Source organism: Micromonospora costi, from assembly GCF_003626655.1.
GTDB lineage: Bacteria > Actinomycetota > Actinomycetes > Mycobacteriales > Micromonosporaceae > Micromonospora > Micromonospora costi.
The window spans coordinates 56,336-168,161 of the sequence record NZ_RBAN01000006.1 but is presented as its reverse complement, the minus strand read 5'-3'; the positions used below and the strand labels follow the sequence as shown (position 1 = coordinate 168,161).

111 protein-coding genes (1 of these 111 only partly in view) are annotated in these 111,826 nt (G+C 73.9%); 61 read left to right on the top strand and 50 right to left on the bottom strand.

The genetic code is table 11. The annotated features are described in order from the left end of the window. Positions 1-212: 212 nt before the first annotated feature. The 3 genes from D7193_RS28125 to D7193_RS28115 form a co-directional block, all read right to left on the bottom strand. Entirely contained in the window at positions 213-893 is a 681-nt protein-coding gene (locus D7193_RS28125) for a response regulator (protein ID WP_120782653.1), read from the bottom strand. Between the two features lie 23 nt (positions 894-916). Next, complete coding sequence (locus tag D7193_RS34665; RefSeq protein WP_120782652.1) at positions 917-2,110, bottom strand: sensor histidine kinase; 1,194 nt, start codon at positions 2,108-2,110, stop codon at positions 917-919. Positions 2,111-2,186: 76 nt separating this feature from the next. After that, the gene (locus tag D7193_RS28115; protein ID WP_120782651.1) at positions 2,187-3,104 is read right to left on the bottom strand and encodes a RecB family exonuclease; all 918 of its coding nucleotides are present in this window, start codon (positions 3,102-3,104) and stop codon (positions 2,187-2,189) included. An 86-nt stretch (positions 3,105-3,190) separates the two neighbouring features. Here D7193_RS28115 and D7193_RS28110 point away from each other — a divergent pair, with 86 nt between their 5' ends. The 3 genes from D7193_RS28110 (at position 3,191) to D7193_RS28100 (ending at position 6,015) form a co-directional block, all read left to right on the top strand. Then, positions 3,191-4,342, top strand: a complete 1,152-nt coding sequence (locus D7193_RS28110; protein ID WP_120782650.1) for a site-2 protease family protein — start codon at positions 3,191-3,193, stop codon at positions 4,340-4,342. Then, positions 4,339-5,358, top strand: coding sequence for a tRNA (adenine-N1)-methyltransferase (locus tag D7193_RS28105; protein ID WP_377456350.1), 1,020 nt, complete (start codon positions 4,339-4,341; stop codon positions 5,356-5,358). The genes D7193_RS28110 and D7193_RS28105 overlap by 4 nt, the downstream gene beginning before the upstream one ends. Before the next feature lie 84 nt (positions 5,359-5,442). Next, positions 5,443-6,015 (top strand): hypothetical protein, encoded by a 573-nt coding sequence (locus tag D7193_RS28100; protein WP_120782649.1) that lies wholly within the window; start codon positions 5,443-5,445, stop codon positions 6,013-6,015. A 58-nt stretch (positions 6,016-6,073) separates the two neighbouring features. On the opposite strand, the gene D7193_RS28095 is transcribed toward D7193_RS28100, so the two are convergent. Further along, on the bottom strand, positions 6,074-6,367 hold the full coding sequence (locus D7193_RS28095) for a ferredoxin (protein ID WP_120782781.1): 294 nt from the start codon (positions 6,365-6,367) through the stop codon (positions 6,074-6,076). A gap of 179 nt (positions 6,368-6,546) precedes the next feature. On the opposite strand from D7193_RS28095, the gene arc reads away from it, so the two are divergent. The 7 genes from arc to prcA all read left to right on the top strand — a co-directional run bounded on the left by arc (position 6,547) and on the right by prcA (position 14,571). Beyond that, a complete protein-coding gene (gene arc / locus D7193_RS28090; RefSeq protein ID WP_120782648.1) occupies positions 6,547-8,325 on the top strand; it encodes a proteasome ATPase in 1,779 nt (592 codons plus the stop codon). A gap of 138 nt (positions 8,326-8,463) precedes the next feature. Next, positions 8,464-10,584 carry a hypothetical protein gene (locus D7193_RS28085; protein ID WP_147434469.1) on the top strand — a complete coding sequence of 707 codons (2,121 nt, stop codon included), beginning with the start codon at positions 8,464-8,466 and terminating at the stop codon, positions 10,582-10,584. Between the two features lie 103 nt (positions 10,585-10,687). Then, positions 10,688-12,205 (top strand): depupylase/deamidase Dop, encoded by a 1,518-nt coding sequence (gene dop / locus D7193_RS28080; RefSeq protein ID WP_120782646.1) that lies wholly within the window; start codon positions 10,688-10,690, stop codon positions 12,203-12,205. A 107-nt stretch (positions 12,206-12,312) separates the two neighbouring features. Then, positions 12,313-12,528, top strand: coding sequence for a ubiquitin-like protein Pup (locus D7193_RS28075; RefSeq protein WP_067366797.1), 216 nt, complete (start codon positions 12,313-12,315; stop codon positions 12,526-12,528). Positions 12,529-12,533: 5 nt separating this feature from the next. After that, positions 12,534-12,923: an endonuclease VII domain-containing protein gene (locus D7193_RS34775; protein ID WP_338324138.1), complete on the top strand. Its 390-nt coding sequence runs from the start codon at positions 12,534-12,536 to the stop codon at positions 12,921-12,923. After that, on the top strand, positions 12,842-13,681 hold the full coding sequence (prcB, locus tag D7193_RS28065) for a proteasome subunit beta (protein ID WP_120782645.1): 840 nt from the start codon (positions 12,842-12,844) through the stop codon (positions 13,679-13,681). The genes D7193_RS34775 and prcB overlap by 82 nt, the downstream gene beginning before the upstream one ends. A 59-nt stretch (positions 13,682-13,740) precedes the next feature. Further along, a complete protein-coding gene (gene prcA / locus D7193_RS28060; protein ID WP_120782644.1) occupies positions 13,741-14,571 on the top strand; it encodes a proteasome subunit alpha in 831 nt (276 codons plus the stop codon). A 76-nt stretch (positions 14,572-14,647) separates the two neighbouring features. On the opposite strand, the gene D7193_RS28055 is transcribed toward prcA, so the two are convergent. The 6 genes from D7193_RS28055 to rfbB are packed head-to-tail and all read right to left on the bottom strand — an operon-like array spanning position 14,648 to position 19,921. Further along, entirely contained in the window at positions 14,648-15,676 is a 1,029-nt protein-coding gene (locus D7193_RS28055; RefSeq protein ID WP_120782643.1) for a glycosyltransferase family 2 protein, read from the bottom strand. Next, on the bottom strand, positions 15,673-16,983 hold the full coding sequence (locus D7193_RS28050; protein WP_120782642.1) for a lipopolysaccharide biosynthesis protein: 1,311 nt from the start codon (positions 16,981-16,983) through the stop codon (positions 15,673-15,675). The genes D7193_RS28055 and D7193_RS28050 overlap by 4 nt, the downstream gene beginning before the upstream one ends. Beyond that, positions 16,980-17,681 carry a glycosyltransferase family 2 protein gene (locus D7193_RS28045; protein ID WP_120782641.1) on the bottom strand — a complete coding sequence of 234 codons (702 nt, stop codon included), beginning with the start codon at positions 17,679-17,681 and terminating at the stop codon, positions 16,980-16,982. Before D7193_RS28045 ends, D7193_RS28050 begins: the two co-directional genes overlap by 4 nt. Next, positions 17,674-18,045 (bottom strand): DUF2304 domain-containing protein, encoded by a 372-nt coding sequence (locus tag D7193_RS28040; protein ID WP_120782640.1) that lies wholly within the window; start codon positions 18,043-18,045, stop codon positions 17,674-17,676. The genes D7193_RS28045 and D7193_RS28040 overlap by 8 nt, the downstream gene beginning before the upstream one ends. Further along, a complete protein-coding gene (rfbD, locus tag D7193_RS28035) occupies positions 18,042-18,923 on the bottom strand; it encodes a dTDP-4-dehydrorhamnose reductase (RefSeq protein WP_120782639.1) in 882 nt (293 codons plus the stop codon). Before rfbD ends, D7193_RS28040 begins: the two co-directional genes overlap by 4 nt. Continuing rightward, positions 18,920-19,921, bottom strand: a complete 1,002-nt coding sequence (gene rfbB, locus D7193_RS28030) for a dTDP-glucose 4,6-dehydratase (RefSeq protein WP_120782638.1) — start codon at positions 19,919-19,921, stop codon at positions 18,920-18,922. Before rfbB ends, rfbD begins: the two co-directional genes overlap by 4 nt. A gap of 88 nt (positions 19,922-20,009) precedes the next feature. On the opposite strand from rfbB, the gene rfbA reads away from it, so the two are divergent. The 5 genes from rfbA (at position 20,010) to D7193_RS28005 (ending at position 24,820) form a co-directional block, all read left to right on the top strand. Next, on the top strand, positions 20,010-20,897 hold the full coding sequence (gene rfbA, locus D7193_RS28025; protein ID WP_120782637.1) for a glucose-1-phosphate thymidylyltransferase RfbA: 888 nt from the start codon (positions 20,010-20,012) through the stop codon (positions 20,895-20,897). A gap of 233 nt (positions 20,898-21,130) precedes the next feature. Continuing rightward, positions 21,131-21,754, top strand: coding sequence for a dTDP-4-dehydrorhamnose 3,5-epimerase (gene rfbC, locus D7193_RS28020; protein WP_120782636.1), 624 nt, complete (start codon positions 21,131-21,133; stop codon positions 21,752-21,754). Positions 21,755-21,823: 69 nt separating this feature from the next. Next, complete coding sequence (pafA, locus tag D7193_RS28015; RefSeq protein WP_120782635.1) at positions 21,824-23,182, top strand: Pup--protein ligase; 1,359 nt, start codon at positions 21,824-21,826, stop codon at positions 23,180-23,182. A gap of 67 nt (positions 23,183-23,249) precedes the next feature. Next, positions 23,250-23,444: a hypothetical protein gene (locus D7193_RS28010; protein WP_120782634.1), complete on the top strand. Its 195-nt coding sequence runs from the start codon at positions 23,250-23,252 to the stop codon at positions 23,442-23,444. A gap of 236 nt (positions 23,445-23,680) precedes the next feature. Then, a complete protein-coding gene (locus tag D7193_RS28005; RefSeq protein ID WP_120782633.1) occupies positions 23,681-24,820 on the top strand; it encodes an oxalate decarboxylase family bicupin in 1,140 nt (379 codons plus the stop codon). Between the two features lie 63 nt (positions 24,821-24,883). On the opposite strand, the gene D7193_RS28000 is transcribed toward D7193_RS28005, so the two are convergent. After that, a complete protein-coding gene (locus D7193_RS28000; protein ID WP_120782632.1) occupies positions 24,884-25,969 on the bottom strand; it encodes a DUF3866 family protein in 1,086 nt (361 codons plus the stop codon). A gap of 56 nt (positions 25,970-26,025) precedes the next feature. After that, the gene (locus D7193_RS27995; protein ID WP_120782631.1) at positions 26,026-27,024 is read right to left on the bottom strand and encodes a cation diffusion facilitator family transporter; all 999 of its coding nucleotides are present in this window, start codon (positions 27,022-27,024) and stop codon (positions 26,026-26,028) included. A gap of 134 nt (positions 27,025-27,158) precedes the next feature. Here D7193_RS27995 and D7193_RS27990 point away from each other — a divergent pair, with 134 nt between their 5' ends. The 6 genes from D7193_RS27990 (at position 27,159) to D7193_RS27965 (ending at position 31,986) form a co-directional block, all read left to right on the top strand. After that, positions 27,159-28,157: a helix-turn-helix transcriptional regulator gene (locus D7193_RS27990; protein ID WP_120782630.1), complete on the top strand. Its 999-nt coding sequence runs from the start codon at positions 27,159-27,161 to the stop codon at positions 28,155-28,157. Continuing rightward, on the top strand, positions 28,154-29,194 hold the full coding sequence (locus tag D7193_RS27985) for a helix-turn-helix transcriptional regulator (protein WP_120782629.1): 1,041 nt from the start codon (positions 28,154-28,156) through the stop codon (positions 29,192-29,194). Before D7193_RS27990 ends, D7193_RS27985 begins: the two co-directional genes overlap by 4 nt. A gap of 10 nt (positions 29,195-29,204) precedes the next feature. Continuing rightward, positions 29,205-29,453: a hypothetical protein gene (locus tag D7193_RS27980; RefSeq protein ID WP_120782628.1), complete on the top strand. Its 249-nt coding sequence runs from the start codon at positions 29,205-29,207 to the stop codon at positions 29,451-29,453. A 236-nt stretch (positions 29,454-29,689) separates the two neighbouring features. Continuing rightward, positions 29,690-29,980: a Sec-independent protein translocase subunit TatA gene (gene tatA / locus D7193_RS27975; protein WP_120782627.1), complete on the top strand. Its 291-nt coding sequence runs from the start codon at positions 29,690-29,692 to the stop codon at positions 29,978-29,980. Positions 29,981-30,061: 81 nt separating this feature from the next. Beyond that, positions 30,062-30,955 (top strand): twin-arginine translocase subunit TatC, encoded by an 894-nt coding sequence (gene tatC, locus D7193_RS27970; protein ID WP_120782780.1) that lies wholly within the window; start codon positions 30,062-30,064, stop codon positions 30,953-30,955. Positions 30,956-31,059: 104 nt separating this feature from the next. Continuing rightward, positions 31,060-31,986, top strand: coding sequence for a diacylglycerol kinase family protein (locus tag D7193_RS27965; RefSeq protein WP_120782626.1), 927 nt, complete (start codon positions 31,060-31,062; stop codon positions 31,984-31,986). Between the two features lie 25 nt (positions 31,987-32,011). On the opposite strand, the gene D7193_RS27960 is transcribed toward D7193_RS27965, so the two are convergent. Continuing rightward, positions 32,012-32,776 (bottom strand): HAD family hydrolase, encoded by a 765-nt coding sequence (locus D7193_RS27960; protein ID WP_120782779.1) that lies wholly within the window; start codon positions 32,774-32,776, stop codon positions 32,012-32,014. An 86-nt stretch (positions 32,777-32,862) separates the two neighbouring features. On the opposite strand from D7193_RS27960, the gene D7193_RS27955 reads away from it, so the two are divergent. Then, the gene (locus tag D7193_RS27955) at positions 32,863-35,667 is read left to right on the top strand and encodes a DEAD/DEAH box helicase (protein WP_120782625.1); all 2,805 of its coding nucleotides are present in this window, start codon (positions 32,863-32,865) and stop codon (positions 35,665-35,667) included. A 102-nt stretch (positions 35,668-35,769) separates the two neighbouring features. On the opposite strand, the gene D7193_RS27950 is transcribed toward D7193_RS27955, so the two are convergent. The 3 genes from D7193_RS27950 to D7193_RS27940 form a co-directional block, all read right to left on the bottom strand. Next, complete coding sequence (locus tag D7193_RS27950; RefSeq protein WP_120782624.1) at positions 35,770-36,690, bottom strand: 5'-3' exonuclease; 921 nt, start codon at positions 36,688-36,690, stop codon at positions 35,770-35,772. Between the two features lie 70 nt (positions 36,691-36,760). Next, positions 36,761-36,991: a DUF3040 domain-containing protein gene (locus tag D7193_RS27945; protein ID WP_120782623.1), complete on the bottom strand. Its 231-nt coding sequence runs from the start codon at positions 36,989-36,991 to the stop codon at positions 36,761-36,763. A gap of 65 nt (positions 36,992-37,056) precedes the next feature. Further along, the gene (locus D7193_RS27940) at positions 37,057-38,334 is read right to left on the bottom strand and encodes an MFS transporter (RefSeq protein WP_120782622.1); all 1,278 of its coding nucleotides are present in this window, start codon (positions 38,332-38,334) and stop codon (positions 37,057-37,059) included. Between the two features lie 83 nt (positions 38,335-38,417). Between D7193_RS27940 and D7193_RS27935 the strand changes: the two genes are divergently transcribed. Further along, positions 38,418-39,299: a winged helix-turn-helix transcriptional regulator gene (locus D7193_RS27935; RefSeq protein WP_120782621.1), complete on the top strand. Its 882-nt coding sequence runs from the start codon at positions 38,418-38,420 to the stop codon at positions 39,297-39,299. Between the two features lie 19 nt (positions 39,300-39,318). Here the strand turns inward: D7193_RS27935 and D7193_RS27930 are convergent, their stop codons facing one another. Beyond that, complete coding sequence (locus D7193_RS27930) at positions 39,319-40,692, bottom strand: glycosyl hydrolase family 18 protein (RefSeq protein WP_120782620.1); 1,374 nt, start codon at positions 40,690-40,692, stop codon at positions 39,319-39,321. A gap of 235 nt (positions 40,693-40,927) precedes the next feature. Here D7193_RS27930 and D7193_RS27925 point away from each other — a divergent pair, with 235 nt between their 5' ends. From D7193_RS27925 to D7193_RS27915, 3 genes are all read left to right on the top strand, one after another. Next, entirely contained in the window at positions 40,928-42,043 is a 1,116-nt protein-coding gene (locus D7193_RS27925) for a M24 family metallopeptidase (protein ID WP_120782619.1), read from the top strand. Continuing rightward, complete coding sequence (locus tag D7193_RS27920; RefSeq protein ID WP_120782618.1) at positions 42,040-43,182, top strand: acyl-CoA dehydrogenase family protein; 1,143 nt, start codon at positions 42,040-42,042, stop codon at positions 43,180-43,182. Before D7193_RS27925 ends, D7193_RS27920 begins: the two co-directional genes overlap by 4 nt. Positions 43,183-43,297: 115 nt before the next feature. After that, positions 43,298-43,804, top strand: coding sequence for an Lrp/AsnC family transcriptional regulator (locus D7193_RS27915; RefSeq protein WP_120782617.1), 507 nt, complete (start codon positions 43,298-43,300; stop codon positions 43,802-43,804). Here the strand turns inward: D7193_RS27915 and D7193_RS27910 are convergent. Continuing rightward, entirely contained in the window at positions 43,734-44,345 is a 612-nt protein-coding gene (locus D7193_RS27910) for a histidine phosphatase family protein (protein ID WP_120782616.1), read from the bottom strand. The two genes, D7193_RS27915 and D7193_RS27910, sit on opposite strands and share 71 nt — an antisense overlap. Before the next feature lie 181 nt (positions 44,346-44,526). Here D7193_RS27910 and D7193_RS27905 point away from each other — a divergent pair, with 181 nt between their 5' ends. Beyond that, on the top strand, positions 44,527-44,721 hold the full coding sequence (locus tag D7193_RS27905; RefSeq protein WP_120782615.1) for a CsbD family protein: 195 nt from the start codon (positions 44,527-44,529) through the stop codon (positions 44,719-44,721). 133 nt (positions 44,722-44,854) lie between these two features. Here the strand turns inward: D7193_RS27905 and D7193_RS27900 are convergent, their stop codons facing one another. After that, on the bottom strand, positions 44,855-46,261 hold the full coding sequence (locus D7193_RS27900; RefSeq protein WP_120782614.1) for a KamA family radical SAM protein: 1,407 nt from the start codon (positions 46,259-46,261) through the stop codon (positions 44,855-44,857). A 133-nt stretch (positions 46,262-46,394) separates the two neighbouring features. Here D7193_RS27900 and kdd point away from each other — a divergent pair, with 133 nt between their 5' ends. From kdd to D7193_RS27870, 6 genes are read left to right on the top strand one after another with little or no spacing between them, the layout of a single operon-like run. Next, complete coding sequence (gene kdd / locus D7193_RS27895) at positions 46,395-47,456, top strand: L-erythro-3,5-diaminohexanoate dehydrogenase (protein ID WP_120782613.1); 1,062 nt, start codon at positions 46,395-46,397, stop codon at positions 47,454-47,456. A gap of 4 nt (positions 47,457-47,460) precedes the next feature. After that, entirely contained in the window at positions 47,461-49,026 is a 1,566-nt protein-coding gene (locus D7193_RS27890) for an amidohydrolase (protein WP_120782612.1), read from the top strand. Next, complete coding sequence (gene kamD, locus D7193_RS27885; protein ID WP_120782611.1) at positions 49,023-50,582, top strand: lysine 5,6-aminomutase subunit alpha; 1,560 nt, start codon at positions 49,023-49,025, stop codon at positions 50,580-50,582. The genes D7193_RS27890 and kamD overlap by 4 nt, the downstream gene beginning before the upstream one ends. Further along, on the top strand, positions 50,579-51,334 hold the full coding sequence (gene kamE / locus D7193_RS27880; protein ID WP_120782610.1) for a lysine 5,6-aminomutase subunit beta: 756 nt from the start codon (positions 50,579-50,581) through the stop codon (positions 51,332-51,334). The genes kamD and kamE overlap by 4 nt, the downstream gene beginning before the upstream one ends. Further along, positions 51,331-51,729, top strand: a complete 399-nt coding sequence (kal, locus tag D7193_RS27875; RefSeq protein WP_120782609.1) for a 3-aminobutyryl-CoA ammonia lyase — start codon at positions 51,331-51,333, stop codon at positions 51,727-51,729. Before kamE ends, kal begins: the two co-directional genes overlap by 4 nt. Beyond that, positions 51,726-53,063, top strand: coding sequence for a glutamate mutase L (locus D7193_RS27870; RefSeq protein WP_120782608.1), 1,338 nt, complete (start codon positions 51,726-51,728; stop codon positions 53,061-53,063). The genes kal and D7193_RS27870 overlap by 4 nt, the downstream gene beginning before the upstream one ends. Before the next feature lie 397 nt (positions 53,064-53,460). Here the strand turns inward: D7193_RS27870 and D7193_RS27865 are convergent, their stop codons facing one another. Next, on the bottom strand, positions 53,461-54,045 hold the full coding sequence (locus tag D7193_RS27865) for a helix-turn-helix domain-containing protein (RefSeq protein ID WP_120782607.1): 585 nt from the start codon (positions 54,043-54,045) through the stop codon (positions 53,461-53,463). Positions 54,046-54,123: 78 nt separating this feature from the next. On the opposite strand from D7193_RS27865, the gene D7193_RS27860 reads away from it, so the two are divergent. The 4 genes from D7193_RS27860 (at position 54,124) to D7193_RS27845 (ending at position 58,851) form a co-directional block, all read left to right on the top strand. Beyond that, on the top strand, positions 54,124-55,701 hold the full coding sequence (locus tag D7193_RS27860; RefSeq protein WP_120782606.1) for a bifunctional NAD(P)/FAD-dependent oxidoreductase/class I SAM-dependent methyltransferase: 1,578 nt from the start codon (positions 54,124-54,126) through the stop codon (positions 55,699-55,701). A gap of 182 nt (positions 55,702-55,883) precedes the next feature. Then, positions 55,884-57,419: an apolipoprotein N-acyltransferase gene (gene lnt, locus D7193_RS27855; RefSeq protein WP_241563578.1), complete on the top strand. Its 1,536-nt coding sequence runs from the start codon at positions 55,884-55,886 to the stop codon at positions 57,417-57,419. 35 nt (positions 57,420-57,454) lie between these two features. Then, positions 57,455-58,264, top strand: a complete 810-nt coding sequence (locus D7193_RS27850) for a polyprenol monophosphomannose synthase (protein WP_120782604.1) — start codon at positions 57,455-57,457, stop codon at positions 58,262-58,264. A gap of 68 nt (positions 58,265-58,332) precedes the next feature. Beyond that, on the top strand, positions 58,333-58,851 hold the full coding sequence (locus tag D7193_RS27845; protein WP_120782603.1) for an FxsA family protein: 519 nt from the start codon (positions 58,333-58,335) through the stop codon (positions 58,849-58,851). 64 nt (positions 58,852-58,915) lie between these two features. Here D7193_RS27845 and D7193_RS27840 read toward each other — a convergent pair whose 3' ends face one another. The 4 genes from D7193_RS27840 to D7193_RS27825 all read right to left on the bottom strand — a co-directional run bounded on the left by D7193_RS27840 (position 58,916) and on the right by D7193_RS27825 (position 62,283). Continuing rightward, positions 58,916-59,257, bottom strand: coding sequence for an RNA polymerase-binding protein RbpA (locus tag D7193_RS27840; RefSeq protein ID WP_046564157.1), 342 nt, complete (start codon positions 59,255-59,257; stop codon positions 58,916-58,918). A 515-nt stretch (positions 59,258-59,772) separates the two neighbouring features. Continuing rightward, the gene (locus D7193_RS27835) at positions 59,773-60,369 is read right to left on the bottom strand and encodes a pyridoxamine 5'-phosphate oxidase family protein (protein WP_120782602.1); all 597 of its coding nucleotides are present in this window, start codon (positions 60,367-60,369) and stop codon (positions 59,773-59,775) included. A gap of 55 nt (positions 60,370-60,424) precedes the next feature. Beyond that, a complete protein-coding gene (locus D7193_RS27830; RefSeq protein WP_120782601.1) occupies positions 60,425-61,585 on the bottom strand; it encodes a coiled-coil domain-containing protein in 1,161 nt (386 codons plus the stop codon). A gap of 47 nt (positions 61,586-61,632) precedes the next feature. Further along, entirely contained in the window at positions 61,633-62,283 is a 651-nt protein-coding gene (locus tag D7193_RS27825; protein WP_120782600.1) for a LysE family translocator, read from the bottom strand. A gap of 197 nt (positions 62,284-62,480) precedes the next feature. On the opposite strand from D7193_RS27825, the gene D7193_RS27820 reads away from it, so the two are divergent. The 4 genes from D7193_RS27820 (at position 62,481) to D7193_RS27805 (ending at position 66,703) form a co-directional block, all read left to right on the top strand. Next, positions 62,481-62,954 carry a DnaJ family domain-containing protein gene (locus D7193_RS27820; protein ID WP_241563576.1) on the top strand — a complete coding sequence of 158 codons (474 nt, stop codon included), beginning with the start codon at positions 62,481-62,483 and terminating at the stop codon, positions 62,952-62,954. Between the two features lie 83 nt (positions 62,955-63,037). After that, positions 63,038-63,598, top strand: coding sequence for a GNAT family N-acetyltransferase (locus D7193_RS27815; protein WP_120782778.1), 561 nt, complete (start codon positions 63,038-63,040; stop codon positions 63,596-63,598). Between the two features lie 240 nt (positions 63,599-63,838). Continuing rightward, entirely contained in the window at positions 63,839-65,473 is a 1,635-nt protein-coding gene (gene abc-f, locus D7193_RS27810) for a ribosomal protection-like ABC-F family protein (RefSeq protein WP_120782598.1), read from the top strand. A 396-nt stretch (positions 65,474-65,869) separates the two neighbouring features. Then, on the top strand, positions 65,870-66,703 hold the full coding sequence (locus D7193_RS27805) for a nitroreductase/quinone reductase family protein (protein ID WP_120782597.1): 834 nt from the start codon (positions 65,870-65,872) through the stop codon (positions 66,701-66,703). Positions 66,704-66,801: 98 nt separating this feature from the next. On the opposite strand, the gene D7193_RS27800 is transcribed toward D7193_RS27805, so the two are convergent. Beyond that, the gene (locus tag D7193_RS27800; protein WP_120782596.1) at positions 66,802-67,602 is read right to left on the bottom strand and encodes a class I SAM-dependent methyltransferase; all 801 of its coding nucleotides are present in this window, start codon (positions 67,600-67,602) and stop codon (positions 66,802-66,804) included. 80 nt (positions 67,603-67,682) lie between these two features. On the opposite strand from D7193_RS27800, the gene D7193_RS27795 reads away from it, so the two are divergent. Further along, a complete protein-coding gene (locus D7193_RS27795; RefSeq protein ID WP_120782595.1) occupies positions 67,683-68,732 on the top strand; it encodes a P1 family peptidase in 1,050 nt (349 codons plus the stop codon). 55 nt (positions 68,733-68,787) lie between these two features. On the opposite strand, the gene D7193_RS27790 is transcribed toward D7193_RS27795, so the two are convergent. Continuing rightward, entirely contained in the window at positions 68,788-69,960 is a 1,173-nt protein-coding gene (locus D7193_RS27790; RefSeq protein WP_120782594.1) for an NAD(P)/FAD-dependent oxidoreductase, read from the bottom strand. A 212-nt stretch (positions 69,961-70,172) separates the two neighbouring features. Here D7193_RS27790 and sigJ point away from each other — a divergent pair, with 212 nt between their 5' ends. Beyond that, a complete protein-coding gene (sigJ, locus tag D7193_RS27785) occupies positions 70,173-71,132 on the top strand; it encodes an RNA polymerase sigma factor SigJ (RefSeq protein ID WP_120782593.1) in 960 nt (319 codons plus the stop codon). 3 nt (positions 71,133-71,135) lie between these two features. Here the strand turns inward: sigJ and D7193_RS27780 are convergent, their stop codons facing one another. Further along, a complete protein-coding gene (locus tag D7193_RS27780; protein WP_120782592.1) occupies positions 71,136-71,828 on the bottom strand; it encodes a TetR/AcrR family transcriptional regulator in 693 nt (230 codons plus the stop codon). A gap of 53 nt (positions 71,829-71,881) precedes the next feature. Between D7193_RS27780 and D7193_RS27775 the strand changes: the two genes are divergently transcribed. Then, a complete protein-coding gene (locus tag D7193_RS27775) occupies positions 71,882-73,000 on the top strand; it encodes an FAD-dependent oxidoreductase (protein WP_120782591.1) in 1,119 nt (372 codons plus the stop codon). A 32-nt stretch (positions 73,001-73,032) separates the two neighbouring features. Here D7193_RS27775 and rox read toward each other — a convergent pair whose 3' ends face one another. Then, positions 73,033-74,454: a rifampin monooxygenase gene (rox, locus tag D7193_RS27770; protein ID WP_206612015.1), complete on the bottom strand. Its 1,422-nt coding sequence runs from the start codon at positions 74,452-74,454 to the stop codon at positions 73,033-73,035. A gap of 500 nt (positions 74,455-74,954) precedes the next feature. On the opposite strand from rox, the gene D7193_RS27765 reads away from it, so the two are divergent. Continuing rightward, complete coding sequence (locus D7193_RS27765) at positions 74,955-75,437, top strand: hypothetical protein (protein ID WP_241563553.1); 483 nt, start codon at positions 74,955-74,957, stop codon at positions 75,435-75,437. Between the two features lie 172 nt (positions 75,438-75,609). On the opposite strand, the gene D7193_RS27760 is transcribed toward D7193_RS27765, so the two are convergent. From D7193_RS27760 to D7193_RS27745, 4 genes are all read right to left on the bottom strand, one after another. Continuing rightward, a complete protein-coding gene (locus tag D7193_RS27760) occupies positions 75,610-76,149 on the bottom strand; it encodes a DUF1062 domain-containing protein (protein WP_241563551.1) in 540 nt (179 codons plus the stop codon). Between the two features lie 311 nt (positions 76,150-76,460). Continuing rightward, the gene (locus tag D7193_RS27755; protein WP_120782588.1) at positions 76,461-77,642 is read right to left on the bottom strand and encodes a low temperature requirement protein A; all 1,182 of its coding nucleotides are present in this window, start codon (positions 77,640-77,642) and stop codon (positions 76,461-76,463) included. A gap of 223 nt (positions 77,643-77,865) precedes the next feature. Beyond that, a complete protein-coding gene (locus tag D7193_RS27750; RefSeq protein ID WP_421930410.1) occupies positions 77,866-79,422 on the bottom strand; it encodes an ArnT family glycosyltransferase in 1,557 nt (518 codons plus the stop codon). Positions 79,423-79,497: 75 nt separating this feature from the next. Next, on the bottom strand, positions 79,498-80,736 hold the full coding sequence (locus tag D7193_RS27745; protein WP_120782587.1) for an MFS transporter: 1,239 nt from the start codon (positions 80,734-80,736) through the stop codon (positions 79,498-79,500). Between the two features lie 69 nt (positions 80,737-80,805). Between D7193_RS27745 and D7193_RS27740 the strand changes: the two genes are divergently transcribed. The 4 genes from D7193_RS27740 (at position 80,806) to D7193_RS27725 (ending at position 83,016) form a co-directional block, all read left to right on the top strand. Beyond that, a complete protein-coding gene (locus tag D7193_RS27740) occupies positions 80,806-81,315 on the top strand; it encodes a MarR family winged helix-turn-helix transcriptional regulator (protein ID WP_120782775.1) in 510 nt (169 codons plus the stop codon). Positions 81,316-81,430: 115 nt separating this feature from the next. Continuing rightward, positions 81,431-81,946 carry a DUF2087 domain-containing protein gene (locus D7193_RS27735; protein WP_120782774.1) on the top strand — a complete coding sequence of 172 codons (516 nt, stop codon included), beginning with the start codon at positions 81,431-81,433 and terminating at the stop codon, positions 81,944-81,946. Between the two features lie 47 nt (positions 81,947-81,993). Then, the gene (locus D7193_RS27730) at positions 81,994-82,488 is read left to right on the top strand and encodes a GNAT family N-acetyltransferase (protein WP_241563549.1); all 495 of its coding nucleotides are present in this window, start codon (positions 81,994-81,996) and stop codon (positions 82,486-82,488) included. Between the two features lie 102 nt (positions 82,489-82,590). Further along, the gene (locus D7193_RS27725) at positions 82,591-83,016 is read left to right on the top strand and encodes an Hsp20/alpha crystallin family protein (protein WP_120782586.1); all 426 of its coding nucleotides are present in this window, start codon (positions 82,591-82,593) and stop codon (positions 83,014-83,016) included. 47 nt (positions 83,017-83,063) lie between these two features. Here D7193_RS27725 and D7193_RS27720 read toward each other — a convergent pair whose 3' ends face one another. After that, positions 83,064-83,666: a TetR/AcrR family transcriptional regulator gene (locus D7193_RS27720; protein WP_120782585.1), complete on the bottom strand. Its 603-nt coding sequence runs from the start codon at positions 83,664-83,666 to the stop codon at positions 83,064-83,066. 143 nt (positions 83,667-83,809) lie between these two features. On the opposite strand from D7193_RS27720, the gene D7193_RS27715 reads away from it, so the two are divergent. Further along, entirely contained in the window at positions 83,810-84,583 is a 774-nt protein-coding gene (locus D7193_RS27715) for a class I SAM-dependent methyltransferase (protein ID WP_241563547.1), read from the top strand. A gap of 12 nt (positions 84,584-84,595) precedes the next feature. Here the strand turns inward: D7193_RS27715 and D7193_RS27710 are convergent, their stop codons facing one another. After that, complete coding sequence (locus D7193_RS27710) at positions 84,596-85,522, bottom strand: LysR family transcriptional regulator (protein ID WP_120782772.1); 927 nt, start codon at positions 85,520-85,522, stop codon at positions 84,596-84,598. A 71-nt stretch (positions 85,523-85,593) separates the two neighbouring features. Between D7193_RS27710 and D7193_RS27705 the strand changes: the two genes are divergently transcribed. After that, positions 85,594-86,475: a dihydrodipicolinate synthase family protein gene (locus tag D7193_RS27705; protein ID WP_120782771.1), complete on the top strand. Its 882-nt coding sequence runs from the start codon at positions 85,594-85,596 to the stop codon at positions 86,473-86,475. 23 nt (positions 86,476-86,498) lie between these two features. Here D7193_RS27705 and D7193_RS27700 read toward each other — a convergent pair whose 3' ends face one another. Further along, complete coding sequence (locus D7193_RS27700) at positions 86,499-87,485, bottom strand: helix-turn-helix transcriptional regulator (RefSeq protein WP_120782583.1); 987 nt, start codon at positions 87,483-87,485, stop codon at positions 86,499-86,501. An 87-nt stretch (positions 87,486-87,572) separates the two neighbouring features. Between D7193_RS27700 and D7193_RS27695 the strand changes: the two genes are divergently transcribed. After that, positions 87,573-88,571, top strand: a complete 999-nt coding sequence (locus D7193_RS27695; protein ID WP_120782582.1) for a tyrosine-type recombinase/integrase — start codon at positions 87,573-87,575, stop codon at positions 88,569-88,571. A gap of 84 nt (positions 88,572-88,655) precedes the next feature. Here the strand turns inward: D7193_RS27695 and D7193_RS27690 are convergent, their stop codons facing one another. The 5 genes from D7193_RS27690 to D7193_RS27670 form a co-directional block, all read right to left on the bottom strand. Next, complete coding sequence (locus D7193_RS27690; protein ID WP_120782581.1) at positions 88,656-89,027, bottom strand: VOC family protein; 372 nt, start codon at positions 89,025-89,027, stop codon at positions 88,656-88,658. A gap of 54 nt (positions 89,028-89,081) precedes the next feature. Continuing rightward, positions 89,082-90,752: a hypothetical protein gene (locus D7193_RS27685; protein ID WP_120782580.1), complete on the bottom strand. Its 1,671-nt coding sequence runs from the start codon at positions 90,750-90,752 to the stop codon at positions 89,082-89,084. Beyond that, the gene (locus tag D7193_RS27680; RefSeq protein ID WP_120782579.1) at positions 90,745-91,575 is read right to left on the bottom strand and encodes a hypothetical protein; all 831 of its coding nucleotides are present in this window, start codon (positions 91,573-91,575) and stop codon (positions 90,745-90,747) included. Before D7193_RS27680 ends, D7193_RS27685 begins: the two co-directional genes overlap by 8 nt. A 1-nt stretch (position 91,576) precedes the next feature. Then, positions 91,577-93,892 (bottom strand): glycosyltransferase family 2 protein, encoded by a 2,316-nt coding sequence (locus D7193_RS27675; protein WP_120782578.1) that lies wholly within the window; start codon positions 93,890-93,892, stop codon positions 91,577-91,579. Between the two features lie 397 nt (positions 93,893-94,289). After that, positions 94,290-95,993 carry an acyl-CoA dehydrogenase family protein gene (locus tag D7193_RS27670; protein ID WP_120782577.1) on the bottom strand — a complete coding sequence of 568 codons (1,704 nt, stop codon included), beginning with the start codon at positions 95,991-95,993 and terminating at the stop codon, positions 94,290-94,292. A 162-nt stretch (positions 95,994-96,155) separates the two neighbouring features. Between D7193_RS27670 and D7193_RS27665 the strand changes: the two genes are divergently transcribed. Both D7193_RS27665 and D7193_RS27660 read left to right on the top strand, forming a co-directional pair. Next, the gene (locus tag D7193_RS27665) at positions 96,156-96,566 is read left to right on the top strand and encodes an Rv0361 family membrane protein (protein WP_120782576.1); all 411 of its coding nucleotides are present in this window, start codon (positions 96,156-96,158) and stop codon (positions 96,564-96,566) included. Beyond that, the gene (locus D7193_RS27660; protein ID WP_158674880.1) at positions 96,553-97,764 is read left to right on the top strand and encodes a low temperature requirement protein A; all 1,212 of its coding nucleotides are present in this window, start codon (positions 96,553-96,555) and stop codon (positions 97,762-97,764) included. Before D7193_RS27665 ends, D7193_RS27660 begins: the two co-directional genes overlap by 14 nt. Here the strand turns inward: D7193_RS27660 and D7193_RS27655 are convergent. From D7193_RS27655 to D7193_RS27640, 4 genes are all read right to left on the bottom strand, one after another. Beyond that, positions 97,731-98,447 (bottom strand): thymidine kinase, encoded by a 717-nt coding sequence (locus D7193_RS27655; protein ID WP_120782574.1) that lies wholly within the window; start codon positions 98,445-98,447, stop codon positions 97,731-97,733. The two genes, D7193_RS27660 and D7193_RS27655, sit on opposite strands and share 34 nt — an antisense overlap. 107 nt (positions 98,448-98,554) lie before the next feature. Next, entirely contained in the window at positions 98,555-99,946 is a 1,392-nt protein-coding gene (locus tag D7193_RS27650; RefSeq protein WP_120782573.1) for an MFS transporter, read from the bottom strand. A gap of 16 nt (positions 99,947-99,962) precedes the next feature. After that, a complete protein-coding gene (locus tag D7193_RS27645; protein WP_120782572.1) occupies positions 99,963-100,730 on the bottom strand; it encodes a glycerophosphodiester phosphodiesterase family protein in 768 nt (255 codons plus the stop codon). A gap of 95 nt (positions 100,731-100,825) precedes the next feature. Then, the gene (locus tag D7193_RS27640) at positions 100,826-101,602 is read right to left on the bottom strand and encodes a lysophospholipid acyltransferase family protein (RefSeq protein ID WP_120782571.1); all 777 of its coding nucleotides are present in this window, start codon (positions 101,600-101,602) and stop codon (positions 100,826-100,828) included. A gap of 196 nt (positions 101,603-101,798) precedes the next feature. Between D7193_RS27640 and D7193_RS27635 the strand changes: the two genes are divergently transcribed. From D7193_RS27635 to D7193_RS27615, 5 genes are all read left to right on the top strand, one after another. After that, the gene (locus D7193_RS27635; RefSeq protein WP_187356273.1) at positions 101,799-103,214 is read left to right on the top strand and encodes a cytochrome ubiquinol oxidase subunit I; all 1,416 of its coding nucleotides are present in this window, start codon (positions 101,799-101,801) and stop codon (positions 103,212-103,214) included. Positions 103,215-103,228: 14 nt separating this feature from the next. Next, entirely contained in the window at positions 103,229-104,227 is a 999-nt protein-coding gene (gene cydB / locus D7193_RS27630; protein ID WP_120782569.1) for a cytochrome d ubiquinol oxidase subunit II, read from the top strand. A gap of 134 nt (positions 104,228-104,361) precedes the next feature. Beyond that, a complete protein-coding gene (locus D7193_RS27625; protein ID WP_120782568.1) occupies positions 104,362-104,769 on the top strand; it encodes a YciI family protein in 408 nt (135 codons plus the stop codon). Between the two features lie 6 nt (positions 104,770-104,775). Next, the gene (locus tag D7193_RS27620) at positions 104,776-105,945 is read left to right on the top strand and encodes an RNA polymerase sigma factor (RefSeq protein ID WP_120782567.1); all 1,170 of its coding nucleotides are present in this window, start codon (positions 104,776-104,778) and stop codon (positions 105,943-105,945) included. 45 nt (positions 105,946-105,990) lie between these two features. Continuing rightward, positions 105,991-107,028 (top strand): NAD(P)H-dependent flavin oxidoreductase, encoded by a 1,038-nt coding sequence (locus tag D7193_RS27615; protein WP_241563545.1) that lies wholly within the window; start codon positions 105,991-105,993, stop codon positions 107,026-107,028. A gap of 18 nt (positions 107,029-107,046) precedes the next feature. Here D7193_RS27615 and D7193_RS27610 read toward each other — a convergent pair whose 3' ends face one another. After that, positions 107,047-108,150 carry an epoxide hydrolase family protein gene (locus tag D7193_RS27610; protein ID WP_120782566.1) on the bottom strand — a complete coding sequence of 368 codons (1,104 nt, stop codon included), beginning with the start codon at positions 108,148-108,150 and terminating at the stop codon, positions 107,047-107,049. Positions 108,151-108,252: 102 nt separating this feature from the next. Here D7193_RS27610 and D7193_RS27605 point away from each other — a divergent pair, with 102 nt between their 5' ends. After that, complete coding sequence (locus tag D7193_RS27605; protein WP_120782565.1) at positions 108,253-108,699, top strand: MarR family winged helix-turn-helix transcriptional regulator; 447 nt, start codon at positions 108,253-108,255, stop codon at positions 108,697-108,699. Between the two features lie 12 nt (positions 108,700-108,711). On the opposite strand, the gene D7193_RS27600 is transcribed toward D7193_RS27605, so the two are convergent. The 3 genes from D7193_RS27600 to D7193_RS27590 form a co-directional block, all read right to left on the bottom strand. After that, positions 108,712-109,398, bottom strand: coding sequence for a hypothetical protein (locus D7193_RS27600; RefSeq protein WP_120782564.1), 687 nt, complete (start codon positions 109,396-109,398; stop codon positions 108,712-108,714). Positions 109,399-109,465: 67 nt separating this feature from the next. Next, a complete protein-coding gene (locus tag D7193_RS27595; protein WP_277749930.1) occupies positions 109,466-109,921 on the bottom strand; it encodes a peroxiredoxin in 456 nt (151 codons plus the stop codon). A gap of 43 nt (positions 109,922-109,964) precedes the next feature. Further along, the gene (locus tag D7193_RS27590) at positions 109,965-110,798 is read right to left on the bottom strand and encodes a patatin-like phospholipase family protein (RefSeq protein WP_120782562.1); all 834 of its coding nucleotides are present in this window, start codon (positions 110,796-110,798) and stop codon (positions 109,965-109,967) included. A gap of 74 nt (positions 110,799-110,872) precedes the next feature. On the opposite strand from D7193_RS27590, the gene D7193_RS27585 reads away from it, so the two are divergent. Beyond that, complete coding sequence (locus D7193_RS27585; protein WP_120782561.1) at positions 110,873-111,601, top strand: SDR family oxidoreductase; 729 nt, start codon at positions 110,873-110,875, stop codon at positions 111,599-111,601. 46 nt (positions 111,602-111,647) lie between these two features. On the opposite strand, the gene D7193_RS34660 is transcribed toward D7193_RS27585, so the two are convergent. Continuing rightward, a complete protein-coding gene (locus D7193_RS34660; RefSeq protein WP_277749929.1) occupies positions 111,648-111,773 on the bottom strand; it encodes an MFS transporter small subunit in 126 nt (41 codons plus the stop codon). Beyond that, on the bottom strand, positions 111,770-111,826 hold the end of the coding sequence (locus D7193_RS27580) for an OFA family MFS transporter (protein WP_120782560.1). Its footprint extends 1,359 nt past the window's final position; only the last 57 of its 1,416 coding nucleotides appear in the window; its start codon lies off the right edge, out of view — the gene reads right to left on this strand; the stop codon is at positions 111,770-111,772. The genes D7193_RS34660 and D7193_RS27580 overlap by 4 nt, the downstream gene beginning before the upstream one ends.

Sequence of the window (111,826 nt, the reverse complement as noted above, 5' to 3'; positions counted from 1 at the left end):
CCCGATCCCGGCTCAGGGTTGCCCCTGATCGACCGTGCCGTCGACCGCGTTTCGCCGCCCGGGAGGCGCCCCGGCCGACGCTAGGAGCTCACGCCACGTGAGGGTCAACCGCGCCAGGCCGTCTGCGGTCACGGTAGGTGACGACGGCCACCGCGCCGTCGTGCCGGAGAGTGATCCGCGCGTACGCCCAACGGGGTAGCCGGAGGCCGCCGCTACGCCCGGGGGCGGACCAGACCCGTCTCGTACGCCAGGACGACGGCCTGCACCCGGTCCCGCAGCCCCAACTTCGTGAGCACGTGCCCCACGTGCGTCTTGATCGTGGTCTCGCTCACCGACAGCGCCGCGGCGATCTCGGCGTTGGACAACCCCCGGGCCATCTGCACGAGCACCTCCCGCTCGCGGTCGGTGAGCGCCGCCAGCGACCGCGGCGGGGCGGCCGCCGGGTCCGGCAGCGCGTCGGCGAAGCGGTCCAGCAGCCGCTTGAGGATGCGCGGCGCCACCACCGCCTCCCCGGCGGCCACCGTCCGGATCGCGGTCACCAGGTCCTCCGCCGGCACGTCCTTGGCGAGGAAGCCGCTGGCGCCCGCCCGCAGCGCCCCCACCACGTACTCGTCGAGGTCGAACGTCGTGAGGATCAGCACCCGCACCGGCAGCCGGGCGTCGACGATGGCCCGGGTGGCGGCCACCCCGTCCATCCGCGGCATCCGGATGTCCATGAGCACCACGTCGGGCAGCAGCCGGCGGGACAGGTCGACCGCCTCCACCCCGTCGCCGGCCTCGGCCACCACGTGCAGGTCGTCCTCGGCGCCCAGCACCATCCGGAAACCGGTCCGCAGCAGCGGCTGGTCGTCGGCGAGCAGGATGCGTACCGGCCGTGCCGCCTGATCCGTCATTCCCGTCTCCCTGTCCCGCCCGGTCACGCCGCGACCGGCCCCGGCCGCTCCACGGGAATCCTCGCGTACACCCGGTAGCCTCCGCCGGCGCGCGCGCCGGTGCGCAGGACACCACCGTAGAGCCCGACCCGCTCCCGCATGCCCACCAGGCCGTGCCCCAGCCCGCCCGACCCGGGCGCCGGCCCCCGGCCCGTGTCGGTCACCTCCACCTCCAGCGCCGACGGGCCGTGGACGATCCGCACCTCGGCCGTCGCCGCCCCGGCGTGCTTGAGCGCGTTGGTCAGCGCCTCCTGCACGATCCGGTAGACCGCCAGCGCCACCCCCTCCTCCAACGCGCCGGGCGTGCCCTCGACGCGCAGCGTCACCGGCAGGCCGGCCTCGCGCACCTGCTCGGCGAGGGCGTCGATGCCGGCCAGGCCCGGCTGCGGGGACAGGTCGGCGACCGGCTCCGCCTCGGTACGCAGGACGTCCAGCAGCCGGCGCAGCTCCCGCAGCGTGGCCCGGCTGGTCTCCTCGATCGTGCCCAGCACCTCGTCCGCAGCGTCGGGATCGCGGCGCAGCACCCGGCGGCCGCCGGTGGCGAGCACCCCCATGACGCTCACGTGGTGCGCCACCACGTCGTGCAGCTCCCGGGCGATCCGGCGGCGCTCGTCGGCGACCGCCTGCGCGGCGAGCGCCCGCTGCCGCTCCTCGGCGACCCGCGCCCGCTCCCGCAGCGCCCGCGTGGTCGCCCGGCGGGCGTGCACCACCCGGCCCACCGCGTAGGAGAGCAGCCCCACCAGCAGGTTGTTCAGCACCACCAGCGTCGGACCGACGGCCAGCGGCACGGCCGGCGGGGCGATCGCGGTCGCCACCGCCACCGGCACCCACAGCACCAGCGCGGCCAGCGCTGCCGTGCGGGCCGGGCGGCGCGCGGCGAGGGTGTACGTCAGCACGGCGAACGCCAGGCCCTGCACGGCCGGACCCGTCCCGGTCAGCGCCGGCAGCGGCAGGGTGGCCAGCGCCGCCGCGACCGCCGGCCAGGGCGCCACCCGGCGCAGCACCACGGGCACCGCGCACAGCACGCTCCAGCCCAGCGCCGCGGGCAGCCGCCACGGCCAGTACTCCCGCGGCGTGAGCAGGGTGAACAGCAGGTCCAGCGCCACCAGGCCGGCGGCGAACAGCGCGTCGGCGGCGAGGGGGTGCCGGCGCAGCAGGGCCGTAGGGGCCTCGGTCATACCGCGACGCTAGCCGCCACCCCGCCGGGATGATCGTCGCCGAGGGCGAGCCTCGTCTCCTCCCCGAGGAGGAGGCTCACTCGTCCGCGCCGGGGGCCGCCGGCCGCGAGCGGGCGTCGCGCAGCGGGTCGGCGCCCGCCCCACCGACCGGGAACGGCGGCGGGGTGCCGCCGAAGCTCGGGCAGAGCGCCTGGTGGCTGCACCAGTCGCAGAGCCGGCTCGGCCGGGGCCGGAAATCCTGCCGCGCGGTGGCCTGCTCGATGGCCCGCCACAGCGCCACCACGGTGCGTTCGAAGCGGAGCAGCTCCTCCTCGTCGGGCGCGTAGTCGCAGATCTCGGCGTCGCGCAGGTAGAGCAGCCGCAGCACCCGGGGCACCACCCCCCGGGTGCGCCAAAGCACCAGCGCGTAGAACTTCAGCTGGAACAGCGCCCGCGCCTCGAACGCCTCCCGCGGCGCGCCGCCGGTCTTGTAGTCGACGACCCGCAGCGCGCCGTCCGGTGCGACGTCGAGCCGGTCGAGGTAGCCCCGGATGAGCAGCTCCTCGTCGACCACCGCGGAGATCAGACTCTCCCGCTCGGCCGGCTCCAGCCGCCGCGGATCCTCCACCGCGAAGTAGCCCTCCAGCAGCGCCGCGGCGGACCGGAGGAACTCGGCCGCGGACGCCGGGTCGCCGCCCGCGGGGAACAGCTCGGCCAGCTCGGGCTGCTCGGTGACCAGCCGGTCCCACTGGGGGGCGACCAGGTCACCGGCCGCGGCCGGGGTGCGGCCGGCGGCCGGCAGGTCGAACAGCCGCTCCAGCACCGCGTGCACCAGGGTGCCCCGGGCCTGCTCGACGGTGGGCCGCTCGGGCAGGCGGTCGATGCTGCGGAACCGGTAGAGCAGGGGGCAGGTCTTGAAATCCGCCGCCCGCGAGGGGGACAGGGACGCCCGCACCGTCGCCGGGACCTCCGCCGGGGCCGAGGGTTGCTGGGTGGTCACCGCGTCCGCCGTCATGCCCGGAAGGTTAGGGCACCGGTGTGACACCCACCGCGCCCGCCGCCCCGCGCGCCGTCCCAGACTGGGTACGTAGCATCGTCCCGATGGAGCAGACGTCCCGGCCGCGACGCCGGCCCGGTGGCCCCGGCCTGACCGTGGGGCGGATCTTCGGGGTGCCGCTGCACCTCAACGGCTCGATGCTCCTGCTCTCGGCGCTGGTGGCCGTGCTGTACGCCGAGTTCGCCCGCCACCAGCTCGCCCTGCCGCAGCTGGGCGGTTACGTGATCGGTGTCGGCTTCGTGGTGTCGCTGCTCGGCTCGGTGCTGCTGCACGAGCTCGGCCACGCCCTCACCGCCCGCCGCTACGGCATCGGCGTCCGCGGGATCACCCTCGAACTGCTCGGCGGCTACACGGAGATGGACCGCGACGCGCCCACGCCCCGCGTGGACCTGCTCGTGTCGCTGGCCGGCCCGGCCGTCTCGGCGGTGCTCGGCGTGCTCGCGGTCGCCGCCACCCTCGCCCTGCCCGACCGTACGGTCGCCAACCAGCTCGCGTTCCAACTGGCCGCGAGCAACGTGATCGTCGCGGTCTTCAACATCCTTCCCGGCCTCCCGCTCGACGGCGGCCGGGCGCTGCGCGCCGCGGTCTGGGCGCTGACCAGCGACCGGCACCGGGGCACCGAGGTGGCCGGCTGGATCGGTCGGGCCGTCGCCGCGGGCACCGCGCTGCTGGTCGCGGCCCTCACGCTCACCCGGCACCTGTCCCCGCTCGCGCTGCCGCTCATGCTGCTGGTCGCGTTCACGCTGTGGCGCGGCGCCGGCCAGTCCATCCGGTACGCCCGGATCAGCCGGCGGTTTCCGCTCATCGACCTGTCCCGGCTCGCCCGGCCGGTCTGGCCGGTGCCCACCGGCACCCCCCTCGCCGAGGCGCAGCGCCGCGGCGACGAGGCCGGCCCGGCGGGGGCCGTCCTGCTGGTCACCGACGGCACCGGCCGGCCGCTCGCCCTCGTCGACCCGGTCGCCGCCGCGGCGGTGCCCGCCGAGCGCCGGCCGTGGCTGGCCGTGGACGCGGTGTCCCGCTCGCTGGCCACGCTGCCCGCCCTGCCGCTGGGTACGGACGGGGAAGCGGTGATGGAAGCCGTGCAGACCCACCCGGGCGCGCAGTACGTCGTGACGGCAGGCGAAGATGTCGTCGGCGTTCTGCACATCGCGGATCTCGCCAGGCTCCTCGAACCCGACCGGAAGATGAACACGTGAGCGCGACTCCCTCCGCCGTCCCGGCCGACTCGGGCACACCGGTGCCCGCCGACCGACCGGGACTGCCGCCGGTGCACCGGGGCCCCTTCCGGGTCGGTGACCGGGTGCAGCTGACCGACCCGAAGGGCCGGATGCACACGATCACCCTCGAACCCGGCAAGGCGTTCCACACCCACCGCGGCATCCTGGAGCACGACGCGCTCATCGGCCTGCCCGACGGCAGCGTGGTCACCACGAGCGGCGGCGGCACCGCGTTCCTCGCCCTGCGCCCGCTGCTGTCCGACTACGTGCTCTCCATGCCGCGCGGCGCCCAGGTGATCTACCCGAAGGACTCGGCGCAGATCGTCGCGATGGGCGACATCTTCCCCGGCGCGAAGGTGCTCGAGGCCGGCGCCGGCTCCGGCGCGCTCAGCTGCTCGCTGCTGCGCGCCGTCGGCACCGAGGGGGAGCTGCACTCGTACGAGGTGCGGGACGACTTCGCCCAGATCGCCCGCCGCAACGTCGAGGCGTTCTTCAACGGGCCGCACCCGGCCTGGCACCTGCACGTCGGCGACGTGGCCGAGTGCCGCGAGACCGGGTTCGACCGGATCATCCTCGACATGCTCACCCCCTGGGAGACCCTCGACATGGTCGAGCGGGCGCTGCTGCCCGGCGGGGTGTTCATCGGCTACGTGGCCACCACCCCGCAGCTCTCCGAGCTGGTGGAGGCGCTGCGCGAGCGCGGCGGCTGGACCGAGCCGCGGGCGTGGGAGTCGCTGGTGCGCGACTGGCACGCCGAGGGCCTGGCCGTCCGCCCCGACCACCGGATGGTCGCCCACACCGCGTTCCTGGTCTCCGCGCGCAAACTCGCCCCCGGCGTGACCGCCCCGCCGCGCCGGCGCAAGCCCAGCAAGGGCGCCGAGGCGTACGTCCAGCGCCGCCAGGTGCTGCGCGAGGCCGAGGCGGCGCGGCAGGCGGCGGCCGCGCAGCCCGCCGGCGCGGGGATCGACCCGGCGGGGGAGATGGACACGCCGTGACGGGCACGGGCGGCCAGGCATGAGCGGACGCGTCGTCCGCGCCGATCAGGACCAGCGGAGCGTCGACCGGAGGGAGGCGGCGGCATGAGCAGCCCGGGCTACGGCGGTGGGGACCTGCCCGCGGTCTTCCCGGACTGGTCGCCCTACCAGGACCTGGAGTCGGCCGCCCGCGCCTACCTGCGGGACCCGGACATCGCCCTGGAGGCCCTGGGCGGGGTGCTGCGCGGCGCGTCGGTGCTCGGCTTCACGCTCGAACGTTTCGTCAACGAGGTCAACGGCGTCTGGCAGGAGGTCGTCGTCTGCGACGGCAGCCGGCTCGTCCTCTGGCACGGCGAGGACGTGCCGCCCGGCGAGGGGCCGCCCGGCTCCATGACCTCGTCGCTGCGGGTGGTGCCGGTCTCCACGGTCACCGAGGTCGGCTGCCGGCGGCGGCTCACCCGCTCCGACAGCGGGGAGATCCGGGTCGACAGCATCGACGTCTACCTGCTGCTCACCTCGCTCGACGAGGCGCCGCCGGCGGAGGAGGCGGGCGGCGCGCCCCGGCACGACGCGCTGCGCTTCGGCAAGACGCTCGACGACGGCGGCGCCGGGCAGATCGCCCGCCTGGAGGAGTTCGCCCGGCTGGTCGCCTCGGTCGTCGGCCGCCCGCTGCTCTGAACCCGCGCAGGCTGGCACGGCCGCGCGTTCCGGACGCCGGGCGCGGACCGGCGGTGTCTCAGTCCTGCGCGTCCGGCCCGGCCACCGCGACGCCGTCGCTGCCGCGCACGACGTGGATGCACTCGCCGGGGCACTCCTTCGCCGAGTCGATCACCTCGAGCCGCAGGTGCTCGGGCACGTCGACCCGGCTGCCGGGGGCCTGCAGGAGCTCGCCGTCGGGGCCCTTCACGTAGGCCAGGCCGTCGATGTCGAACTCGAAGACCTCGGGCGCGTACTGCACGCAGAGCCCGTCACCCGTGCAGAGGTCCTGGTCCACCCAGACCTGAAGCTGGTCTGTCGCGACCTCCGCCACCGGCGCACCCCCCATGTTCTCCCGTCCCACGCCCCGACGGTACCCGAACGGCCGCACCGGTCCTCCCGGCCCACCCTTGGCGATCAAGGTTCGGTGACAGGGGCGTTGCGCGGGACCGAATCGCGCTCATAGCGGCTAGTGTTAGGGCAGAACGTTCAAGCCCCCCGGGGAGGTGGGACGTGGCACGCAGCGACGACGCGGACTCGCGCGCCGCACGGTGGGAGAAGGAGGCCCACGATCTCTCCACGCAGGTCGCGTTCCTGCAAGAGGAACTCGCTCTGGTGCGGCGCAAGTTGACCGAAAGCCCCCGACACGTCCGGCAGCTCGAGGAGCGGCTGGCGGCCACCCAGGCCCAGTTGGCGCGGCTGACCGAGAACAACGAGCGGCTCGTGAGCACTCTCAAGGAGGCTCGCGCGCAGATCGTGACGCTCAAGGAGGAGATCGACCGCCTCGCCCAGCCACCGAGTGGCTACGGTGTCTTCCTGGCCCGGCACGAGGACGGCACGGTCGACGTCTTCACCGGCGGCCGCAAACTGCGGGTGGCGGTGTCGCCGTCACTCGACGTGGCCGAGTTGCGGCGCGGGCAGGAGGTCCTGCTCAACGACGCGCTGAACATCGTCGACGCGTTCGGCTACGAGCGGGTCGGCGAGGTGGTCATGCTCAAGGAGGTGCTGGAGAGCCCCGGCACACCGGGCGACCGGGCGTTGGTGGTCTCCCACTCCGACGAGGAGCGGGTGGTACACCTCGCCGACACCCTGATCGGCGCCCCGCTACGGGCCGGCGACTCGCTCATGATCGAGCCCCGCTCGGCGTACGCGTACGAGCGGATCCCGAAGAGCGAGGTCGAGGAGCTGGTCCTGGAGGAGGTGCCCGACGTCGACTACTCCGACATCGGTGGCCTCCAGGCGCAGATCGAGCAGATCCGCGACGCGGTGGAGCTGCCCTTCCTGCACGCCGACCTGTTCCGCGAGCACCAGCTCCGCCCGCCCAAGGGCATACTGCTCTACGGTCCGCCCGGCTGCGGGAAGACGCTCATCGCCAAGGCGGTGGCCAACTCGCTGGCCAAGAAGATCGCCGAACGCCGGGGCGAGGAGAAGCACACCAGCTTCTTCCTCAACATCAAGGGCCCCGAGCTGCTCAACAAGTACGTCGGCGAGACCGAGCGGCACATCCGGCTGATCTTCCAGCGGGCGCGGGAGAAGGCCGGCGAGGGCACCCCCGTCATCGTGTTCTTCGACGAGATGGACTCGGTGTTCCGCACCCGCGGCTCCGGCGTCTCCTCCGACGTGGAGAACACGATCGTCCCGCAGCTGCTCAGCGAGATCGACGGCGTCGAGGGCCTGGAGAACGTCATCGTCATCGGCGCCTCCAACCGGGAGGACATGATCGACCCGGCCATCCTGCGCCCGGGCCGGCTCGACGTGAAGATAAAGATCGAGCGGCCGGACGCCGAGGCGGCCAAGGACATCTTCTCCAAGTACATCCTCTCCGGCCTGCCGCTGCACCCTGACGACCTGGCCGAGCACGGCGGCGACGCCCAGGCCACCGTGGCCGCGATGATCGACGCCGTGGTGCTGCGCATGTACTCGGAGACCGAGGAGAACCGGTTCCTCGAGGTCACCTACGCCAACGGCGACAAGGAAGTCCTCTACTTCAAGGACTTCAACTCCGGCGCGATGATCCAGAACATCGTCGACCGGGGCAAGAAGATGGCCATCAAGGAGTTCCTCACCTCCGGCCGTAAGGGGCTGCGCCTGCAGCACCTGCTCGACGCCTGCGTCGACGAGTTCCGGGAGAACGAGGACCTTCCCAACACCACCAACCCCGACGACTGGGCGCGCATCTCCGGCAAGAAGGGCGAGCGGATCGTCTACATCCGCACGCTCGTCTCGGGCGGCAAGGGCGCCGAGGCCGGCCGGTCCATCGAGACCGCCAGCAACACCGGCCAGTACCTCTGACCGGTCCCGTGCGGTAGGGGCCCGGGGTGGCGACACCACCCCGGGCCCCACCGCGTGTCCTGAGCCGGTTCCCCCTCGGCACCGGTGCCACCGCCGCCGCGACCCTGCGCGGCCTGACCTTCCCGCGTCCGAGGAACGATGCCGCCCGAGCCCGCTGTTCTGGACCAGCCCACCGACCCGGGACGACCCCGCGACACGGTGCCCACCGCCGGTGCGGCGCCGCCGGGAGAGCCACTGCCCGCCGACGTACGCCCGCCCGCCGTCACGGAGCCGGCCGACGGAAGCACATCGCCCGACCCGGCGGCCGATCCGGGCACGGCCCAGCTTGCCGGGCGGTCCCGCCGGGCGCTCTGGTGGCTGATCCCCGCGCTCGCGGCGGCCTGGCTCCTGCCGTTGGCGGCGCAGGCCCTGCACGCCACCGCCGCGTTGCCCCCGCTGGTGCTGCTCGCCACCGCCGGGCTCCTGCGTGCCGGCCGTAGCCTCTTCGACCGCATCCTGCTGGCCGTCGTCCTGCTGCTCGGCGTGACCGCCGCGGCGGGCCTGCTGTTCACCGTGTGGCCGTGGAAGCTGCAACCCGTACCGGTCACCGGGCTGGCTCTCACGGTGCTCGCGCTGATGGCCGCCGCCACCGGCCGCCGGCCCGCGCTGCCCCGACCGTCCTGGACCGACGCGGTCCCGCTCGCGCTCACCGCCGTCGTCGTCCGCTACCTCGCCACGCCGTACGTCGAGGCCACCGACGCCGCGCAGCGCGTCGCCGTCCTCATGCGCGGCGAGGACAACCTGCGCCACCTCGCCCTCGTCGACGTGATTGGCCGGATCGGCGGTTACCCGTTCGTCGACGCCGCGGCCGTACGCGAACACCTGCTGTCCCAACTCGTCTACTACCCGCAGGGCTGGCACCTCAGCGTGGCCCTGCTCGACGGGTTCCTCGTCCCGCCCGCCGCCGGACCGCGCGGGCTCGCCGGCGTCGACCACTACGCGGGCTGGACGCTGGCCGGCTTCGGTCTGCTCACCCTGGCGCTCTACTGGGCGGCCCAGTGGCTGCCCCTCCGCCTGCACCCGCTGCACCGCGTCCTGACCGCCGTGCTGGTCGGCTCCCTGCTGCTCGGCACCCAACTGCCGCGCCTGCTCACCTCCGGCTACCCCACCGAGGCGCTCGGCATGACGCTCACGGTCGTCCTGGGCGCTCTCGTGGCCCGGCCGGTCAACCGCCGCCGCGACCAGCTCGTGCTGCTCGGCACGCTGCTGGTCGGCATCGCCTTCACCTACTACCTGTTCCTCGTACCGGCCGCGCTGCTGGTGGCCGGCTGGCTCCTTGTCGCCCGTGGCCGGGCGCTGCGCGGCGTGGCCGGCACCGCGACCGTCGTGGCCCTGTGCACCGCCGCGCTCGTGCCGGTCGTACCGCTGGCCGGCCTGCTGCTCGCCGACCAGTCCGAAGCCCTCGCGGCCACCAACGGGCCGGACACCACCGAGGCCCGCCTCGCGCTCCTCGGCCTGGGCGGCGTCGTGGCCCTCGCCCTGATCCTCGCCGGGACGCTGCGCACCGGGCGGGTCTGGCGGCGCTACCTCTGGGTCGTCCTCACCGGCGCGGCCTACGCCGTGGCCATCGCCCACCTGACCATCGCCGAGAGCGGCGAGGCCGGGTACTACTTCAACAAGTCCATGCACCTGGCCACCGCCCTGTTCGTCGTCGGCACCGCGGCGGTCGTCGGCCTCGTGCCGGGCGCCGGCCGCCGGTCCGGCCGCGGCGCGCTCGCGACCGTGGTGTACGCCGCCCGAGCGGTGGCCAGCACCGTGCTCGTGGTGGTCACCGGCGTCACCGCGCTCACCGCGACCGGGCTCGTCGACCGCAACCGCAGCCTGCTCCTCGCCGAGGACGTGTCCTGGGCCGAGCGCTGGGTCGCCCCCGACCTCAGCGACCGCCCCCGGACGGCCCGCACCTGTGTCGACGCCTACCGCCGCTACCCACCCGTCCCCGACGCCGTCACGGTCGTCGTGGACCAGTCCGCCGGCCGCAGCTACCGCGCGTCGATCTGCCTCTCCAGCCTCCAGGGCACGACCGCCCAGACCGAGCCGGCCATCTACGAGCTGTCGCTGCGGGAGCCCGACCGGACCGTCGAGATCCTGCGTCGGATCACCGGGCCGGTCCGGCTCGTGGTCGCCGACCCGGTGGCGGGCCGGCGCATCGACCGGCTGCTCCGCAGGGAACCGCAACTGCGCTCCCGGGTCACCACCGTGCCCGCGGTCGTCGCGTACTGAGTCCTCGCGCGCCGCGTCGGGACGCCACACGCCCCCACCCGCCGTCGGGCCGACTACGCTCGACGGGACGGGGACCGGACGGGCGAGCGGAGCGGGTAGGTCGATGAGCGTTAGACGGATCATGGGCACGGAGGTCGAGTACGGCATCTCCGTGCCGGGCCAGGCCGGGGCGAACCCGATGGTCACCTCGTCGCAGGTGGTGAACGCCTACGGCGCTCGCCCCGAACTGAACCGCGGCGGGCGGGCCCGCTGGGACTACGAGGAGGAGTCGCCGCTGCGGGACGCGCGCGGCTTCACGTACTCCGGCGCCGCGTACGACCCGGCCGAGGCGCTCGCCGACGAGGACCTCGGCCTGGCCAACGTGATACTCACCAACGGTGCCCGGCTGTACGTCGACCACGCCCACCCGGAGTACTCCACGCCCGAGGTCACCAACCCACTGGACGTCGTGCGCTGGGACAAGGCGGGGGAGCGGGTGATGGCCGAGGCGGCCCGCCGCGCCGCCACCATCCCCGGCAGCCAGCAGATCCACCTCTACAAGAACAACACCGACAACAAGGGCGCCAGCTACGGCGCCCACGAGAACTACCTCATGCGTCGGCAGACGCCGTTCGCCGACATCGTGGCGTACCTGACGCCGTTCTTCGTGACCCGGCAGGTGGTCTGCGGCGCCGGCCGGGTCGGCATCGGCCAGGACGGCGGCCAGAGCGGCTTCCAGATCTCCCAGCGGGCCGACTTCTTCGAGGTCGAGGTGGGCCTCGAGACCACCCTGAAGCGCCCCATCATCAACACCCGGGACGAGCCGCACGCCGACGCCGACAAGTACCGGCGGCTGCACGTGATCATCGGCGATGCGAACCTGTCGGAGATCTCCACCTACCTCAAGGTCGGCACCACCGCGCTGATCCTCACCATGATCGAGGAGAAGGCGCTCAGCCCCGACCTCGGCATCGCCGACCCGGTCAGCGAACTGCGCGCCGTGAGCCACGACCCGTCACTCACCCACCGCATGCGCCTGCGCGACGGGCGGCGGCTCACCGCGCTGGACGTCCAGTGGGCCTACTTCGAGCGGGTGAAGTCCTTCGTGGACGACCGTTACGGCGCCGACGCGGACGCGCAGACCGTGGACGTGCTGGCCCGCTGGGAGAGCGTGCTGGACCGGCTGGGCCGCGACGCGATGCTCTGCGCCGACGAGCTGGACTGGGTGGCCAAGCTGCGGCTGCTGGAGGGCTACCGGGAGCGGGAGAAGCTCGGCTGGGGCTCGCACAAGCTGCAGCTGGTCGACCTGCAGTACTCCGACGTCCGCCCGGAGAAGGGCCTCTACCACCGGCTGGTCTCCCGGGGGGCCATGAAGACGCTGCTGAGCGACGACGAGACGCGCGCGGCGATGACCGAGCCGCCGGAGGACACGCGGGCCTACTTCCGTGGCCGCTGCCTCGCCCAGTACGCGTCCGAGGTCGTCGCGGCGAGCTGGGACTCGGTCATCTTCGACGTCGGCCGCGAGTCGCTGGTCCGGGTGCCGATGATGGAGCCGGAGCGGGGCACCCGCAAGCACGTCGGCGCCCTGTTCGACCGGTGCGCCAGCGCCAAGGACCTGCTGGAGACGCTCACCGGCGGCTGATCCGCCGGATCGGAAGGCCCGCCGGGCTGCCGACAACGGCGCGCGGCGGGCCTTTCGTCGCCCCCGCGAGGTAAGTTTCTCGCAAGAGATCGTGGAGGAGGCATCTGATGGCCACTCGTGACAGCGGCGGTCAGTCGCAGTCGGGCAAGTCCCGCCAGGGCGAGGAGATCGAGGACGTCACCACCGAGGCGAACCCGGAGGTCGCCGAGCGGCACGCCGAGATCACCGAGGACGTCGACGACCTGCTCGACGAGATCGACTCCGTCCTGGAGGAGAACGCCGAAGAGTTCGTGAGGGGTTACGTCCAAAAAGGCGGACAATAAGCTGAATGCCCGATTCGCTCAGGGAGTCGGGCAAGAAGTGCCCCCTACTACTGCAAGACCTGCGCGGCGGCCCGCTCGGAGGCGAGCCGCCGCAAGCGCGGGATCGGACCGCAGAGAAGAGCTTCTGTGCCGGTCCCCGCGGCATGAAGTGGTGTCCGGAACGCGGGGAACCCGATCCGGAACATGTGGACCACGATCATCGCACCGGATGGGTGCGCGGGATACTCTGCTTCAACTGCAACGGTGGTCTTGGCCAGTTCCGTGACAGTCCTACGAGGCTGGCCAGGGCGATCACGTACCTGAGAGGAACCACGTGGCAGCGGGCTTTGATCCATCCGGGCGTCTACCAGATGCGTTCACCAACGCGGGGACGTCCTCCTTCACGACGTTCCTGAGCAAGGTGGCTCCCGAGATGCTGCCCGGCCGGCGGCCGCTTCCCCCGGGCATGGCCGCCGACATGGCGCCGCACGCGACCACCATCGTGGCCATCTCCGCCGCCGGCGGTGTCGTGATGGCGGGCGACCGGCGCGCCACGATGGGCAACCTGATCGCCCAACGGGACATCGAGAAGGTGCACCCCGCGGACGCGTACTCGCTGGTCGGCATCGCGGGCACGGCCGGCATCGGCATCGAGCTGATGCGACTGTTCCAGGTGGAGCTGGAGCACTACGAGAAGATCGAGGGCGCGATGCTCTCGCTCGACGGCAAGGCCAACCGGCTCGCCTCGATGATCCGGGGCAACCTGGGCGCCGCCATGCAGGGCCTCGCGGTGATCCCGCTCTTCGCCGGCTTCGACCTCGCGGCCACCGATCCGGCGCGGGCCGGCCGGATCTTCAGCTTCGACGTGACCGGCGGCCCGTACGAGGAGACCGGCTACGACGCCATCGGGTCCGGTTCGCTGTTCGCGAAGTCGGCGCTGAAGAAGCGGTTCCGCGCGGGGCTGTCGATGGACGACGCGGTCCGGCTCGCGGTGGAGGCGCTCTACGACGCCGCCGACGACGACACGGCGACCGGCGGCCCCGACCTGACGCGCCGGATCTACCCGGTGGTGATGACCGCGACCGCGGAGGGCACCCACCGGCTCACCGACGCCGAGACGGCGGCGATCGCGGAGGCCGTGGTCTCCGGCCGGATGGAGAACCCGGGCGGCTGAGCCGGCCGGTCGGTAGTCGTCAGCAGTCGTCCGCACAGCGCTAAGGAGAAACAGCCGCCGTGGCCATGCAGTTCTACGCCTCGCCCGAGCAGATCATGCGCGACCGCTCCGAGCTTGCCCGCAAGGGCATCGCCCGGGGTCGCAGCGCCGTGGTCCTGAGCTACGAGGGCGGGGTGCTCTTCGTCGCCGAGAACCTCTCCAGCGCCCTGCACAAGGTCAGCGAGATCTACGACCGGATCGGTTTCGCGGCCGTGGGTCGCTACAACGAGTTCGAGAACCTGCGCCGCGCCGGCGTCCGGATGGCCGACCTGAACGGTCTGAGCTACGACCGGCGGGACGTGACCGGGCGGGCCCTCGCGAACTCGTTCGCGCAGATCCTGGGTGCCATCTTCACCGAGCAGTCGAAGCCGTTCGAGGTGGAGATCTGCGTGGCCGAGGTCGGCGCGACCGCGGACGACGACGAGCTCTACCGGCTCACGTACGACGGCTCGGTCAACGACGAGCCGGGCCGGATGGCGATGGGCGGTCAGGCCGAGGCGATCACCGGCGTGCTCAAGTCCGACCACCGCCCCGACATGTCGCTCGGCGACGCCGTGAAGGTGGCCGTGCGGGCGCTCGGCAGCGTCGGCGGCGAGGGCGGGGCCGCGCGCACCATCGCCGCCAACCAGCTCGAGGTGGCGGTCCTGGACCGGCGCCGGGTCGGCCGCACGTTCCGCCGGATCACCGGCGCGGCCCTGACGGCGCTGCTCGACGGGGAGGCCGCGAAGGCGGAGGAGCCCGCCGCGGGCGGCCCGGAGACGCCGACGACCCCGACCGAGGAGGCGCAGAAGCCCACTACGTCGGCGGCCTCGGCGGACCTGGAGGACAAGCCCGGCAACCACGCCGAGTAGCAGACGTCGCGAGAAACGCCGGGGTCCGGGTCACCGGGCCCCGGCGTTTCGCGTCCGCCGCGCCGATCCGAGTCGGTCAGCGGCGGCGGAGCAGCGGCTTGGTGAGGGCCCAGTAGGCGGCCGCGATCACGTTGAACACCGCCATCCCGGGGGGCGCCTCGACGTTGGAGGGGTCGACCTTCGCGGTCATCATCTCGGCGATGACACCGTCGGGGACGATCCGCTCGGCCTGCAGCTGGCGGCGGCGGGCGCGTACCCAGGCCCGGTTGGTCCACAGCCAGCGCCAGCCGCGCACCTTCTCCCGGCTCCACCCGCCGAGCAGCGAGGCGGCGAGCAGGGCCGCCTCGGACAGCAGCAGCATGGGCGCCAGCAGCACCAGCGTTCGCGTCTCGTACGCGGTGAGCAGCGAGAGCAGCCGGTTCCGCTCGACGAGGTACACCTTCAGCGAGTTGCGGGAGAACTCGTAGTGGTGCACGACGACGGCGTCCGGGACGTACTCCAGGCGCAGCCCCCGCTGCCACAGGCGCAGGCTGATCTCGGTGTCCTCGTGGTAGGCGAAGTACTCGGCGGCGAAGCCGTCCAGTTCCCGCCACAGCTCCCGGTTGATGACGAAGCAGCACCCGCTCAGGGAGGGCACGGTCGTACGCCGGGCGTGGGCCGTGGCCGGCTCGCCGTTGCCGCCGGCCCAGGAGAGCCCGATGAAGTGCAGCGGGTTGCCGGACGTGTTGATGAGATCCGGGTTCTCGGCGAGGCGGATCGAGGCCATCGCGGCGCCGACGCCCGGTTCCGCGGCGACCGCCACGACCTTCGCGAGGGCGTCCGGCGCGACGATCGCGTCGGAGTTGACGAAGGCCAGCCACTCGCCGGTGGCCTCGGCGGCGCCGACCCGGCAGCCGCCGGAGTATCCGGTGTTCTCCTCGGGCCGCAGCACGCGCACGCCCGGGAGGCCCTTGACCACGTCGATGCCGTCGCTGGTGCACCCGTTGTCGACGACGATCAGCTCGACGTCGACGTCGGTGCTGGCGAGCACCGCCCGGGCGGCGTCGACCAGCCACGGCTCCGCGCCGTAGGCGAGCATCACGGCGCTGACCTGGGGTCGGTTCATCGGACTCCTCCGGATACGCCGGTCTCGACGGTCTCGCGGGACGGGGTGGTCGCGGGGGAGGGGCCGGCGGCGCCGCCACGCAGGAGCAGCGCCATGGTGCCGGCTACGACGACCGAGCCGACCGTGTAGCCGAGTTCGACCCGCAGCGCGACCGACAGCGGGGCGAGTGTGGCGGCGACCAGCGCGGCGACGCCGACGGTCCACGCGAGCGCCTGCGCGCGGTGCCGGTCGAGCGCGAGCAGCGCCTGGCCGAGCACCATCGCCCACAGGTAGGCGAGGGTGGCCACGGCCAGCCAGGCGAAGTCGCCGTGGCCGAGGACGTCGGGGGCGTCGAAGAGCGCGCCGACGAGCCACGGGCCGAGCAGGACGGCGCCGAACGCGCCGACCAGGCCGAGCGCGGTGACGACGCCCAGCGCCTTGCGGAGCAGGCCGTGGAAGGCCGCGTGGTCGCCGGTGGCGGCCGAGGTGGCCAACCCGGGCAGCAGCGACGCCTGTAGCGAGGCGAACACGAACAGCGGGATCCGCACCAGGACAAGTGCGGAGAGCAGCGCTCCCGCGGTGGCCACGTCCGACGGGGCGAGCACCCGCGCGTTGATCACGCCGACGTTCACGACGACCTGGGACAGCAGGCTCGACGCGGTGAGCAGGCCGAGGCCCCGCAGGAGCGCCGACCAGGCCACGGGCAGCCCGCCGCCGACCGCGCGGAGCACCGGCGGCAGCGTCGCCAGGACGGCGATCAGCGGCGCGGCGACGAGCACCGCGCCGTACCACACGGGCGAGGTGACACCGGCCAGGCCGAGGAGCGCGACGATGCCGATCCGCAGCCCGCCGTCGATGCCGAGCTGCGTGCCGTACCAGGGGAAGAGCTGCAGGCCCGAGAGGACGCCGCGGGTGGTGTAGGCCACGGCCATGGCGGCGAGCGACCCGACCAGCACCCAGACCATCGTGCCGTCGCCGTCGAAGAGCCGGTCGGCGAGCACACGGTAGGCGGCGAGGACGACGACCGTCATGACCGCGAGCACGCCGGCGGCGAGCGCGGCGCCGCGCGCCAGCACCGGGCCGGGTGGGAGCCCCTGGGTACGCCGGGCCGCGACGATCCGGGCGATCTCCTGCTCGACCGGCATGAACACGCCGATGCCCAGCGTGAACACGATCGACCAGAGCACGGACAGGGACGAGTAGTCGGCCTCGTTCAGGCTGTGCCCCGCCACCGCCAGGTGCACGTAGGAGGCGAGCCCGAGCAGGCCCAGCCCGGCACCCACGGCGAGGGTGCCGGGCGGAACGAGGTTGAGCAGGCGGCGTATCACCGGCGGATGAGCGCCAGGGTGAGGACGGCGAAGGCCCGGCCCAGGTAGATCATCGCCTTGGCGGGGGAGTGGCTGGGTGTGCCCGCCATCCGCCGGCGCATGGCCACCGGCACCTGCCGGATCTTGTAGCCGCGGCGGGCGGTGTGCACCAGCGTCTCGACCGTGTCGCCGAGGTACTCCACGGGGTACCAGCGGGCGAACATCTCGATGATCCGGCGGTTGGCGGCCCGGAAGCCCGAGGTGGTGTCGGTGAGCTTGGTGCGGGCGATCCGGGACAGCACGGCCGAGAGCATGACCATGGCCCAGCGGCGGGGGCCGCGGACGTTGTAGTCGCCCTCGCCCGCGAACCGGGCGCCGATCACCAGGTCGGTGTCGTCGAGGAGGTCGACGAGCTTCGGCACGTACCGGGGGTCGTGCTGGCCGTCGGCGTCGATCTGGATGGCCACGTCGTAGTCGTGCTCGTACGCGTAGCGGTAGCCGAGCCGCATGGCCCCGCCGACGCCGAGGTTGTACGGCAGCCGGGCCACCAGGGCGCCGGCGGCGGCGGCCACGGCGTGGGTGCGGTCGGTGGATCCGTCGTCGACCACGAGCACGTCGACACCGGGCAGCTCGCCGCGAACCTCGCGGACGACGTCGCCGATGGAGCCGGACTCGTTGAGCGCCGGGATGATGATCAGGACGCGCTTGCCGTTAACCATCGTGGGACACCAGTTCGTTCCGGGCGGCCCGCTCGGCGTCGATCTCGGCGCGGAGCAGGGCGAAGTCTTCGGCCAGGGTGCGGGTCTCCTCCTCCAGGGCGCTGACCTCCCAGCTCAGGTGCACGCACACCAGCAGAAGGAAGACGATGCCGAGGAAGAGCACGAGACTGACGCCGGAGGCGACCCCGAGCATGCCCGCCACGTTGTCGAGGAGCCGGGGGAACAGCGCCAGCGGGATCACGATCACCAGGACGCCGAGCCACAGCATGCCGTACTTCTCGCGCAGTTGCCGGCGGCGCAGCAGCTCGATGATCGTGGCCAGCAGTATCAGGCCGGTCAGGCCGGTGACGAGGGTGAGCTTCATGTGACCTTCCACGGGGGAGCGGAGGAGGCGAAGGAGGCCGTGAGGGTGGCGTGCCAGTCCGGCATCGCTGGCAGGCCCGCGGCCGTCCACCGGCTGTGCCCTAGCACACTGTACGCCGGTCGGGGAGCCGGACGCGGAAACCGGTCGCTGGTGGTGGGCCGGATCCGGTCCGGGTCGAGCCCGTTGAGCGCGAACGCGGCCCGGGCGAGGCCGTACCAGGTGGTCTGACCTGTGCACGTGCCGTGGTAGAAGCCGGGCGTGGCCCGGCCGGCGAGCGCCGCGTCGGCGAGCGCGACCAGCCGGGTGGCGAGGGCGTACGACCAGGTGGGCTGGCCGTGCTGGTCGTCCACCACGTCCAGGTGTTCGCGTTGCTGGGCCAGCCGCAGCATGGTGGCCACGAAGTTCGGCCCGTGCGCGCCGTACAGCCACGCGGTGCGCACGATGTAGCCCGCGTCGGGCAGCAGGCGGGTGACGCTCTGCTCGCCGACGAGCTTGCTCCGGCCGTAGGCGTTGACCGGCGCGGTGGGCGCGTCCTCCGGGTACGGCCGGTCGGCGTCGCCGGAGAAGACGTAGTCGGTGGAGACCTGGATCAGGCGGGCGCCGGTCTCGGCGCACGCGGCGGCGAGGTGGGTCACGCCGTGGCCGTTGACGGCGGTGGCGACCTCCTCGTGCGTCTCGGCCCCGTCCACGTCGGTCCACGCCGCGCTGTTGATCACGAGGTCGTGCCCGGCGACGGCGGCCCGTACGGCGGCGGCGTCGGTGATGTCGAGGTCGGCCCGGGTGGCGGCGGTCACCTTCAGGTCCACGCGGGGGGCGAGCACGGCCAGGAGGTCCTGGCCGAGCATGCCGCCCGCGCCGGTGACGAGCAGCCGGGTCATGCGGCCGTGGCCTGCTTCAGCGGCTCCCACCAGGCCCGGTTCTCCCGGTACCAGCGGACGGTCTCGGCGAGGCCGCGGTCCAGGTCGATGCTCGGGGCGTACCCCAGCTCCTCGCTGATCTTGGTGATGTCCAGCGAGTAGCGGCGGTCGTGGCCCTTGCGGTCGGTGACCGGGACGACCCGCTCCCACCCGGCGCCGCAGGCCTCCAGCAGCCGCCCGGTGAGTTCCTTGTTGGTCAGCTCGGTGCCGCCACCGATGTTGTAGACCTCGCCGGCGCGGCCCTTCTGCTGCACGAGGGCGATGCCCCGGCAGTGGTCGTGCACGTGCAGCCAGTCGCGCACGTTGCCGCCGTCGCCGTAGAGCGGCACGGTGCCGCCGTCGAGCAGGTTGGTGACGAACAGCGGGATGACCTTCTCGGGGAACTGGTACGGCCCGTAGTTGTTGGAGCAGCGGGTGACCACCACGTCCATGCCGTGCGTGCGGTGGTAGGCCAGCGCCAGCAGGTCCGAGCCGGCCTTCGAGGCCGAGTAGGGGGAGTTCGGCGCGAGCGGCCACGTCTCCGTCCAGGACCCCTCGTCGATCGAGCCGTACACCTCGTCGGTGGACACGTGCACGAACCGGGCCGTGCCGTGGCGCAGCGCGGCGTCGAGCAGGGTCTGGGTGCCGAGCACGTTCGTGGTGACGAACGGCGCGGCGCCCTCGATCGAGCGGTCGACGTGCGATTCCGCCGCGAAGTGCACGATCACGTCGTGGCCCGCGACCACCTCGTCGACCACGGTCGGGTCGCAGATGTCGCCCTGGACGAAGCGCAGCCGGGGGTCGTCGCGGACCGGGTCGAGGTTCGCGCGGTTGCCCGAGTAGGTGAGCTTGTCGAGCACCGTGACGACCGCCGGATCGACCGGCGGTACGCCGGCGGCGCCGCCGAGCGGCTTGCCCAGCAGCAGACGGACGTACTCCGACCCGATGAATCCGGCTCCGCCGGTGACGAGGATCCTCACGGGTCCGGAAGTGTACGCGAAGTTAACCGGACATCGCCGGGGCCCGACCCCCGTGTCCGGTTGCCGCCGCGGCCGGTAGTCTCCCCGGGTGCGCGGAATCCTACTCGCCGGTGGCACCGGATCCCGGCTGTGGCCCATCACCCGGGCGGTGTCCAAGCAGCTGATGCCGGTCTTCGACAAGCCGATGATCTACTATCCGCTCTCCACGCTGGTCATGTCCGGCGTCCGGGAGATCCTGGTGATCACCACGCCTGACGACCAGGACCAGTTCCGCCGGCTGCTCGGTGACGGCAGCCAGTGGGGCCTGCGGCTGGAGTACGTCGCCCAGGCCCGCCCGGAGGGCATCGCCCAGGCGTTCGTGCTCGGCGCGGACTTCATCGGCGACGACGCGGTGGCGCTGATCCTGGGCGACAACATCTTCCACGGCGTGGGTCTGGGCCGGCAGCTCACCGCGCACGGCGACCTGATCGGCGGCCGGGTGTTCGCGTACCCGGTGGCGAACCCCGAGGCGTACGGCGTGGTCGACTTCGACGCCGACGGCAGGGTGCTGTCGATCGAGGAGAAGCCGGCCCGGCCGAAGTCCCGGTACGCGGTGCCCGGGCTGTACTTCTACGACAACCGGGTGGTCGACATCGCCAGCAAGCTCACCCCGAGCGCGCGGGGCGAGCTTGAGATCACCGCCGTGAACGAGGCGTACCGGGAGATGGGTGAGCTGTCCGTCACCGTGCTGGACCGCGGCACTGCCTGGCTGGACACCGGCACCTTCACCTCGCTCATGCAGGCCGCCGAGTTCGTCCGGGTGATCGAGGAGCGGCAGGGTCTCAAGATCGGCTGTGTGGAGGAGGTGGCCTGGCGGGCCGGCCTGCTCGACGACGCGCAGCTGCGGGCGCTCGCGGAGCCGCTGACCAAGAGCGGCTACGGCGACTACCTGCTCGGCCTGCTCAGCGAGAAGCACGGCGAGGCGGTGGCCCGGTGAGCGGTTCGAGTGCGCCGGGTCTGCGAGCCCCGCAGTCGCGAACGGAGGTGGCCCGGTGAGCGCGAGGAGTGAGCCGGGTTTGCGAGCCCCGCAGTCGCGAACGGAGGTGGCCCGGTGAGCGCGAGGAGTGAGCCGGGTTTGCGAGCCCCGCAGTCGCGAACGGAGGTGGCCCGGTGAGCGCGAGGAGTGAGCCGGGTTTGCGAGCCCCCGCAGTCGCGAACGGAGGTGGCACCGTGAAGATCCGGCCGCTGAGCATCGAGGGCGCCTGGGAGATCACGCCGCAGCAGCACGGCGACCCGCGCGGGCTGTTCATGGAGTGGTACCGCTTCGACCGGCTCGCCGAGGCGGTCGGTCACCCGCTGCGGCTGGCGCAGGGCAACCTGTCCGTCTCCGGCCGGGGCGTGGTGCGCGGCATCCACTTCGCCGACGTCCCGCCCGGCCAGGCGAAGTACGTGACCTGCGTACGCGGGGCCGTGCTGGACGTCGTGGTCGACCTGCGGGTCGGCTCGCCGACCTTCGGCCGCTGGGAGGGCGTCCGCCTCGACGACGTCGAGCGCCGGGCGGTGTACCTGGCCGAGGGGCTGGGGCACGGCTTCTGCGCGCTCAGCGACGACGCCACCCTCACCTACCTCTGCTCGGCCACGTACAACCCCACGGGCGAGCACGGTGTGCACCCGCTCGACGAGGAGTTGGGCATCGAGTGGCCGGCCGACGCCCCGCAGCTGTCGGCCCGCGACGCCGCGGCGCCGACCCTCGCGCAGGCCCGCGAGAGCGGCCTGCTGCCCGACTACGAGGCCTGCCGGGCGTACGTGGCGACGCTCGGGCCGGACGGAATGTCGGACTCGGACGGGGTTTGACCGCACCGACCCGCACGACCTGTGCTGTGACAGTGACGAACCGGCCCTCCGGGCGGCTAATGTCACATCATGGAGCGGCGAATCTTCGGCCTCGAGACCGAGTACGGCGTCACCTGTACCTACCGCGGGCAGCGGCGGCTCTCCCCGGACGAGGTCGCCCGGTACCTCTTCCGCCGCGTGGTGTCCTGGGGCCGGTCCAGCAACGTCTTCCTGCGTAACGGTGCCCGGCTCTACCTGGACGTCGGGTCGCACCCCGAGTACGCCACACCGGAGTGCGACTCGGTGGTCGACCTGGTGGCCCACGACCGCGCCGGCGAGCGGATCCTGGAGGGGCTGCTCGTCGACGCCGAGAAGCGGCTGCACGACGAGGGCATCGCGGGTGAGATCTACCTGTTCAAGAACAACACCGACTCGGCCGGCAACTCGTACGGCTGCCACGAGAACTACCTGGTCTCCCGGCACGGCGAGTTCGGCCGGCTGGCCGACGTCCTGATCCCGTTCCTGGTCACCCGGCAGCTGATCTGCGGGGCGGGCAAGGTGCTGCAGACACCGCGCGGCGCGGTCTACTGCCTGTCGCAGCGGGCCGAGCACATCTGGGAGGGCGTCTCCTCGGCGACCACCCGGAGCCGCCCGATCATCAACACCCGGGACGAGCCGCACGCCGACGCCGAGCGCTACCGGCGGCTGCACGTGATCGTCGGCGACTCGAACATGAACGAGGTCACCACGCTGCTGAAGGTCGGCACGGCCGACATCGTGCTGCGGATGATCGAGGCCGGTGTGGTGATGCGCGACCTGTCGCTGGAGAACCCCATCCGGGCGATCCGTGAGGTGTCGCACGACATCACCGGCCGGCGCAAGGTGCGGCTCGCCTCCGGCAAGGAGATCAGCGCGCTGGAGATCCAGCAGGAGTACCTGGCCAAGGCCACCGAGTTCGTGGAGCGCCGGGGCGGCGACCAGACCGCCAAGCGCGTCGTCGAGCTGTGGGGCCGGGTGCTGCGTGCCGTGGAGACCGGCGACCTGGAGCCGGTGGCCCGGGAGATCGACTGGGTGACCAAGCTGCGGCTCATCGAGCGCTACCAGCGCAAGCACGACCTGCCGCTGTCGCACCCGCGGGTCGCGCAGATGGACCTCGCCTACCACGACCTGCGCCGCGGCCGTGGCCTCTACGCGCTGCTCGAACGGCGCGGCGAGGTGGACCGGGTGGCCACGGACCCGGAGATCTTCGAGGCGAAGGAGACGCCGCCGCAGACGACCCGGGCCCGGCTGCGCGGCGAGTTCATCCGGCACGCGCAGGAGAAGCGGCGCGACTTCACCGTCGACTGGGTGCACCTGAAGCTCAACGACCAGGCGCAGCGCACCGTGCTCTGCAAGGACCCGTTCCGGGCGTACGACGAGCGGGTCGAGCGGCTGATCGCCAGCATGTGACGAGTGCCCCGGCCGGCCCGGCGGTGGCGCGTCATCGCCGGGGCCGGCCGGGTACGCTGGCCGGGCCATGACGACATCCCCGAGCCCCGAGCCCACCGAGAGCGGCCAGCAGCGCCAGAACTGGGTGGAACGCCGCCGCAACAAGATCCGCGCCGAGATCGAACGGAACCGGCGCGGCGAGTACACCGTGCCCACGTGGGTGCTGGCGGTCGCCCTGGTGCTGATCGTCGGCGGCTGGCTCGCCCTGATCTTCCTGGCCTGATCCCTTTCCTCCCACGATCTTGCACTTTCTGCCCGGGCACACCGGGAGGAAAGCCGCGAACCGAGGGCCGCAACTGCAAGATCGCGGTGAGTGTCCGCGGCGGGTGACCCGCGCGGGCCAGGGGTTGGCCCGGCTGGGTCGCCGTGGTGGGTAACCGGCCGCCGTTGCCGTCGCCGGCCCGCGCCCGACCGGTCGGCGCCGGCGACGACCGGACGCCGCGACGCGGGAGGGCGATCATGGACGACATGCGGGTGCCGCAGCCGGAGCGGGGCGGCAAGGGCTGGCGCGACCCCGGGCCACGGGACGTCACACGGGACCGGGAGAACCCCGACCTGCTCGTCCCGCCCGCCACGGACGCCGGGACGGTGCCGAACCTGCGGTTCTCCTTCGCCGACGCGCACACGCGCATCGAGCAGGGCGGGTGGACCCGCGAGATCACCCAGCGGGAACTGCCGATCGCCACGGAACTCAGCGGCGTGGACATGGCGCTGGAACCGGGCGCCTACCGGGAGCTGCACTGGCACAAGCAGTCCGAGTGGGCGTACGTGCTCCGGGGCAGCTGCCGGATCAGCGCCGTCGACCAGGAGGGGCGCAACTTCCTCGACGACGTGCGCGCGGGGGACCTGTGGTTCTTCCCGAAGGGCGTACCGCACCACATCCAGGCCCTCGACGAGGGCGTGGAGTTCCTGCTGGTCTTCGACGACGGCGCCTTCTCCGAGAACGGCACGTTCCTGATCAGCGACTGGTTCGCGCACACCCCGAGGGAGGTGCTCGCGAAGAACTTCGGCTGGGCGCCGGAACTGCTGGATCGGCTGCCCGAGCGGGAGAAGTACATCTTCGCGGGCCAGGTGCCGCCGGCGCTGGACCGGGACCGGGTGGTCAGCCCGAGCGGGGACGTGCCGAGCACCTTCAGCCACCGGATGCGGGCGCAGGAGCCGATGCGGTTCCCCGGTGGCACCGTCCGCGTCGCCGATGTCTCCACGTTCGCCGCCTCGACCACGATCTGCGCCGCGCTCGTGGAGGTCGAGCCGGGCGGCCTGCGCGAGATGCACTGGCATCCCAACGACGACGAGTGGCAGTACTACATCTCCGGGCAGGGCCGGATGGGGGTCTTCGCGAGCACCGGCGTGGCGCGGACGTTCGACTTCCGGGCGGGCGACGTCGGGTACGTGCCGTTCGCGTACGGCCACTACATCGAGAACGTCGGGTCGGAGCCGCTGGTCTACCTGGAGATGTTCCGCAAGCCCCGGTTCGCCGACATCTCGCTCACCCAGTGGATGGCGAACACGCCGGCCGAGGTCGTGGCGGACACCATCAACCTGCCGCCGGAGGTCATCGCGGGGCTGCCACGGGAGAAGCGGCCCGTCGTCCGCTGACCGGCATAGGCCGCGCCGGTCCGCGGCCCGCCGTGCGGCCCGTGGCCCCGCGACCGGCCCGGCCTAGCCCACCAGCGCGGCGGCGTGCCGCCCGGCGGCCGCGGCGGTGAGGAAGTACGCGTGGTCCGCGTCCAGGCCCCGGCCCATGGTGGACAGCGGCACCGTGCTCGCCCGCAGCGCGGCGTCCAATCCGTCGGTGGACACCCGGACGATCCGGTGCCGGGCCGCGAGCGGCGCCAGCGCCGCGTCCATCTCGGCGGCGAGCGCCGGGTCGAGGTCGTCGGGCAGCACCAGCTCCGCGGGGGCCAGCGCCACCCGGCCGTACGCCGTGAGGCTGTGGTGGGACACGCCACGGTGCCGGGGGCGGGGGTCGGCGGACGACACGCGCAGCGAGCCGACCGGCCGGCCGCCCAGCGCGGCGACCGCGTTGACCGCCTCGCCGACCGCCACGCCGGTGAACCCCCAGCGGGTGCCGGTGCCCAGGTTGCCCGGGCCCTGCGCCACGATCGCCACGTCGGCGTGGAGCACGTGGCGGGCCGCGAGCAGCCCGGTGTGCAGGGTGCTCGCCTCGAGGTCGCCGCCGAAGGCCTGCCCGACGCTGATCGTGCCGGCCAGCTCGTCGCGGAGCGCCGCCAGGGTGCGGGAGAACCACGCCGGCAGCGCCCCGCCGTCGGTGAGCACGTACGCGACCCGGGCCCGCGGCGCGTCGGCGCGGATGCCGGCGAGGATCGCCGGCAGCGCCGAGTGCAGGTCGGCGGTGACCACGGGCAGGCCGGCGAGGTCCTCGGCCGCCTCCAGCACGGCGCGGTGCGGCGAGGCCTCCTCGTCGACGCCGAGCAGGATCGGCTGCAGCGGGGTGTAGCGCGCCTTGACCAGGTGCCCGGCGTCGCGCGTGTCACCGGCCTGCGGCGGGTCGGGCGGCAACCGGTCCGGCAGCGCCACCACGAGGGCGTAGCCGCCGGTGCCCAGGCCCATGAGCAGCGCGCCGACGTTGAGCAGCACGCGGTCGCCGGGCTCGGGGTGGCCGACCAGGTGGGGGTAGGCCAGTGCCCGCATGGTCGCGCCGTCGGGCAGTGTCACGTCCAGTTCCACCGCGCCGGCCCACTGCCGTCGCAGCGCCGCCACCGTCCCGGACCGCCATCGCACCATGACCGGCACGCTAGCGGCGTGGCCGTCGGACGCCGCGCGCGGGGCCGCGACGCGGGTCAGAGACCGGGGTCGACCGTGCCGTCCCCGGCCGGTGGTTCCGGCTCCCGGCCGGCCCGGTGCTCGGGGGCGGGCAGCGCGCCGGTCGGGTCGAGGAACAGGTACCGGATCTCCGGGTAGCGTTCGCGCAGCCGCCGCTCCGCCTCGTCGGCGGTGGCCTCGATGGCGGCGCCGGTGGCGTCGTCGCGGAAGTCGACCTTCGCGGCGACCAGGATGTCCATCGGGCCGAGCTGCATGGTGAACAGCGTGTCGATGCGGTTCACCTCGGGCAGCCCGGCCAGCGACAGCTCCATCTCGCGGCGCAGCCGCTCCGGCACGGCGCGGCCGACCAGCAGCGAGAGGTTGGTGTACGCGAGGGTCGCGGCGACGGCGAGCAGCAGCACGCCGATGAGGACCGAGGCCACACCGTCCCACAGCTCGTCGCCGGTGAGTTCGGACAGGCCGACCCCGGCCCCGGCCAGGAGCAGACCGATGAGGGCCGCGCTGTCCTCCAGGAAGACCGCCTTGAGCGTGGTGTCGGCGGTCAGCCGCAGGTAGCGCCACGGCGTGGTCCGCCAGCGGCGGGACTCCCGGTGCACCTGGCGCGCCGCCCGGGCCAGGGACACCGACTCGATGGCGAACGAGACGGCCAGCACCACGTACGAGACGAGGTAGTTGCCGCTGTGTTCGTGCACGAGGATCGTGGTGATGCCGTGGGTGATCGCGAAGCCGGCGCCGGCCACGAACGTGAACAGGGCCGCGAAGAAGGCCCAGACGTAGCTCTCCTTGCCGTACCCGAACGGGTGCCGGGCGTCGGCCGGGCGCGCGCCGCGCCGCAGGGCCAGGAACAGCAGCACCTCGGTGGTGGTGTCGGCCACCGAGTGCGCGGCCTCCGAGAGCATCGACGCGGACCCGGAGATCAGACCGGCGAACAGCTTGGCCGCCGCGATGGCGAGGTTCGCGGAGCCGGCGACGACGACCGTGCCGACGCTCTCGGACTTGACCTCCGGCTGGGACATGGGGAAACCCTATGGCCGCGGGCGGCGGCCCGCCGGGCGAGCGCTCCAGGCGGGTTGGTGCGCCATTCGCATCCACGGCCCGCCGCGCCCGCGTGGGTGCACGTGCCCGGCGCGTCGGCTGCTAGCGTCTACCCGTGTCCCGGACCCGTACCGAACGCCTGGTCAACCTGGTGATCTGTCTGCTCTCCACGCGCCGGTTCCTCACCGCCGCGCAGATCGCCGCGACCGTGCCCGGCTACGAGCACGACCCGGACGACGCGCGTGACCACGAGGCGTTCCAGCGCAAGTTCGAGCGGGACAAGGCCGAGCTGCGCGAGCTCGGGGTCCCGCTGGAGACCGGCACGGCGAGTGTCTTCGACGCCGAGCCCGGCTACCGGATCGCCCCGCGGGAGTACGCCCTGCCGGACATCCCGCTCGAACCGGACGAGGCGGCCGCGGTGGGCATCGCGGCCCGGCTCTGGCAGCACGCCGGCCTGGCCGCCGCCGCGTCGTCGGGGCTGGCCAAGCTGCGCGCCGCCGGTGTGGACGTCGACCCGCAGGCCACGCTCGGCCTGGAGCCGATGGTGACCGTCGACCCGGCGTTCGCGCCGCTGACCGCCGCCGCCCGCGACCGCCGGGAGGTCGGCTTCGACTACCGGGTGCCCGACCGCGACGCCCCGACCCGGCGCCGGCTCCAGCCGTGGGGCGTGGTGTGCTGGCGGGGCCGCTGGTACGTGGTCGGCCACGACCTGGACCGGGAGGCGACCCGCTGCTTCCGGCTCTCCCGGGTGGTCGGCCCGGTACGCGTGACCGGCGACCCCGGCGCCTACGAGCCGCCCGCGGGTGTCGACCTGATCAGCCACGTCGCGCGCTGGTCCGGGCCGGTGGAGCGCACCGGGCGGGCCGTGGTGCTCGCCGCGCCGGGCCGCGCCGCCGGGCTGCGCCGCTGGGCGGTGGAGGTCAGCGCCGGGCCGGACGGCGACCGGTTGGTCCTGCCCTACGCCGACCTCGACTGGCTCGCCGGCCACCTGGTCGGCTACGGCCCGGACGTCCGGGTACTGGACCCGCCCGAACTCCGGGAGGCGATCATCCAGCGCCTCAAGGAGATCGCCGTCCGGCACGACGACCTGGCCACCGCCGGGGGGCACCGGTGACCCGCCCCGCCGCCCGCGGCGGCTCCCGCGCGTCCGCCGACCGGCTGGCCCGGCTGCTCAACCTCGTGCCGTACCTGCTGGCCCGCCCCGGCATCGAGATCGCCGAGGCGGCCGGTGACCTGGGCGTCACCGAACGGCAGCTGCGGGAGGACCTGGAGCTGCTCTGGGTCTGCGGGTTGCCCGGGTACGGGCCGGGCGACCTCATCGACATGGCGTTCGACGGCGACCGGGTGACCATCACCTACGACGCCGGCATCGACCGGCCGCTGCGGCTCACCCCGGACGAGGCGCTCGCGCTGGTGGTGGCCCTGCGGATGCTGGCCGAGACGCCGGGGGTGACCAACCGGGAGGCCGTCGAACGGGCACTCGCCAAGATCGAGAGCGCGGCCGGTGACCTCGTGGGCGCGCCGGTGGAGGTGCGGCTGCCGGCGGACACGCGGCGGGTCGAGGAGCTGCGCGCCGCCGTGGAGGGCGGCCGGGCGCTGCGGATCACCTACTACACGGCGGCCCGGGACGAGACGACCGAACGCACCATCGACCCGCTGCGGATGCTGATGGTCGGCGGCCGGGCGTACGTGGAGGCCTGGTGCCGGCGTGCCGAGGCGGTCCGGATGTTCCGGGCCGACCGGATCGACGCGGTCGCCGCGCTCGACGAGCCGGCCGTCGTGCCGCCGCAGGCCCGCCCGCACGACGTGACCGACGGAGTGTTCCGCCCCTCGCCGGACCTGCCGCTCATCACCCTGCGGATCGGTCGCGGCGAACGGTGGATCACCGAGTACTACCCGTGCGAGCGGGTCGAGGCCGGCGACGGCGACCAGTGGTTGGTCTCGCTGCGGGTGACCGACCTGAACTGGGCGCGCCGGTTCGTGCTGGGGCTGGGCCCGGACGTGGCCGTGGTCGCCCCCGCCGAGCTGGCCGAACAGGTCCGGGCGGCCGCCACGGCGGCACTGGACGCGTACGCCCGGCCCGCGCCCGCCGCCCGCCGGGATCCCGGACCCGCCACCGCCGACCCGGCGGTGGCCGCCGGCCCCCGGTAGGCTGACCGCCGTGCTGACGTGGATCGTGCTCGCCGTGGTGCTGCTCGCCCTCGTGGTGCTCGCCGTGGCCGTCCGGGCGGTGCTGACCCGGCTGCCCGCGCTGCACCGGGCCGCGGTGGCGTTGCAGCGCCGCCAGGCGGAGGCACAGGCGCTGGCCGGGTCGGCCGAGGCGCTGCAGGAACGCGCCGAGGCCCTCCAGGACCGGCTCGCCGCCACCCAACGGCGGGTCGAGCTGATCAAGGCCAAGCGGCGCGGCTGACCCCGCCGTCGCGTCGGGCCGCCGCGTTGATCGACCGCCGTCGCGTGGTTGCGTGATCCGGCGCCGCCGCGCGCAGGATCGAACGTCCGAGGGTGGTTGACGGGACACTCCGGGTTGGTCAAGACTTCACCGGCCGGGGCGAACGTGCACCGGCCGGTGGGTGGCATCGGACCGATACGCACGTACGATGGGGGTCCGTTACACCCCTGCTGTCTCACAAGCGACTGGAGCTTCCCATGGGTGCCCTCAAGCCGTGGCACATCGCCGTACTCGTGGTCGTGCTGATCCTGCTCTTCGGCGCGAAGCGGCTCCCCGACGCGGCCCGCTCGCTGGGCCGGTCCCTGCGGATCATCAAGGCGGAGACGAAGAGCCTGCACGACGACGACCGCGACCTGGCCGAGAAGGCCGACGCGCAGTCCGGCTACCAGCCGCTGCCGCCGCAGGCCGCCCAGCAGCCGCAGGCCACGTACCAGGCCCCGCCGCAGCAGCCGGTCGTCGACCCGGTGCAGCGCGTCCGCGACAACTGACCGAGGGGCCCGAAGACCGTGGCGGCCTTCGCGCTGCGCAAGCGCGGCCCGAGCAACTTCCAGCGGGCCGCCGACGGCTCGATGACCCTCATCGAGCACATCCGGGAGCTGCGCACCCGGCTGTTCCGCGCCTCGCTGGCGATCCTGATCGGCTTCGGTGTGGGCATCTTCCTCGCCGAAAAGGTCCGGGTGCTGCTCTCCAAGCCGTACTGTGACCTGCCCCAGTCGACCGACCCGGCCACCGGCCTCTGCAAGTTCGTGCAGCTGGGCGTCGCGGACGTCTTCCTGCTCAACCTGAAGATCGGGCTCTGGGTGGGTCTGATCCTCGCCGCGCCGATCTGGCTCTACCAGCTCTGGGCGTTCATCGCACCCGGCCTGCACCGGCACGAGCGGCGCTACGCGTACGTCTTCACCGCCCTCGCGGCGCCGCTGTTCGCCGCGGGCGCGGTGCTGGCGTTCTTCGTGACCACCAAGGGTCTCGAGTTCCTGCTGAACATCTCCGGGCCGGACATCGCGACCAACCTTGAGGTCACCCGCTACATCTCGTTCGTCACCAACCTGATCCTGCTGTTCGGGGTGGCGTTCGAGTTCCCGCTGATCGTGCTGATGCTCAACTTCGTCGGCCTGGCCAGCGCGAAGCGGCTGCTCAGCTGGTGGCGGGTGGCGATCTTCGTGTTCTTCGCGTTCTCCGCGGTGGTCACCCCGACACCGGACCCGTTCGGCATGACCGCCCTCGCGGTCTGCCTCTCCGCGCTGTACTTCGGCGCGGTGGGTGTCGCGTTCATCAACGACCGGCGGCGCGGTCGCGGTCGGGAGGTCTACGCGGGGATCGCCGACGACGAGGTGTCGCCGCTGGACCTCGACCCGGAGCCGGTCGAGGCGGCCCAGCGGGTCGACGCGACCGAGCCGATCGCCGCACCGGACCCGATCGCCGCCCCGGCGCCGATCGAGCGCCGGTACGACGACATGACCTGACCCCTCGTCACCGCGCCGGCACCCGCCGGAGCGGTCGTACGACACGCTGACGCACGGACGCCGCCCGCACCGGGCGGCGTCTGTCGTAGCGGTAGGTTCTCGCCGTGACCGCAGAAGATCACCCCTCCGTCGATCCCGACGGCCCCGTCGCGGTGCTCGCGAACCCGACCGCCGGACGGGGCCGGCACCGCGCTCTGCTGCCGGCGCTGCTGTCCCGGCTCGCCAGCGCGGGCCGGGAGGTGCGGCTGCTGGAGGCGTACAGCGCCGAGCAGGCCGAGGCGGTGTGTCACGCCGCGGTGGCCGGCGGCGTGGCCGCGCTGGTCGCGGTCGGCGGGGACGGCACCGTGCACCGCGCGTTGCAGGCGGTCGCCGGCACCCCGGTCCCGTTCGGCCCGGTGCCGGCGGGCACCGGAAACGACTTCGCCACCGACACCGGCTACCCGCCGGACCCCCTCGCCGCCGCCGAGGTGATCGCCGGGGCGCTGCGCGCCGACCGCGCCCGGCCCGTGGACCTGGCCCGGCTGAACAGCCCCGCGGAGCCGCCGCGCTGGTACGGGGCGGTGCTCGCCGCGGGGTTCGACGCGATCGTCAACGAGCGCGCCAACCGGATGCGCTGGCCGCGCGGGCCCCGGCGGTACGACCTGGCGATCCTCGTGGAGCTGGCCCGGTTGCGGCCGCGGCGGTACAAGCTGTGCCTCGACGGCGAGCCGCACGAGGTCGACGCGGTGCTGGTGGCGGTGGGCAACTGCCCCAGCTACGGCGGCGGGATGCGGATCTGCCCGGACGCCGACCCGGCCGACGGGCTGCTCGACGTGGTGGTGGGCGGCCGGTTCGACCGCCGCACCCTGATCCGGGTGAAGCCGAGCATCTACCAGGGCACCCACGTGCGGCACCCGCTGGTGACCAGCTACCGGGTGCGGACCGTGGAGCTGGCCGCGGAGGGCATCACCACGTACGCCGACGGCGAGCGGGCACTGGGCCTGCCGGTGACCGTCACGGCCGAGCCGGGGGCGCTGCGGCTGCTGCGGTGACCCGTGCCCCGCCCGGTGGGCCGGCTCAGCCCCGCAGGGCGAGGTCGAGCACCGCGCCGAGACCGTTGGGGTGGCCGGCGTCCGCGCAGGGCAGCACGAGCACCGCGCAGCCGGCCTTCACCGCGCCGGCGTCGGCGGGCGTGTCGCCCACCATGAGCGTCTGCTCCGGGTCGACGCCGAGCATCCCGCACGCCCGCAGGAAGATGCCCGGGTCCGGCTTGCAGCGCCCCACCTCGTACGACAGCACGTACGCGTCGATCAGCGCGTCGAGCTTCCACGCGTGGAACAGCGGGCGGAGGTCGAAGCCGATGTTGCTGACCACGGCGACCTTCACGCCGGCGGCGCGCAGCGTGGCCAGCACGTCGCCCGTGTCCGGGTAGGGCACCCAGCCCTCGGGCACCAGCACCCGCTCGTACAGCGCGTCGGCGAACCCCTCGATGCCGGCGTCGACCGTCTCGGCCAGGCCGGTGTACGCGCCCCGGTGGGCGTGCTCGTAGAGGTCCCGGTCGGCCCACAGCTCGGCCAGCCGGGGCGGTACCCGGGCGGGCAGCGGCCCGCCGGCCCGGCCGGCGGTGAGCAGCCGGTCGGCGAGCGCTGTGGCGCGGACCGGGTCCAGCTCGACGCCGCACGTCGCGGCGGCGGCCAGCACCCAGGCCCGGGGGTCCTCCACCTGGGCGAGGGTGCCGTGGAAGTCGAAGAGCACCGCCTCCACCGGTCGACGGGACGGGACCGGGCCGACGGTGCCGTCGGCGTCGCGGGAGGCGTGGGGCGGTTCGGGTTGATCCGGCACGTCGTGCACCCTACCGACCCGCTCCGACCGTCCTGCCGGATGGCCTTGTCCGGTGGCGGCCGGCCGTACCGATTAATCTTGGGGACATGTCGAGCCCCGCCGAGCGGTACGCCGCGGCGCGCCGCCGGGCCGCACAGGCCTCCGAGTTTCCGGCGCTGGAAGAGTTCGCCCTTGACCTGGGGTTCGATCTCGACGACTTCCAGCGGGAGGCGTGTCAGTCGCTGGAGCGGGGCAGCGGCGTGCTCGTGTGCGCTCCCACGGGCGCCGGCAAGACGGTCGTCGGCGAGTTCGCCGTCCACCTGGCCCTGCGCGGAGCCCCGGCCCCGGCCGGCGGCGCGGAGGCCCCGCCCCCGGCGGGTGGCGGCCGGCGCAAGTGCTTCTACACGACGCCGATCAAGGCGCTGTCGAACCAGAAGTACCACGACCTGGTGGACCGGTACGGCGCCGAGCAGGTCGGCCTGCTCACCGGCGACAACGCGATCAACGGCGACGCGCCGGTGGTGGTCATGACCACCGAGGTGCTGCGCAACATGCTCTACGCCGGGTCGGCCACCCTCGAGGGCCTGGCGTACGTGGTGATGGACGAGGTGCACTACCTGGCCGACCGGTTCCGGGGCGGCGTGTGGGAAGAGGTGATCATCCATTTGCCCGCCTCGGTGACGCTGGTGTCCCTGTCGGCCACCGTGTCCAACGCCGAGGAGTTCGCCGACTGGCTGGTCACCGTGCGCGGTGAGACGGCCGTGGTGGTCAGCGAGCACCGGCCGGTGCCGCTGTGGCAGCACATGCTGGTCGGCAAGCGGATGTTCGACCTGTTCCACGACGCCGACGCGGCCCGCAAGCACGACGTGCACCCGGAGCTGCTGCGCTACACGCGGGACACGATGCGCCGCCTGGAGCTGGGTGAGGGGCGCAGCGCCGGGCCGGGCGGCGGGCGCCGCGGGCCGCGCTGGCGTGGGCCCATGCGTCCGGACATCGTCGAGCGGCTGGACCGGGAGGGTCTGCTCCCGGCCATCCTGTTCATCTTCAGCCGGGCCGGCTGCGACGCCGCCGTGCAGCAGTGCCTCGCCGCGGGCCTGCGGCTGACCTCGCCGGAGGAGCGGGCGGAGATCCGCCGGGTGGTCGAGTCGCGGGTCACCGCGATCCCCGGCGAGGACCTGTCGGTCCTCGGCTACTGGGAGTGGCTCGACGGCCTGGAGCGCGGCCTCGCCGCCCACCACGCGGGCATGCTGCCGGCGTTCAAGGAGGTCGTCGAGGAGCTGTTCGTCCGGGGCCTCGTCAAGGCGGTCTTCGCCACCGAGACCCTGGCGCTGGGTATCAACATGCCGGCGCGCTGTGTGGTCCTCGAACGCCTGGTGAAGTACAACGGCGAGGCGCACGTCGACCTCACCCCGGGGGAGTACACGCAGCTCACCGGCCGGGCCGGCCGCCGCGGCATCGACGTCGAGGGGCACGCCGTGGTGGTGTGGTCCCCGGAGACCGACCCGCGGCACGTGGCCGGGCTGGCCTCCACCCGCACGTACCCGCTGCGGTCCAGCTTCCGGCCGTCGTACAACATGGCCGTCAACCTGGTCGGGTCGGTCGGCGCGGAGCCCGCCCGGGCGTTGCTGGAGTCGTCGTTCGCCCAGTTCCAGGCGGACCGTTCGGTGGTCGGCCTGGCGCGGCAGGTGCAGCGCAACACCGAGACGATCGAGGCGTACGGCGCGGAGGCCGCCTGCCACCACGGCGACTTCGACGAGTACTTCGCCCTGCGGGTGGCGATCGCGGACCGGGAGCGGGCGCTGGCCCGGCAGGGGCAGACCCAGCGCAAGGCCGCGGCCGTGGCGTCGCTGGAGCGGCTCCGGGTGGGTGACGTGATCCGGGTGCCGTCCGGGCGCCGGGCCGGGCTGGCCGTGGTGCTGGACCCGGCGACCGGTGGGTTCGGCGAGCCGCGGCCGCTGGTGCTCACCCAGGACCGGTGGGCGGGGCGAGTCAGCCCCAGCGACTTCACGACCCCCGCCGAGGTGCTCGCGCGGATCCGCGTACCCAAGCACTTCAACCACCGCTCGCCGGCCGCCCGCCGTGACTTGGCGGCAGCGGTGAGCGGCACCGGGCTGGACCGGCACGCCGGGCGGCGGGGCGGTCGGTCCCGCCAGCCGGTCGGCGAGGACCACCGGCTCAGCCAGCTCCGCTCCGAGCTGCGCCGGCACCCCTGTCACGCCTGCCCGGACCGGGAGGAGCACGCCCGTTGGGCGGAGCGGCGACGCCGGCTGGAACGGGACACCGAGGAGCTGCGCCAGCGGGTGTCGGGGCGGACCGGATCGCTGGCCCGCACCTTCGACCGGATCGTCGCGCTGCTCACCGCGCGGGGCTACCTCAGCGCCGACGGCGAGGTCACCGACGCCGGCCGGATGCTGGGCCGGATCTGGACCGAGGCGGACCTGCTGGTCGCCGAGTGCCTGCGTCGCGGCGTCTGGGACGGGCTGTCCCCGGCCGAGCTGGCGGCCGCCGTCTCGGTCGTGGTCTTCGAGGCGCGCCGGGACGTCGACGAGCGGGCGTCGGTGCCGCGCGGGCCGGTGTCCGACTCGGTGGACGAGACGTTGAAGCTGTGGAGCGACATCGAGGCGGACGAGGCCGCCCGGGGCCTCGCGGTGACCCGGGAGCCGGACCTGGGGTTCGCCTGGCCGATCTACCGGTGGGCGCGGGGCGAGGCGCTCGCCAAGGTGCTCGCGAGCGGGCACGAGATCGACGGCGAGATGCCGGCCGGCGACTTCGTGCGCTGGGCGCGGCAGGTGGTCGACCTGCTCGGCCAGCTCGCCGACTCCGGTGGCGCGTCGCCCGACCTGCGCTCCACCGCCCGGCAGGCGATCGCCGCGGTCAACCGCGGGGTGCTCGCCTACCACGCCGCCGCCTGACAGGGCCCGCGGGCCGATGGCGGCCGACCGGCGGCCGGCGCGGCTCGAGCCGGTGACCGGCCGACCGGCGGTCAGCCGCGGGGCCGCGCGGCGCGACGGGCGTCAGGGGTGTTCGGCGAGCGCGTCGACCAGCCGGCGCGTCGAGCCGGCGAGGTTCCAGCGGCGGGCGAGGTCCAGCAGGCCCTCCGGGTCGACCGGTGCGCTCGGCAGGGCGGTGGGCAGGTCCGGCAGGGGCACGTCCAGGGCCACCCGGACGACCTTCGGGGCCACCGCCAGGTAGTCGCGGGCGCCGGCGAGCTTGGCGCGTAGGCCAGGGGCGAAACCGGACCGGGGATCGTCGAGAGCGGTGAGGATGCCGGCGAGGTCGCCGTAGCGCTCGATGAGACGCGCGGCCGTCTTCTCGCCCACGCCGGGCACGCCGGGCAGCCCGTCGCTCGGGTCGCCGCGGAGGGCCGCGAAGTCGGCGTAGCGGTTGGCGGGTACGCCGTAGCGGGTGCGGACCGCGGCGTCGTCGCAGGCCTCCAGCTTGGCGACGCCCCGCCCCACGTAGAGCAGGCGGACCGGCCGGTCGTCGTCGACCAGCTGGAACAGGTCGCGGTCGCCGGAGACCACCTCGACCGGGGCCGGTTGGGTGACCGAGAGGGTGCCGAGCACGTCGTCGGCCTCGTAGCCGGCCGCACCCGTGGTGGTGATGCCGATCGCGGCGAGCACGTCGAGGATCACCGGAACCTGCGGGGTGAGCGTGTCGGGCACCACCTCGCCGCCCTCGGGGGCCAGCCGGTGCGCCTTGTACGACGGCAGCAGCGCCACCCGCCACTCGGGCCGCCAGTCGTGGTCCAGCGCGCAGACCATCCGGTCGGGCCGGCGGGTGCGGATCAGGGTCGCGAGCATGTCGAGGAAGCCGCGCACCGCGTTGACCGGGGTGCCGTCCTCGGCCCGGGCCGCGGACTCGGGGATCCCGAAGTAGGCCCGGAAGTAGAGGCTCGGGGAGTCGATCAGCAGGATCGGGGGTCGGTGTGCCACGCGGGACAGCCTGGCACAGCCCACCGACGAACGACAGCACCCCACGTACGGGTGGGCCGGCGTGGTCCGGTCAGCGCCGGTCGTCGCCGCGGCCGCGGTAGACCGTCTCCCGGCGGGCCAGGGTCTGCACCAGGTAGCTGGTGAGCAGGAGGACGACCGCGACGACGACCTCGATCCAGGCCGCGACACCATGGGCCACCGTCAGCCCGACGACCAGCAGCACGAGGCCGGCGAGGGCGAGCACACCGGCCCACAGCTGCCGTCGCCGGCGCGTCGCGTGCCGGTTCGGGTCGTCGGCCACCGTCGGTCCTTCCCGGGTCGTGGGCGCCGCTGCGGGCACCCCGTACCAGGCTATCGACGGTTGGGTCAGCGGGCAGCCGGAACCGGGTCGCGCTCGGGTTCCGCGCCGGCCGCGCGGTCGTGGTCGGTGAGGTCGCGCAGCCGCCGTACGGGGGAGAGCAGCAGTGCCAGCGGGGCGCAGACGACCGCGGCGGCGAACACCAGCAGCGTGACCCGGGCGCCGAGGAGGCCGGCCAGCGCGCCCGCGACCAGACCGCCGACCGGGATGGCGCCCCACGAGACGAACCGGACGGTGGCCATCACCCGGGAGAGCAGCTCGGGCGGGCTGGCGGTCTGCCGGTAGGTGCGGGTGGTCACGCTGAGCACCACGACGCCGCCGGCGAAGACCACGTTGCCGACCGCGAAGGCCAGGTACGCGGGCCAGCCGGAGCCCAGCGGGATGACGAACGCCCCGACGACGGCCACCAGGCAGGCGACGACCAGCGCGCGGGCCGTGCCGACCCGTCCGGTGAACCGCGGGGTGAGCGTCGCGCCGAGCAGCGAGCCGACACCCTCGACGGCGAGGAGCACGCCGACCAGGCCGGCGGGGGCGTGCAACTCGCGGACCAGGTAGAGGGGGTAGAGCGCGAGCTGGGCGCCGCAGACGAAGTTGACCGCGGTGGCCGCCCACATGCTGGGGCCCATCACCGGATGGCGCGCGACGAAGCGCCAGCCCTCGCGGATCAACTCGTGCATCGGCGGCCAGCGATCGGGCGTCTCGACCCGGCGGGCCGGCAGGGTCCGCAGCAGCGCCGCCGAGATCAGGTAGCTGGCCGCGTCCACCAGCAGCGTCGGCACCGCGCCCAGCACCTGTACGGCGATGCCGCCGAGCGACGGGCCGCTGAGCTGGGTGGCGGCGTGGGTGGCGGAGGTAAGGCTGTTGCGTGACTGGAGCTTCTCGCGTTCGACGATGCTCGGCAGGAAGGTGGAGTTCGCCACGTCGAACAGCACGTTGGCGAAGCTGACCACGAGCGCGGTGACCACCAGGTGGGCGACGCTGAGCTGGCCCCACCACCAGGCGAGCGGGACGGAGGCGACGGCCACCGCCCGGGCCAGGTCGGCGCCGACCTGGGTGCCGCGCAGCGGCAGTCGTTGTGCGATGACTCCGGCGGGCAGGCCGATCACGATCCAGGCCGCGTAGCTCGCCGCGGCGATCAGGCCCATCTCGAACGGGCTCGCGTCGAGCACGGTCAGCGCGGTGAGCGGTAGCGCCACGGCGCCGACCGCCGACCCGACCAGGCTGGTCGTGCCGGCGGTCCACCAGCGCCAGAACACCCCGGCTCCCGTTCGGACGTCCATCGTCATCCGCCCCCGTCCCCGTACGAGCCAGCGAGTTCCAATTTGAAACGGACTATAGTCGAAGCGGACGGGACCAGCGGAGGTGGGCTGTGCGGCGGGCGGATCTCGCGGACGCGGACTGCGGCATCGCGCAGGCGCTGGGCGTCCTCGGCGACTGGTGGACGTTCCTCATCGTGCGTGACGTCGCCGGCGGGACGACCCGCTTCGACCCGCTCCAGCGCGAGCTGGGGGTCAGCCGGCGGGCGCTGACCGAGCGGCTGGCCGCGCTGGTGGCCCACGGGGTGCTCGAGAAGCGGCCCTACTCGCAGCACCCGCCGCGCTTCGACTACCTGCTCACCCGCAAGGGCGAGGGCCTGCTCCCGGTGCTGATGGCGTTGCAGGACTGGGGGACGCGGCACCTGATGGGCGACGGGGAGCTCACGGCGACCGCCGAGGCCGGCTCGCCCGAGGCGCGGCGGGTGCACGGCCTCGTCGGGCGGCGGCTGCCGGAGGTCGCCCTGGCCGGAGCCGACACTCGTCCCGTCGCGCTGTCCGCCGCCGGCGAGTGGACGGTCCTCTACTTCTTCCCCGGGGCGTACGCGCCGGACGCCGACGGCTACCCGCCGGGCTGGGGGGACATCCCCGGTGCGCGCGGCTGCACGCTGGAGTCCACCACGTACGCCGACCGGTATCCGGCCCTGCGCGCCGCCGGCGCCGAGGTCCGCGGGGTGAGCACCCAGCGGCCGGATCAACTCGCCGGATTCGCCGCGTACGCCCGGCTTCCGTTCCCGCTCCTGTCGGACTCCGACGGCCGCCTCGCCGCCGGGTTGCTCCTGCCGACGTTCCGCGCCGGCGGGGTGGAGCGGTTCAAGAGGCTGACCCTGCTCGTCGACCCGGGTGCCGTCGTGCGTGCCGTCCAGTTCCCGGTGACCGACCCGGCCGGCTCGGTGGACGAGATGCTCGACCTCGTCCACCGTAGCCGGCCGGTCTGATCCGCTCCCGCGGCGAGGATCAGGGCAGGACCCACCGCTGGTTGGCGCCGCCGAAGCAGTCCCAGATCTGCAGCCGGGTGCCGTCGGCGGAGCTGTTGTCGGTGGCGTCCAGGCACTTGTTCGACTGCGGGTTGCGCAGCGTGCCGTTTGACTGGGCCTGCCAGACCTGCGCGCCGCTCCCGTTGCAGTCCCAGAGCTGGACCTTGGTGCCGTTGGCCGTGCCGCCGCTGGCGACGTCGGCGCACTTGCCGAGCGCCCGCAGGGTGCCGTCGCCGCCGACGGTCCAGCGCTGGGCGGTGGTGCCGTTGCACGTCCAGAGCTGGATCGCGGTGCCGTTGGCGGTGCTGGCCGAGGCCACGTCGACGCATTTGCCGGCGATCCCGGTGATCTGGCCGGTCCGCCCGCTCGGCGGCGGGGTGCCGCCGCCCATCACGGTGTCGTAGATGGCGCTCACCAGAGAGGTGCCGTCGTTGCGGTCCTGCGACAGTTCCCAGTTCATCATCCCGCCGGCGTTGGCCAGAGCCCACTGGGTCTTGCGCTTCACGGTCGGGACGCCGTTGTAGCACTGCTGGACGCCGCCGACCGTGGTGCAGTCCCGGTTGGCGTTGGCCGGGTCCATGCCCACGAGCGCCGAGTAGGTGTAGTAGCCGGGGCGGCTGTAGAAGGGCACCCCGAGCACCGCCTTGCCGGCCGGCAGGCCGCGCGCCTTCCACCCGTTCACCGCGTTGATCGACCAGTCGTAGTTGGCGTGCGGGCTGCCGCCGTCGTACGCCATGATGTTGAGCCAGTCGACGGAGCCGAACACGGCGGTCGGCACGCCCTGCACGTAGTAGCCCTCGGAGACCACGGCGGCGGTGAGCAGTTTGCCCCGGCTGTGCAGGGCGCTGCCGAGCTGGGACATGAGCAGGCTGTAGTTGGTGGCGGAGGTGCCCGGATCCGGGTACTCCCAGTCCATGTCGACGCCGTCGAGGTTGTACTGGTTGACGAAGTTGACCACGTTGTTGACGAACGTGGTGCGGGTCCCGGAGTTCGCGGCCAGCGCTTCGAACGCGGAGTCGTTGCCGTCGTTCCAGCCGCCGATCGCGATGGACACCTTGACGTTGTTGGCGTGCCCGAGCGACACCAACTGGGAGAGCTTGCCGGGGTTCTCGACGGGGTTGAGGCCGCCGCTGCTGGTGGGGAGCACGAAGGCGTAGTTGATGTGGGTGAGCTTGCCGTACTGGATGGCGTTGACGTCGCCGCTCCAGGACGGCATGTAGCCGACGCTCTTGAAGTTGTTGGGCAGCACCGCGGCCTCGGCGGCGGCGGGCGACAGGGCGAGGGTGGCGCCGGCGGTGGCCAGCGCGAGCAGGCCGGCCGCGAGGGCCGAGCGGCGGGGACGTGGTGAGGACATCGAGGGCCTTCCCGTGGACGGGTTGCGGTGCCGTGCCACCACCGCCCGACGGTGAACGGATCGGGGGCCGCCGGGCCGGGCGTACGGGTGGGACAGGGGTGGTCGCCTCGAGGTTGCCAAATCTTAAAGAGTGTTAACTGTCGGAGTCAACGATGCCACTCGATGAATCGGAGAGCGCTTCCCGACGCGCCGGTCAGGCTAGGTCGGCCCCCAAACGACCGTTAAGCTGACGGGCGTGGGAACCGACGAGCTCTATCCGCCGGAGCGGCTGGTCGCCGCCCGCCGCGCCACCGCCGCGGCCGGGCTGGACGCACTGCTGCTCACCCCCGGCTCCGACCTGCGCTACCTGACCGGCTACGACGCCCGGGTCAGCGAGCGGCTCACGTGCCTCGTGCTCCCCGCCGAGGGCGAGCCGACACTCATCGTGCCAGCCCTCGAGCGGTCCGCCGCGGAGGCGTCCCCCGCGCCGGCCACCGGCGTCCGCATCGTCGAGCACGCCGACGGCAGTGACCCGTACCCGCTGGTCGCCGCGGCGCTCGGCGGGCCGGTGGCCACGGTCGGGCTGGCCGACCGGATGTGGGCCGAGCAGGTCCTCGCGCTGCGTGACGCGTTGCCCGGCGTGCGGCAGGGGCTTGCCGGCGAGGTGCTGGGCGAGCTGCGCGTCCGCAAGTCCCCGGCCGAGGTCGCGGCGCTGGCCGAGGCAGCCGAGGCGATCGACGCCGTGCACCGGCGGATGGGGGAGTGGCTGCGTCCGGGCCGCACCGAGGCCGAGGTGGCCGTCGACATCGCGACGGCCATCCGCGCGGCCGGGCACGTGCGCGTCGACTTCGTGATCGTGGCGGCCGGCCCCAACGGCGCGAGCCCCCACCACGACACCTCCGACCGCCCGATCGGCGCCGGTGAGCCGGTCGTGGTGGACATCGGCGGCACCATGCCCTCGGGTTACCGCTCCGACTGCACCCGCACGTACGTGGCGGGCGGGCCGGCGCCGGCCGAGTTCAGTGACTACTACGACGTGCTGTGGGAGGCGCAGCGCGCCGCGGTGACGGCCGTACGCCCCGGGATGAGCGCCGAGGCCGTCGACGCGGTCGCCCGGAACATCATCGCCGACGCGGGCTACGGCGCGGCCTTCCTGCACCGCACGGGCCACGGCATCGGCCTGGACGGCCACGAGGAGCCGTACGTGGTCTCGGGCAACTCGCGCCCGCTGGAGCCCGGCATGGCGTTCTCGATCGAACCGGGCATCTACCTCGCCGGGCGGCACGGCGCCCGGATCGAGGACATCGTCGTCTGCACGGCGGACGGCGTCCGACGGCTCAACACCACCCCCACGGAGCTCATCGCGCTATGACTGTCGACCGGATCCTTCCCACCGACGAGGCCCGCGACCTGCTGGACCTCGCCACCGATCTCGCCGACCGGGAGCTGGCGCCGAAGGTCGCCGGGTTCGAGGAGCGCGGCGAGTTCCCCCGCGAGGTGCTGCGCACCCTGGGCCGGTCGGGGCTGCTGGGCCTGCCGTACCCGGAGGAGTACGGCGGCGCGGCGCAGCCGTACGAGGTGTACGTGCAGGTGCTGGAGATCCTCGCCAGCCGCTGGCTCGCGGTGGCCGAGGCGGTCAGCGTCCACACCCTGTCCTGTTACCCGCTGGCCCGGTTCGGCACCGACGAGCAGCGCAAGCTGCTGCCCGACATGATCGGCGGCGAGCTGCTGGGCGCGTACTGCCTCACCGAGCCGCAGGGCGGCTCGGACGCCGCGGCGCTGACGACGAGGGCGGTGCGCGACGGCGACGCGTACGTGGTCTCGGGCACGAAGGCGTGGATCACCCACGCCCGGTCGGCGGACTTCTACAACGTCTTCTGCCGCACCGGCGGGCCGGGGGCGAAGGGGATCTCCTGCCTGCTCGTCGACCCCCGGACGCCCGGCGTGGCACCGCAGGCCGTCGAGCGAACCATGGGCCTGCACTCCTCGCCGGTGGCGCAGATCGCGTTCGACGGCGTCCGGGTCCCGGCCGAGCGCCTGATCGGCGGGGAGGGGATGGGTTTCACCATCGCCATGTCGGCGCTGGACTCGGGGCGGCTGGGCATCGCGGCCTGCGCGGTCGGGCTGGCCCAGGCGGCGCTGGACTACGCGGTCGCGTACGCGAAGGAGCGCCGCCAGTTCGGGCAGGCGATCATCGACTTCCAGGGGCTCGGGTTCGTCCTGGCCGACCACGCCACCCAGATCTCGGCCGCGCGGGCGCTGCTGCTGTCCGCCGCCCGCCTGCGCGACGCGGGCCGGCCGTACGCGGTGGAGGCGGCCAAGGCGAAGCTGTTCGCCACGGACGTGGCCATGCGGGTGACCACGGACGCCGTCCAGGTGCTCGGCGGCGCGGGCTACGTCGCGGACCATCCGGTGGAGCGGTACATGCGGGAGGCGAAGGTCCTCCAGATCGTCGAGGGCACCAACCAGATCCAGCGGTTGTTGATCTCGCGCGCGCTGGCGAAGGGCTGACCGGCTGACCGACGGTGGCGGGGCTGGTGCGGTTAGTCGCGCCTGCCGCGCCCGGCACGCCCCGTCGCACGTCGCATCGTCGCCGTGGAACGTTTTTCCCGGTAGGTTGCACGCCGTGGAGGAGACCGACCGCGCCATCGTCGCCGCGCTGACCGCCGACGGCCGACTGTCGTACACGGATCTGGCGGAGAAGGTGGGCCTGTCGGTCTCCGCCGTGCACCAGCGGGTGCGCCGGTTGGAGCAGCGGGGCGTCATCAAGGGGTACGCGGCGCGTGTGTCGTTCGAGGCGCTGGACCTGCCGCTGACGGCGTTCGTGGCGATCCGGCCGTTCGACCCGTCGCAGCCGGACGACGCGCCGGAACGGCTGGCCCACCTTCCGGAGATCGACTCGTGCTACTCGGTGGCGGGGGAGGACTTCTACCTGCTGCTCGTGCGGGTGGCCGGGCCGGCGGACCTGGAGCGGGTGCTCCAGGAGATCCGCACCGCCGCGAACGTGACCACCCGTACGACGGTGGTGCTGTCCACCCCGTACGAGAACCGGCCGCCGAAGATCAGTGGCGAGCCGTCGGGCCGGGCGCGGTCCCGGGTGCCGGAGGAACGGGCTGGTTCCAGTGCAGGATGACGCGCCGTCCGTGCTCGTGGCCGAGCACGCTGACGGTGGCGGTGTCCAGGCGCAGCAGCCCGCCGGCTGACGGCGGCAGGCCGACCCAGCGCGCGCCGAGCACCCGCAGGCTGTGCGCGTGGCCGACCAGCCCGACGGTGCCCCGGTCGAGCAGGGGGGCGACGCGGTCGAGCACCCGGTCCAGCCGGGCGCCGACCTGCGCCGGCGACTCCCCGCCGGGGCAGCCGTCGGTCCAGATGTTCCAGTGCGGGTCGTCCTCGTGGATGTCCACGGTGGTGCGTCCCTCGTACTCGCCGTAGTTCCACTCGGCGAGGTTCTCGTCGACGGCGTCTACGGTGAGGCCGGCGAGCTGGGCGGTGCGCAGCGCCCGGATCCGGGGGCTGGCCAGGACGGAGACGAACCGCCGGCCGGCGAGGAACGCGGCGAGGGTGCGGGCCTGCCGCTCGCCGTCGGGGGTGAGCTCCAGGTCGGTGTACGAGGTGTGCCGGCGGCTGGCGCTCCAGGTGGTCTCGCCGTGCCGGATCAGCAGGAGCTCTCCCATGCGCCCAGTTAACCACCGGGTCGGTGCGGCGGTTCGCGGCACGGCGTTCGTCCGTCCTCGGGCAGATCCTATCTTCCTAGGATGCCCTACGCGACGTGCGGCCCCGCACACGACCGGCGTTTGTCACCGGGTCGACCGGGCAAGCGACGGGAACAGCCGCCCACGATTCCGAGGAGGCGACATGGGCTTCGCCGACAAGGCCAGGAACAAGATGGAGCAGATGACCGGTGCCGCGAAGCAGCGGATCGGTGACATGACGGACAACGAGAGCATGCGCGCCGAGGGCGCCACGCAGCAGGGCGAGGCGCGGGCGAAGCAGGCCGGCGAGAACGTCAAGGACGCGGGCCGAAGCGCACGCGACGCCTTCCGGGGTTGACCCGGTGCGGCGGCGGCCCGGGGGCAAGATGCTCCGGGCCGCCGCCGCGTGTTGTACGCGCCCGGTGCCGGACGCGCGTCACCCCCGGGGACGGTCGTCCCCGGGGGTGACGGTGGTGCGGCTGGTACGGGTGTCAGTCGTCGCGGTGCTCGGTCCACCAGCGCTGCCCGGCCTCGGGCAGGGTGTCGATCGGGTCGTAGTAGGCGTATCGCTTGTTGAGCGCCTCCAGGTCGGCGGACTCGATGGAGGTGCGGTAGTTCTTGGTCCAGTAGGAGATGCCGCGCTCGCGGTCGTACTCGGTGAGCATGTGCACCCAGCGCTTGCCGACGAAGGGGACGTCGCAGACGATCCGCGGGGTGGCGTAGCCGGGCAGGTAGCCCATGATGTCGTGCTGGAGCTGCTGGGCGTGCCAGACCGGGACCCGCCAGTGCTCGGCGTTGGGGATCATGTCGCACATGTAGAAGTAGTACGGCAGGATGCCCGCCTCGCCCTGCAGGGCGAAGCAGAGGTCGAGCAGGTCGGTGCTGGTGGCGTTGACGCCACGCATGAGCACGCCCTGGTTGCGGACGTCGCGTACGCCGACGTCGAGGGCGGTCTGGGCGGCGCGCGCGACCAGCGGGGTGAGCGACTGGGCGTGGTTGACGTGGGTGTGGATGGCGAGGTTGACCCCGCGGCGGGCGGCGGTGCGGGCGACGCGTTCGAGGCCCTCGACGACGTCGGGCTGGAGCCAGTGCTGGGGCAGCCCCATGAGGGCCTTGGTGGCGAGCCGGATGTCGCGGATGGTTTCGATCTCGAGCAGTCGCATGAGGTACGACTCGAGGTTGCGCCAGGGGACGTTGGCCACGTCGCCGCCGGAGACGACGACGTCGCGGACGCCGGGGTGCGCCTTGAGGTAGGTGATGTGGGCGTCGTAGCGGTCGACGGGTTTGAGGGTGAGCTTGAGCTTGTCGACCGAGGGGGTGGAGTTGCCCACGAGATCCATGCGGGTGCAGTGCCCGCAGTACTGCGGGCAGGTGGAGAGCAGCTCGGCGAGGACCTTGGTGGGGTAGCGGTGGGTGAGGCCCTCGGCGACCCACATGTCGTGCTCGTGGAGCGAGTCGCGGCTGGCGTAGGGGTGTGAGGGCCAGTCGGTGCGCCGGTCGGAGGCGACGGGGATCATGTAGCGCCGGATCGGGTCGGCGAGGAATGCCTCGGTGGTCATGGGCGCGAACGGCACCATCGTGTTGAGCATCTGCGGCGGCACGAGCATCGACATGGTGGCGTGGGTGGCCTGGTCGGCGGCGAGGTCGTCGTAGAAGGCCTCGTCGACGAGGTCGCCGAGGACGGCGCGCAGCTGCTTGATGTTCTTGACGCAGTTGACCCGCTGCCACTGTGCGGATTCCCACTGGTCCCGGGTCACGTGGCGCCAGCCGGGGAAGCGCGTCCAGTCCGGTTCGACGAGCGGGGCGCGGCGGTATTCGTAGGGCTGCCCGGCGGTGGGTGCCGTGGTGGGGGTGGGGCGGGTGATGGGGATGGTCTCCGCCTGGTGCGTCTGGGTCACGGCCCCTCCTCGTGGTGCGGATGTCTGCGGAAGGCTACTGGAAATTATCCGGTGAAGAAATTAGTCTGCCGTAAGTTTTCCCGCGATGCGAGCCTTGACCGGGGCTTCGAGCGGCTGGACAGGGGAGGTCGGCGTGACGTCACCGGTGGGTCTGCACCGTGTCGTGGAACCGGCGGGGGTGCTGCCGCAGGCGGCCTGGCGGCTGGACGCGAGCCCGGAGATCGCGGCGAACGAGGTGCGGATCCGGGTGGAGCGGCTGAACCTGGACGCGGCGAGTTTCCGGCAGTTGTGGGAGAAGCACCGTGGTGACGGGGACGCGGTGCGCGCCGAGGTGCTGGAGATCGTTTCGACGCGGGGGAAGATGCAGAACCCCGTGACCGGGTCGGGCGGGATGCTGATCGGCACGGTGGAGGAGGCCGGGCGGCGGTCGCCGCTGGGGCTCAAGCCGGGGGAGCGGGTGGCGACGCTGGTGTCGCTGACGCTGACCCCGCTGGTGATCACCGACGGGCTGGCGCGGTGGGACGGGCGCAGCGAGCAGGTGCCCTGCGACGGGTACGCGATCCTGTTCGCCCGGTCGATCGCCGCGGTGCTGCCGGCGGACGAGGACCCGCAGCTGTCGCTGGCGGTGCTGGACGTGTGCGGGGCGCCGGCGTTGACGGCGCGGGTCGTGTCGCGGTACGTCACCGACCGGGCGCGTGAGGGGGACGCCCGGCCGGTGACGGTGGCGGTGATCGGTGGGGCCGGCAAGAGCGGGTCGCTGTCCCTCGCGGCGGCGCGGCGGGCAGGTGCGGCCCGTACGGTCGGGGTGGTGCCGGTGGAGTCGGAGCGTGACGCGCTGGCGGCGGCCGGCCTGGCGGACGCGGTGGCGTTGGCCGACGCCCGGGATCCGGTGGCGGTGTCGACGGCGGTGACGACGGCGCTGGGGGTGCCGGCGGACGTGACCGTGGTGTGCGTGGACGTGCCGGGGTGCGAGCACGGAGCGATCCTGGGCACGGCGGACGGCGGCACGGTGATCTTCTTCTCGATGGCGACGAGTTTCGCGGGTGCGGCGTTGGGCGCGGAGGGCCTGGCGGCGGACGTGACGATGCTGGTGGGTAACGGCTACGTGCCCGGTCACGCCGAGTTGGCGCTGGGGTTGCTGCGTGGGGAGCCGGGGGTCCGTCGGCTCTTCACGTCGCGGTTGGCGGCAGACTGAGGTCATGACGAACCCCTCGACGTTGTACCGCGGCGGCGTGCTGCACTGCCCCGCCGACCCGAATGCGACCGCGTTGCTGGTTTCCGGTGGGCGGATCACCTGGTTGGGTGTGGACGCGGACGCGCCGGCCGCGGACCGGGTGGTGGATCTGGACGGGGCGTTGGTGACACCGGCGTTCGTGGACGCGCACGTGCACGCCACGGACACCGGGTTGGCGCTGTCGGGGCTGGACCTGTCGCGGGTGCGGTCGGCGGGCGCGTTGTTGGACGCGGTGGCCGGGTTCGCGGCGGGTCTGCCGGGTGACGCGGTGGTGCTGGGGCACGGCTGGGACGAGTCGAACTGGGCGGCGCCGGAGCTGCCGGACGCGGACGCGGTGGGGCGGGCGGCCGGGGGTCGGCGGGTGTACCTGTCGCAGGCGTCGATCCATTCGGCGCTGGTGTCGCGGGCGTTGCTGGCGGCGGTGCCGGAGGTGGTGGCCGCGGCGGGCTACGACGCGTCGGGGTGGGTGCGCCGGGATGCGCACCACTTGGTGCGGGCGGCGGCGTTCGGGTCGGTGACGCGGGCGCAGCGGGTGGCGGCGCAGCGGGTGGCGTTGGCGCACGCGGCGTCGCTGGGTATCGCGGCGGTGCACGAGTGCGGTGGGCCGGACATCTCCGACGAGGAGGATTTCACGGGTCTGCTGGGGATCTCCGGGGCGGGGGTTCCGGAGGTGTACGGGTACTGGGGTGAGCTGGGTGGCGCGGCGCGGGCCCGGGAGTTGGGTGCGGTGGGCGCCGGTGGGGACCTGTTCGCCGACGGGGCGTTGGGGTCGCGGACGGCGCACGTGTCCCAGCCGTACCGGGACGGTGACGGGTGCGGGCACGGGTATCTGAGCGCCGAGCAGGTGCGTGATCATCTGTTGGACTGTGCGGCGCACGGGTTGCAGGGCGGGTTCCACGCGATCGGTGACGCGGCGATCGGCACGGTGCTGGAGGGTTTCGCGGCGGCGGCGGGGACGCTGGGTGTGGAGCGGGTGCGCGCGGCCCGGCACCGGGTGGAGCACGCGGAGATCATGAACAAGCGGCTGATCGCCGGGTTCGTGGAGTACGGGATCGTGGCGAGCATGCAGCCGGCGTTCGACCGGCTGTGGGGTGGCGCGGGCCGGATGTACGAGTCGCGGTTGGGGTTGGACCGGTCGTTGGCGTCGAACCCGATGGGGGCGATGCACGGGGTCGGGGTGGCGTTGGCGTTCGGGTCGGATTCGCCGGTGACGCCGCTGGATCCGTGGGGGTCGGTGCGGGCGGCGGCGGCGCATCACAGTCCGGTGCAGCGGATGAGTGTGCGGGCGGCGTTCGCGGCGCACACGCGTGGCGGGTGGCGGGCGGTGCACCTGGACAACGAGGGGGTCCTGGCGTTGGGGGCGCCGGCGACGTTCGCGGTGTGGGAGACGCCGGCGGGTGTGGACCGGGGGCTGCCGGTGTTGGTGGCGGAGGATCCGGAGGCGCGGGGGCCGGAGGATCCGACGCCGTTGCCGGTGTGTCGGCGCACGGTGTTGCGCGGTGACGTGATCTACGAGGAAGGCCGTTCGTGACAGGGAAGCTTGATCTGGATCCGGCGTTGGTGGCGCGGGCTCGGGAGTTGGCGCGTCGCGCCGGTCAGCCGGTGGTGGACCTGGCGCGCAGCCACACGACGGTGTCGGTGGAGCGGGCGGTGTTGCGGCTGGCCGGGGTGACGGGAGCGGACCCGGACGGTATTCCGTGGGTGAACCGGCTGGTGGACGCGGTGGTCGCGGACGTGGGTCTGGGGCACGGGGTGGCGGCGCCGGTGTTCGACGCCCTGGCCCGGGAGGAGATCACGGACGTCACGTTGCTGGCGCAGAAGGCCGCCGCCGGGTCGGTGCGGTTCACGCAACCCACCGGCAAGGCGGCCACGGCGGCCCGGCGGGCGGCCCGGAAGGCGGTCGCCGCGGGGGTGCGGCAGATCGACCGGCGGCGGGCCGAGCGGGACCGCCTCGTCAAGCGGTACGGGGATCCGCGGCAGCGGCCGTGGATCTACCTGATCGTGGCCACGGGTGACATCTACGAGGACATTCCGCAGGCGCAGGCGGCGGCGCGGGCGGGCGCGGACGTGATCGCGGTGATCCGGTCGACGGGGCAGTCGCTGCTGGACTACGTTCCCGAGGGTGCGACCCGGGAGGGGTTCGCGGGCACGTACGCGACGCAGGAGAACTTCCGGTTGATGCGGGCGGCGTTGGACGAGTCGTCGCGGGAGCTGGGCCGGTACGTGCGCCTGACGAACTACGCGTCGGGGTTGTGCATGCCGGAGATGGCGACCCTGGCCGGTCTCGAGCGGCTGGACATGATGCTCAACGACTCGATGTACGGGATCCTGTTCCGCGACATCAACCCGATCCGTACGTTCGTGGACCAGCGGTTCTCGCGGCAGGTGCACGCCCGGGCGGGGATCATCATCAACACCGGTGAGGACAACTACCTCACCACCGCGGACGCGGTGGAGGAGGCGCACACGGTGACGGTGTCGCAGCTGCTGAACGAGTTCTTCGCCCACGAGGCGGGGTTGGCGGACTGGCAGTTGGGGCTGGGGCACGCGTTCGAGATCAACCCGGATCTGCCGGAGTCGTTCCGTCTGGAGTTGGCGCACGCGTTGCTGGCGCGGGAGTTGTTCCCGGACGCGCCGCTGAAGTGGATGCCGCCGACGAAGCACATGACCGGGGACGTGTTCCGGGGGAACCTGCTCGACGGGTTCTTCAACCTGGTGGGCACCATGACGGGGCAGGGCATCCTGCTGGTGGGGATGATGACCGAGGCGGTGGTGACGCCGTGGTTGTCCGACCGGGACATCGCGTTGCAAAACGTGCGGTACGTGCTGGGCGCGGCCGGCGGGTTGCACGAGGATTTCGTGCCGGCGCCGGGCGGGTTCATCCAGCAGCGGGCCAACCGGGTGATCGGTGAGGCGGTGGAGCTGCTGGAGCGCATCGGTGAGCAGTCGTTGTTGACGGCGATCGCCGAGGGCACGTTCGGGATCATGAAGCGGCCCGCGGACCGGGGCAAGGGCCTCGACGGTGTGGCGCGGCACGAGGCCGACTACTACAACCCGGCCACGGACCTCCTGGAGCGGGCGGCATGACGGAGAAGAAGATCGTCCGGCCGTACGGGGACACGACCGGTGACGGCATGGTGCAGGTGTCGTTCACGCTGCCGGTGCCGCACGACAAGCGGGCCGAGGGCGCGGCGGTGCAGTTGGCCGCGAAGATGGGCATCGACCCGGCGATGCTGGTGCACGCGAAGCAGATGGGTGACGGCTACACGTTCTTCGTGGTGTACGGGCGGGTGAACCACCTCGTGGACCTGTCGGCGGTGCAGGTGGTGGAGCGGGACTTCCCGCTGCTGTCAGCCAAGGAGGTCAACGCCCTGGTGAAGCAGCGGTTGCGGCGGAAGCTGTCGGTGGTGGGGGCGTGCATCGGCACGGACGCGCACACCGTGGGCATCGACGCGATCCTGAACGTCAAGGGCATCGCGGGGGAGAAGGGCCTGGAGTACTACCGGGAGTTGAAGGTCACCAACCTGGGTGCGCAGGTGAGTGTGCCGGAGCTGGTGGAGGCGGCCCGGGTGGAGAAGGCCGACGCGGTGCTGGTGTCGCAGGTGGTGACGCAGCGCGACGCGCATCTGCACAACACGCGGGAGATGTCAGCGGCGTTCCGGGAGGCGATGCCGGCGGGGAAGCGGCCGCTGCTGATCGTGGGTGGGCCGCGGTTCGACGAGACGATGGCCGAGGAGTTGGGTGTGGACCGGATCTTCGGTCGGGGCACGACGCCGGGTGAGGTGGCCAGTTACCTGGCGTACGCGTTGATCACGAACAGGAAGGCGAGGGCGGCATGACGCAGCAGGACCCGCGGCTGGGGTTGGTGGTGACGCACCGCCGGTACGTGCCGTACGCGCACGCCCACTACGCGGGGAACCTCGTCGACGGGGCGTACGCGTTGGGTCTGTTCGGGGACGTGGCGACCGAGGTGTGCATCCGTACGGACGGCGACGAGGGGCTGTTCGCGTCCTATTCGGACGTGCAGTTCCGGGCGCCGATGCGGGCGGGGGACGTGCTGGAGGTGTCGGCGACGGTGACGCGGGTGGGGACGCGCAGCCGCACGGTGGACTTCGAGGCGCGGGTGGTGTGCCGGGGCCGGCCGGATGTGAGCGAGTCGGCCGCGGAGGTCCTCGACCCGCCGATCGTGGCGGTCACCGCCACGGGCACCGTGGTCGTCCCGCCGTCGGCGTGAACGTCGCGGTCTGCGCCGACGTCGGGTCGACGTACACGAAGGTGGCGGTGGTCGACCTCGACGGCGCCGCGTTGGTGGGGGCGGCCGCGACGCCGACGACGGTCGGCACGGACGTGTTGCACGGCCTGGACGCGGCGGTCGCCGCGGCCACGGCCGGGCTGCCGGCGGGTGACGCCCCGTGGTACGTGTGCTCGTCGGCGGGGGGCGGGTTGCGGCTGGCGGTGGTCGGCTACGAGCAGCTGGTCACCGCGCAGGCGGGCCGGCGGGTGGGCCTGTCCGCCGGGGCGAACGTGGTGCACGTGGCCGCCGGCCGGCTGGGCCGCGCGGAGGTGACCGCGTTGCGGGCGGCGCGCCCGGACGTGGTGCTGCTGGTCGGCGGCACCGACGGTGGGGACGCCGACACGTTGACCCACAACGCGACCCGGCTGGCGCGCGTCCGGTGGCGGGTGCCAGTGGTGCTGGCCGGCAACGTTGACGTGCGTGACGACCTCGCGGGGGTGTTGGCGGCGGCCGGGGTGCCGGTGACGGTGGCGGACAACGTGCTGCCCCGCATCGGGGTGTTGGCGCCGGCGTCGGCGCGGGCGGCGATCCGGGAGGTGTTCCTGCGGCACGTCATCGGCGGTAAGCGGTTGTCGCGGGGCAGCCGGTTCGCCCGGCTGGTGCGGGCTGCCACCCCGGACGCGGTGCTGACGGGGGTGGAGGTGCTCGCCGACCGGATCGGTGGTGACCTGGCCGTGGTGGACGTGGGCGGCGCCACCACCGACGTGTACTCGGTGCTGACCCCGGACGAGCGGGCGTCCGGCCCGGGCCGGGAGGTGGCGGGCACGCTGTGGCGGGCCCGCACCGTGGAGGGCGACCTGGGTATGCGGTGGAGCGCGCCGGGTGTGGTGCGGGCGGCGGCGGAGGAGCGGCTGCTCGCGCCGGGGGAGCAGGAGGACCTGGCGCGGGCGGCGGCGGTGCGGGCCGCCGAGCCGGGTTTCCTGCCCGACGGTGACGCGCAGCGGGCGGTGGAGCGGCGGATCGCCGAGTTGGCCGCGACGGTGGCGTTGCGCCGGCACGCCCGCGGCGGGGCCACCGGGGAGCGCGGTGGGCGTGATCTGCGTGACGTGCGGCTGGTGGTGGGGTCCGGTGGGGTGCTGCGGCACGCGCCTGCGGGTCACGCGGCGCAGGTGCTCGCCGCGGTGCTGGCCGACCACGCCGGTGGGTGGCCGCTGCCGCGGGCGGCGCGTGCGGTGGTGGACGTGGAGTACGTGCTGGCGGCCGGTGGGCTGCTGGCGCAGGAGCATCCGGACGTGGCGGGGGCGCTGCTGCGTCGTCATCTGATAACGGATTGACACCCGTTGGCGCGACACGCCGTGGCGGGACACGCGACAGGCCGGGGGTGGGTTGACAGGGCCCGGGGGGCAGCACGTACCGTCTTTGAGTCCTACTACGGGAAGCGGCTGTTGTTCGCTTCGTCCCTTCGTCCGCTGGCCGAGCGACAGGTGCTTTCGTCGCGGCGGCCAGGTCCAGCGGGCGGGGGTCGGCGGGGCGGCGCGAACCGGCCGCGGTAACCGGTGTACGGGCAGGGTGAGGTGCACGGCCAGTAGACAACGGCCCGGCGGGGGCAGCCAGTCCGCGTCAGGTCGGTCCGAAGGTCGCCGCGCCGCATCCTCGCCCCACCGGCCGGGAAGGGCCTGGGAGCATCGGGGCGCGGCGTGAGCCGCGCCCCGATTTTCGTGTCCGGCCGGGTCAGTGGCCGCGGGGGCGGGCCCGCACGTGCAGGCGTTCGCCCTGCGGGCCGAACAGGGTGATCAGTTCGGCGGTGCCGGGGCCGGGGTTGACGAGCCGGTGCGGCACCCGCGTGTCGAACTCGGCGACCTCACCGGCGGTCAGGGTCAGGTCGTGCTCGCCGAGCAGCAGCCGCAGCCGCCCGGACAGCACGTACAGCCACTCGTAGCCCTCGTGGGTCTGCTGGCCCGGGTCGCCGGTGGGTGTGCCGGGCGGCAGGATCTGCTTGAACGCCTGCAGGCCGCCCGGCCGGCGCGTCAGCGGCAGGAACGTGACGCCGTGGTGGACGATCGGGCGGGCACGTACGCGCGGGTCGCCGACCTCCGGGGCGCCGACCAGCTCGTCGAGCGGCACCTGGTGGGCGCGGGCCAGCGGCAGCAGCAGTTCCAGGGTGGGGCGGCGCCCACCGGACTCCAGCCGGGACAGGGTGCTCACCGAGATGCCGGTGGCCTCGGCGAGCTGGCTCAGGGTGGTGCCGCGCTGTTTGCGCAGTGCCCGCAGCCGCGGCCCGACCGCGGCGAGCACTGCCGCCTCGTCGTTTGCCATACCGGCAACAATACTTGTCGCCTTGGGGTTCGGGGTGGAGCGTGGGCGGCGAAGGAGAACGACCGCAGGGGGGAACAGGTGGACGACAGGTACGACGTGGTGGTGGTCGGCGGCGGCGCGGCCGGGCTGGCGGGGGCGCTCGCCCTGGCCCGCGCGCGGCGCTCGGTGCTGGTGGTGGACGCGGGGGCGCCCCGCAACGCCCCCGCCGGGCACGTGCACAACTATCTGACCCGGGACGGCACGCCGCCGGCCGACCTGCTGGTTGCCGGGCGGGACGAGGTCACCGGCTACGGCGGGCACATCGTCAGCGGCCGCGTCGACACGGCCGCCCGCGACGGCGACGACTTCACCGTCACCCTCGCCGACGGGCGTACGGTGCGGGCGCGGCGGCTGCTGGTCACCACCGGGCTGGTCGACGAGCTGCCCGACGTGCCCGGCGTGGCGCAGCGGTGGGGCCGCGACGTGCTGCACTGCCCGTACTGCCACGGGTGGGAGATGCGCGACCGGCGCATCGGGGTGCTCGCCACCGGGCCGGCGGCGGTGCACCAGGCGCTGATGTGGCGGCAGTGGAGCCCCCACGTGCTGCTGCTGCGCCACGACGCGCCGCCGCTGACCCCCGACGACGCCGAGCAGCTCGCCGCCCGGGAGATCACCGTCGTGGACGGCCCGGTCGCCGACCTCGTCATCGAGGGCGACGCGCTCACCGGCGTCCGGCTCGGCGACGGCGACGTCGTCACGGTGGACGCCGTGGTGGTGGCGCCCCGCACCACCGCCCGCGCGGGCCTGCTGGCCGGGCTCGGGCTCACGCCCGTCGACGTGGAGATGGGCGGGCACGTCGTCGGCAGCCAGATCCCCGCCGACGCGACCGGCGCCACCTCGGTGCCGGGGGTGTGGGTGGCGGGCAACGTGGCGAACGTGTTCGCCCAGGTGATCGTGGCGGCGGCCGGTGGCCTGGCCGCCGGGGCCGCCATCAACGGCGACCTGATCGCCGAGGACACCCGCGAGGCCGTGCGCACCCGCCGGCACCAGGTCGCCACCATGTTCACCGCGCAGGCGTGGGAGGAGCGCTACTCGTCCCGCCCGTCGGTGTGGAGCGGCCGGCCCAACCCGCAGCTCGTCGCCGAGGCCACCGGGTTGACCCCCGGCCGGGCCCTGGACGTGGGCAGCGGCGAGGGCGCCGACGCGGTCTGGCTCGCGCAGCGGGGCTGGCGGGTCACCGGGGCGGACATCTCCCGCACCGCCCTGGACCGGGCCGCCACGCACGCCGACGCCGCGGGCGTGGCCGACCGGATCGACTGGGTGCACGCCGACCTGCGTGAGCAGCCGCCCGCCGAGGCCGCGTACGACCTGGTGAGCGCGCAGTTCATGCACCTGCCGGGCGACGAGCGGCGGGCCCTGTTCGCCCGGCTCGCCGCCGCGGTGGCCCCCGGCGGCACGCTCCTGATCGTCGGGCACCACCCGCGGGACCTGCGGACCACGGCGCACCGCATGCACCTGCCGGAGATGATGTACACGGCCGAGGAGGTCGCCGCGGACCTGGACCCGGCCCGGTGGGAGATCGCCGCGGCGCAGGTACGGCCCCGACCGGCCGTCGACCCGGACGGGAGGGACATCACGGTGTACGACGCCGTGCTCGTCGCCCGCCGCCGGTCCTGACCGGCCAACCCCCGCCCCACGCCCACACCGGGCGTGGGGCGGGCGGCCCGGCCCGGCGGCCGGGTAGCCTTCACCCCCGTGATCGTGGTGAGCCGCCCGTGACGACCGTCGACCGGGACCAGACGCACGCCGACGCGGAGCAGCCGCGTCCGGCCGCCGGGCCGCGCCCGCTTCCGCTGCGGGTGGCCGCGCCGCTGGCCGTCGCGGCCGGGCTGGCGCTGCTGGTGGCGTTCCCCCCGTACGGGGTGTGGCCGGCCGCGCCCGTCGGCGTGGCGTTGCTGGCCGCCGCCGCGCACCGGCGGCGGCTGCGCGCCGGCGCCGGCCTGGGCTTCCTGGCCGGCGTGGCGTTGTTCGCGCCGCTGCTGGCCTGGACGAACCTGCACACCGGCTACCTGCCGTGGGTGCTGCTGTCCCTGCTGCAGGCCGGCTACCTGGCGCTGCTGGGCGCCGCCACCGCCTGGGTGTCGCCCCTGGCCGACCGGGCCCGCTGGCGCTGGGCGCCGCTGACCGGCCTGCTGTGGGTGGGTCAGGAGGCGCTGCGCGACCGGACACCGTTCGGCGGGTTCCCGTGGGGGCGGCTGGCGTTCAGCCAGGGTGACTCGCCGCTGCTGCGGCTCGCCGCGCTCGGCGGCGCCCCGCTGGTGACCTTCGCTGTGGCCGTGGCCGGCGGGCTGCTCGTGACGGCCGGCTGGCGGCGCTGGAACGGCGACGGCTGGCGCAGCCCGCGCCGGTGGCGGCCGGTGGCCGCGCTGGCCGCCGGCGCGGTGCTGGTGTGCGCGTCGGGGCTGCTGGTGCCCGTGGGACGCGCCGGCGGCGGCGCCACCGCCACCGTCGCGATCGTGCAGGGCAACGTGCCGCGGCTGGGCCTGGACTTCAACGCCCAACGGCAGGCCGTGCTGAACAACCACGTCGACGCCACCCTCGACCTGGCCGCCCGGGTCGCCGCGGGCGCCCAACCCCGCCCCGACCTGGTCGTGTGGCCGGAGAACGCCAGCGACATCGACCCGCTGCGCAATCCGACCGCGGGCGCGCGGATCTCCCAGGCGGCCGACACCATCGGCGCGCCGATCCTCGTCGGCGCGGTGCTGGCCGGCCCCGAAGCCGGGCAGGTCCGCAACGCCGGCATCCTGTGGCGCCCCGGCACCGGCCCCGACATGGCGCAGCTGTACACCAAGCGGCACCCCGTGCCGTTCGCCGAGTACGTGCCGCTGCGCGACCTCGCCCGCATGGTCAGCAAGCAGGTCGACCGGGTGCGGGCGGACTTCGTGCCCGGCAGCACCCCGGGCGTGGTACGCGCCGGGCCGGTCGTCCTCGGTGACGTGATCTGCTTCGAGGTCGCCTACGACGAGGTGGTACGCGACACCGTCACCGGCGGGGCCCAGCTGCTCGTGGTACAGACCAACAACGCCACGTTCAACGTGGCGGAGGCCCGCCAGCAACTGGCCATGGTGCGGCTACGCGCCGTGGAGCACGGCCGGCCCGCGTTGATGGCCTCCACGGTCGGCGTGTCCGGGTTCGTGGCCCCGGACGGGCGGGTAAGCGACGCCACCGGGTTCAACACCCGCGAGGTGGTGGTGCGGCAGGTGCACCTGGCCGACGGGCGCACCCTCGCGACCCGGGTGGGCCTGTGGCCCGAGGTGCTGCTGGCCGGCCTCGCCGTGGCCGCCCTGGTCGCAGCGGCGGTGCTGCGCCGGCGGGAGCGCGTGGTACCCGGATAGACCAGCCGGTACGCCGGCGGGAGCGGAGGGGGACCGTGAACGAGGCGACCGGACCGACCCGGCACGCGGCGGACGTGAGCGGCGTGGGCCGCGTGCTCGTGGTGATCCCCACCTACAACGAGGCCGACAACGTCAGCGACATCGTCGGGCGCGTACGGCAGGCCGCCCCCGGTGTCGAGGTGCTCGTCGCCGACGACAACAGCCCCGACGGCACCGGTGTGATCGCCGACGCGCTCGCCCGCACCGACCCGCGGGTGCACGTGCTCCACCGCGAGGGCAAGCAGGGCCTCGGCGCCGCCTACCTGGCCGGGTTCACGTGGGCGCGGGAGCGCGGCTACGACGCCGTGGTGGAGATGGACGCCGACGGCTCCCACGCCCCGGAGGACCTGCCCGCGCTGCTGGACGCCGCCCGCGACGCCGACGTGGTCATCGGGTCCCGCTGGACCAGCGGTGCGCGGGTGGTGAACTGGCCGTTGCGGCGGCTGGCCCTGTCCCGGTGCGGCAACCTGTACGCGCGGCTGGCGTTGGGCATGCCGGTCTCCGACGCCACCGGCGGCTACCGGGTCTACCGGCGCAGCGCCCTCGATGCCATGGACCTGGCGTCGGTGTGCTCGCAGGGCTACTCGTTCCAGGTCGAGTTGTCCCGGCTGGCCCACCGGGCGGGGATGCGCATCACCGAGGTGCCGATCACCTTCGCCGAGCGGGAGCGCGGCGACAGCAAGATGAGCCCGCTGATCGTGGCCGAGGCGCTGTGGCGGATCACCACCTGGGCCGTGCAGGACCGACGGCAGGCGATCCGGCGCGGCCTGCACGGCACCTCCACCGGTCAGGTGCGGTGGCCTTGAGTCGGGTCGTGTCATGCTTGACGGGGGCGACAGCGGCGCCACCGGCGCCACGGACGCGATGAGGTGAGATGCGCCGAGGACTGAGGTTCGTACCACTGGCCCTGCTGACCGGGGTGGTGCTGGAGTTGGCGGTGTTCGTCCTGGTGGGGCGGGCCGTCGGGTTCGGTGCCGCGGTGCTGCTGGTGTTCGCGGCATCGCTGCTGGGGCTGGTGCTGCTGCGGCGCGAGGGGATGCGCGCGTGGCGCGGCTTCCGGGTCGCCGCCCAGGCCGGGCAGCCGCCCGGCCGGCAGGTGACCGACGGGCTGGTGGGGCTGCTGGGGGCGTTGCTGCTGGCGGTGCCCGGGCTCGTCAGCGGCCTGGTCGGGCTGCTGCTGCTCGTGCCGGGGCTGCGCAACCTGGCGCGCGCCGGCGTGCAACGCGCCGCCGAGCGCAGGGTGTCGTCGATGGTCGCCGGTGACCTGTTCGGGCCCCGCCGGGTGCGGGTGCGGCGGGGCGCCCCGCAGCCGACGCCGCCTCCTCCCGGCCCGGAACAGCCGGTGGTGGTCGACGGCGGCCGAGCGATCGAGGGTGAGATCGTCGACCGCTGACCGCAGACACGACGGCGCCCCGGGGAAGATCCCCGGGGCGCCGTGTCGTTGCTGGTGCTGGTGCTCAGGCCCGGCCGCGGCGGGTGCGGACCTCCTGCAGCCGCTCGGCCAGGATGTCCTCCAGCTCGGCGATCGAGCGGCGCTCCAGCAGCATGTCCCAGTGGGTGCGCGGCGGCTTGGCCTTCTTCTGCTCCGGCTCGCTGCCGTCGACCAGCCGGGCGACGCTGCCGTCGAACTTGCACTCCCAGGTCGTCGGGACCTCGGCGTCGACGGCGAACGGCACCTCGAACTGGTGGCCCTTGGCGCACAGGTACTCGCGGGTCTGGCGTGGCGCGAGCTCGGTGTTGCGGTCGGATTCGTAGCTCACCGCGCCCAGGCGGCTTCCGCGCAGCATACGCTCGCCCATGATCGACTTCCCCTCGTTCGTGGTGCTGGTCTTCTGGTGTAACGGTTGGTGCCGGTCGGGTCATTCCCGTCGCAGGGCGCGTGGCACCCACGGCCGGAGCCTGACCAAGGGTAGCCGGCCGTCACAGCGTCCCGACGAGGTCGCCCGCGGCCGGGACGCGACGGTGGAACTGTGCGACTGTCCCGGCGATGTTAACCGCCCCGACAAGCCGCAGGTTGCGCCACCGGTGGTCCCCGTCACGACCGGCCGCCCGGACCCCGGTGTCACGCCTGGCCAGGAGCCGGTTCGGCCCGCCCGGCGGGCGGGTCGGCGCGCTGTCGAGCTACCAATCCTGGGGATGCCCCCTGCCCGCCGTAGAGCGCACCGCCCATGCCCGTCGTGCGCTGTCGAGCTGCCCCATTCCTGGGGCAGCTCGACAGCGCGACGACCGAGAGCGGGCGCCCCGGCCGGTCACGCAACGAGAGGCAGAGCCTGCGAACCAGGGGCCAGGGGAATAGGCGTCAGGGAAACAGGGCTCAGGGCGCCGGGGCCGGCGTCGGCGGCAGCGGCAGCGGCAGCCCGGGCAGGCCGTCGATGCTCGTCGCCACGTGGTCCTTCTTCGTGAAGTAGGCGCTCAACGACTCGTCGTCCTCGCGGGCGAACCGCTTGCCGTGCAGGTCCCGATCGGCGTCGTAGCTCATGAACGGCACCGCGTAGCCGCACGTGTCGCGGATCAGCTCGGCGCGCACCATGATGATCGCCCGCAGGCCGTGCTGGCTGGTGTCGATGTCCGGGAAGTGGCCGATCAGCTCCGGCCAGCGCGGGTCGTTCCGGAACACCGGCTCCCCGCGACCGTGCACCCGCACGATGTTCGGCGGGCCCTGGAACGCGCACCACATGAGCGTGATCCGGCCGTTCTCGCGCAGGTGCGCGATCGTCTCGGCGTTGCTGCCGGCGAAGTCGAGGTAGGCGACCGTGCGCTCGTCGAGCACCGCCCACGACCCGCGCAGCCCCTTCGGCGACAGGTTGATCGTGCCGTCGCCGGCCAGGGGAGCGGTGGCCGTGAAGAACATCGGCTGCTCCTCGATGAAGGTCCGCAGCCGGCCGTCGATGCGTTCATGCGTCTTTCCCACCCGACCATCCTCCCGCCGGGGGTCAACCCGGCGCCGCAGCGTCCCGGCCAGTGGATCAGCGGGGCTCGGACGGCACGCCCTGCGGGGTGCCGAGCCGGGCCAGAGCCGCGGCCAGGTCGCTGACCTGCCCGGCGAGCTGGGCGACCCGCTGCTGGGCGGCGTCACGGTCGGCCTCGGCGGCCTGCAACCGTACGGTCAGCTCGGTGAGCCGGCCCTCTGCGGTGGCCGCCGCCCGCCGCGCGGCCGCCAGCTCGGCGGTGAGGGCGTCGCGGTGCGCGGCGGCGTCGGCCAGCTCACCCCGCAGGTGCTCGGCCGCCGCGGCGGCCTCCTGGCGCGTGGCCTCGGCCTGCCGTGCGGCCGCCTCGGCGCGCTCCCGCGCGCGGTCGGCCTGCTCCCGGGCACGGACGGCGTCCGCCTCGCCGGCCCGGGCCCGGGCCGTGTCGGTGCGGGCCTGCTCGATCTGGCGGCGCACGTCCTCGACCTCGGCGCGCCACCGCTCGGCCCGGTCGGTGGCCTCGGCGGCGTCGCGTACGGCCCGCTGCGTGTCGGCGCGCGCGGCGTCCCGCTCGGCGGTCACCTCGTCGGCGCGGCGCCGTTCGGCGTCGCGTTCCGCGCGTACCGTGCGCAGCTCCTGCCGGGCCGCGTCCCGGTCGCGTTCGGCCTGCACGCGCAGCGCCTCCGCGGCGCTCGCGGCGCGCTGCGCCTCGTCCCGGGCTTCGTCGGCCTGCCGGGCCCGGTCGGCGTCGCGGGCGGCCTGCGTACCGGCGCGGTCGGCCGCCGCGCGGGCGGCGTCCCGGTCGGTGAGCGCGGCCCGCGCCTCCTCGCGGGCGCGCGCGGCAGCGGCCGCCGCGTCCTCGGCGTCGCGGCGCGCCTCGTCCCGCTCGGTCTGCGCCGCGGCCACCTCGGCGGCGGCGTCGGCGCGGGCCTGGGCGAGCTGCCGCTCCACCCCCACGGGGGACAGCTCGGCGTGCAGCGCCTCAGTGAGGGTCTCCACGATCTGGTCGAGCCGGTCGACCGCCTCCCACGTCCGCGCCACCTGCCCGGGCAGGCCGGGGGCGTTGCGGTGCCGCATCCGGTTGTTGCGGGAGGCGCGCTGGCAGGCGCCGTCGTTGTCGCGGCAGTAGCGGAACGGCCGGCCCGCGCCGGCGCGCTGCGGCACCGGCCGTCCACAGTGGGCGCAGGGACGGGTGTCGGCGGGGGTGGGCTCGGCGTCCATCGAGGCCGAAGTCTAGTGCGGTGGCCGACGCCCGACCGATGCGCCGACTAGGGGGTGACGACCGCGGCGCGGGACCGGTCGGCGGCGATACGGACGGCCAGGGCGCCCAGCACGCTGCCCATCACCCAGCGCTGCACCCGCAGCCACAGCGGACGGCGGGCGAAGAACGTGGCCAGGGTGCCGGCGGTGAGCACGATGAGCGCGTTGACCGTCAGCGCGATGCTGATCTGCGTCACGCCGAGCACGAGGCTCTGGGCGGCCACGTGGCCGCGGTGCGGGTCCACGAACTGCGGCAGCAGCGACACGTACAGGATCGCGATCTTCGGGTTCAGCAGGTTGGTGACCAGGCCCATGGTGAACAGCCGCCGCGGCCGCTCCGGCGGCAGCGGCGCGGGCGTGAACGGCGACGCCCCGCCCGGGCGCAGCGCACGCCAGGCCAGCCACAGCAGGTACGCCGCGCCGCCCAGCTTGACCGCCGTGTACAGCGCCGGCACCAGGACGAACACCGTGGCGATCCCGGCCACGGCGGCCACCAGGTAGATCCCGAAGCCCGCGGCGACCCCCACCAGGGAGATCAGCCCGGCCCGGCGACCCTGCGTGACCGACCGGGAGACCAGGTAGACCATGTTCGGCCCGGGCGTGAGCACCAGACCGAGCGCCACCACGACCACGCCCACCAGCGCACCCGTACCCACCATGACCGGACCCCCTCACTGTTGATCAATCCGACGGTACGGGGTCCGCCCGCCACCGACCGAGGGCCAGTCCGCGGTCCGTGGACTGCGCGAGGCAGCGCCGGCGGGAATGACGGGCACCCGCCGGGGCGCTGTACGTACCGGCCGGGCGCCGACGGGCGGCGCGTTACCGTTTCCTGGGGAGGTGTCGAGTGACGAGCATGTGGGAAGCGGCCGTGGAGGCCCAGATCCGCTCCGCCCAGGAGCGCGGCGAGTTCGACAACCTGCCGGGCGCGGGCAAGCCGATCCCCGGCCGGAACCTGCCGTACGACGAGTCGTGGTGGATCAAGAGCTTCCTCGAGCGGGAGAAGCTCCCCGGCGACCTGCTGCTCCCGACCCCGCTGCAACTGCGCCGCCGGATCGAGCGGCTGCCCGACGAGGTGCGCGACCTGCCCACCGAGGAGGCCGTCCGGGCGCTCTGCGCCCTGCTCAACACCGAGGTGCTGGCCTGGCTGCGTACGCCGACCGGCCCGCGGGTCGTGGTCCGCCCGGTCAACGTCGACGAGGTGGTCCGCCGCTGGCGCGAGGACCGGCAGGCGCGCGCGGCCGCCGCGGTGTCACCCGCGCGGCTGCCGGCCACGGACCGTACGCCCCGGCGGGACTGGCGGCCGTGGCGCCGCCGCCGCGCGGCCTGACCCACCCGGCGCCCGGGCCCGCCGCGACCCGACCGCCGGCACGCCGGCACCACCGTGGCCGCCCGATACGGCACACTGAACCCGTGTCGATCATCCTGCGCGCACCGGCGACCGGCTCCGCGCCGGAGCTGCTCCTGCGGCCCTGGCAGGACGACGACCGGGACGAGCTGCTCGCGGCCTATCGGGACCCGGTGCTGCGGCACTGGACCCGGATCCCGGTGACCACCCCGGCGCAGGCCCGCGACTGGCTGAGCCAGGCGCAACGGGCCTGGCAGGACGGCAGTCGGCTCAGCTTCGCCGTCCGGGAACCCGACGCCGACGGCGGCGACCGGCTCGTGGCGAACGTGGTGCTCAAGCGGGTCCTGCCCGGGCGGCCGGACGCCGAGGTGGGCTACTGGACGGCCGCGCCGGCACGCGGGCGCGGCATCGCCGGGCGGGCCGTGGACGCGCTGAGCGGCTGGGCGTTCGCCCGGTACGGGCCCGGCGGCCTCACCCGGTTGGACCTGCTGCACCAGATCGACAACCCGGCGTCCTGCCGGGTGGCCGAGAAGGCACGTTTCCGGTTCGTCGAGGTGCTGCCCGCCCACCCGCCATTTCCGCGCGACGGGCACCGCCACGTACGCCTCGCGGAGCCGGCCGGCTGAGGTCCAGCATTGCCGTCGCGCGCACCGCGCGGCGCTTGTTATCGTTGGTCCGGCGAGATGATCAGACCAGGGAGGTCGGACATGGCAGGTGACGACGACATCTCCGGGTGATACCGGACATGTTCGGCCGCCGGCAGGCGCGCGTCAGCGCAGCCGCCGTGGCCGTGCCGTCGTTCCCTCGACCCTGTCTCCCGCCGGGCCGCGCCGCTGCGCGCCCGCCATCGTTCCGAGGTCTGTCGCATGTCCAGCGCATCCATCGTCGTGTCGAACCTGTCCTTCTCCTGGCCGGACGACACTCCGGTCTTCGAGAACCTCTCCTTCACCGTGGGCGAGGGCCGCACCGGCCTCGTCGCCCCCAACGGGGCCGGCAAGAGCACCCTGCTGAAACTGATCGCCGGCGAGTACGCGCCGACCGGCGGCAGCGTGTCCGTCGAGGGCGTGCTCGGCTACCTGCCGCAGACCCTGCCGCTCTCCGCCGACCTGACAGTGGCCGAGGTGCTGGGCGTCGCCCCGCTGATCGCGGCCCTGCACGCCATCGAGTCCGGCGACACCGACGAGGAGCACTTCGCCACCATCGGCAACGACTGGGACATCGAGGAGCGCACCCGCGCCGAGCTGGACCGGCTCGGGCTCGGGGACGTCCCGCTGACCCGGCGCCTGCACACCCTCAGCGGCGGGCAGGTGATCTCCCTCGGCTTGGCCGCCCAGCTGCTCAAGCGGCCCGACGTGCTGCTGCTCGACGAGCCCACGAACAACCTCGACGCCGACGCCCGGCACCGGCTCTACGCGGTGCTCGACGAGTGGCGCGGCGCGCTGCTGCTGGTCAGCCACGACCGGGCGCTGCTGGACCGCATGGACCGCATCGCCGAACTCGACCGCGGCGAGGTGCACCTGTACGGGGGGAACTTCACGGCGTACTCGGAGGCCGTGCGCGCCGCCCAGGAGGCCGCCGAACGTAACGTCCGCAACGCCGAGCAGGAGGTCAAGCGGGAGAAGCGGGAGATGCAGCAGGCCCGCGAGCGGGCCGCCCGCCGCGCCAGCAACGCCGCCCGCAACCTCAAGAACGCGGGCCTGCCGCGGATCGTGGCCGGGGGCATGAAGCGCAGCGCCCAGGAGTCCGCCGGCCGGTCGAACGAGATGCACGCCTCCCGGGTCAGCGAGGCACGGGCCCGGCTCGACGACGCGAGCCGCGCCCTGCGCGAGGACCAGGCGATCGCGGTCGAGTTGCCGGAGACCACCGTCCCGGCCGGGCGCACGGTCTTCGAGGCAGACGGCCTGCGGGTCAGCCACGGCGACCGGCCGGTCTTCGCGGGCGACGGCGTCGACCTGACCATCCGCGGGCCCGAGCGGATCGCCCTGTCCGGCCCGAACGGCGCCGGCAAGTCCACGCTGCTGCGGCTGATGAACGGTGACCTGACACCCGCCGATGGGCGGATCCGGCGGGCCGAGGGGCGGGTCGCATACCTGTCGCAGCGGCTCGACCTGCTCGACCTCGACCGCACCGTGGCAGAGAACCTGGCCGCGTTCGCCCCGGCGATGCCCGAGGCCGAGCGGATGAACCTGCTCGCCCGGTTCCTGTTCCGCGGCGCCCGCGCGCACCTGCCGGTCGGGGTGCTCTCCGGCGGGGAGCGGCTGCGCGCCACCCTGGCGTGTGTCCTGTTCGCCTCGCCGGCACCGCAGCTGCTGCTGCTCGACGAGCCGACCAACAACCTCGACCTGGTGAGCGTCGCGCAGCTGGAGAGCGCCCTCGGCGCGTACCGGGGTGCGTTCGTCGTGGTGAGCCACGACGAACGGTTCCTGCGCGACATCGGGGTGGACCGGTGGCTGCGGCTCGACGACGGCCGGCTGCGGGAGACCGGGGCGCCGGAGGCCTGAGCGGCAGCCACCCGCCGGGCACCGCACGAGCGCCCGGAGAAACCGGCTTTTCGCCGATGTGGCGGGGTCCGGCGCCCCGTGAACCCGCCACATCGACGAAACGGAGTCGATCACGGCATGACGGGCGGAGGGTCACGGGCGCCGAATCGCCTTGCCGGGCCTGTGGTGCGGCACTAGGGTCGTCGACGTGACTGCCGGGTCGGCCATGGGCCACGAGCGAGTGAGGCACCCGGCCGCCGAGTGAGCGCGCGGCGGGCACGAGCCCCGCCGTCCCGCACCCCCGCGACACCCTCTTCCTGGCACGCGGCCCTGTCCGGCCGCCGCACCCCATCCTCCCGCGGACGCCCGCTGCCGGCGTCCCGCGTACCTCAGATTCGACACGACACAAGGCGGAGCATGCCCAAAAACGCCAACCAACAGATCATCGACGAGTTCCGCGCCAACGGGGGCCGCGTCGGCGGCCCCTTCGCCGGTGGGCGGCTGATCCTGCTCACCACCACCGGGGCGCGCTCCGGCGCGCCGCACACCACCCCGCTGGGCTACCTGCCCGACGAGGGCGGCCGGATCCTGGTCATCGCCTCGGCCGGCGGTGCACCCCGGCATCCGGACTGGTTCCACAACATCCTCGCCGACCCGCACGTCACCGTCGAGGACGGCATCTTCACCTACCCGGCCCGGGCGGCGGTCCTCACCGGCGCCGAACGCGACACGGTGTTCGCGCGGGCCGCCGAGGCCGACCCCGGTTGGGCCGCGTACCAGGCGAAGACCAGCCGGGTCATACCGGTGGTCGCCCTGGAACGCGCCGGTGGCGGCCCGCCGGCCGCGGCGTCCTTGGGCGCGGCCCTCGTCCAGATCCACGACGCGTTCCGGCGGGAACTCGCGCTGATCCGCCGGGAGGTGGCGGCGGCCGGCCCCCGGCTGGGCGCGCAACTGCGGGTGAACTGCCTGGCGGTCTGCCAGGGCCTGCACCATCACCACACGCACGAGGACGGCGGCTTGTTCGTCGGGCTGGCGGCGCGGCGTCCCGACCTCGCGGCCACGCTGGAGCGGCTGCGCGCCGAGCACGCGCGGGTGGCGGTCCTCGTCGACCGGCTCCGGGCCGTCGTGGGCGACCGGGACACCGACCCCGCCGAGGTACGCCGGCAGGTGGACCAGCTCACCGACGAACTCGAACGCCACCTGGCGTACGAGGAGGAGCAGCTCGTGCCGGTGCTCGACGGGATGGGCTGAGGGCGCGTGTCCGCGCCGCCGGTCGCCTCGGGCGCCGGCGGCGCGGGCCGGCGATCCCGACGGCGCGGCCTCCCGACGGCGCTTTCGACGGCGGCGGGTCAGTGCGGCGCGGTGGCCACGGTGAGGACGTGGCTGCTCGCGCCGAGCAGGCTCGGCTCCTCCTCCACCCGGCGCGACAGTTCGAGCACCAGGTCGGTGCCCTCCCGGCTGGCCAGCAGCTCCGTGAGCCGGTGCTCCGCCATCCACAGCGGACCCTCCACGGCGACGCGCCGCCGCACGTCCAGGCCGGCCTCGGCCGGTTCACCGACCAGCTCGTCCGGGTGGTGGAAGTAGGCCGTGGTGAACCACGTGCGCTCGGCGTCGAGGTTGTGGTGCAGGCCGTCGACGAGAGCGCGTTCCACCAGCGGACGGAACCGGGGGTCGCTGAAGTAGTCCTTCACGAACCCGTCGAACAGCGAGGCGAACCGGCTGATGGTCGCGCCCACCACCACACCGCCGGGGCGGACGACCCGGCCCGCCTCCCGCCACACGGCGACCCGGTCGGCGCGCTCGGGCAGGTGGTAGAGCGGCCCGAAGAGCAGCACCGCGTCCACACTGTGATCCGCGGCGGGTAACGCGCGGGCGTCCCCGCGTGCGGCGGTCACGCCGGGGAGCGCCGCCGCCTCGGCCACGTGCTCCGGCACCGGGTCGACGACGTGCACCGCGTACCCGGCCCGTGCGAGGGGGCCGGCGTACACGCCGGTGGCGCCGCCGACGTCCACGACGGCCGCCGGGGGAGGGGGCAGCACCCTCGTGAGGACGTCCCACGTCCGCAGGAACTCCAGCCTGCCCTGGCCGGCGGCGAGCCGATCCCGTTCGCCGCCCTGCCGGTAGAAGTCCATGATCTCCGGCTTCAGCATCCGTCGATGCTGCGACGTCGGGTGCGAACCGGGCAACCGGGTTACCGGGCCGGCGTCGCCGTACGACACGATGGGGCACCATGAGCCGGCAAGCCCCGCGAGCCCGCGCACGTGACCTCGGCGTCGTCGTCGGGTCACTGCCCACCGGGCCGCACAACGCGATCACCGACGTCCCCGGCGTACGGGTCGGGCACACCACCGTCGACGACGGCGGTGACCTGCACACCGGCGTCACGGCGGTCGTGCCGGGCCAGCTCGGCCCCGACCGGTGGGCGCTGCCGGCCGCCGTGTACGCCGGCAACGGCTACGGCAAGCTGGTCGGCTCGACGCAGGTGGACGAACTCGGCGTACTGGAATCACCGGTCGTCCTGACCGCCACCCTGTCGGTGTTCCGCGCCGCGGACGCGGTCCTCACCTGGCTCATGGGCCGCCGGCCGGACGGGGTGTCGTTCAATCCCCTGGTCGGCGAGACCAACGACGCCCACCTGTCGGACATCCGCCGACGACCGGTCACCGAGGCCCACGTGCTCGCCGCGATCGCCGGCGCCACGGCGGAGCCGCCCGCGCAGGGGTGCGTCGGTGCGGGCACCGGCACCACGGCCCTCGGCTACAAGGCGGGGATCGGCACCGCGTCGCGGACCGTGCCGTGGGCCGGCCGGGAGGTCACCGTGGGCGCGCTCACCCAGTCCAACTTCGGCGGCGTGTTGACCGTGCGGGGCGTACCGATGCCGGTCGAGGAGCTGATTCCCGCGGCCGACCGCACCGAACCGGCCGGCAACTCGTGCATGATCGTGGTGGCCACCGACGCGCCCCTGGACGCCCGGCAGCTCGGCCGCCTCGCCCGGCGGGCCATCTTCGCCATGGCCCGGGTCGGCGCGTCCTACAGCAACGGCAGTGGCGACTACGCGATCGCGTTCAGCACCGCCGAACCCGGCCGCCCCCTGATGCCCGACGCGGAGATCACCCCGGTGTTCGCCGCCGTCCTCGACGCGGTCGAGGAGGCGTTGCTGGACTCGCTGTTCACCGCCACGACGACGACCGGGGTGGGCGGCCGCACCAGCCACGCCGTACCGCACGAGGCGGTCGTCCGGCGTCTGGCGGCCGCCGGCGTGCTGCCGCTACCCGCCTGACGAGGCCGGGCCGGCCGCACGGACGGCCCCGGCCCCGGGGCCGTCCCGCCGGTCGTCACGACGACGCGGCCACCGGCGCGGCGGAGGCCGGCCGCGCCCCACCCTTGATCCAGACCATGGAACCCGGCCTGCGGGCCTCACGGCGGATCTTCGACACCGCCCACGTGCAGGTCAACTCCTTGTACGCGGCGCCCAGGCGGCCGTCGAAGTAGACGTTCACGGCGCTGTCGTCCTTGCGGGCGAACTGCCGGAGGCCGGCGCGCCGGCCGAGGCTCACGCACGACCCCGTGAAGGCCACATCGAGCGTCGCCGGGTCGGTTCCCGCGATGCGGCTCAGCACGGTGTTGGCGGCCTGCGCCCCGAGCGGTCCCGCCGCGTAGCAGCTCATCCGCAGCGGCTGGCCCGAGGGCGCGGCCGCGTCCCCCGCCGCGACGACGCGGTCGTCGTCGACGCTGGTCAGCGTCTCGTCGGTCAGCAGCCGGCCGAGCGCGTCGGTACGCAGCCCGCTCGCGGCCGCCAGGGCCGGCACGCCGAAACCGCCCGCCCAGACGGTCAACCCGCTGGCCCGCACCGTACCGTCGGCGAAGACGACGGCGTCCGGCCGGACCTCGCTCACCACGGCGGCCTCGAGCACCGTCACACCGTGCCGGGACAGCCATCTGGCCACCGACCGGCGAGCCGGCCCGCTCAGCGACGGCGCCAACTCCCGGCCGCACACCAGCGTGACGCTGCGCCGCCGCTCGGCCAGCTCGGCGGCCGTCTCCACGCCGGTCAACCCACCGCCGACCACGGTGACCGGAGCGGCGAGGGGCAGCGCCTCCAGCCGGGTACGCAGCCGCTGCGCGGACTCGTACTCGGCGATGTGGAGGGCGACGTCGGCCGCGCCCGGCACCGTGGACGGGATGGCCCCGGTGCTGCCGACCGCGTAGATGACGTGGTCGTAGTCCAGGGCGCGCCCCGACGCCAGCCGTACGGTCCGGGCCGCGGTGTCGATGCGCGTGGCGGTGTCGACGACCAGCTCGATGCCCTCACCGAGCAGCGTGCCGTAGTCGACGGTGGCCTCGCCGGTGCCGGCCACGAACTGGTGCAGCCGGATCCGCTCGACGAACGTCGGGCGGGGATTGACCACGGCGACGTCGACGTCGGCGCGCATCCGCAGGCGGTTGGCCGCGAGCGTGCCCGCGTAGCCGCCGCCGATGACGACGACCCGGTGGGACGTACGGTGCATGGTGGGATTCCCTTCTCGATGCCGGTGGCTGCCGGGGCGCGCGACCCGAGGGTCGGTCCACCGGCGGCGGCAGCCGGGCGTGCCGGATGGTGTCTCACTGCTCCGACGACACGGCCGGCCGGAACGTCAGGCGGCGCGGCAGCCTGACAAAACGCGGCGGTATCTCGTCGGACCCGGGGAGAGCGGATCCGACCCAGGGAGCCTCCCGAACCATGACCGACCACCTCGTGCCCGCACACGAACCGTCCGACGCCGGCCTGAACGCGATCATCGGCGAGCGCCGTCACCTCATCAATCTCGCCTACCGGCTCCTCGGCTCCCTGGCCGACGCCGAGGACGCCGTCCAGGAGACGTACGCCCGCTGGTACGCCCTGTCCCGCCAGCAGCAGGACGCCATCGCGTCGCCCGGCGCCTGGCTGACGACGGTCGCGAGCCGGGTCTGCCTGGATCTGCTCGGTTCGGCACGGGTGCGCCGGGAGCGCTACGTCGGCGAGTGGATCCCCGAGCCGGTGCCGGAACCGTCGCAGTGGATCAACGGGCGGTCGGGCGACGCCGCGGGCGACCCCGCGGACCGGGCCACCCTGGACGAGTCGGTCAGCATGGCCTTCCTCGTCGTGCTCGAAGCGATGACGCCGGCCGAACGCGTCGCGCTCATCCTCCACGACGTCTTCCGCTACTCCTTCGCCGAGATCGCCGGGATCGTCGGCCGCACCCCGGCGGCGTGCCGTGAGCTGGCCTCCTCCGCCCGCCGCCGCATCCGTGCCACGCAGGCGCCCCCGACCCCGGCGTCCCGACAGGCCCGGATCGTCCGGGACTTCAAGCGGGCCTGGGAGGCCAGGGACATCGACGCCCTCATCGGCCTCCTCGACCCGCACGTCACGGCGGTCGCCGACGGCGGCGGCGTGGTCAGCACCGCGCTGCGCCCGGTCGCCGGCGCCGAGCGGATCGCCCACTCGCTGGTCCTTCTGGAGGACCGGCTCCGCGACCTGACGCTCCTGGAACGTACGGTCAACGGCCAGCCCGGCCTCATCGCGCAACGCGACGGCGTCACCGTGTCGGTGTACGCGTTCGAGATCGCCGGCGACCGGATCACCCACATCTGGGCGGTCCGCAACCCGGAGAAGCTCCGCACGTGGACGACGGGACCCTCGCTCACGTCCGGCAGGAGTTGACCGTCAGGCCGGCGGCCGGGTGAGTTTGGCGGCCACGGCGTCGAGGACCCATTCCAGGCCGGTCGCGAAGGATGACTCGGCGTCCACGTCCGTGCCGTCGTACACGGCCTTGGCCAGCGCCGGAAAGCGGCCCGTGGCCAACATTCTCGTCACGTGCGGGCCGTTGGCGCGCTGCCATTCGCGCTCGGACAGGCCAGTGGCGCGTTCGGCCCGCAGGTTCGCGATCTCGCGCCTGATCGCGCCGGTGACGTAGGCGCTGACGGTCTCGACGGCGCGCATGACGGTGTCGACGTCGGCGAGGCCGTCGAGGGCGGCGAGCGTGGCCTCGGCCACGGCGAAGCCGTTCGGACCCAGAGCCGGGCGGCCGCCGAGCAGGTCGGCCAGCCATTCGTGCCGGAGCGCCGCCTGCCTGGTGCGGTGGGCGAGGACGCGCAGCGCCTCCCGCCAGTCACCGGGCTGCCCGTCGGGGAGGATCTCGGCCTGGACCTCGTCCACCATGAGATCGAACAGCTCGTCCTTGGTGGAGATGTATCCGTACAGCCGCATCGGGCCGGCGTCCAGCCGCGCCGCGACCTTGCGCAACGACACCGCCTCCAGCCCGCCCTCGTCGGCCAGCGCGATGGCGGCGGCGACGATCCGCTCCCGGTCGAGGGGCACGGGGCGGGACGGCGGTGCCGGCCGGTCCCACACAGTCATGGGCTACATCGTACCGTTGCGATACGCTGTAACGCAGCAATACAGTGTATCGAATGAGACCCCGTATCGCCGTGGTCGGAAGCGGCCCTGGTGGGCTGACCTTCGCCCGCGTCCTGCACCGCCACGGTCACCCCGTCGCCGTCCTCGAACGCGATCCCGCCCCCGACGCGCGCCCCCCGGGCGGCACGCTCGATCTCCACGAAGGGCTGGGCCAGCTGGCGCTGGACAAGGCGGGGCTGCTGGCGGAGTTCCAGGCGCTGTCCCGTCCCGAGGGGCAGGCGATGCGCATCCTGGACCCGGACGGGGCCGTCCTGCGCGACTGGCGACCCGGCCCGGACGACCGGGCCAATCCCGAAATCGACCGCGGGCGTCTCCGTGACCTGCTGCTCGGCCCACTCGGCGTCCAGTGGGGGCGGGGCGTGACGCAGGTGGTGCCGGGGGCCCGGGACGGCGTGCTGGTCCGGTTCGCGGACGGGCGACAGGAGACGTTCGACCTCGTGGTCGGCGCGGACGGCGCCTGGTCCCGTACCCGCCCGGCGGTCTCGGCGGTGACGCCGCACTACACCGGCGTCAGCGTGGTCGAGACCGCCCTGGACGACGTCGACACCCGCCACCCCGACATCGCCCGGTTGATCGGCGACGGTTCCGTGGCGGTGTACGGCGTGAACCGCGGCCTCGTCGCCCAGCGCAACAGCGGCGGCCACGTCAAGGTGTACGCCCAGTTCCGCGCGCCTCTGGACTGGCACGCGGGCCTGGACCTCGCCGACGTCGAGGCGGTGCGATCGAGCCTGCTGGCCCTGTTCGACGGCTGGGCCGCTCCCGTCCTCGACCTCCTGCGCCGCGGCACCGCCTTCGTCCACCGCCCCATCCATGTCCTGCCGGTGTCCCACACCTGGCCCCATGTCTCCGGGGTGACGCTGCTGGGCGACGCCGCCCACCTGATGCCCCCGCTGGGGGCGGGCGCGAACCTCGCGATGCTGGACGGCGCCGAACTCGCCGAGGCCATCGCCACCGCCCCCGGAGATCTCGACGACGCCGTCCGCGCCTTCGAGGAACGGATGTGGGCACGGGCCGGCAGGTGGGCGACGATCACGACGGCCGGTCTGGAGCGCCTCGTGAGCCCGGACCCGGCCGAAGCCCTCGCTCTGTTCGACCGGGTCCAGCCATCCTGACTGCTGCCGGGCTCGGGTTGCCCGGCCGGGAACTAGCGGGGCCTGCCGAACCAACGGGAGAGGTGTTCGTCCAGGTCCTGCTGGTCGTCGCCGATCCAGGCGACGTGGCCGTCGGGGCGTAGCAGCACGCACGGAACGTCCAGCGCCGCAGTCGGGTCCCCGAGGTAGTCGACCCGGTCCGACCAGCCGCCGACGGCCAGGCGTTCGGTGCGGTCCAGCAGCAGGCCGCGGCCGCGACGCAGGAGACCGTAGAGGTGGCCCTGTTTCACCTCGATGTCGCGCAACCGGCGGCCGAGCAGGTCGGGGCCCTCGCCGACGTCGTAGCGGACGCCGGTAGCGGTGATCTTCTCGGTCAGGTAGCGGTTCACCTCGTCGAAATCCATGAGTTCGGTGAGCAGCCTGCGCACGGCCTGCGGGCCCGGTTCGGTGGACAGCAGTTCCATCTGGGCCCGGGTGTTGTCCAGCACGTCGGCGGCCACCGGTTGACGTTCGGCCTGGTAGGTGTCCAACAGCGTCTCCGGGGCCCAGCCACGGACCTGTGCCGCCAGTTTCCAGCCGAGGTTGAACGCGTCCTGGACGCCGAGGTTGAGGCCCTGCCCGCCGATGGGTGGATGGATGTGCGCCGCATCGCCGGCGAGCAGCACCCGGCCGACCCGATACCGTTCGGCGAGGCGGGTGGCGTCCCCGAAGCGGGACAACCAGCGCGGGGAGTGCACGCCGAAATCGGTTCCGGCGATGGCGCGCAACTGCTGCTGGAAATCCTCGAGGGTGGGCGGTCTCGCGCGATCGCTGACTCCCGCGGCGGGGACTACGACGCTGTAGACCCCGGCGCCGAAGGGCCGGAGCCAGAACCGGTGCTCGGTCTCGCGTACCGCGGTCACCGTGGCGGCGACCTCCTCCGGTGGCACGCCCACTTCCATCTCGCCCATCAGCGTCTCGACCCGCGAGGGCTCGCCGGGGAAGCCGACACCGAGCAGTTTGCGCACCGTACTGCGCCCACCGTCACAGCCGACGAGGTAGCGCGAACGCAGCCGTTCCCCGTCGGCCAGCTCGACGGTCACACCGCCGCCGTCCTGCGCGAGACCGACCACCGCGCACCCGTGCCGGACCTGCGCACCCAGGTCGATCGCGTGTTCTTCGAGCAGGCGGACGATGACCGGCTGCGGAATGCCCAGCAGGTAGGCGTACGCGGAATCCAGGCCCGGGGGCGCGGGCTTGGCGATGGCGGCGAAGAACCCGCCGGCCGGACGCTGCCGTCCGTGTGCGCGGATGCGGTCCAACAGTCCGCGCATCGCCATCAGCTCGAGGCTGCGACTGTGCAGACCGACGATGCGGACGAACGACGGGGGTTCGGTCTCCTTCTCCAGGACGAGTACCCGCACGTCGTGCAGCCGCAGTTCGGCGGCCAGCACCGCACCGGTCGGCCCGCATCCGGCGATGATCACGTCGAACACGGGGGGCGCGGGGTCGGCGGCGGGGGCGGGCGAGGGGAGTCCGGGGACGTCGCGCTCGACCGTGCCGTTCGACGACAGGTCGGCGGTGAACTGCGCAGAGTGCATAGGTGTTGCCTTCCGGGAGTGCCTTCATGTCGAGGCGCTCCCGGCGACACCTACGTCAATCGCCCGGCCGTGACGGGAAGGGGGAGCACCCACATCGATACAGCGTTCATGGGTCTCACCTCCTCGGGCGGTGTCACGGGCACCTGGAAGGTACAAGCCCGGGCATCGCCCGTCCACTCCTTTTGCCCCGCGGCCTGCGAGTCAATTATCGGATTACCGGTATTGGCAATACGGTAATCGGATCGGGCAACATGGACATAACGGCGCTACATCATAATGTCTGTTATGGTGTGCGGCTCGCTCCGCGGCCGCCCCCGCCAGTTCGGCCCGGACCGAACCGTCGCCGCCGTACGGTCGTGGACCCGCACCGAGCAGTTGAGAAGGGACCAAGATCCGTGAGCGACGACGTTCCCGCCACCGACGGCCGTGACCCCGCCCAGATCATCGAGGACGCCGTGGCGTACGCCCTGCGCCTGGCGGAGACCTGGCCGGCGTGGGACGGCAGGCCCATCGCCGCGGAGGACCGGGTCTACACCCCGCACAAGGCGATACGCCGTCTCGCCGACCACCTTCTGGACCACCTCGCCGAACTCGAGGCGCGCCTGGCCGGGCAGACCCCGCTGCCCGACCACTGGCACGCGTCCGCCATCACCACCCCGGCTGACCTCGCCCCCTTCACCCAGGAGGACCTCGACGAGGCTCGCAGCCGCCTGACCCGGCTGGCGCAGATCTGGTCGCTGCGCCTCCGCGCGCTCGACGACGAGCGCCTCGACCGGGTCGAAGGGGACGCGTGGACGTTGCGCCAGGTCGCCTTCCACCTCGGCAGCACCTTCTACGCCGACGCGGTCGGCGATCTCACCGCAACCCGCGCCGGGTGAACGGCACCGCCGAGGCACGTCCGACCGGGGTCTGGAACAGCGCCGCCGATCACGCAGGTGTGGTGCCCGGCTCGCGGTGATTCTTCCCCTTCGCCCCCCACCACAAGTGCATGATCGACGCAGGAGGCGACGAGGCCGCGGCGGGCCGGGTGGGCCCGCCGCGGCCACATCCCTAGTCGCCGGCCAGTACCGTGAAGGTGAATCCGGTGCTCGTCGGACGGTGCAGCGGTACGTCGCACTTGATCCGGCGTACGACCTCGTTCCTGCTGAGGCCGAGCCCGTGCGCGATGAGCCGATCCGGGCGTACGGGTACCGGATCGGCGAGGACGACCTCCACCAGGACGGGCCACGCCTCGTCCCGCCACGCCGACGGGATGTCCAGCCGCCAGGCGCCCGTCCAGTCGAGGGTGAAGTGGTTGCGCCGGGCGATCAGCGGATCCAGCAGCCTGGACGCCACCAGTTCCGGATCGTTGTCGCGGTAGCCGTCGAGCTCGGCGGGGTCGAAGGACCCGACGGGCTTCCGCTCGTGCACGGTGAGTTTGCTGGTCCGGTCGCAGGACACGCAGCGGACCAGCAGCCACACGTCCAGCAACTTGCCGTTGGCGTTGACGCGGAACCTGCCCTCGCCGGTGGTGGCCGACTCCGACCGGCAGTCCACGCAGCGCAACGAGAGCAGAGGCAGCCTGGTCCGGCGTACGACCCAGGGCAGCACGGTATGAGGTTGTGAAGACATGATCTCTAGACCTGATCTCTAGACCTGACACGAGGCCGATGTGCGCGCGACCTCGAACGCGGTATGACCGGGCGCACGAGGGCAGCCCGGCAGAACCGACGGGAACGTCGGCTACCGGTGAGCGGAAGAAGGTGTCAGGTCTAGAGAGCAGGGGGGGTCACGCGGTTTTGTCCTCTGTCTTCACGGCGACGGGTCGCAGGCAACCTACGGAACCGGGGAGGAATGCTCAAACGGTTTTCCGACCGCGGGGCCGGGTGGTAGCCGAGTCGTGGGCCGGGCCCGGCCCCGGGTCAGCCGACGCGTCCGGGCCGGAAGAACGGCAGCCGCAGGCGCGGCGCGAGCACGTCGCTGGCCACGACGGCGCCGAGCACGAGCGCGGCCGCGCCGACGACGACCGCCGGCGGCCATCCTCCGGCCCACGGCGCCATGACGGCGAGGGCGGGCAGCCAGACGAGCCGGCGCCACGGCACCGTCCCGGAGATCCGGTAGGTGAACAGCGCGCGCCCGAGGATGAACAGGGCCGGGCCGCCCAGCATGAGGGCGACCGAACTCGCGGAGGTGTCGCCGGTCGGCTGGACGACGACCCGGTCGAAGCCGGCGGCGATGCAGACCACGGCAGCCACCATGACCACGTGGCTGTACGGCGCGAGCCGGGCCGCCCGGCCGAGCAGCCGCCGCGACGTGATCTGCAGGATCCTGCCGCTGCGGTACACGTAGATCTGCCACAGCAGCAGCATGGTCACGAAGGCGGTCACGAAGCCGGCCAGCCGGGGGGCGGCGAAGTCCGAGGTGCTGATCTCCAGGATGGGCACCAGGATGATGTCGCCGAGGGCCAGGATGACGAACTGCTGATAGCGCTCGCCGAGGTGCTCGGTCGCCTTCTCGTACTGGTCGACCGGCACCCGACCCAGCCAGGGTGTCGGGTAGCGCACCGCGGCGGAGACGTAGTCGATGGCCACCGCCACGGCCCAGAAGTGCCAGTGCGGCTGCCCCGGCGGCAGCGCCCCGAGGATCCAGAAGACCCCGGAGACGCCGAACCAGAACAGGAACCGGGCGGCCCGCTCCTGGGCCTTGTGCCGGTGTTTGTGCAACGTGAGCACGAGGATCGCGCCGCGCGCCAGGTGCGGTGTCACGTACGCGACGGCGAAGACGAGCGCGTGCTCGCCGGAGGCGCCGGGCAGCGCGGCGGCGGCGCCCACGGCGCCCAGCATGGTGACCATGAGGATGGCCTGGATCGGCCGCTGCTCGGGGTCGTAGTAGTCGGTGGTGACGGTGGTGATCGACCAGATCCACCAGACGGCCATGAGCATCAGCAGGGGGTGACCGAGGCCGGCCCACGTCTGCCGCCCGGCAACGATCATGGAGATCAGGGCGAGGGCGGCCACGAACACGACGTCGAAGAGCAGTTCGAGCAGCGTGGCGCGGTTGGACGCGTCCGGTCGGCGCACCAGGCTGGCGTCGCCTCCGGTCATGCCGGCCTCCCGCCGCTCGCGCCCGGGACGCCCCGGCCCGGCGGCACGTGTCACCGGGCACGCCGCGGCGCCCCACCCCTGTCGATTATCGGGCGCTCTGGGGTGAATAATCCTTGCTTTGGGGATTCCGCCGCCGACGGCGGAATCGCGGCCGGTCAGCCCGCCGCCACGTCACAGGCCGCCGGTGCGGGCAGGGCGGGAGCGGCGCGACGGTGCCGGCCGGTCAGCCCGCGTGGCGTACCTCGGTCTCCCAGATGTCGGCCCACGGCCGCCGCAGGCCCGTGCAGAGCCAGATCGGCCCGCCGTTCTCGTCGTTGTCGATGTCGACGCGCTGGTCCACCCGGCCGGCGAGCGTGACGTCGGTGAACCACTCGCGCAACTGGTCGGGCCGGTCCCAGCCCACGGCGAGGGCCACGTCGGCGTCGGCCGGTGGGCGGCCGAAGTCGACCATGCTGTTGTGGCCGGAGTACGCCGCCGGCAGCCCGCGCGCCGGGCCGTAGCGGGCGACGGCACCCGCCTCGCCGTAGTTGCCGGTGAGGATGACCGCCCGGCCGCGCTGCTCGGCGGGCAGTGCCCGGTGCACGGCGGCGAGCGAGTCGGCGAACGCCGGCCAGCCGATCGTCTCACCGGCGTCGTAGTTGACGTCGACCACGAACCCGGGCAGCCGGTCGGCCGGCAGGGTCGGCAGCAGCAGCACCCCGTTGGGCGCCACGAACAGCAGCGCGCCGACCACGAGCAGCCCGCGGCGCAGCACGGTCGCGCCGCGGGAGGCCCAGGCGGCGGTCAGCACGGCCCCCGCGGCGGCGAGCACCAGCAGCAGGGGAGCGTCGTAGTAGCCCTTGCCGCCGGCGATCAGCACGACGCCGAACACGACCAGCCACGCCAGGCCCACCGCCCGGTACGCCCGCCACGCCGGCCTGCGCAGCAGGGCGACCAGCCCGGCGATCCAGATCGGCACGGCGTACGGGCTGATGATGACGAACTGGAGGGTGAGCGCGTCGAGCCGGCCGCTGTAGGAGCTGTTGCCGTCGGCGATCGACGCGGCCACCGACAGCTGGGGGAAGCCGTGCGCGGCCTGCCAGATCAGGGTGGGCGCGGCGAGCACCAGCGCGAGGCCCCCGGCGGCGTACAGCCACCGGTCGCGCAGCAGCCTGCGCGGCCCGGCGATCGCCACACCGGCCAGCAGGCCGACGGCGAGCAGCGCGGGCAGCAGCTTGTTGAGCATGCCGAGGCCGACGGCCAGCCCGATGCCGAGCGCCCACCGGGAGTCGCCGGTGCGCAGCAGCCGCACCGCGTACAGCGACGCGACGAGCCAGACCAGCATGTCGACCGTGGTGGTGCTGAGCAGGTGCCCGGTGGCCAGCACGAGACCCGAGGTGCCGGCGAGGAAGGCCGCGAAGGTCTGGGCGCCGCGCCCGGCGCCGAACTCGCGGGCGATCGCCGCGACCAGCAGCACGCAGCCGCCGGCGATCAGTGCGGACGGGGTGCGCAACGCCAGCAGGCTGCCGGGGGCGACCGTGTCGGCGAGGCGGGCCAGGGCGGGCACGAGGGGACCCTGGTCGACGTAGCCCCAGTCGAGGTGCCGGCCGCAGAGCAGGAAGTAGAGCTCGTCGCGGTGGTAGCCGTAGCGGGTGGACAGCAGCAGCAACACCACGGTCACCGCGCCGGCGACCAGCCAGGGACCTCGGCTGCGGGGCCCCGGGGCGGGTGGGGCGCCGGCCGCGGCGGGCTCGTCGCGGCGCGAGTCGTGCAGGTCGGCGACGGATTCGGCCACGTCCATATCATGGCGGGCCGCGGTCTCCACCGGTGTCCCGTGGGGACCGCGGCCCGTAACGGATCGGCCACGACCCGCGGGTCAGCTCGTGGCAGCGGCTTCGCGCGCCGGTTCCGGTGCCGCCGGCGCCGGCCAGGCCAACCGGCGTACGTCGGGGACCAGCGCGGTGCCGGCGCAGGCCACCAGGACCAGCGCACCGGCCACCGCGAGGGGCGCCGGTTCGCCCCAGACCCGCGCGGCCAGCGGCGCGAGGGCGTAGCCCAGCGGCATCGCGCCCAGTGACACCAGCCAGTCGTACGAGGTGACCCGGGCCAGCACGTGCGGCGGGAACTGGCTCTGCACGACGGTCTCCCAGACGGGGTTGAGGTAGCCCAGGGCGGTCAGCGCGACCCCGTACGCGACGACGATCGCCGGTGCGGGCGCCGCCACCGCGAGCAGGACCAGTGGCGCCGCGTAGGTCGCGAGACCGAGGTTGGCCGTGAGCACCGGGCGGCGTGGCCGGATTCGGCCGGCGATCAGCGAGCCGGCGAGCATGCCCACCGCCCCGGCCTGGAGCATCAGCAGCCACACGCCCTCACCACCGAGGCGGTGCACGGCGACGGCGGGGCCGAGCGTGGTCAGCACGGCCGCCGCGCCGTTCCACGTGCCGTGCCCGAGCAGGCTGCTCCAGAACCACGTCCGGGACCGCACCTCGCGCCACCCGTGGAGCAGGTCGGTGGTCACCGACCGCCGCTCGGGGCGCGGCACCTGCCGGACGCGGATGACCGCGAGCAGGGCGGCGCTGACCGCGAAGGACGCGGCGTCGAGGACGAACGCCCAGCCGGGGCCGGCGGCCCAGATGAGCGCGCCGGCCAGGGCGGGGCCGGCGAGACGGCTCGCGTTGGCGGTCGTGCCGAGCAACGCGTTGGCCCGTTGCCGCTGTGCGGGGTCGACGGTGCCGGCGACCAGCGGGGACGCGGTGGGCAGCGCGAACGCCGCGGCGGTGCCGCCGACGGCGGAGGCCACGGCGATCGTGGTCAGCGCGGGGTCACCGCCGAGCAGTTCCACGCCGACCAGGAGTTGGGCGGCGCAGCGGGTCAGGTCGGCCAGGAGGGCGACGCGGCGGGCGTCGAACCGGTCGGCCGCGACGCCGCCGAGGGGGAGCAGGAGCAGCCGGGGCAGCATGGCCGCCCCGAGCACCAGGGCCAGGGCGGCCGTCGAGCCGGTGGCACGCAGCACGGCGAGCGCGAGGGCGGCCGGCACCACGGCGTCACCGACGGCGGAGACGGTGCGGCCGACGAACAACAGCCGGAACGCCCGCAGGCGCAGGGGATGAGTCACGGGGAGAAGGTACTTCGACACCGAACCTTTTGGCAATGAATATTTTGGCGCTGCAGTACCATGGGTCGCGTGACGACGCGCGACCGCACCGACCAGCACGTGGAGCGCTGGTTGCCGGTGCTCCCCGACCTCGACCCGGACGTCGAGGGGGCCGTGACACGGATGCTCCAGCTCACCCGGCACCTGCGGACGGTGAAGGAGCGGGCGCTGGCCGACGCGGACCTGCCGGCCCACGAGTACGACACGCTGCACGCGCTCGCCGGCCGGCGCGGCCGGGCCGCACCCTCCGAACTCGCGGCCGACCTCGGCGTGGCGCCCGCGTCGATCACCGCCCGGGTGGACGCGCTGGCGCGTCGGGGCTTCGTCGAACGGATCCCGTCCACCACGGACCGGCGGCGGGTGGACGTGGCGCTCACCGAGACCGGCCGGGAGGCCTGGCGGGGCGCCCTCGACCCCCGTGGCGCGGAGGAGCACCGGTTGTTCGCCGCACTCGACCCCGACGAGCGGCGCCTCCTGTCCGACCTGCTGCGCCGCATCCTGGTGGTCGCCGAGCGCCCCGCGGACGAGCCGACGGGGTGAGCCGACAGAGGTCGGTGTGGCGGCCGGCGCGGTACGCCGTACCCACGCCGGCGGCGGGCGTACCGGGTGGAAAACGCCTGGCGTGGCGCGTACGGCCGCTGGCAGGGTGGCCGGCATGACGGCACATGCTCTGGCCGGTTCCCTGGCTGACGACGGACGCCGGCGCGTCTTCGCGGCGGTCGTGCTGGGCGCGACGGGCGTGCGGGAGGTGGCCGACCGGGCCGGCCTGCCGGCGCGGGAGGTGGTGACGGCGCTGCGCCGGCTCGCTGACGCGGGCCTGGTCAGCGGCGCGGACGGCGCCCTCGCGGTGGACGCCGAACGGCTCCGCGAGCTGGCCCGCGCCCCGCGCCCGGCCCGCCCCGCCGAGAGCCGGGAGGAGACCGTGCTGCGGACCTTCGTGTGCGACGGCGTGCTGGTGGGGCTGCCCGCGCAGCGGGGCCGGCGGCGGATCGTGCTGGAGCACATCGCGCGGCGATCGTTCGCGCCGGACACCGCGTACCCGGAGCGGGCCGTCGACGACGCCCTTCGCCCGTGGTGCGCGGACGGCGGGTCCGACCACGTGACCCTGCGCCGGTACCTGGTCGACGAGCTGCTGCTCACCCGGGATCGGGGCATCTACCGGCGGGTGTGAGGCCGGCGCGACGGCAAATCGGTTGACCGCGCACCGACGATCAAGGGGTGACGACCGATGTCAAGGCGGCCTGGGCGATCAGCCCGGCCCGCCCCGACCAGCCCGAGGCGGCGACCCTGCTGTGGGAGTACTTCACCGAGATGGTGGTGCGCTACCACCAGCGCCCGGCGAAGCCCGGCGAGGTCGAGGCCGCGATGACCGAATCACCCAGCGATGACCTCGTGGCGCCGGCCGGGATCCTCCTGCTCGCCCGGCACGAGGGGCGGCTGGCCGGCTGCGCCGGGCTGCGGTTCCGCCCCGGCTGGGCCGAGCTGACCCGCGTGTACGTCCGGCCCGAGCGGCGTGGCCGCGGTGGTGGCGCCGTCCTGCTCGCCGCCGCGGAGTCGTCCGCCCGGGCGGCCGGCGCCGACCGGATCCGGCTGGACACCCGCAGCGACCTGGTGGAGGCGCGGGCCCTGTACGCCCGTCACGGGTACGTGGAGATCCCGGCGTACTCGCAGGACGTCTACGCCGAGCACTGGTTCGAGAAGCTGCTGGGCTGACCGGTTGACGCGAGCGCCGGTACGCGCTATCACAGAAGAGGAAGTTGAGTCGCCCCGACTCAACCCGAGACCTTCGGCCAGGAGAACCGAGGAGGCACGACCATGCTGATGCGCACCGACCCGTTCCGCGAGATCGACCGGCTCGCCGAGCAGTTCTTCGGCACCACGGCCCGGCCGGCCGTCATGCACATGGACGCGTACCGGGACGGCGACTACTTCTACGCGGCGTTCGACCTGCCGGGCGTCGACCCGGACAGCATCGACTGCACCGTCGAGCGCAACGTGCTGACCGTCCGCGCCGAGCGGCGCCGGCCCACCGACGACAAGGTCGAACTCGTGGCCGCCGAGCGTCCGATGGGGATCTTCACCCGTCAACTCTTCCTCGGCGACACCCTCGACACCGACAACCTCCAGGCGGGTTACGAGAACGGCGTGCTCACACTGCGGATCCCCGTGGCGGAGCGGGCCAAGCCGCGGCGCGTGCCCGTCACCGCCGGCGGCAACGGTCGCAAGCAGATCGACGCCTGACGGAGACCCGTCGGCGGGACGGCCGGTGCGGCCGTCCCGCCGACGGGTCAGCGTGGCCGCGGTTGCACGACGTCGGCGAGCACCGTGGTCACCAGCTTGTGGACGGTCGCCGTGGTCGGGGGGCCGGGGTCGCGGTCCGCGAACAGGAGATGCCCGCCTCCGACCAGGGAGAGGGTGAGCGAGTCGATGTCGGCGTCGGCCGAGATGCGGCCCGTCGCGCGCTCGTCGTCGAGGTAGGCGGAGACGGCGGTCGTGACGTCGGCGAGGATCGCGATGCCGCCGCCGGGCCGGGCTTGCCGCAGCCGCGCGCGCAGCTCATCCCGGAACGTGATGAGCGGGATGATCGCCACCGGCACCGGTCCGAACAGGGCGGTCAGCGCGCCGGTGAGGTTGTCGGCCACGGTGCCGGTGCCGACGGCCGCGCGCAGCGCACGCGCGTGCGCCTCGAGTTCTGCGGTCCGGTCGAGCACGAACTCGGTGAGGAAGGCGTCGAAGTCGGTGAAGTGCCGGTGCAGGACGCCTTTGGCGCAGGCCGCCTCGTCGGTGACGGCCCGGCTCGTCAGCCCGTTCGGGCCGTCCCGCAGCAGGACGCGTTCGGCGGCGTCGAACAGCTGCCGCCGCGCGTCGCGAAGGTGTACACCGGTCGGCACGCGCCGATCCTCTCTCGCGGGCCAGACTTCCTGGCATCCGTTGGCAGGTGGGCGCTTGCCCACTAGGGTGGGCGCATGCCCACTAGGGTGGGCGCATGCCCACTCTACCGGGAGTACCACCAGAGTCCGCGCGACCGCATCACTTGCGACGGACGGCCGAGTCGTTCGGCGCGGACGCGCAACGCTACGACCAGGCCCGACCGGGTTACCCCGAAGGGCTGGTGGCGCGTATCGTCGCCGGGAGCCCGGGGCGCGACGTGCTCGACGTCGGCTGCGGCACGGGCATCGCGGCCCGCCAGTTCCAGGCCGCCGGTTGCACCGTGCTCGGTGTCGAGCCGGATGCGCGGATGGCCGACGTCGCGCAGGCGCGCGGCCTGCCGGTCGAGGTGGCGACCTTCGAAGCCTGGGAGCCGGCTGGCCGGGTGTTCGACACGGTGGTCGCCGCCCAGTCGTGGCATTGGGTGGACCCGGTCGCCGGCGCCGTGAAGGCGGCCCGGGTGCTGCGTCCGAACGGGCGCCTGGCGATCTTCGGGCACGTGTTCGAGCCGCCCGCCGAGGTGGCCGAGCCGTTCGCGGCCGCCTACCGTCGGGTGGCCCCCGACTCCCCGTTCACCAGCCAGCCGGCACGACGTCCACTGGACGTGTACCAGGCGGGGTACGCGTCGATCGCCGACACGATCCGCGAGACCGGCCAGTTCTCCGAGCCGGAACAGTGGCGATTCGACTGGGAGCGGTCCTACACGCGCGACGAATGGCTGGACCTGCTCCCCACGACCGGCGCCCTCACCCGACTTCGCCCCGAGCAGCTGGCCGAGATCCTGGGCGCGGTCGGCCAGGCCATCGACACCCTGGGTGGCCGCTTCACGATGCGGTACACCACCCTGGCGACCAGCGCCGTACGCGCCGGCACCCCGTGATCCGCCGACCGGTCATCGGGCCAGGACGTCACCGGTGGCGGCGCGGATCGCGGTGACGAACGCGGCCACGGCCGGATGTGCCGCCGCGCCCCGCCGGTACGCGACCCGCGTGCGGCGACGGGTCCTCAGCGGGAGGAGCCGTACACCGGCGGGCGGGTCGACCGCGGCGAGCTGCGGCACCAGCGACACGCCCTGACCGGCCGCCACCAGCGCGAGCACGGTGGCGAAATCGTCGGCCTGGTGCCGGACCCGGGGCGCGAACCCGGCGGCCCGGCACACGTGCAGGGTGACGGTGTGGCAGAGCGTGCCCGGGCTGGCCACGATCCAGGGGAGGTCCCGCACGCCGTCGAGCGGGTCCTCGCCCGCCACGGGCACGCCGCCGACGCCGGACGGGTCCGTGCCGGGCGCGTCGGCTACGGCGAGGAACACCGTCTCGTCCAGCAGCGGCACCGCGTCCAGCGCCGGGTCCGGCTCGACCGGGGCGACGTCGTAGTCGTGCAGCAGCCCGACGTCGAGACGCCGTTCGTGCAGCGCGGCGGGAACGGCGACCGGGTCCAGTTCGGTGACGGTCAGCTCCAGCCCCGGGTACCGGTCGCCCAGCGCCACCAGCGTCGCCGGCAGCAACGTCCGCACGGCGGTGGGGAACGCGCCGATGCGCAGCGGCCCGGTCGGGCCGGTGGCGATCGCGGCGAGAGCGGCCGTGGTCTCCTCCAGCGCGGCGAGGACCGTCTCGGCGTGCGCGACGAGCACCCGGCCCGCGGCGGTGAAGCCGACCCGCCGGCCGGTGCGCTCCAACAGCGCCACGCCGGCCTCCCGTTCGAGCGCGGAGAGTTGTTGGGAGACGGCTGAGGGCGTGTAGGTGTGCGCCTGGGCCACCGCGGCGATGGTGCCGAGGCGGGCCAGGTCGCGGAGCAGCCGGAGCCGCCGGACGTCGAGCATCAGCACAGCTTACGATCGCCGCCAGGAACGTGAACTGGACCTTAAGCGTTTCGGTGCCGGACGCTGAGGTCATGACGCTCTCCGGTGTGTACGTCCCCCTGGTCACCCCGTTCGACGCCGCCGGCGCGGTGGCGTACGCCGCGATCGAGTCGCTGGCGCACCAGGTGCTCGACGGCGGCGCGGCGGGCCTGGTCGCGCTCGGCACGACCGGCGAACCGGGCGCGCTGGACCCGGGGGAGCAGCGGGACGTGGTCGACGTGATCGCCCGCGTCTGCCGGGAGCGCGGCGCCCCGCTGGTGGTCGCCGCGAACACGGCGGCGGCGCTGGCCGCGCTGGGAGGCCGGCCAGAGGTCACCGCCGCTCTCACCCTGGTGCCACCGTTCGTCCGCCCCGGTGAGGCCGGAGTGGTCGCATACCTCGCCGGGCTCGCCGCGGCCAGTCCGGTGCCGCTGGTCGTCTACCACGTGCCGTACCGCACCGGGCAGCCGCTCTCCGCCGCGACCCTGCGGCGGATCGCCGCGCTTCCCGGGGTCGCGGGTGTGAAGCTCGCCGTCGGGGGCATCGACGACACGACCGTCGAGCTGATGGCCGACCCGCCGGCCCGCTTCGCCGTGCTCGGCGGGGACGACGCGGTGATCTCCCCGCTGCTCGCGATCGGCGCGCACGGCGGGATCCTGGCCTCCGCACACCTCGCCACGGCCGCTTTCGTCGGTCTCGTCGACAGGTGGCGGGCCGGCGACGCCGAACCCGCCCGGGTGCTCGGTCACCGGCTGGCCGCCCTGTCGGCGGCGCTCTTCGCCGCACCCAACCCGACCGTCCTCAAGGCCGTCCTGCACGCGCAGGGCCGGATCCCGAGCCCCGCCGTACGCCTGCCCCTGCTGGCGCCCGGCGACGACGCCGTCCGCGCGGCGCTGGCGCGGCTCGCCGGCGCACCGGTGGAGGCGTTCCCCTGACGCCGGCAAGCCGCCGGCCGCCGTCACCGCCCCGGCTGGGCGGGGTAGAGGGCGGCGAGCCGGTGGGCGGTGCCCGTGAAGCGGTCCCGCAGCTCGGCGGGGGCGAGGACCTCGACCTCGGCCCCGAGCTTGAGCAACTCGATGTGACCGTGCTTGATCGACTCGATCGGCACGGTCGTGAGCAGCCAGCCGTCCGCGTCCGGCTCACCGGCCGCCGCGCGGGCCGCCCGGCTCATCGCGGGCGGGAAGACGTACGGCATCAGCTCCAGCGCCGCCACCGTCATCCGCACGCGCGCCTCCGCGCGGTAGACGCCCTGCTCGTACCGGTCGGCGTGCTCCTGCCAGCTGCGCGCCAGGTCGAAGTCGTCCGGCCGGTCGACCGGCTCGTCGAGCACGCTCAGGTCGAGCACGGCCCCGACGCGATAGGTGCGGACCTGCCCGTCCACGGCGGCCACGAGATACCACCGACCGGCCTTGAGCACCAGGCCGAGCGGGTCGAGCGTACGGGTCACCTCGCGCGGCGCCCGCCACCGCCGGTAGCGCATCCGCACCCGCCGGTCGGACCAGACGGCACCGGCCAGCGCGGCCAGGTGCGGGGTCGGCTCCGGCTCCCGGAACCAGGTCGGCGCGTCCAGGTGGAAACGCTGGCGGATCCGCCCGCCCCGGTCGGCCAGCTCGGACGGCAGCGCGGCCTGCAACTTGAGTTCCGCGGCCGAGAGCAGCGACCCGAGACCCAGCTCGGCGGCGGGCCCGGGAACGCCGGCCAGGAACAGGGCCTCCACCTCCGCCGGGGTCATCCCGGTGAGCCGGGTGCGGTAACCGTCCAGCAGCCGGTAGCCGCCGGCCGGGCCGCGGTCGGCGTACACCGGCACACCCGAGGCGCCGAGCGCCTCGACGTCCCGGTAGACCGTGCGGACCGACACCTCCAGCTCCGCGGCCAGCTCCGGTGCGGTCATCCGCCCGCGGCTCTGCAGGAGCAGCAGCAGGGACACCAGCCGACTCGCACGCACGGTCCGACGGTATCCGGACCGGCCGGGCACGATCCGTCCGGGCGCGCCTCACCGCCTCCGCGACCCGGAGCTGAGAACCTTTTTCACATGGTTGCCCCCGACGCCCCGGCGCTGGCTCGTCCGTCGGCCGCGCCCGCGCTGCCCGCCGGCCCCGCGGACGTCACCGAGGCGTGGCTGCGCAACCGGCGGCTGTCCACGCACACCCGCGACGCCTACCGCCGGGACATCGCCGGCTGGCTCGGCTGGTGCGCCGAGCGGGACCTGGACCCGCTGCGCGCGAGCTTCCTGCACGTCAACGAGTACGCCCGGGCGCTGGAGGCCACCCGCAGCCCGCGCACCGGCCGGCCGCTGACGCCCGCGACCGTGGCCCGCAAGCTCTCCGCCCTGTCCAGCTGGTACGACTTCCTCGCCAAGCTGCGGGCCGTCGAGGTGAACCCGGTGACGGGCGCCGACCGGCCCCGCGTCGACCGGGACCACTCGGCCACCGTGGGGCTCACCCCGGACGAGGTGGACGCCCTGCTGGCCGCGGCGGAGGCGGAGACCGGGCCGACCGCGGCGCGTACCCGGGCGGCCATCGCGTTGCTGGCCGACCTCGGGCTGCGTGTGGGGGAGCTGGTCTCGCTCGACGTCGGGGACCTCGGCGCGGAGCGGGGGCACCGCAGCCTGCGATTCGTGGGCAAGGGCGGCCGCGCCCGCCGTCGGGCGCTCACCCCCGGCACCGCTTACGCGGTCGACGCCTACCTGGCGCAGCGCGCCACGGCGTCCGGCGTGCCGGTGACCGAGCTGACCGGCCCGCTGCTGGTCACGGCGACCGGTGCCCGGCTGGACCGGCACGCGGTGTTCCGCCTGGTCCGGCGGCTGGCGCGTACCGCGGGCATACCGGCCTGGTCGCGGCTGTCGCCGCACTCGTTGCGGCACGCCTTCGCGACCACCGCCCGGTCCGAGGGGGTGCCGCTGGAGGACGTGCAGGACGCCATGGGGCACGCCGATCCGCGGACCACCCGCCGCTACGACCGGGACCGGCACAACCTCGACCGGGACCCGGCGTACGTGCTCTGGGCGGCCCGGTCGCGCCGCCGGGGCTGACCGTGCGGCAGGCGGGCCGCGGCAGCGCGCGAGAGTGCGCCGGCCACGGCCCGACATCGCCGCGCCGCGGCCGGCGCCGCAGGGTCAGCCCTGCGCGCGGGGACAGATGCAGAACGGCTGGCCGATCGGGTCGATGAGCACCACCCAGCGCTCGCCGCCCGGCTGGAAGTCGGGCTTCGACGCGCCCGCGGCCACGAACTCCTTCTCCGCGAGGGCCAGGTCGTCGACGTACAGGTCCAGGTGGTAGCGCTTCTGCGCGGAGTCGTCCGGCCACGACGGCGGCCGGTACCCCTCGACCAGCCCGAAGCCGATCGACACCCCGTTGCCGCTGATCATGGCGTACTCGGGCTGGCTGTGGGTGACCTCCCAGCCGAGCACCCGGTGGTAGAAGGCGGCGTGCGCGGCGGGGTCGGAGCTGTCCAGGTTGACCATGGCGAGGTCGGCGTTGACTGTCATACCGGCAGTCTCCGCCGCGTACCTGCCATCTCCTGTCAGGTACGCGGCGGCACCTCAGCGCAGGCGCCGCTTGACCGCCCGCGCCACCCGCTTCGGGTCGCGGATCACGGCCACCTTCCGGATAGCCTCGGCCAGCTGCCCGGCCCGCGAGCCCTTGAGGGCGCGCAGTTCCGACCGCAGCGCCCGCAGGCGGTTCTCCCGCGCCTTGAGCTGCTGGTCGCGGAACCGGATGGTGCGCTCCAGCCCGGCGACGTGCCCGGCCAGCTCCACCGACCGCACCCGCGCGGCCTCCGCGTCGGCGAGCACCGCCCGCAGGTCCACCTCGGCCAGGCCGGCGTCGACGGCCGCGGCCACGGCGTCGGCGAGGCGCCGCCCCCGGGCGAGCGCCGCGGCGTCCGCCTCCTCGCCGGACATGCCCAGCCACATGGTCACGAGGTCGTCGGCGGTCAGCCACGGCGGCCACGGGTGCCGGTGGTGGCCACCGATCAGGCGGTCGCGGAAGCGGTGCCAGGCCGCCGCCAGCAGCTCCGCGGGCGTGGCCGGCTCGGCGGTACGCCAGGCGAGCAGCCCACGCGTGAGCGTGTCGCCGTCGATGCCCGTGTCGTCGAGGCGGGCCACCAGGCCGGCGCCGTCGGTGCGGGCCCAGTCGCCCAGCCGTGCCGCCACCCGGCGGAATCCCGGCAGGTCCTCGGCCGCCGCGAGGCGCAGCAGCCGCCGCTCCACCGTCTCGGTGTCGGGCACCTCGGCCACGGTGTCGAGCGGCGCGAGGGCGCCCGCGCCGACCCCGCCGCCGGTGACCGTGACCCGCCAGCGGCCTCCGTCCCGGTCGGCCACCAGCAGCCCGTCGCCGGCGTCGGCGTACGCGGTGTGCCGGGGCGCGCCGGCGCCGCAGACGGCGAGCCAGCCGGGCGCGACCGCGCCGAGCAGCCCCGCGCGGGCCGCGTTGTCGGCGCCCTCCGCCACGGGTGCGAGCAACGGTTGACGGGCGGCGGCCGCCTCCAACGCCCGTACGGCCAGCCGGACCGCCGGGTGGCCGGGGCGCCCGGCCGTCGCGGCGTCCACGTCGAGGAGGGTGTGCGCCGTCCCCGCCACGTCGAAGCTCGCGTAGAGGGCGGTCACGTGCAGTCCCCGGGCTGCCAGGGCGTCCCGGAACTGGCCCGGCGAGACGGGGCGGGCGGGGTCGTCGTGCAGGGGCCGCCACTCGTCGTCGCCGTGCCGATCCCGGGCGGGACGGCGGTCGAGCAGGTCGGTGAGGGCGAACTCGTTGCCGAGGCCGACGACGACCGTGGCGTCCGGGGCGGTCAGCCCCGCCAGCGCGGCGGCCCGGCGCGGCCAGTCCCACTCCGGCGAGTCGGCCCCCAGGACGCGGTCCAGGCCGTCGGCGGCCACGACCAGGTCGTACGCCGGGCCGCCCTCGTCGGCGAGGCCGTCGAGCGCGCCGGCGACCACGCGCACGTTCGTGGCGGCCAGCGCGGCGTGCAGTTCCGTCGCGTCGCTGACCGAGCGGAGCAGCACGGTCACCGCGGTGCTGCGGGCGGCCACCGCCTCCACGACGTCGCGTCCGTGTGGGCCGAGCACGAGCGCGTGGGACGCCGGCGGGAGCAGGTCGGCGAGGAACGCGGTGAGCACGGGCCCGCCGGCCGGTGTCCGGGGGCCCGTGGCGTCGCTCCACGGCTGCATCTCGCCGCGGACCACCGCGATACCGGTCGAGCTGGTGTCAGTCACGCTGGTTCCAATCGAAGAGCATGCGCAGCTCGGCGGGCGACAGCAGCCACGGCCGGCCGAGTTCCTGGTCGGTGATCTCCCGCGCGGTGGCGAGGTCGATGTCCTTGCCGTGCATCTCGGGCCAGAGGCGGGCGACCCGGGCGGTGCCCCCGAACAGCGGGTTCTCGCCCTCCATGGCCATGGGGTCGCCGTAGACGGCAGGCTGGCAGCCGGCCGCGACGCCGTAGAACACCGCGGTGCTGAGCCGGTTGGCCGCCACCCGCCTGTGCCGGCGGAACGCCTCGAGCTGCTTGTAGAGGAACCGCCGGTCGGTGCCCTCGTAGTTCCAGCCGCGCCGGCCGAAGCAGATCACGTCGAACCCGGCCCGCTCGTAGACCGCGCGGACCTCGGGGCGCTCGTACTCGGTGTAGTAGAGGCTGACGGTCACCGGTTCGGTCTCGGTCTCCCGGATCTCATCGATGAGGCGGGCGTGATCGCCGTGGATCTTGCCGCCCTCCCAGCCGTGGAAGAGGAACCACAGGGTGCCCCGGCGCTCGTCGTCGGGCACCCGGCCGAGGTCGGGCTCCATCTCCTGGAGGTAGAGCCACGGCGCGCCGGTCACGTGGTAGTTGCGCCGGCCGAGGAAGTGGCCACGGCGGCGGGGCCCGTCGCTCCACACGTACCGCCACGCGCCGTCGAAGAACTCGTGCGCGGGGTTCCAGCCGCACGCCACGTTCCACCCGTGCTGCAGGTAGCCGCGGATGCGCGGCGGGAACTCGTCGTCGAGGCCGCAGTAGCGGGCGAGAATGTGCGCCTGGCCGTAGTAGTGGTTGTGATGGTGCACGTCAGACCACCTCCAGGTGCAGCCGGCCGGCCCGCGGCAGGATCCGCACCGCCGACCCCGCCACGGTCAGGTCGATCGGCAGCCGGGCCATGAGGTAGGCGTCGGCCTGCACGGCGTACGGCGACGTCCCGTCACCGGGTACGACGAACAGCGTCCAGTCGGTGACCTCGTAGCCGTCGCCCGGCTGGGCGGGCAGCAGGTCCGCCACGGCCACCTCGGCCGACCAGCCCTTGCGGTCGTGCACGCCGTGGCACGGCACGTCGACGTGCTCGTCCGACCCCTCCCGGAAGCGCCGCCACACCACCGCGCCGGGATCCCGGCCGTCCCACCACGGGCCGGCGACGGTGAGGCGCTGCCCGCCGTCGCCGCCGGACACCTCGACGGTGTCGGCGTGCAGCCGCACCGGCCCCTCGAACAGGTTGACGTACTGCCCGGGCGAGCGGGTGACGGTCAGCAGCCGCCCGTCGTGCACGGTGTACACCGACCGCCGCAGGCCGGTGGCGAGCAGCAGGGGTCCGTTGGCGCCCTGGTCGAGGCGCGGCACCCGGGCGGTGCGCAGGGTGAACGGGTCGTCCGGGTTGGCGGTGTCGATCAGGTCGGTGACCGGGATCCGGGCGGTGAAGCCCCGCTCGTCGCTGCCCGTCCCCGTCTCCAGGGGCACGCGCAGGGTGCCCGAGGAACGCGCCACGCGCAGCGCCGGGTCGGCGGTCGGCGCGGACAGCCGACCCGAGAGGATCAGGACGTCTCCGTCGACGGTCGCGTCGGTGACCTCCACCGGGCGGTGCACCGGCCGCAGCATGAACCGGTCGCCACCGCTGGTGGGTTGCAGCCACAGGTCCTCGGTCACCCACGCCCCGTCGGGGTACTGCCCGCCGCCGTACCCGACGGTGCGCAGCGGGCCGCGCCGGTGCAGCCCGCCGGCGCGCAGGTCGACGGTCAGATGCGGCCAGGCCCCGTCGGCGGCCACGCCGGTGAGCAGCCGCCGGGGCACCCGCGTCTCGAAGCCGACCAGGGCGGTCTCGCCGTGCGAGTCGCGGGCCTGGAACCGGCGTACCGGCAGGTGCACGGTTCGCAGGCCGCGGACCAGCGAGATCCGCAACCGCCACGACTCGTCGGCCGGGCGGGGGGCGTGCCGGATGTCGGCGGTGCCCTGCACGACCAGCCCGTCGTCGTCCCAGTCGACCCGGGACACCGTGGTGTGCAGCTGCAGGTCGCGCCGGGGCAGCCGGTACAGCCGGCGCGGCACCGACGGCGAGGCGCCGTCCGGGGTGGGGTAGCGGGTCTCGTACCGCCAGGGCAGCACCCCGTGGCGGTGGGCGCGTACGCCGCCGCGCTGACCGGCGTCGGCGCGGAACGCGGCGAGCCGGCGCAGCAGGTCGGCGTCGCCGGCGGCCAGGGCCTGCACCTGGAGCCGTTCGAAGGACCGGGCCTTCGCCAGCACGTCGGGCTCCAGGCGCCCCAGCAGGCGCCGGCCCAGCTCCACCAGCGGCTGCTGTTCGTGCTCGGCGATCGTGCCGAACCCCTGCAGGATGGTGGGCAGGTCGATCTCGGCGAAGTGGGCGTGCACCCGCCCGCGCAGCTCGGGGGCGCGTTCGTCGACCAGGTCGAGCACCATGAGCGCCGAGGTGACCCGGTCGGCGAGGTTCGCGAAGACGTACTTCTGCTGGGTGATTGACTCGCCGGACTCCCGCTCACGCCAGAAGTAGACCGGGGCGCTGAGACAGTCGACGGTCACGGCGTCGAGGTGGGTGCGCATGGTGACCGGGTAGTCCTCGTACCGGATCGCCGGGAAGCGGTAGTCGTGCTCGTCCCAGAACGACCGGCGGTACACCTTGTTCCACACCATCCGGTCCAGCGCCAGCGCCGGGTACTCGAGGATGTGGGTGACCGCCCGGTCGGCGGCGAAGATCGTCCGGTGCAGGTAGGCGGCGCGGACGCCGAGCGTGTTGTTGAACCGGCGGGCGTTGCCGGCAGCCAGCGACGAGCCGGTGCGGTCGAGGGAGCCGACCATGAGCTCGTACGCGTGCGGCGGGACCAGGTCGTCGCTGTCGACGAACGTCAGGTACTCGCCGGTGCTGTGCGCGATACCCGTGTTGCGGGCCGGGCCCAGCCCCTGGTTTTCCTGGCGGACGACCCGGAACCGCGGGTCGCGGGCACAGAACTCGGCGGCCACCTCGGCGCTGGCGTCCCGCGACCCGTCGTCGACCAGCACCACCTCGAGGTCGGAGAAGGTCTGCCGGGCGATGGACTCGAGGCAGTCACCGATGTACGCGGCGACGTTGTAGAAGGGGACGACGACGCTGAGCCGCGGCGGCATTCAGACCTCCGACCGGCCGGCGCGGCGCAGCGGCGCCCGCCACGGCGTGCGGGCTGGTGACGTCGGCTGTTGCGCGGGCGGGGTGGACGACGCGTTCTGGACCACGACACCAGTTTCGGGGAGGAGGCGGGCATGTCAGCCGCGGTGATCACGAGCGGCGCCCAGATTAGCCGAGCACACACCCCGTCGACCCGGCCCGCGCACCACAATTCACCTGCGTTTCGCCCACCCGACACGGGCGGTTCACCCGGTGCCCCGGGCCGCCGGGTCAGCCGCCGGTGGACCAGGCGGCGAGGCGCCCATCGGCGTCGCGGCACACCAGGGCGGCGCCGGCGGCGCGGCAGCCCGGGGACGCCCCGCTCGATCACCGGGTCCCCCGGTTCCTGACCGCCGAGGGTCAGCAGAGCAGGTCCAGGCCGTGGTGGGCGTCGGCCGCGACGTCCTCGTGCCGCAGCCAGCGGCGGGCCCACAGCCGGGCGGCCAGCTCGGCCTGCTCGTCGCCCCACGCGGCGTGTTCCACGAGCAGCGCCGCGGTCAGCGCGTGCGCCAGCCGCAGCGCGAGGTCCCGGGCCCCGGCGACCACCGCCGCGGACTGCGGATCGGCGGCCACCCCGGCGAGACGGTCGCGCAGCTCACCGGTCACCGCCGCGAGCGTGTCGGCCAGCGCGGGCGAGATCGGCCGGGCCAGGTCGGCGGCGGCGTCGAGGCGGCGCAGCAGCGGCGTGCCGGCGTCCTCGCGGCTGACCGCGCGCAGCACGTCGAGGGCGAGCACGTTGGTGGTGCCCTCCCAGATCGGCAGCACCTGCGCGTCGCGCAGCAGCCGCGGCACCCCGGTGTCCTCCACGTAGCCGGCGCCGCCGAAGCTCTCCACGTACTCGCTGGCGGAGCTGACCGCGAGCCGGCCGGTGGCCAGCTTCGCCAGCGGCGCCACGATGCGCAGCTCGGCGGCGGCCGCCGGGTCGGCACCCACCTCCACCCGGCCGAGTAGCGCGAACGCGTGCCCGGCCAGGACGAACGCGCCGGCCGCGTCGACCGCGAGCGTGCCGAGGGTTGCCCGGTGCAGCGGCGACGCCGCGAGCGGCCCGCCGGCCACGTGCCGCGCCGAGGCGAACGCCCGGGCGTACGCGAGGCCGCGGCGCATGCCGCCGGCGGCGGCCGCGGCGTTGTGCACCCGGGTCACCACCACCAGCGTCATGGCCCGGACCAGGCCGGGACTCGCCGGGTCACCCAGCGGCAGCGCGTACGCGTCCCGCAGCCCGATCTCGGCGGTGGGCAGCGCCCGGGTGCCCAGCTTGTCCTTGAGCCGGTGAACGGTGACGCCCGGCGCGGGCGCGTCCGGGGCCTCGCCGGTGGACAGGGGCGAGTCGGCGGCGTAGCGGGGGACCAGGAACGGGGCGAGGACGCGGCTGCCCCGGCCGGCGCCCTCCGGGCGGGCCAGCGCCACGGCCATCGCCGAGTCGGCGGCCGAGCAGAACCACTTCTCGCCGGTCAGCCGCCACGACCCGTCGGCAGCGGGCCGGCCCGTGGTGCTGGAGCGGGCCAGGTCGGAGCCGCCTTGCGACTCGGTCATCCACTGCCCGCTGGTGATGGCCGTGGCCGGGTCGGTGGAGAGGAGCCGGGGCAGCCAGGCGTCGCGCACGGCGGGGTCGACCTCGGGGAGGCTGAGCAGCGCGGCGGCGCCGTCGGCCATCGCGACGGGGCAGGAGAAGGTGGCCGACTCGGGCCCGTACAGGTGCAGCAGGGCGTGCTGGACGACGCGGGCGGCGGCGCCCCAGGTGCCGCGCGCCGACTCCAGGTACGGCAGGGCCACCACGGCGTGCCGCGCGGCGGCGGCGCGTTGCGCCTGCCAGCCGGGGGAGGTGTCGACCCGGTCGATGCGGGCTCCCCACGGGTCGTAGCGGACCAGGGTGGGTGGGTGCGCCTCGGCGTCGGCGTGCGCGGCGCGCAGCGGCCCGGTCACGTCGGCGGCCAGGTCGGCGAGGCGACCCTTGGCGGCGGCGTGCCCGGCCGCGCCGAGCTGCCGCTCCAGCCAGGAGCGCAGCAGCGCGTCGCCGGCATACGGGTCGTCGGGGGCGGGTACCGGCTGCACGTAGCGGCTCATGCTCTCGCTCCTGGCGCGTGCGGGGGTGGTGCGCCCGACGGTAGACGATGCGGTGGCGCCGGCGACAGAGGCGTTTGCCGCCCGCGGGCCGGTCCGGTTCTCTACGGTCGGGGCGTGGGCACGGGGCAGGCGTGGAGCCGGCCGGCCCGGCGTCGCCGTCCGATGCGTACGGGGCTCGTGTTCGCCGGTGTCGGCGTGGCCGTGTGCTGCGTGGGGGTGGCCGGGCTCGGGGTGCGCAACCTGCAGGTGGTCACCCAGGCGGCCGGTCCGGTGCGGGAGACGGCCGACGAGTTCCTGCGCGAGGTCACCGTGGGCGACACCGGCGGCGCTTACGACCGGTTGTGCGCCGACGCCCGGAAGAAGTGGAGCGAGATCGGCTTCACCAGCTGGGTGCGTACGCCCCCGGAGGTGCGGGACTACGAGATCGTGGACGTGTCGGTGACGACCCGGGGTGGGCGCCCGCACGGGACGGTGACGGTGCAGCTGACCCGCGACAGCGGGGTCACCGAGAGGCGTGAGCTGCCGGTGGTCCGGGAGGACGGCGACTGGCGTATCTGCGGTGACCCGTTCTGACCCGCCGCCGGCGGGTCCGCTCCGGCCGCACCTGCTGCGCGAGCACCGCGGCGTGGAGCCGACCACGTCGACGGAGCTGTTCTTCGACCTGGTGTACGTCTTCACCGTCACGCAGCTGGCCCAGTTCCTGATCAGCCACCCGGATCCGCTGGGCGCTGCGCGCACCGCGATCCTGCTCGGGCTGCTCTGGCTGGTGTGGATCTACACGGCGTGGGTGACGAACTCGTTGCGCCCCGACCGCACCCCGGTCCGGGTCATGCTGCTGGCGGTGATGCTGGGCAGCCTGCTGCTGTCCGCGGCGGTGCCGGGCGCGTTCGCCGGCAGCGGGCTGCTCTTGGCTGCGACGTACGCCGCCGTCCAGCTCGGCCGGGTCACCTTCGTGTTGTGGGCGGTGCGCGGCCAGCCCCGGTTGGAGCCCGGGTTCCGGCAGGGACTGCCATGGTTCGTCGGCACGTCGCTGCTGGCCGTGACCGGCGGGCTGGTCGGGTCGCCGGCGCGTGAGCTGCTGTGGACGGCGGTCATCGCCGTGGAGATGCTGGGGCTGGCGATCGGGTTCCCCACGCCGGGCGGGCGACGTACCCGCCCCGAGCGGTGGGAGGTGGAGGGCGGGCACCTGGCCCAGCGGTGCCAGGCGTTCATCCTCATCGCGCTGGGCGAGTCGATCCTGGTCACCGGGGGGCTCCTGGCCCGCCATCCGGGCCGGGTGACGATGGGCGCGTTCCTGTTGGCGTTCGCCGGGTCGGTGGCGCTGTGGTGGGTGTACTTCGCGCGGGCGGCGGAGGCCGGGATCGCGGCGCTGACGCGCGCGGGCGAGCGGACCGGGCGGTTGAGCCGCCTCGCGTTCAACTACCTGCACCCGGTGATGGTGGCGGGCATCATCGTGAGCGCGGTCGGCGACGAGCGGCTGCTCGGCGGGCCGGGTGTGCCGCTGGACGTGGGCAGCGCACTGGTCGTGTTCGGTGGGCCGGCGCTGTTCCTCGCCGGGCACGCCGCGTACCAGGTGGTGCTGGTGCGCCGCGGGTGGGTCGGACGGGCGGCCGCCGTGCCGGTGCTGCTGGCGGCGGCACCGGTGGCGGTGGCCCTGCGGCTGCCGGTGGCGGCGGGAACGGCGGTGGCCGTGCTCGTGACGATCGGGGTGATCGTCACCGACCGGCTGCCGTACGGTCAGCCCCGCGGGCCGAGGTCGCCGCTGCGGTAGTGCCGCCGGCACAGCACCTGGTAGCGCACGTCGGCGGTGTCCACCGTGTCGCCGATGACGACCTGCGCGCCCTCGCGGACCACCCGCCCGTCGACCACGCGGGCGTTGAGCAGCCCCTCCCGGCCGCACCAGCAGAGCACCTCGACCTGGATGCGGGCCACCTCGTCGGCCAGTTCGAACAGCCGCTGGGCGGCGGGGAACAGGCAGGAACGGAAGTCGGTGGCCAGCCCGAACGCGTACACGTCGACGTCGTAGCTGTCGACCAGCTCGGCCATCTGCTCCACGTGCTCGACCGTGTAGAAGCTGGCCTCGTCGCAGATGAGGTAGTCGACCCGGACGCCCTCGTCCCACCGGCCGCGCACCAGCGCCCGCAGGTCGAGGTCGTCGGTGACCTCGATGGCGCTGTGCGCGAGGCCGATGCGGGTGGTCACCTGCGGGCCGAGCGACCGGTCGATGCGGGTGGTGACCAGGCCGCGGCGGCCCTGGCGCGCGTGGTTGTAGTTCATCTGCAGCGCCATGGTGGACTTCCCGCAGTCCATCGGCCCCCAGAAGAACTTCAGCGCGGCCGCGTGCAGGGGCCGGCCGTCGAGACCGCGCGCCGCCGCGCACCCGCCCGGGGAGTCGTCCGGCCCCGCGAAGGGGCGGGCCAGGCAGGTGGGTGCGGTGGCGGCGTCGTCAGTCACGGTCGGGCAGCCTAACCCATCGGCCGGTCCCGATCCGGGTGGCGCGGCCACCGGCGATCATGGTGGCCGCTGGCCGGCGGTCATGGTGGCCGTTCGCCGGCCGGCGGTCAGAGCACCCGCGGCGGGGTGTTGCCGGCCGCGACGATGGCCCGGCGGATCGGCACGGCCAGCAGGAGGAGGAAGCCGACCACGAAGAAGATCAGCAGCGAGACGAGGCCCACCCGGTACGAGGAGGTGAGCTGGAAGACCAGGCCGAACGCGAGCGGGCCGAGCCAGCTGGTGCCCTTGTCGCTGATCTCGTAGAAGCCGTAGTACTCGCCCTCCTTGCCGGCGGGGATCAGCTGGCTGAACAGTGACCGGCTCAGGGCCTGGCTGCCGCCGAGGACCAGGCCGATCGCGGCGCCGAGGACCATGAACGGCAACGGCGCCTCGGCGGGCAGCCGGAACGCGGCCACGATCACCAGCGTCCACAGCACGAGGCTGAGCAGCACGGTCTTCCAGGCGCCGATGCGGCGGGCGAGCGCGCCGAGTAGCAGCGCCCCGCCGAAGGCGAGGAACTGCACCAGCAGGATGGTGATGATCAGGGTGTTCTGCTCCAGCAGCAGCTCCTCGGTGCCGTACTGGCTGGCCAGGGTGATGACGGTCTGGATGCCGTCGTTGTAGACGAGGAACGCGAGCAGGAAGAACAGCGTGAGCGGGTACGCCTTGATCTGCCGCAGGGTGCGGCCGAGCTGGCGGAACCCGTCGGTGAGCACGTTGCCCCGCCCGGCGACGGCGGCCGCGGTGGGGTGTTCCCGCAGCCAGCGCAGCGGCACGAGGGTGAACAACGCCCACCACACGCCGGCCGAGACGATCGACCAGCGGGCCAGGTCGAGGGTGCGCTGCGGGTTGCCCTCCTCGCTGAGCAGGGTCACGGCCACCAGGTTGAGCGCCAGCAGCAGGCCGCCGCCGAGGTAGCCCAGCGCCCAGCCGCGGCTGGAGATGGCGTCGCGCTCGTCGGGCCCGCCGAGCTGCGGCAGGAACGAGTTGTAGACGACGATGGCGGCGCCGAAGCTGATGTTGGCGACGAGGAACAGCGCCCCGCCGAGCAGGTAGCGGTCGCCGGTGACGAAGGCCATGGCGATGGTCGCGGCCGCGCCGGTGAACGCCGCGCCGGCGAGCAGCCGCTTCTTGTGCAGCGACCGGTCGGCGATGGCGCCCATGACCGGCAGCACGAACACGGTGAGGAACACCGACAGCGAGATCAGGTACGGGTAGTAGGAGCCGGCGGCGACGCGGATGCCGAGCGGATGCACGTACCCGTCACAGCTGTCGGCGCCCAGCTCGCAGCCGGCGGCCAGCTCGGTCACGGTGGTGAGGAACGGCCCGAGGAACACCGTGATGACCGTGGTCTGGAAGGCCGAGTTGGCCCAGTCGTAGACGTACCAGCCGGTGCGCTCGCGCCGGGTGCTCGCCGGGGGCGGGCTGTCCTGCACCGTGGGGGTCACGGTCTCGGCCATCGGGTCCTCTCGCCGGTCAGGCGGCCCAGTGGCCGCGGCTGCGGTAGACGTCGCGCAGCACGCCGACGTGATCGGTCATGATGCCATCCACACCAAGATCAAGTAACTCGTGCATCTCGGTGGGTTCATCGATCGTCCAGACGTGCACCTGGAGGCCGAGGGCGTGGACGTAGCGCAGGAACCGGCGGTCCACCACGGGCACCCGCCCGTAGCGCACCGGAACCTGTGCGGCCACCACGGACGGCGGCAGCCGCAGCGGGCGCCCGGTCAGGGAACCCATCCGCAGCCGGGCCACGCCGCGCATGCCCAACGAGGTCGCCACCCGCCCCTCGGTGAGCGCGCGCATCCGGACCAGCCGCGCGTCGCTGAAGGAGGCGAGCAGGACCCGGTGCTCCGCGCCGGCCCGGGCGACGGTGGCGACCGCCGGCTCGACGCCGGGGTCGGACTTCACGTCGATGTTGAACCGCACCTCGGGCCACGCGGTGAGCACCTCATCGAGGCGGGGCACCACGGCGGCGCCGCCGACGCGTACCGAGGCGAGGTCGGCCCAGCGCAGGTCGGCGATGCGGCCCGGCTCGCCGGTGACCCGGCGCAGGGTGGGGTCGTGGAAGACGACGCTCACCCCGTCGGCCGTGGCGTGCACGTCGGTCTCCACGTACCGGTAGCCGAGCCCGACGGCGCGGGCGAACGCCTCGGCGGTGTTCTCGTCGCCGTCGGCAGCGCCCCCGCGGTGGGCGAAGGCCAGCGGCGCGGGCGCGTCGAGGTAGGGATGACCGGTCAGCACGCAGCGCAGTATGCCCGGCGCCGGTGTCCGCCGGGTGACCGGCCGACGGCCGTTCGCCGTCCGGAAACGGGGTCGGGCAGCCGTCCGGAGACGGGTCAGGCCGGCGGGCGGCGGCGGTGCGAGCGGCTGGTGTCGGTGGGGCGGCCGGGGTCGACGTGCCGGGGCCGGTCGGGTTCGTCGGGCCGCAGCGGGACGAGCGCGTCGGTGATCGCGTCGACGATCCGGTCGGTGGCCCGGCGCGCGGCGCCGGGCGTGCCCGGGTCGACCCCGGTGAGGTCGACGGGCTCGCCGAAGTGCACGCGGATCACCGGGCGGCGGACGACGGCGCGGGCCAACCCGCGCAGCAGTCCCCTCGGCGTCCGGTACGGCACCACCTCGTGCGAGCCCCACTGGGCGACCGGGACGACGGGGGCGCCGCAGGCGAACGCGAGCCGGGCGGCCCCGGTCTTGCCGCGTTCCGGCCACATCCCGGGGTCCAGCCCGATGCGGCCCTCGGGGTAGACGAGGATCACGGATCCGGCGGCGACCGCCGCGGCGGCGTCGTCGAGGGCCCGGCCGACGGCCGCGGTGCCCCGGTCGACCCGGATGTGCCCGGCGCGGCGCATCAGGGCGCCGACGACGGGGGCGCGGAACAGTCCGCCGGTGGCCATGATCCGGGGTGCCACGCCGCGCTCGCGGCAGGCCGCGGTGAGGACGACCGGGTCGAACGGGCTGATGTGGTTGGCGGCCAGGACGAGCGGGCCGCGGCGCAGCTCCTCGGGCACCTCGCCGGTGACCTCGAGCCGGGCGACGGCGGCCACGACGCCGCGGGCGAGCACCTGTGCGGTGCGCCAGATCGCGGGGGGCTGCCAGGTGGCGTGGGCGGTGTCCATCAGCGCTGAATGGTCGCACGTGCGGGGGCGGGATCGGCGCCGAGGGCACGCCATCCCCTCCACCGGGGGCCGGGCGGCCCGGGGTGATCAGGGTCATTGGTCCCGGGCCGGTTCGGGACGCCCGCCCCTGCCCATTTCTCTACGACGAGCAGTAGTATTTACTACGTCTCGTAGTATGAACAGCTGGGGGTTCCAGGTGGACGCGTTGGACGTCGCCCGCTGGCAGTTCGGTGTCACCACCGTCTACCACTTCCTCTTCGTGCCGTTGACGATCGGCCTGTCCGTGCTGGTCGCCATCCTCCAGACCCTGTGGCACCGCACCGGCAACGAGCGCTACCTCAAGCTCACCAAGTTCTACGGCAAGCTCTTCCTCATCAACTTCGCGATGGGCGTGGTCACCGGCATCGTGCAGGAGTTCCAGTTCGGCATGAACTGGAGCGACTACTCCCGCTTCGTGGGCGACATCTTCGGTGCCCCCCTCGCCATCGAGGCGCTGGTCGCGTTCTTCCTGGAGTCGACCTTCATCGGCCTGTGGATCTTCGGTTGGGAGCGGCTGCCCAAGCGGCTGCACCTCGCCAGCATCTGGGCCGCGGCCATCGGCACGAACCTGTCCGCGTACTTCATCCTCGCCGCGAACTCGTTCATGCAGAACCCGGTCGGCTACCGGGTCAACCCGGACACCGGGCGGGCCGAACTCACCGACTTCGTGGCGGTGCTCACCAACAAGGTCGCCCTGGTGACCTTCCCGCACACCATCGCCGGCGCGTTCCTCGTGGCCGGGTCCCTGCTGGTCGCGGTCGCCCTGTGGCACCTCGTCCGCAACCGCGACTCCGCCGACACCCCCACCTACCGGTTCGCCGCGAAGTTCGGCTCCTGGGTCACCCTGGTCGCCGCCGCCGGCGTGCTGATCACCGGCGACATCCAGGGCAAGATCATGACGCAGGTGCAGCCGATGAAGATGGCCGCCGCCGAGGGCCTCTACAGCACCGAGAGCCCCGCCTCGTTCTCCGTCCTCACCGTCGGCAGCCTCGACGGCAGCCGGGAACTGTTCGCCATCAAGATCCCGTACCTGCTGTCGTACCTGGGCACCGGCGACCCGAAGGGCACCGTGCACGGCATCAACGACCTCCAGGCCCAGTACGCCAGCCAGTACGGCGCCGGCAACTACGCCCCGATCATCCCGGTCACCTACTGGAGCTTCCGCTTCATGATCGCCTTCGGGATGGCCGCCGCCGCGATCGCCCTGCTGGTGCTCTGGACCCACCGCAAGGGCCGCGCTCCGCACAACAAGTGGCTGCTGCGCGCCGGCCTCGTCATGCCGCTGCTGCCGCTGGTCGCGAACTCCTTCGGCTGGATCTTCACCGAGATGGGCCGCCAGCCGTGGATCGTCTTCGGCGAGATGCTCACCCGCAACGGCGTCTCCCGCAGCGTGTCGCTGACCGAGGTGCTCACCTCGTTCACCGCGTTCACTCTGATCTACGCCACCCTCGCCGTGATCGAGTTCCGGCTGCTGGTCCGCTACGCCAAGGCCGGCGTACCGGACCTCACCCCGGCTCCCGAGATCGACGACAGCCACGACGACGCCGAGCGCCCGCTCGCCTTCGCCTACTGACCTGAGGAAGCACCGTGGAACTCACGACCATCTGGTTCCTGCTCGTCGCCGTCCTCTTCACCGGGTACTTCATCCTGGAGGGCTTCGACTTCGGCGTCGGCATGCTGCTGCCCGTGCTCGGCCGCGACGACCGGGAACGCCGCGTCCTCATCAACACCATCGGCCCGGTCTGGGACGGCAACGAGGTCTGGCTGATCACCGCGGGCGGCGCCATGTTCGCGGCCTTCCCCGAGTGGTACGCCACCCTCTTCTCCGGCTTCTACCTGCCGCTGCTGCTGATCCTGCTGGCACTGATCGCCCGCGGCGTCGCCTTCGAGTACCGGCACAAGCGCCCCGAGCCGTCCTGGAAGCGGCGCTGGGACGCGGCGATCTTCTTCGGCTCGCTGGTGCCGGCGGTGCTGTGGGGCGTCGCGTTCGCCAACATCCTGCGCGGCGTGCCGCTTACCGCCGACCACGAGTACGCCGGCGGCCTGCTCGACCTGCTCAACCCGTACGCCTTGCTCGGCGGGGTGACCACGGCGGCGCTGTTCCTCACCCACGGCGCGGTGTTCGTCGCCCTGAAGACCGTGGGCGACATCCGCGAGCGCGCCGGCGCCCTCGCGGTGCGGGTGGGCGTGGTGGCCGCGGTCCTCGCGGTGGCGTTCCTGACCTGGACGCTGTCGATCCGGTCCAGCACGGCCGCCGTCGTGCTGGCCTCGGCGGCCGCAGCCGCGCTGCTCGCCGGTCTGGCCGCCGCCCGGGTACGCCGGGAGGGCTGGGCGTTCACCGGCACCGCCGTGGCCATCGGCCTGGCCGTGGCGACCCTGTTCGCGGCGCTGTTCCCGAACGTGCTGCCGTCCACGCTCGACGCGGCCGGCACGCTCACCGCGACCAACGCCGCCTCCACCCCCTACACGCTGAAGATCATGAGCTGGATCGCCGTCGTGTTCACCCCCATCGTGCTGGCCTACCAGGGGTGGACGTACTGGGTGTTCCGCAAGCGCATCGGTGTGGCCCACATCCCGCAGCACTGACGCCCCCGCACGGCGCGCGGGTCCTCGAAAAAATTCGCCGGAAAAATCTCCGGTGGGATGTCGAGAACCCGCGCGCCGCGGCGTCCCCGCGGTGAACACGGCGACAATGGCCGTACCGCACCGAGGAGAACACGATGGCCAAGTACCTGCTGCTCAAGCACTACCGGGGCGCACCGGCGGCGGTCAACGACGTGCCGATGGACCAGTGGACGCCGGAGGAAGTCTCGGCCCACGTGCAGTACATGCGAGATTTCGCCACTCGGCTCGAGGGCAGCGGCGAGTTCGTCGACGGGCAGGCGCTGTCCCCGGAGGGCACGTTCGTCCGCTACGACGGTGAGGGCCGGCCGCCGGTGACCGACGGCCCGTTCGCGGAGACCAAGGACCTGATCGCCGGGTGGATGGTGATCGATGTCGAGACCTACGAGCGGGCGCTGGAGCTGGCCGGCGAGCTGTCCGCGGCCCCGGGGGCGGGTGGGAAGCCGATCCACGAGTGGCTCGAGGTGCGTCCGTTCCTGACCGAGCCCCCGACCATCACGGAGTGACGCGCAGTGGACGAGTCCCTGCTGCGGACCCTCACCCCCACCGTGATCGGGATCCTCGTCCGCCGCGGAGCTGACTTCGCGGCGGCCGAGGATGCCGTGCAGGAGGCCCTTGTCGAGGCCGTCCGGCGCTGGCCGGACGATCCGCCGCGGGACGCCAAGGGCTGGCTGCTCACGGTGGCGTGGCGCAAGTTCCTCGACGCTGCCCGCGCCGACACCTCCCGGCGCCGGCGGGAGGTGCTCGTCGAGGCCGAGCCCGTACCCGGCCCGGCCGAGGTGGTGGACGACACCATCCAGCTGTACTTCCTGTGCGCGCACCCGTCCCTGACACCGGCCTCGGCCGTCGCGCTCACACTGCGTGCGGTCGGCGGCCTGACCACGCGCCAGATCGCGCAGGCCTACCTGGTGCCGGAGGCGACCATGGCCCAGCGGATCAGCCGGGCCAAGCGGACGGTGTCCGGGGTCCGCCTCAACGAGCCTGGTGACGTCGCCACGGTGCTGCGCGTGCTGTACCTGGTCTTCAACGAGGGCTACTCCGGCGACGTCGACCTCGCCGCGGAGGCGATCCGGCTCACGCGCCAGCTGGCGGCCAGGATCAGCCACGAGGAGGTCGCGGGCCTGCTCGCGCTCATGCTGCTCCACCACGCGCGGCGTCCGGCGCGTACCGGCCCCGACGGCAGGCTCGTGCCGCTGGCCGAGCAGGACCGCAGCCGGTGGGACACCCGCCTGATCGCCGAGGGCGTCGACGTGCTCCAGGCGGCGCTGGCCCGTGACCGCCTGGGGGAGTTCCAGGCCCAGGCCGCCATCGCCGCGCTGCACGCCGACGCCCGGACGGCCGAGGAGACCGACTGGGTGCAGATCGTCGAGTGGTACGACGAACTGGTCCGCCTCACCGACAGCCCGGTGGCCCGCCTCAACCGGGCCGTCGCGGTCGGCGAGGCGGACGGACCCCGGGCCGGCCTGGCCGCCCTGGCGGGACTCGACCCCACCCTGCCCCGCCACACGGCCGCCGCCGCGTACCTGCACGAGCGCGACGGTGATCCGGTGACGGCGGCACGCCTCTACGCCGAAGCCGCCCGGTCGGCGCCCAACCTCGCCGAACGCGACCACCTCACGCGCCAGGCCGCACGGCTCAACGTGCGGCTGCGTGCGGGCGGCGGGCAGTCGCCGCCCCGATAGGAGACCGTCCACTTCGCGGCGCCGGGCCGGGCCTAGGGTGGGGCGGTGACCGCGCAACCGTGGAGGCAGCTGTTCGGCAGCGGGACGCCGCTCGTGGGCGCCCCGCTGGGCGGGGGAGCGAGCACCCCCGCCCTGGTGCGGGCCGTCACCGCGGCCGGCGGCTTCGGTTTCCTGCCGGCCGGCTACAAGACGCCGGAGGCGGTCGCCGCCGACCTCGCCGAGCTGGACCGGACGGGCACGCCGTGCGGGGTGAACCTGTTCGTCCCCGAGCCGCCGGAGATCGACGAGGAGACCTTCCGCCGGTACGCCCGCGAGATCGCCGCCGAGGGCGCGCCGTACGGGCTGGACCTGGCAGGTGCCCCGCTGGTGCACGACGACGACCATTGGGCCGACAAGATCGACCTGTTGGTGGCGCACCCGGTGCCCGTGGTCAGCTTCACGTTCGGGCTGCCGGACGCGGCAGCCGTCGCGGCGCTGCGCCGGGCCGGCTCCCGCCTGCTGGTCACGGTCACGTCGGTGGCCGAGGCGCTCGCCGCCCGGGACCTGGGCGTCGACGGGCTCGTGGCGCAGGGCACGGAGGCCGGCGGGCACAGCGGCACCCACACCCCGCGCCGGCCGGCGCCGCCGACGTCCACCCTTCCGCTGGTGCGGGACGTGGCCGCGGCCACCGACCTGCCGGTCGTGGCCGCGGGCGGGGTGGCCGGGCCGGACGACGTCCGCGACCTGGTGGCGGCGGGCGCCACCGCGGTGGCCGTGGGCACGCTGCTGCTGCGCACCGACGAGAGCGGGGCGAGCCGGACCCATCGCGACGCCCTGGCCGATCCGGCGTTCACCCGCACCGTGCTCACCCGCGCCTTCACCGGCCGGCCGGCGCGCGGGCTGCACAACGCGTTCATCGACCGGTACGAGGCCACCGCGCCGCTGGGCTACCCGGAGCTGCACCACCTGACGCGGGGCATGCGGGTGGCGGCCGCCGCGGCGGGGCACCCGGACCGGGTGCACCTGTGGGCCGGCACCGGCTACCGGCACGCCACCACCGGCCCCGCGGCCGACGTGGTCGGACGCCTCACGGCGACGCTCTGAGCGCGCCCGCCACCCCTTCTAGCCGGCGGCGGCCGGCTGGCCGGACGTGGTGAGGAAGAAGTCCCGGACGTCCCCGGCGAGCAGGTCGGGCACCTCCATCGCCGCGAAGTGGCCGCCGCGGTCGAACTCCGACCAGTGCCGGATGTCGTACAGCCGCTCGGCCAGCGGTCGCACCGACTGCGTGATGTCGTGCGCGAACACGGCCACGCCGACCGGCACCGGGCACGGCGCGGTCCGCCCCCGCGGGGCGTCGTGGTGCAGCCGCGCCGAGGAGGCCGCGGTGGCGGTCAGCCAGTACAGCGAGATGTCGGTGAGCATCCGGTCGTCGCTGATCGGCGAGCGCGGGTCGGTCCACTGGGCGAAGCGTTCGGCGATCCACACCAGCTGGCCGACCGGCGAGTCGGTCAGCGCGTAGCCGATGGTCTGCGGGGTGAGGGCCTGCAGCGCCTGGTAGGGCGGACGGTTCGCCATCAGCTGCCGGACCCGGTCGAGCCGGGCCTCGTCCGTCTCGGACAGCTCGACGTCGGCGTCCGGGTCCGGCCGGGTCGGCAGGTAGTTGACGTGCACCCCGACGACCTGTTCGGGCGCCACCGCGCCGAGCGCCAGCGAGATGCCCGCGCCGAAGTCACCGCCCTGCGCGCCGTAGCGCTCGTACCCGAGTCGGCGCATCAGCTCGGCCCAGGCGCGCGCGATCCGGACGGCATCCCAGCCGCCTTCGTGCGTCGGCCCGGAGAAGCCGTAACCCGGGATGGACGGGATCACCAGGTGGAAGTCGCGTGACAGCGGCTCGATCACGTCGAGGAACTCCAGGAAGGAACCGGGCCAGCCGTGGGTGAGGATCAGCGCGAGCGCGTCCGCCTTCGGGGACCGGACGTGGACGAAGTGGATGTTCTGGCCGTCGATCTCGGTGGTGAAGTGGGGAAGCTCGTTGAGCGTGGCCTCGTGCGCCCGCCAGTCGTAGCGGGTGCGCCAGTGGTCGGCCAGGTCCTTGAGCCGCGCCAGCGGGAAGCCGTAGTCCCAGCCGGCGTCGGCCACCTCGTTGGGCCAGCGGGTGCGGGCGAGCCGGTCGGTCAGGTCGTCGAGGTCGGCCTGCGGGATGTCGATGCGGAACGGCTTGATCATGATTTCGACTCCAGAGATGACTGTTGGCAGTACCAACGTTGGCCACGCCAACGTATCAGGAATCGTGGGGGCCGCCAACGATTAATTGGTAGGCTCGACCCCATGGAGCCCGCCCCCGCGCCCCAGGCGCCCGCACGCCTGAACACCACCCCGAGCTGGCTGCTCGGCCAGGCCGCCACCCACGCCCACCGGCTCGTCGCCGAGGCCCTCGGCACCGTCGGCGTGCGCGGCTACCACTACCGGCTCCTCGCCGCGCTGGCCGAGATCGGCCCGACCAGTCAGGCCGACCTCGGCCGCAGCTGCGGCATCGACCGCAGCGACGTCGTCGCCGCGCTCAACGACCTCGCCGACCGCGGCCTGGTCGAACGCAGCCCCGACCCGGGCGACCGGCGGCGCAACGTGATCACCCTGACCGTCGCCGGCCGGCGCGACCTGCGCCGCATGGAGGACGCCCTGGACCGCGCCCAGGACACCCTCCTCGCGCCCCTGAGCCGCGCCGACCGTGACCAGCTGATCCGGCTGCTGTCCACCCTCGTCGCGGAGCGGTGACCCGGCCGCCGGTCAGTGCGCCTCGCGCAGCTCCGCCAATCGGGCCTCGATCTCGGCCAACTCGGCGCGCAGCTTCTCCGCCTGCTGCTCCGCCTCGGCCCGCTCGGCGGCCAGGATCTGCTCCACGGCCTCGTGCACCCCCGGCACGTCCACCAGCGCCACCATCCGCAGCGCCTCGGCCGGCTTCACCACGTACGGCTTCGCGAGGGCCTTGCTGCCCTGCTGCGCGGCCACCGTCCACTCGCCGTCGGCGTACGCCAGCGTGACCGTGAGCCCCGCCGGACCCTTCGGCTTGGCCACCTTGGCCGCCCGGCGCGCCGGCCTGGCCGCCTCCACCGTCTCCACCTTCGACTCCTCCCGCGACGCCGGACGCGGCGCCGGCACCCGGTCCAACACGAACTCCGGCTCCGCCGCGGCCGGCGGCTCCGGCTCGGGCTCCGGCTGCGGCTCGGCCGCCCGTCGGCCCGCGCCGCGTGGCGCCACCGCCACGTCGGCGGGGGAGAAGGGCAACTCGTCGCGCCCGAACCGCACCACCACGAACTCGTCGGACTCGGCCGGATCGGTCAACCCCACCACCTGACCGACCTGCCCGGCGATCTGGCCCGCCGAGGCCGTGAACACCACCTTCGGCTTGCGGCCGGCCGCCAGCGCCTCCCGGATGCCCCGTACGTCGTCAGTGGACAAACCCTGGCCCGCCATCACACCCTCTTCTCGTACACCTGTTTGATGCAGCCCTTGATACCAGCCGGCTCCGACACCGCGACGATCAACCCCCGAGAGCCCGCAACGCCGCGTCGGCGTGCGCGTTCATGCTCAGCTCGCTGCGCACCACCGCGAGCACCCGCCGGTCGGTGCCGATCACGAACGTCACCCGCCGGGTGCTCAACGCCCCCAGCGGCACGCGCCGGCGCACTCCGAACCGGTCGGCGACCGCACCGTCCGGATCCGACAGCAGCGGATAGTCGAACCCGTGCAGCCGGGCGAACTCCGCCTGCCGGGCCACCGGATCCCGGCTGATGCCCACCCGCTGCGCGCCGACCGCCGCGAACTCCGCCGCCAGGTCCCGGAAGTGGCAGCTCTCCGCCGTGCACCCGCGCGTCATCGCCGCCGGGTAGAAGAACAGCACCACCGGGCCCGCGGCCAGAAACTCCGTGAGCCGCCGCACCGTACCCGTCTGGTCCGGCAGCGCGAACTCCGCGACCTCGTCACCCACACGCAGCATCGCGCACCTCCGCCTCGACATCGACGCGCGCGAGCCTAGAGGATCACCCCCAGACCGCCGCCACCTCGTCGGTCACCGCGTCCGCCTGCGCTCGGCCGGCCCGCGCCGCCGCGGCCCGGCGCGCCGGATCCAGCACGTTACGCCCGATCGCCGCTCGCGCCGCCGCGTCCGGCGACACCACCACCACCCGGGCGCCCTGCCCCCGCAACGCCGCCACCTGCGCCGACAGGCGCGGCATCGGCCCGAACGCCGCCGTCGTGGGCGCCAACACCACCACCCGGTCCGACCCGGCCGCCAGGTCCGCGTTCACCGGCGAACGCATCCCACCGTCGACGTACCGCCGCTCGCCGATGGTCACCGGCGGCCACACGCCGGGCACCGCGCAACTGGCCCCCACCGCGTCCACCAGCGGCACCCCCGACGCCGCGTCGAAGACCACGAACTCGCCCGAGCGCGCGTCCACCGCCGTCACCAGCAGCCGCCGCGCCGGCCAGTCCCGCACCGGCAACCGTGACTCGATCACCGCCCGCCGCGACGACTCCGATTGCGTACGCGCCGACAGCGCCATCGCGCCGATCCTCGCCCGCGCCCGCACCTCGTCGCGGGTACGGGCACCGGCCCACACCAGGCGCGCCACCGCCGCCATCCCGAACCGGGCCGCCGCCTCTCCGCGCGGCGGCGTCAGCTGCGCGGCGTACGACTCCTCCAGCGGCCGGCCGGAGCACAGCTGCGCGCCCACCATCGACCCGGCCGACGTGCCCACCACAAGCTCCGCCTCGGCCAGGGGCACGCCCCGCTCCGCCAGCCCGGCGAGCAGCCCCCACTCCCAGGCCACCCCGGTCACCCCGCCGCCGCCCAGCACCAACGCCCGCTCCATGTGATCTTCCCCTCCCCGCCGCCCTGTGCCGGTCACGGTAACGTCGCCGCAGCGACACCGGCAGGGAGGACGCGTTGAGCCCAGTCACTGTGATCACCGGCGGCAGCCGCGGTATCGGCGCGGCCACCGCCCGGCGCCTGGCCCGCGCCGGCCACGACATCGCCTTCGGCTACCGCCGGGACCACGATGCCGCCGCTGCCGTCCTCGCCGACGTCCACGCCGCCGGCCGCCGGGGCGTCGCCCTGCCCGCCGACACCACCGACCTCGACCAGGTCACCGCCCTGTTCGACGCCGCCGCGGAGCTGGGGGACCTCACCGGCCTGGTCAACAACGCCGGCGTCACCAGCCCCATCGGCCCGTTCGTCGACCTCGACCCGGGCGACCTGCGCCACGTCGTCGACGTCAACCTCGTCGGCTACGTGTTCTGCGCCCAGCAGGCCGCCCGCCGGATGGGCGCCGGCGGCGCGATCGTCAACGTGTCGTCGGCGGCCGCCACGCTGGGCAGCCCCGGCGAGTACATCCACTACGCCGCCGTCAAGGCCGCCACCGACACCCTCACCCTCGGTCTGGCCAAGGAACTCGCGCCGCGCGGCATCCGCGTCAACGGGGTCGCCCCCGGCATCATCCGCACCGACATCCACGCCGTCTCCGGCCGGCCGGACCGGCCCGACACCGCCGCCGGCCGCATCCCGCTGGGCCGGGCGGGCGAGCCCGACGAGGTCGCCGGCGCGATCGCCTGGCTGCTCGGCCCGGACGCGTCGTACACCACCGGCACCGTGCTGCGCGTCGCCGGCGGACTCTGAACACGCCGGTGGCCCGGGCACCGCGTCCCGGGCCACCGCACCGGGCTCAGCTCGTGAACAGCTTCGCCGCCGTGATCACGGTCTGCACCACCCCGTAACCCAGCAGCACCGACACCACCAACCAGGAGATCCACAACCGGGTCTTCTGCCCGCGCGGGCGTGCCTCGTTCATCGCGTACCGCTCCTCTCCGCCGTCGCCTCCACACTCACGTCCTCGTCCGGCAG

Bases quoted from the DNA above. Each gene is read 5' to 3' on its own strand.
- kamE (WP_120782610.1), top strand. From the start codon at position 50,579: ATGACGGAGAAGAAGATCGTCCGGCCGTACGGGGACACGACCGGTGAC.
- D7193_RS27665 (WP_120782576.1), top strand. From the start codon at position 96,156: ATGCGTACGGGGCTCGTGTTCGCCGGTGTCGGCGTGGCCGTGTGCTGC.
- D7193_RS27890 (WP_120782612.1), top strand. From the start codon at position 47,461: ATGACGAACCCCTCGACGTTGTACCGCGGCGGCGTGCTGCACTGCCCC.
- D7193_RS27640 (WP_120782571.1), bottom strand. From the start codon at position 101,602: ATGGACACCGCCCACGCCACCTGGCAGCCCCCCGCGATCTGGCGCACC.
- D7193_RS27910 (WP_120782616.1), bottom strand. From the start codon at position 44,345: ATGGGAGAGCTCCTGCTGATCCGGCACGGCGAGACCACCTGGAGCGCC.
- tatA (WP_120782627.1), top strand. From the start codon at position 29,690: ATGGGTGCCCTCAAGCCGTGGCACATCGCCGTACTCGTGGTCGTGCTG.
- dop (WP_120782646.1), top strand. From the start codon at position 10,688: ATGAGCGTTAGACGGATCATGGGCACGGAGGTCGAGTACGGCATCTCC.
- D7193_RS28045 (WP_120782641.1), bottom strand. From the start codon at position 17,681: ATGGTTAACGGCAAGCGCGTCCTGATCATCATCCCGGCGCTCAACGAG.
- D7193_RS27775 (WP_120782591.1), top strand. From the start codon at position 71,882: ATGAGACCCCGTATCGCCGTGGTCGGAAGCGGCCCTGGTGGGCTGACC.
- D7193_RS27805 (WP_120782597.1), top strand. From the start codon at position 65,870: ATGCCCAAAAACGCCAACCAACAGATCATCGACGAGTTCCGCGCCAAC.
- D7193_RS28055 (WP_120782643.1), bottom strand. From the start codon at position 15,676: ATGAACCGACCCCAGGTCAGCGCCGTGATGCTCGCCTACGGCGCGGAG.
- D7193_RS28110 (WP_120782650.1), top strand. From the start codon at position 3,191: ATGGAGCAGACGTCCCGGCCGCGACGCCGGCCCGGTGGCCCCGGCCTG.
- D7193_RS27725 (WP_120782586.1), top strand. From the start codon at position 82,591: ATGCTGATGCGCACCGACCCGTTCCGCGAGATCGACCGGCTCGCCGAG.
- D7193_RS27825 (WP_120782600.1), bottom strand. From the start codon at position 62,283: ATGGTGGGTACGGGTGCGCTGGTGGGCGTGGTCGTGGTGGCGCTCGGT.
- D7193_RS27920 (WP_120782618.1), top strand. From the start codon at position 42,040: ATGACTGTCGACCGGATCCTTCCCACCGACGAGGCCCGCGACCTGCTG.
- D7193_RS28125 (WP_120782653.1), bottom strand. From the start codon at position 893: ATGACGGATCAGGCGGCACGGCCGGTACGCATCCTGCTCGCCGACGAC.
- D7193_RS27710 (WP_120782772.1), bottom strand. From the start codon at position 85,522: ATGCTCGACGTCCGGCGGCTCCGGCTGCTCCGCGACCTGGCCCGCCTC.
- D7193_RS34665 (WP_120782652.1), bottom strand. From the start codon at position 2,110: ATGACCGAGGCCCCTACGGCCCTGCTGCGCCGGCACCCCCTCGCCGCC.
- D7193_RS34775 (WP_338324138.1), top strand. From the start codon at position 12,534: ATGCCCGATTCGCTCAGGGAGTCGGGCAAGAAGTGCCCCCTACTACTG.
- D7193_RS27705 (WP_120782771.1), top strand. From the start codon at position 85,594: ATGACGCTCTCCGGTGTGTACGTCCCCCTGGTCACCCCGTTCGACGCC.
- D7193_RS27695 (WP_120782582.1), top strand. From the start codon at position 87,573: ATGGTTGCCCCCGACGCCCCGGCGCTGGCTCGTCCGTCGGCCGCGCCC.
- D7193_RS28040 (WP_120782640.1), bottom strand. From the start codon at position 18,045: ATGAAGCTCACCCTCGTCACCGGCCTGACCGGCCTGATACTGCTGGCC.
- D7193_RS28005 (WP_120782633.1), top strand. From the start codon at position 23,681: ATGGACGACATGCGGGTGCCGCAGCCGGAGCGGGGCGGCAAGGGCTGG.
- D7193_RS27830 (WP_120782601.1), bottom strand. From the start codon at position 61,585: ATGGACGCCGAGCCCACCCCCGCCGACACCCGTCCCTGCGCCCACTGT.
- D7193_RS27590 (WP_120782562.1), bottom strand. From the start codon at position 110,798: ATGGAGCGGGCGTTGGTGCTGGGCGGCGGCGGGGTGACCGGGGTGGCC.
- D7193_RS27735 (WP_120782774.1), top strand. From the start codon at position 81,431: ATGACGGCACATGCTCTGGCCGGTTCCCTGGCTGACGACGGACGCCGG.
- rfbD (WP_120782639.1), bottom strand. From the start codon at position 18,923: ATGACCCGGCTGCTCGTCACCGGCGCGGGCGGCATGCTCGGCCAGGAC.
- D7193_RS27690 (WP_120782581.1), bottom strand. From the start codon at position 89,027: ATGACAGTCAACGCCGACCTCGCCATGGTCAACCTGGACAGCTCCGAC.
- D7193_RS27800 (WP_120782596.1), bottom strand. From the start codon at position 67,602: ATGCTGAAGCCGGAGATCATGGACTTCTACCGGCAGGGCGGCGAACGG.
- abc-f (WP_120782598.1), top strand. From the start codon at position 63,839: ATGTCCAGCGCATCCATCGTCGTGTCGAACCTGTCCTTCTCCTGGCCG.
- D7193_RS28010 (WP_120782634.1), top strand. From the start codon at position 23,250: ATGACGACATCCCCGAGCCCCGAGCCCACCGAGAGCGGCCAGCAGCGC.
- D7193_RS27625 (WP_120782568.1), top strand. From the start codon at position 104,362: ATGGCCAAGTACCTGCTGCTCAAGCACTACCGGGGCGCACCGGCGGCG.
- D7193_RS27750 (WP_421930410.1), bottom strand. From the start codon at position 79,422: ATGGACGTGGCCGAATCCGTCGCCGACCTGCACGACTCGCGCCGCGAC.
- D7193_RS27955 (WP_120782625.1), top strand. From the start codon at position 32,863: ATGTCGAGCCCCGCCGAGCGGTACGCCGCGGCGCGCCGCCGGGCCGCA.
- D7193_RS27780 (WP_120782592.1), bottom strand. From the start codon at position 71,828: ATGACTGTGTGGGACCGGCCGGCACCGCCGTCCCGCCCCGTGCCCCTC.
- D7193_RS27840 (WP_046564157.1), bottom strand. From the start codon at position 59,257: ATGGGCGAGCGTATGCTGCGCGGAAGCCGCCTGGGCGCGGTGAGCTAC.
- D7193_RS27650 (WP_120782573.1), bottom strand. From the start codon at position 99,946: ATGGCCGAGACCGTGACCCCCACGGTGCAGGACAGCCCGCCCCCGGCG.
- D7193_RS27610 (WP_120782566.1), bottom strand. From the start codon at position 108,150: ATGATCAAGCCGTTCCGCATCGACATCCCGCAGGCCGACCTCGACGAC.
- D7193_RS28000 (WP_120782632.1), bottom strand. From the start codon at position 25,969: ATGGTGCGATGGCGGTCCGGGACGGTGGCGGCGCTGCGACGGCAGTGG.
- D7193_RS27795 (WP_120782595.1), top strand. From the start codon at position 67,683: ATGAGCCGGCAAGCCCCGCGAGCCCGCGCACGTGACCTCGGCGTCGTC.
- D7193_RS28100 (WP_120782649.1), top strand. From the start codon at position 5,443: ATGAGCAGCCCGGGCTACGGCGGTGGGGACCTGCCCGCGGTCTTCCCG.
- D7193_RS27940 (WP_120782622.1), bottom strand. From the start codon at position 38,334: ATGACGATGGACGTCCGAACGGGAGCCGGGGTGTTCTGGCGCTGGTGG.
- tatC (WP_120782780.1), top strand. From the start codon at position 30,062: ATGACCCTCATCGAGCACATCCGGGAGCTGCGCACCCGGCTGTTCCGC.
- D7193_RS27845 (WP_120782603.1), top strand. From the start codon at position 58,333: ATGCGCCGAGGACTGAGGTTCGTACCACTGGCCCTGCTGACCGGGGTG.
- D7193_RS28075 (WP_067366797.1), top strand. From the start codon at position 12,313: ATGGCCACTCGTGACAGCGGCGGTCAGTCGCAGTCGGGCAAGTCCCGC.
- D7193_RS27670 (WP_120782577.1), bottom strand. From the start codon at position 95,993: ATGAGCCGCTACGTGCAGCCGGTACCCGCCCCCGACGACCCGTATGCC.
- D7193_RS28085 (WP_147434469.1), top strand. From the start codon at position 8,464: ATGCCGCCCGAGCCCGCTGTTCTGGACCAGCCCACCGACCCGGGACGA.
- D7193_RS27820 (WP_241563576.1), top strand. From the start codon at position 62,481: ATGTGGGAAGCGGCCGTGGAGGCCCAGATCCGCTCCGCCCAGGAGCGC.
- D7193_RS27600 (WP_120782564.1), bottom strand. From the start codon at position 109,398: ATGGCGGGCCAGGGTTTGTCCACTGACGACGTACGGGGCATCCGGGAG.
- D7193_RS28115 (WP_120782651.1), bottom strand. From the start codon at position 3,104: ATGACGGCGGACGCGGTGACCACCCAGCAACCCTCGGCCCCGGCGGAG.
- sigJ (WP_120782593.1), top strand. From the start codon at position 70,173: ATGACCGACCACCTCGTGCCCGCACACGAACCGTCCGACGCCGGCCTG.
- D7193_RS27605 (WP_120782565.1), top strand. From the start codon at position 108,253: ATGGAGCCCGCCCCCGCGCCCCAGGCGCCCGCACGCCTGAACACCACC.
- kal (WP_120782609.1), top strand. From the start codon at position 51,331: ATGACGCAGCAGGACCCGCGGCTGGGGTTGGTGGTGACGCACCGCCGG.
- pafA (WP_120782635.1), top strand. From the start codon at position 21,824: ATGGAGCGGCGAATCTTCGGCCTCGAGACCGAGTACGGCGTCACCTGT.
- D7193_RS27755 (WP_120782588.1), bottom strand. From the start codon at position 77,642: ATGACCGGAGGCGACGCCAGCCTGGTGCGCCGACCGGACGCGTCCAAC.
- D7193_RS27995 (WP_120782631.1), bottom strand. From the start codon at position 27,024: ATGTCCCAGCCGGAGGTCAAGTCCGAGAGCGTCGGCACGGTCGTCGTC.
- D7193_RS27675 (WP_120782578.1), bottom strand. From the start codon at position 93,892: ATGCCGCCGCGGCTCAGCGTCGTCGTCCCCTTCTACAACGTCGCCGCG.
- D7193_RS34660 (WP_277749929.1), bottom strand. From the start codon at position 111,773: ATGAACGAGGCACGCCCGCGCGGGCAGAAGACCCGGTTGTGGATCTCC.
- D7193_RS27595 (WP_277749930.1), bottom strand. From the start codon at position 109,921: ATGCTGCGTGTGGGTGACGAGGTCGCGGAGTTCGCGCTGCCGGACCAG.
- D7193_RS27905 (WP_120782615.1), top strand. From the start codon at position 44,527: ATGGGCTTCGCCGACAAGGCCAGGAACAAGATGGAGCAGATGACCGGT.
- D7193_RS27930 (WP_120782620.1), bottom strand. From the start codon at position 40,692: ATGTCCTCACCACGTCCCCGCCGCTCGGCCCTCGCGGCCGGCCTGCTC.
- D7193_RS27790 (WP_120782594.1), bottom strand. From the start codon at position 69,960: ATGCACCGTACGTCCCACCGGGTCGTCGTCATCGGCGGCGGCTACGCG.
- D7193_RS27865 (WP_120782607.1), bottom strand. From the start codon at position 54,045: ATGGCAAACGACGAGGCGGCAGTGCTCGCCGCGGTCGGGCCGCGGCTG.